The sequence below is a fragment of the Paracoccus broussonetiae genome, from assembly GCF_031854425.1.
In the GTDB taxonomy this organism is placed as follows: Bacteria; Pseudomonadota; Alphaproteobacteria; order Rhodobacterales; family Rhodobacteraceae; genus Paracoccus; species Paracoccus broussonetiae.
Genome location: NZ_JAVRQI010000002.1, coordinates 225,887 through 339,369, shown reverse-complemented (window position 1 = coordinate 339,369; position 113,483 = coordinate 225,887). Strand labels below are relative to the sequence as shown.

Here is a 113,483-nt window from a genome sequence, read left to right as displayed (position 1 = left end):
AGGAAGGCGCGAGTCCGCGCGTGGCCCGGATTGTGGAAGAAGGTTTCGGGGTCGTTTTCCTCGATGATCTCGCCATCGGCCATGAAGATCACCCGGTCAGCGACCTGCCGGGCAAAGCCCATTTCATGCGTCACGCAGATCATGGTCATGCCGTCGCGCGCCAGCCCGATCATGGTGTCCAGCACCTCCTTGACCATTTCGGGGTCAAGCGCGCTGGTCGGTTCGTCGAAAAGCATGGCTTTCGGCTCCATGCACAGCGCGCGGGCAATGGCCACGCGCTGCTGCTGGCCGCCCGAAAGCTGCGCGGGGTATTTGTCCGCCTGATTCCCGATGCGGACGCGCTCAAGATACTTGCGCGCCGTCGCTTCGGCCTCGGCCTTGCTGGCCTTGCGCACGCGCATGGGGGCAAGCATGCAGTTTTCCAGCACCGTCTTGTGCGGGAACAGATTGAACTGCTGGAAGACCATTCCGACTTCGCGACGGACGGTGTCGACGGCTTTCTGGCTGTCGGTCAGCGCAGTGCCATCGACAACGATCCGGCCGGACTTGATGGTTTCCAGATGGTTGATGCAGCGGATCAGGGTGGACTTGCCCGAGCCCGAAGGCCCGCACAGCACGATCTTTTCGCCCCGCCGCACGGTCAGGTTGATATTCTTCAGTGCGTGGAAACCGGCATACCATTTTTCGACGTTTTCCATGCGGATCAGGGCGTCTTCCATCGGAACCTCCTACAGGGTGACGCGACCGCCACTGGCGGCGGAACGCTTGACGGCTTCAATCACGCGCAGAGTCTCAAGCCCTTCGCGGCCCGAGACCAACGGCGGCTCCTGCCCCCGGATGACGCGTGCGAACTGGGTGACCTGGCGGGCCAGCGGATCTTCGTTCGGGATGCCGGGACGCTGCAGGTTGAAGGGGGAATACCAGCTGCGCGCACCCTGCGCCGTGCGCAGGTCCAGCGACGGCAGGGCCAGCGAACCATGCGTGCCCCCAATCAGATAGCAATGCTCGTCCGAGCGGGGATAGGCCGGGTTCTCGCCGGTCGTCATCTCCCAGCTCCAGGGGGCGACGGTGCTGTCGCAGACCGAAGCGGTCGCCAGCGCACCCGAGGCGAATTCCAGCAGGATGACGGCCGTTTCCTCGACCGCGTTGCCGCGCACCGCGTTCGATTCCCGTGCCGTCACCGCAACCACGTCGCCCAGCAGATAGCGCAGGTTGTCGACGTCATGGATCAGGTTCAGGAAGACCGGGCCCGCGCCCTTTTCGCGCCGCCAGGCGACGTCGAAGTAATCGTCGGGCTTGTGCAGCCAGAACATCGCGTTCGCCACGATCGGGGTGCCGATGGCGCCGCTGTCGATGATTTCGCGCGCTTTTTGCATCAGCAGGTTGTGGCGGCGGTGATGCCCCGTCAACAGGACGACTCCCGCAGCTTCGGCGGCCAAAACCAGTCGCTCGGCATCGGCGACATTGTCGCAAAGCGGCTTCTCGACAAGGGCGGGGATGCCCGCCGCAATGCAGTCGAGGCCGTTCTGCATGTGGATCTGGTTCGGGGTCGCGACGATCATGCCTTCGGGGCGGGCCTTCTGCAGGGCTTCGTCCAGATCGCGCGCCCAGATGCTGCCGAATTCGCGGGCCACCGCCTCGCCCGCGGGGGTCGGATCGATGACACAGGCCAGCTCGGCTTCGTCAGAGGCGTGGACATGCATCGCATGGCGCTTGCCGATCAGGCCGGCGCCCATGACGGCAAGGCGGACGGGCGCGGTCACGCCGCGGCCCCTGCGATCAGACTGGTCACACGGCGCAGGCCAAGAAGATAGCCTTCGGTTCCGCAGCCGGCGATGACGCCATCGGCGCGCAGGCTGACATAGGAATGGTGGCGGAAACTTTCACGCTTGTGGACGTTCGAGATATGAACCTCGATCACTGGCCCTTCAAAGGTGTTCAGCGCGTCAAGGATCGCGACCGAGGTATGGGTGAAGGCGGCGGGATTGATGACGATGCCGGCCCCGGTCTCACGCGCCTCGTGGATCCAGTCGATGATCTGGCCTTCGTGGTTCGATTGCAGGAAGCGGATGCCGACGCCCAGGGCTTCGCCCAGCTCCGAGCAGGATTTCTCGACATCGGCCAGCGTCGTGTGGCCATAGATATGGGGCTGGCGCTTGCCGAGAAGGTTCAGGTTCGGGCCATTCAGGATATAGACGGTATTCGGCATCTGCTTTTCTTTCAGGTGAGGCCGGGGCGAGCGGGCCCGCCCCGGCGGTCAGTCATTTCTGGACGGTGAACTGCACGCCCTCGATCGAGGCCGGCAGTTCCGGCGGGTCCATGTGCATCCACTTGTTGTAGATCGCCTTGAACTCGTCGGTCTTCATGAACTCGGTCAGGAAGCCGTTCACCGACTCGTTCCAGTCGGCTTCGCCAAGCCGCGTGCCGACGCCGTTGTAAAGCGCGGTCAGCGGCAGCTTGTTCTCGAACTTGCCGGGGGCAGCTTGCTCGATCCGGGTGATGTAGAACTGGTTGCCACCAACGCCCTCGACCTGGCCCGACAGCAGCGCCTGAATCGTCGCGGCGTCGTCGTCAAAGCGACGGATCTCGGTTCCTTCGGGGGCCAGCGCAGTCAGGGCGGTGTCCTGTGCAGCCGCGCGCGGCACACCGAAGACATGGCCCTTGAGGCTTTCCGGCGTCGACATGTCCACGTCCTTGGGACCGACAACCGAAATCTGGTTGGCGGCATAGGGCACGGAATATTGCATGGATTTCGCGCGTTCTGCGGTGATGCCCATGGTCGCGAACAGCACATCGACCTTGTCCGTGGTCAGCGCCGGAATCCGGTTCGCGACGGCCAGCGGCACGAACTCTGCCTTGACGCCCAGGAACTTGGCGAAGGCATTGCCCATGTCCGCGTCATAGCCATCCGCCGCGCCGGACGAGTTGATGCAGCCCCAGGGGCAGTTGTCGCCCTGGATGCCGATGCGGATCGTTCCCGCGGCCTTGGTATCTTCGACGGTGCGCGCCTGCGCGCCTTGCGCGAACAGCCCGGCCAGCGCCAGCCCGGCGACCAGCGCGACGCGCGACAGCCCGGATGCGTATTGTGCCAACATGGTTATCTCCTCCTCAGTTGGTCGGTAACAAGGCGGATTTCTGCGCCCGCCCTTTGGTAAATCAACGCGGCGCCTCGGCCAGCCGCCGTTCCATGCGGCGGCCCCAATGCGACAGGGGCCAGCACATGGCAAAGTAAAGGGCGCCCACCAGGCCAAAGACGAAAAGCGGCTGATAGGTCTGGTTCGAAATGATCTGCCCCGCACGCGTCAGCTCGATGAAGCCGACGATCGCGGCAAGCGACGTGCCCTTGAGCAACTGCACCAGGAAACCGATGGTCGCGGGCAACGAGATCTTCAGCGCCTGCGGCAGCACGATGTCGAACATGCGGGCGCGGTAATGCATCCCAAGCGCATGGGCCGCCTCGGACTGCCCCTTCGGGATGGCCTGGATCGCGCCGCGCCAGATCTCGCCCAGGAAGGCGCTGGCATGGGCGGTCAACGCGATGGCGACTGCGGCCCAGGCGCTGACATTCAGGCCGAACAGCGGCAGGCCGAAGAAGACGACAAACAACTGCATTAGCAGCGGGGTGCCCTGGAACAGGGCAATCCAAGCCATTGCCAGCACGCGCACAAGCCGGTTCTGCGCAACCCGCGCAAGGGCCACGATCAGGCCGAAGACGATGCCCCCGACGAAACCGATGGCAGTCAGGAACAGGGTCCATTTCAGGCCCTGCGCCAGGAAGGTGATCTCGTTGATTCCAAGATGCGGCATGATCCCCCCTTTCAGCGCGTCGGATAGGCGAAGGCACGACTGCCGATGAACGCCAACAGGGCCATGATGACCCAGGACAGCAGCAGGTAAATTGCCGTGACGGTGAAATAGACCTCGAAGCTGCGGAAGGTGTCGCCGTCGATGCGCTGCGCCACCTGCGTCAGCTCGAACGCGGAAATCGAGGTACAGATCGAAGTCGTCAGCGTCAGCAGGATGAACTGGCTGCAAAGCGAGGGATAGATCGCGCGCAGCGCTGGTTTCAGCACGATCGTGCGGAAGACCTCGCCCGGATGCAGGCCAAGGGCCAACCCGGCCTCGGTCTGGCCCTTCGGGATGCTTTCGACTCCGCCGCGGATGATCTCGATCGCATAGGCGCCGCCATTCAGCCCCAGCGCAACGATCGCGGTGACGGTCGGGTTCAGCCGGATCCCGGCCAGCGGCAGCGCGAAGAAGATGAAGAAGATCTGGACCAGGAAGGGCGTGTTGCGGATCAGCTCGACAAATCCCACCACCACGGCCGAACCGAAACGGTTGCCCGATCGACGGATGGTGACGCCCGCAATGCCGATGACCATGGCCAGCGCCATCCCGGCCAGCGCCAGGCCCAGCGTGGACAGCGTGCCGCGCAAAAGCTCGGGCCAGCGCTCAAGGATCACGCTGAAATCAAGCGCGTTCATCTTCTTTTCCTCCCTCGCGCCCCCTTCCCTTGGGGACGTTCTTCGCGGCAATCCCCCGGCAAGCGGGTTCCGGCCAATCCTTCCGCATGATGCTTACGGCGAATTGCGCGTAACGCAAATTGCCAAATCGTTCATAGATTTAACATCATGTTAATACCAGCCCACGGGCGCAAACTTCGGACGAGCGCTGCCGTATTCTGCCCCTCCGCCGCGCGAAGTTCGACCGAAATCGGGTTGCGCGATGCTGCTGACGAGCCATGACCGCGCCGAACCCGGATCACCCCCAGCTTGGCACACCGTGGTATTCGCTGCATTACACCTGTGTCATGGAACCGGGCGAGGCAAAGCTGCCCCGCGCCCCATCAAGCGAGGCTAGATGCTGACCGAAACCGAACGCCGTGCCGCGGCAGATGCAATCCTGGATGCCGATCGCTCTCGGGTGCCGATGGTGCAGCCATCGAAGCAATGGCCGGGCATGGAAATCGAGGATGCCTATCGCATCCAGGACCTTTGGGCCGAGGCACGGATCGCGGCTGGTGCCCGGGTGGTGGGGCACAAGATCGGCCTGACATCGCGCGCGATGCAGCTTGCCTCAAAGATGACCGAGCCGGATTACGGGCGCATCCTTGACGACGCGCTTTTCAACGACGGCGCGCGCATACCGGCCGGGCGCTTCATCAAGCCCCGGATCGAGGTCGAGCTGGCCTTTGTCATGGGCGAAGATCTGTCGGGAACCGGCACCCTTGTCCATGACGTGCTGCGGGCGACAGAATTCGTGGTGCCCGCGCTTGAAATCATCGACTATCGGACCGAACTGCCGCGCGCCATCACCGATACCATCGCCGACAATGCCGCATTCGGCGCGATCGTGCTGGGTGGGCGGCCGGTCAGGCCCTTCGATGTCGACCTGCCCCGCGTCGGGGCCACGCTGGCGCAGAACGGCATCATCGAGGATACGGGCCTTGCCGCCGCGATCATGGGCCATCCCGCCGCGGGCGTCGCTTGGCTTGTCAACAAGCTTGCCGCAGTGGGTGGCGGTCTGAAAAAAGGCCATATCGTGCTTGGCGGTTCCTTTACCCGGCCGCTAGACATCACCTCGGGCGACGTGATCCAGGCGGATTACGGTCCGCTGGGCGCCATCGGCGTCAGTTTCGCATGAGGGAGAGCAGAATGGATATGCCGGTTAACCGTTTCAAGCGCGGCCTTGCCGAAGGCCGCAGCCAGATCGGGCTTTGGTGCACATTGCCGGGTGGCTATGCTGCGGAATGCATGGCCGGGTCCGGCTATGACTGGTTGCTGTTCGATACCGAACACAGCCCAAGCGACCCGCTGACCGTGCTGGAGCAGTTGCAGGCCGCAGCGCCCTATCCGGTATCGGCGGTGGTGCGACCGGCGGCGAATGACCCCGTGCTGATCAAGCGGTTTCTTGACGCGGGGGCGCAAAGCCTGCTGATCCCGATGGTGAACTCGGCCGCCGAGGCGCGTGCCGCGGTGTCCGCCACCCGCTATCCTCCCGAAGGCATCCGGGGCGTGTCGTCCCTGACGCGCGCCACCCGTTTCGGCCGCATCGCCGATTACGCCACGCGCTGCGCCGATGAACTGTGCCTGCTGGTCCAGATCGAAACGCGCGAAGCGCTGGACCATATCGAGGAGATCGCGGCGGTCGATGGCGTCGACGGCATCTTCGTCGGCCCCGCCGATCTTGCCGCCAGCCTTGGCCATCCCGGCACCTCGGGCCATCCCGAGGTCGTCGCGCGCATCGAGGACGCCATTGCCCGTATCCGCGCCGCCGGCAAGCCGGCGGGCATCCTGACCCCCGACACGGATTTTGCCGCGCGCTGCATCGAACTTGGCACGACCTTCACCGCCGTGGGCGTCGATGTCGGGATCCTCGCGCGCGAGACCGAGGCGCTGCTGGCGAAATTCCGGAAGTAACCTGCAGGGCCGTGCCGATACCAAGGCACGGCCCTGCCCTAGACGCTGCTCAGCATGATGCTGGTTTCACTGTTCAGGACACCGTCGATCAGGCGGATCTCGCGCAGAACCATGTCGAAATCGGAGAGCGAGCTGGCCCGGATCTCGGCAATGAGATCCCAGTTTCCGTTGGTGGTGTGCAGGGCCTGAATTGCGGGAATCCCGCGCATCTTGCGGATGACCTGGGTGGTCGAACGCCCCACCACTTCGACCAGCATGATCGCGCGGACCATGTCCACGTCATAATCCTGCCGCACCCGCACCGTGAACCCCAAAAGCGCGCCGGAATCCAGAAGCCGGTCCAGACGGTTCTGCACCGTCCCGCGCGATACCCCCAGCGCCTCGGCGATCTTGTTCAGCGGCGCGCGCCCGTCGACGCGCAGGTGACCGACGATCCCACGGTCCAGATCGTCAAAGATATGTTTCGCTTCGTTCTGTCGGATCATGTGAAATCTGCTAAAATGGTTAGCATAATGATCATAGAATCGTAGAATTTTGCAAGTCGATTGTATTTTTTTGGATATTCGACCGCCCTAACCTGTTCGATACTTCGTTCCTGCTGACAGGTGGCCCATGCCCGCATCCCCTCCCTCTGATCTGGCTTTCGTGCCCTTCGTAAGCGTCCAGAACATGATGCGGCTGATCCATCATCGCGGCATCGAGAACGCCCTGCGCGAACTGGCCGAGTATATCGAGGAAGATTTCCGCCGCTGGCCCAGCTTCAACAAGACACCTCGCGTGGCCAGCCATTCGGCCGATGGCGTGATCGAGCTGATGCCGACCTCGGACGGGGAAAGCTACGGCTTCAAATACGTCAACGGCCATCCCAAGAACACCGCCGAAGGATTGCAGACCGTGACCGCCTTCGGCGTGCTGGCCGAGGTGTCATCGGGCTATCCGGTCCTGCTGTCGGAAATGACGCTGCTGACCGCGCTGCGCACCGCCGCGACTTCGGCCATGGTCGCGCGGCGGCTTGCACCCGGCGGCGCCCGCTGCATGGCGATGATCGGCAATGGCGCGCAGGCCGAATTCCAGGCCTTGGCCATGAAGGCAATCGTCGGCATCGATGAGGTCCGCCTTTACGACATCGACCCTGCTGCGACCCGCAAGGCCCAACGAAACCTGGCATCGACCGGGCTGACCGTCACCGCCTGCGCCTCGGCCCAAGAGGCGATCCTGGGCGCGCAGATCATCACCACCTGCACCGCCGACAAGCAATATGCGACGATCCTGACCGACAACATGGTCGGGGCGGGCGTCCATATCAACGCGATCGGCGGCGACTGCCCCGGCAAGACCGAACTGCATCCGGGCATCCTGGCGCGTTCGGAGGTCTTCGTGGAATATCCGCCCCAGACCCGGATCGAGGGCGAGATCCAGCAGATGCCCGAGGATTTCCCGGTGACCGAGTTCTGGGAAGTCCTTGTCGGGACCGCCAAGGGCCGGACCTCGGACCAGCAGATCACGCTGTTCGACAGCGTCGGCTTTGCCATCGAGGATTTCAGCGCGTTGCGTTGCCTGCGCGACTGGTTGAAGGGCACCAGCTATTTCGAACGGCTGGACATGATCGCCGACCCCGACGATCCCCGCGATCTGTTCGGAATGCTGCAACGCGCCGCCCCGTCCGAGGACGCGGCATGATCCCGGCCCGATCGAGGTCCATCCAGGCCCCCGCGGCCGTCGTCATGGTCCGGCCCCACAACTTCACCGTCAATACCGAGACGGCGGCGGACAATACCTTTCAGCGCATGGACGAGGACAGCGGCGGCCTGAAGTCCCGCGCCTATGACGAGATTTCGCGCGCGGTCGATGCGCTGCGCAGCCACGGCGTCACCGTGCACCTGTTCGAGGACGAAGGCACCGACACGCCGGATTCGGTCTTTCCAAACAACTGGTTCTCGACCCATGGCGGCGGCCATGTCGCGGTTTACCCGATGAAGGCCGTCAGTCGCCGTCGCGAACGGCGCTGGGACGTGATCGAGATGCTGAAGCGCGAATACCGCGTTCAGGACGTGATCGATTATTCCGGGCTGGAAATGGACGGGCTGTTCCTGGAGGGCACGGGCGCGATGGTGCTGGATCATATCGACCGCGTCGCCTATGCCGTCCGCTCGGACCGGACCGACCCCATCGCGCTGGAACGGTTCTGCACCCATTTCAATTTCGAGCCGATGGTGTTTGACGCCCGTGATGAAAATGGCGTTCCGATCTATCACACCAATGTCCTGATGTGCGTGGCCACCGATGCAGCACTGGTCGGGCTGTCGATGATCGACAACCGCGTCCGGCGCGAAGAGATCGTATCCCGGCTGGAAGCGTCCGGGCGTGACATCGTCGAACTGGATGCGCGGCAAGTGTCCCATTTCGCGGGCAATGCCATCGAGTTGCAGGGCAGCTCGGGGCGGGTGCTGGCCCTGTCCCGCACCGCCCATGACGTCTTGCGACCCGAGCAGGTCGCGCAGATCGAACGCGGTTGTCGCCTGCTGCCGCTGGACATCCCGACAATCGAACGCGCGGGCGGATCGGTCCGCTGTACCATCGCGGGCGTGCACCTGCTGCCGCGCGGGGGATTGCGCAGCCCCGACATTCCCGCTAGGCAACCCGCCGTCGCGCGACAATGACGATCAGCCGGGACTCTCTGTCGCCACGCCGTCCGCGATCAATGGAACAATCAGCCATGCAATTGGAAAAACTCATGTCTAATCCCGCTGTCTATCGCTTCAACTCGGTCATCGTGCGCGAACCGGCGCGCTCGGTCGTGAACGGCCTGCGCGCCGACGATCGCGGCGATCCGACCTATGAAGGCGTGGTCGCCGAACACACCGCCTATATCCAGGCGATGCGCGATGCCGGCGTCGAGGTGACCGTCCTGCCCGCGCTTGAGGAATTCCCGGACTCGATCTTCGTCGAAGATCCGGCACTGGTCTTCCCGGAAGGCGCCATCGTGCTGCGCCCCGGAACCGAAACCCGGTTGGGCGAGGCCGAAGTGACGGCGCCCGTCCTGCGCGACATGTTCGAGACCGTGATCGATCTGCCCGAGACCGGCTTTGCCGATGGCGGCGACATCCTGACCACTCCGAAGGCCGTGATGATCGGCCTGTCCGCCCGCACCAACCAGGCCGGTGCCGAGGCCCTGCAGGCCTGCCTGGCCCAGCTTGGCCGCAAGTCGGAAATCGTGACGACGCCCGAAGGCGTCCTGCATTTCAAAACCGACTGTTCTCTGTTGGACGACGAGACGATGCTGGTCACGGCGCGTCTGGCGGCCTCGGGCGCGTTTGACGGCTTCAAGACCATCATCGTCCCCGAGGGCGAGGAAGCTGCGGCCAACGCGCTGCGCGTCAACGACGTCGTCATGGTCGGCTCGGACTTCCCGCGCACCATCGAGACGCTGGAAAAGGCCGGCTACAATGTCGTTCCGATGAAGACGACCGAGATCGGCAAGGTGGATGCGGGCTTGTCCTGCATGTCCCTGCGTTGGTTCGATCCCCGCCGCTAATCAACAAGACGAACAGGGAAACCCAGATGAAACGCATCCTTCTTTCGGCCGCCTGCGCCCTTTGCGCGACGATCGCACATGCCGACGGCGCACTGCGCCTGGGCATGACGCCCGAACCCTACATGCCCTTCACCTCGGTCGACGCGGGCGGGCAATGGACCGGGCTTGAGGCCGACCTGACGCGCGCCGTCTGCGCCAAGATCCCCGAGGGCTGCGAGTTCAAGCAGATGGCTTGGGACGGGCTGATCCCGTCGCTGAAGGAAAACAAGGTCGACTTCATCATCGGGGCCTTCTCGGTCACGGATGAACGCAAGCAGGTCGTCGATTTCAGCACGCCCTATTACACCGAAGGCACCAGCTTCGTCGGCATGAAGGACGACGATGTCGAACCGAAGCTGATCGATGCGGCAGACGGCTCGGGCAAGGTTCTTTCCGAGGAAGGCATCGAAAGCGGCATCATCGGCGTCCAAAGCTCCAGCGTGCAGGCGAATTATGTCGCGGCCTATCTGCCCAATGTCGAGGCCAAGGCCTATGACACCGCCGACAACTCGGTCGCGGACCTGATCGCGGGCCGCGTCGATTACCTGCTGGTGCCCGACATGTTCATCGACGGCTTCCTGAAAAGCGACGACGGCGCCGAGTTCGAGGTCAAGCTGGAAGTTCCCACAAACCCGAAGCTGGGTCAGGGCGTCGCCTATGCCGTGCGCAAGGGCGATGCCGCCACGCTGGACAAGGTGAACAAGGCGCTGGCCGAAATGCAGGCCGACGGTTCGCTGCAGAAGATGGTCGACAAGTGGATCTTCGGCCGCGAATGAGCCATTCGGGCGAAGCGCCAGTCGCTTCGCCCCACTAAAATCGGAAGCGGGGACGGATGGACTGGTTACGACTGCTCGCCTGGGGCGCGGACGGCTGGGGGGACGAGTTCGCGCATGGGCTTCTGCTCACGCTGGAAATCTCGGCGGTCTCGTATCTGCTTGCGGTGGTGCTGGGGCTGCTTGGCGCGGCGGGCAAGCTGTCGGGCAACCGCGTCTGCCGCTGGCTGGCCGAGGGTTATACCACCGTCGTGCGGTCGCTGCCCGAACTGCTGGTGATCCTGCTGCTGTATTTCTCGGTCTCGACCGGGATCGAGAAGCTTCTGCGCCATTTCGGACTGGTCGGACCGAATTTCGAGTTCAACCCGTTTCTGGCCGCGGTCATCGCGCTGGCCTTTGTCTGCGGCGCCTTCATGACCGAGGTGATGCGGGCCGCGCTGCTGGCGGTGCCCAAGGGCCAGATCGAGGCCGCGGTTGCGATCGGGATGCCGCGCGCCAAAATGTTCCGGCGGATCGTGCTGCCCCAGATGATGCGTCACGCCATTCCGGGGATGAGCAACCTGTGGCTTTCGATCACCAAGGAAAGTGCCATCGTCAGCGTTCTGGGTGCCTTCAGCGAATTGCTTTACACGGGCTACCGCGCCGCCGCCGCAACCAAGGAATATGTCTTCTTCTATTCCCTGACCGCGGCACTGTTCCTTGCGATCTCGCTGGTCTCGGTCTTTGCCATCTCGCTTCTTGAAAAGCGCCTGAGCCGGGGGCACCACTGATGGGTTCGCTGTCGACCGTGCTGGGCTTTCTGCCCGACCTTCTGCGCGCCCTGCCCCTGACGCTGATGTTGACCGTCGTGGCCGGGATCTGCGGGCTGGTTCTGGGAACGCTGGTTGCGCTTGGCCGCCTGTCCGCGTGGAGGATCATCGCGTGGCCGTGCCGCGCCTTCAGCTTTGCATTTCGCGGAACGCCCCTGCTGGTCCAGCTTTACCTGATCTACTACGGGCTGGGCGAGATCCTGCCCGGAACCTGGGTGCGCCACAGCTTCCTGTGGCCCTATCTGCGCGACGGGCTGTGGTATGCGATCCTTGTCCTGACGCTGAACCAGGCGGCCTATAACTCCGAGGTGATCCGGGGCGCGATCCGTTCGGTCCCGGCCGGCCAGGTCGAGGCCGCGCTTGCCATCGGCATGTCGTCGCGTCGCGTCTTGCGCCGCATCACCCTGCCGCAGGCGCTGCGCCACGCCCTGCCGGTCCTGACCAGCGATGCCATCATCCTGCTGAAATCGACCTCGCTTGCCTCGACCATCACCATCATGGAGGTCATGGGCACCGCGCGCGCACTGCAACGCCAGTCGCTGCTGATCTTCGAGCCGCTGATCGCGGCCGGCCTCCTCTATTTCGCCGTCGTCTTCACCCTGACCCGCCTGATGAACGTCGCCGAGCGGCGCCTGACCGCGTTCCGGGCGCGCTGATGCCGCCGCGCCAGTCCAAGGAAATCCCATGACCGAGATTGCCCTTTCCGTCAAAGACATCCGCAAGAGCTTTGGCAATGTCGAGGTGCTCAAGGGCATCAGCTTCGAGGCGCGCCGGGGCGAAGTCATCTCGCTGATCGGGCAAAGCGGTTCGGGAAAAAGCACGCTTCTGCGCTGCATCAACCGGCTGGAGGAACCCGGCGGCGGTGAAATCACCCTTGAGGGCGAAACGCTGAGGACGATCACCGATCGCCACGGCAATGTCCGGGTTGCCGACAAGCGTCAGCTGGAACGGATGCGGATGCGGCTGGGCATGGTGTTCCAGAACTTCAACCTGTGGTCGCACATGACCATTCTGGAGAACATCATCGAAGGCCCCCGCCAGATCCTTGGCAAAAGCCGCGACGAGGCGATTGCCGAGGCCGAGGCGCTTTTGGACAAGGTCGGGATCCGCGCCAAGCGTGACCAGTATCCCTCTCAGCTTTCGGGCGGCCAGCAACAGCGCGCCGCCATTGCGCGGGCGCTGGCGATGAACCCCTCGGTCATGCTGTTCGACGAACCCACCTCGGCGCTGGATCCCGAACTGGTGCAGGAAGTCGTGCAGGTGATCCGCGCCCTTGCGGCCGAACATCGGACCATGGTGATGGTGACACATGAAATGAGCCTTGCCCGCGATATTTCCAGCCAGGTCATCTTTCTTCATCAGGGCCGGATCGAGGAACAGGGCCCCCCGGCGGAAGTCATGGGCAACCCGCGCTCGGCCAGGTTGCGCCAGTTCCTGCGGATGGAGGAGCAGCAATGAACCCCGCGCTGACCGATTTCCTGCCCGAACTGGTCCAGATCCGCCATCGCCTGCACGCCAACCCCGAACTTGGGCTGGAAGAGCACCAGACCTCGGAACTGGTGGCGGGCTACCTGGCGGAATGGGGTTTTCAGGTCACCCGCGGGCTTGGCAGCACCGGCGTCGTCGGAACCTTGCGGCGTGGGAATGGTCCCGGCGCCATTGGGCTTCGCGCCGACATGGACGCGCTGCCGATGGACGAGGAAACCGGCCTTGCCTATGCCAGCAAGAATCCCGGCCGGATGCATGCCTGCGGACATGACGGCCATACCGCGATGCTTCTGGGTGCGGCCTGGTTGCTGGCGCATGACCCCGACTTCTCGGGCACCGCACACCTGATCTTTCAGCCGGCCGAGGAAAACGAGGGCGGCGCCCAGATGATGGTCCGCGATGGCCTGTTTCGGGAATTTCCCTGCGACCGGGTCTATGCGCTGCACAACTATCCGGGTCTTCAGGCCGGCAGGTTCGCGGTGCGGCGGGGCGCGATGTCTGCCTCGATCGACGCGGCGACGGTCACCATCCACGGCAAGGGCGGGCATGGCGCCTTTCCCGAGGATACGATCGACCCCATCGTCATCGCCAGCAGCATCGTCATGGCCCTGCAGACCGTCGTCGCGCGCAACGTCAGCCCGCATGACCGCGCCGTCGTCACCGTGGGCGCGATCCATTCCGGCACCGTCTGCAACATCATCCCCGACAGCGCCCGGCTGGAAATCTCGATGCGGGCCACCGATCCCGCCTTGCGCACCGCCCTGCGCGACAAGGTGGTGGCAATCTGCGAGGGTCAGGCCGCCAGCTTTGGCGCAAGCGTCGAATTCGCGTGGCAGACGGGCTATCCTTCGGTCATCAACGACGACGCTTCGGTCCAGTCGGTGCGCGAGGCCGCCATTGCAGCCTTTGGCCCGGACGCGGTCGAGGAATTGCGCGTGCCGATGATGGGCAGCGAGGATTTCTCGTTCTTTCTGGACGAGGTTCCGGGCGCCTATGCCTTCATCGGGAATGGCGATTCCACCGGGCTGCACACGACGACCTATGACTTCAACGACAAGATCCTGCCCATCGGCGCGACCTTCCTGCACCGGCTGGTGCGGGACCACGCCGCAAGACCGGTCCCGGCGGAAACCTGATCTCCGGCGCACGGCAAGTCTGGCCCAGTGAAGGCCGCCAGGCTCGCGATCTTCGCGCGCGGGACCGAGCCCCCCGCGCGGGCCGGGATCACAAAACCTGGCTCAGGAAGTTCCGCGTACGCGGGTCGCTGGCATTGGTGAAGAATTCAGCCGGCGCTCCGTGTTCGACGATGACACCCTTGTCGGTGAAATAGATGTGGTCGGCGACCTCTCGGGCGAAGCCCATCTCATGCGTGACAAGTATGCAGGTCATGCTTTCGGCGGCCAGATCCTTGATGGTGACCAGCACCTCCTTGACCGTTTCGGGGTCCAGCGCCGCCGTCACCTCGTCGAACAGCATCACGTCGGGCCGCATTGCCAGCGAGCGGGCAATGGCGACGCGCTGTTGCTGGCCACCCGAAAGCTCACCGGGGTAATGGTTCTCCTTGCCCTCAAGGCGGACCTTCTTCAGCAGGGCGCGGGCGCGGGTTTCGACCTCGGCCGGGTTTTCCTTCAGCACCTTGATGGGCGCCATCATGACATTCTGCAGTGCGGTCTTGTGCGGGAACAGGTTGTATTGCTGGAACACCATCCCGACCTTGCGGCGCAGCGCCAGCTTGTCCAGCCGCGCGTCATGGACCTCCTGCCCCTCGACCGCGATCGAGCCTGACTGGATGTCGTTCAGTGCATTGATGCAGCGGATCAGGGTCGACTTGCCCGATCCCGACGGGCCGATGATGCAGATCACCTCGCCCTTCATGATGTCCATGCTGATGCCCTTGAGCACCTCGACGGGGCCATAGGACTTGTGGACGTCGCGGATGCGGACGATGGGCTGGTCGGGGGTCCATTGGGTCATGGGAACACCTTTCAGTTCTTGACCGTGAAGCGACGCTCAAGCCGCATGGTCAGGCGCGCGATCGGGTAGCAATAGGCAAGGAACAACAGCAGCGCGAAGCCATAGAAGGGCATCAGCAGCTCGGGGCCGTTGCCCTCGGCCTCCATCGCCTGCCGGGTCAGGTTGATGATCTCGTCGACGCCCAGAAGCGAGCAAAGCGGGGTCGACATGGTCAGGATCGCATACCAGTTCATCCAGGGCGGCAGCATCCGCTTGACGCATTGCGGCAGGATGATCTGCCAGATGGTCTGGCGGCGGGTGAAGCCAAGGGATTCGGCAGCCTCCCACTGGGCTGTGGGGACGGACTGGACTGCGCCGCGCACGACCTCGGCGATATTGGCCGAGACGGGGAAGGCCAGACCGATCACTGTCTTGACCCAGCCGGACAGAGGAATCGTCACGCCAAGAATGGTGAACTGGAACGGCACCGCCAGCAGGATGATGAACAGCAGAACCAGCCAGGGCGCGTTGCGGAAGAACGAGACATAGGCCTGGATCACCCAGCGCAGGGCACGGTTCCGCGCGATCAGCCCCAGCCCCGCCAAGGCCCCGACCAGCGTGCCAAGCCCCATGGCAAGGGCCGAGATCAGCACGTTGAACAGGAAGCCCTGCTTGAACAGGAAGGGCATCCAGCGCACCAGCTTTTCGAAAGCGGATGCCGCGGCCGGCGCCCCGGACTGCGCCAGCACCGCCGCGGGAAACAGCATTGCCGCCAGCACCAGCCATTTGCCGGGGATCGCGCCCAGCCAGCGCGCCATGAAGAACTGGTCATAGGCCGGGCCGCGCGGGCGGAAGGGCAGCAGGACGGGCATCGCACCCGCGACCTGCGCCATCGGGACGGGAGTATTACGCGCCATAGCCGGGGATCCTCAGTCTACGCTCCCACCGGCCCATGCCCAGGGACAGGAAGCCCACCAGGCCAAGGTAGCAGACCAGCAGCAGCAGCATCGTCGGGTTCTGGGCCGAGGGGTAGTCGTTCCAGATCGAGACGGATTGGTAAAGAAGCTCGGGCACCGCGATCGCGAATGCCTGGTTGGTTGTCTTCACGAGGTTGATCAGGTTCGCCGAAAGCGAGGGCATGGAAATGCGCAGCGCCAGCGGAAAGACCACGTTCGTATAGGTTTGCAGTCGGGTCATGCCAAGCGACTCGGCCGCCTCACGGGTGGAATGGGGCACGGCCTCGACCCCGGCGCGGAAGATCTCGATGTTGAAGGCGCCGGCAAAGAAGGACAGCGAGATGATGGCCCAGCCCACATTCGAGATGATCGGCACCTCAAGCCAGCCGTCCGGACTGTAGCTGGGCGTGAACTGTCCCAGCGCGAAATAGAAGAACAGCAGCTGCAGGATCGGCGGCGTATTGCGGAAGAACTGCACATAGGCCGAAACCGCGCCACGCAGGAGACGGCTTTTCGCCCCCTGCGCCCAGGCACCAAGGATGCCGATGACGACGGAAAATACCAGGCACAACAGGCTGAGCTTGATGGTCATCCACAATCCGGTCAGGACGCGGTCCATCTGGTGCGCATCATAAAGCCAGACGAAGTTCCAGCGCGGAGATGAGGCAGCAAGCTCCCGGAAGAAATCCTGAATTCCCGTCATCATCTTGTCCCGGACTTACTGCGCCAGCGGATCGGCCATCCGCTCGTGCATCTCGGCCAGGAAGGGGCTGGGACGGACGCCCCATTTCTTTTCCAGCTCGATCAGCGTGCCGTCGCGATGCCAGGCGTATTGCAGACCCGAGACCATCTCGCCCAGGGCACAGCTCTCGTCCTCCTTGGCGACTGCCATGCCCCAGGGGGCAAAGTCTTCGACCGGCAGCGACATCTCGAAGTCGTCCCAGCCGCCGGCCGCGAAATCGGCACCGATGGTGGTGTCGTCATAGATGAAGGCCACGCATTTCTTGTCGCGCAGCGCCTGCTTGGCTTCGGCAGCATTGCCGAAGGCAACGATGGTCGCGCCGTATTTCTTCTCGATGTTCTGCAGATAGAACGAGCCCTGCACACCGCAGGCAGGCTTGCCGCGCAGGTCGTCCCATTTGGTCATTCCGACGGCCTTGGGCGTCAGGGCAGCGGTCCCCGAGGCATAGTAGTTCGGGCCCTTGATGCCAACGATCTCGCGGCGGTCGGGCATGTCGGTCATGGTCGCGATCAGCAGGTCGATCTGGCCCTGCTGCAGGAACTGCATCCGGTTCGACGCGATCACGGGAACCAGTTCCAGACTGACGCCCAGCGTATCGGCGACCTTCTGCGCCATGTCGACTTCAAGCCCGATGATCTTTCCATCGGTGTCCCGATAGCCCCAGGGCTTGTAGTCGGCCTTGACGCCGACGGTCAGCTTGCCGCGTTCCTGCACGCGCTTCAGTCCGGCATTCGTGCAAGCCTCGCCAGCGGCGGCGGCAATGGGCGTCAGGGCCACGACGGCAGCCAGAAACCCGGTAATCGCTTTTTTCATGGATACAACTCCCCGTTCATTCGTGGCACGATTAGCAGGGCCGATCACCGCAGCGTGAGAGTCAAAAACCTTGCCCTGCGAGGGCAACTTTTCGTTCCGGCGTGCCCCGCGCGCCCGAACAGACCGAGGAACAGGATTTGGACGGCAGCGCAGGATCGAGCCGCACCCCCACGCGGATCGGACGCAGACAGTTCGTGCTGACGGCCGCGATGTGGCCGGCCTTGTCGGCCCCTGCGATCGCGCGCGGGACCGATCCGGCCTGGCGGATGGTCGCGATGGATTACTTCCCGCCCTATAACTATGTCTCCGGGGGACGGTTCATGGGCATCGATGTCGACATCATGGCCGAGGCCGCGCGAGACATGGGTGTGCGGATCGAATTCGTGCCCCTGCCCTGGCGACGGTCGCTGATGGCGTTCCAGTCGGGCGAAGTCGATGGGATGTTCCAGCTTGCCCCGACGGCGCAGCGGTTCCGCGACTGGCAGATGGTTGGCCCAATGCGCTCGACGCGCGTTGTTCTTGCCACGCTGGCTGGGTCGGGTGTGCAGGATTTCACCGGTATTGCCGATCTGCGGGGCCGGGTAATCGGGACGGTCAACGGCTTTACCTATACGCCCGAGTTCAATACCGCTCCGCATTTCACGCGCGAAGGCTCGGTCGACGACGAAACCAGCCTGCGCAAGCTGCTTCTGGGCCGAGTGGAGCTGATCGTCGGCGGGCAGCCGAACATCCTGCATGCTGCCGACAAGCTGGGCATGCGCGACGCGATCCGCATCCTGCCGACGCCACTGGATGTGCAGCCGCGCTATACCGGATTCCTGCGCGACCCGGCCCGGCTTGAAAAGGCGGCGCTGCTGCAGGACAGTCTTGCCCGGATGCAGATGGATGGCCGGATCGATGCCATCCTGCACCGGAACCTGGCCCAGTGAAAATGGCACGGCAGGGGCAGGGGATCGCAAGGCGGATCGCGCTTGCGGGCGTCATCATCAGCACGGCTTCGGGCATCGGGCTGGGCGGCGCCAGCGCAATCGGCGAATTCCGGCGCAGCTTCGATCTGGCGCTGCATAATACCGACCGCGTGCTTCAGGCGGCAGCACCACAGCTTGAGCGGACCTATTGGGACATTGACCTGATCGGCTCGCAATCGATCCTGGACCGGCTGGCCGAGGATCCGCTGATCCAGTCCCTTACCGTCCGGGATCTGGTCCTTTCCCCCGAACAGATGCAGCGCGCCCAGATGCCCCGGCTTGGCGCGGCCTCGGACGGAACGCAGCGTCTGGAATGGCCCGTGCGCTGGCTGGTACCGCAGGCCTGGCTGTCGGACCGGCGCGAGGTCCAGCTGGTCGCGCCCCGCAGCGGGCAACCGATCGCGCAATTGCAGGTCACGCTATCCTTTGTCCGGCTTTACGATGACCTGTGGCGGCGCGCGCTTGGGATCATCGGCACGACTGTCCTGCAGGCGCTGCTGATCGCGGCGATCATGTTCGGGTTGACGCGGCGTCTGGTCATCACGCCCCTGAACGCGCTGAGCCGCGCCGCGCTGGCGCTGCGCGACGGCGGCAAGTTCGAACTTGCGGAGCGCTCGGCGCGGCATTTCTCGACCCGACGCGAGGACGAGATCGCAAGCCTTGCCCGCGACTTCGCTCTGACCGTCGACCGGATGGAACATTACCGCGACAACCTGCGCGACGAGGTTGAGCAACGCACGGCCGAGCTGGTCGTGGCCCGCAACGACGCACTGGCCGCGTCGCGGGCAAAGTCGGCCTTCCTCGCGAATATGAGCCACGAGTTGCGCACCCCCCTGAATGCGATCACCGGGCTTTCGGAATTGATGCTGGCCGAGCGCCTGCCCGCAGCCTCGCGCCGGCATCTGGTCGACATGCAAAGCGCCGCGCGCCAGCTTCTGGGCAGCATCGACAACGTGCTGGATCTGTCCAAGCTGGAAGCCGGCCAGATGGTATTCGAGACCGTCCGCTTTCCGATCGAAGAAGTCTTCGATGAAGTCCTGGCCCAGACCCGTGCGCTGATCGGGTCGCGCCCCGTCGCGTTGGAGGGTGAGATCGCGCCGGATGTTCCCGACCTTGTCTGGGGCGACCGGCAGAAGCTGACCCAGATCCTGCTGAACCTCGCCAGCAATGCCGTGAAGTTCACGCAAAGGGGCCGCATCCGGCTGCGCATCTGGCGACGCGGGCCGGTCCTGCGCCTTGCGGTGATGGACAGCGGCAAGGGTATCGCCCCCGGCGATCAGGAGATGATCTTCGCGCCTTTCTCGCAGGCCGACGATTCCACGTCGCGCCGGGTGTCGGGGACCGGGCTTGGACTGTCCATTGCGCGCCAGATGGCCGAAGGCATGGGCGGCAGCCTGACGCTGCGCAGCCGTCCCGGTCGCGGCAGCCTGTTCGTCCTGAACCTGCCGCTGCGCGGTGAGGTGCGGGACCCCTCCCCTGCCCTACCCAGGCCCCGTCTGGATCTATCTTCTGCCCGCGCACGACGGCGCCTGCGTCGGATGCTTGCACGCCTGCCCCTTGAGCCGGTTGAAAGCGAAATCACGATCCGTGCCGCCGGGGACGGTTTCCTGCTGGCCCGCCCTGACGGCTCTGAAGAGGCGCTGCCGCAGGTGCTGACCCATCGCGAATTGGGCGACGCGATGCAGCACCTTCAGGCGGGTCCCGCGCTGGAGCCGGTCGAGGCCCTGGCCCTTCGCGAAAGGCGGGTGCTTCTGATCGAGGATCGCGAGATCAACCGCACCGTCATTGAATCTCTGCTGCGGCGCGCCCATGCGCGGGTTGCCAGCGCCCCCGACGGACGCAGTGCCCTCGCGGTTCTGGCGATGCAGCGCCCCGACGTGATCCTGACCGACCTGCACATGCCCGACCTGGACGGTCTGGCCACCCTGCGTGAAATGAGGGCACGCGGTTTCGGTGATATTCCGGTGGTGGCGTCCAGCGCCGATGTCTCGACCGAGACGCGGCTTGCCTGCCGCGAGGCGGGCTTTGCCGATTTCCTGCCGAAGCCGGTCACCGGTGCGGCGCTGACTGTCTGCCTGTCGGCAGTTCTTGAACAGGCGGTGCCGGTGCTCGACCACGGAATGCTGGACCGGAACACGGCGGGTGACGACAACCTGAAAGACCATTGGCTTGCCATGCTGCCAGCCGAGATCGAAAGCTGGCGCAAGCTTCTCGCGGGCGCCTTACCCCTCCCCGAGGCCCTGCACGCAATCCGGGGGTCCGCCGCGCAGCTGGGCGCGGCCGAACTGCATGCCGTCTGCGCAGAGGACCCGGTAGACCGACGGCGCATCACCGCCGCACTGGATCGGCTGGCAGCCGGCCTTCCGCAAGTCGTGCATCATATGCCCGCGACTCTGGTCGAAGACCCCGCCCAGCTCCGCGCCGAATGTGTCGAGGCGTTGGGACGAAACGACATGCGCGGGTTCGACCTGCTTGACGCGCTGTTGCCGCATCTGCCCCAGCCGTTGGGCCAACGGCTGGCGGGCTGCGCCGAGCGGCTGGACTTCCGCCGGGCCACGGCCCTGCTGCAGGATCAGCCGATGTAATCCGCGATCTCGCGTTGCATCCGCGTCAGCAGGGCCTCGGCCCGTTCCAGCCGGTCGGCCCGACGCTCAAGCAGGGCTTCCAGCGCTGCGGTCGTCTTGCGCAGGTCCAGTTGCACCTCGATCCGGGCGAGCAGGACGGCGGGGGCAAAGGGGCGGGCGATATAGTCGCAGGCCCCCGCCGCAAAACCTTCGGTCTCGTCTTGCGGCGTGTCCAGATTGGTCAGGAAGATCACTGGCAGCCGGGCATGTTGCGGATCGGCCTTGAGCCTGCGGCAAAGCGCGTAGCCATCCATACCGGTCATGTGCACGTCAAGCAGGGCCAGATCGGCCCGCCCCCCGGCAGCCAGCCAGTCCAGCGCATCCGGTGCATTCGTATGGGCCACCACCTCATAGCGCCCGCGCAGGACGTCATGCAGCCTGCGGATATTGGCGGGCAGGTCGTCCACGACAAGGATGCAGGCAGCGTCCCCGTCATCCAGCGCCGGATCGGTCGCCGCATGAACGGTCGGCGTTTCGCCACTGATCGCGCGGGATGCCTGTGCCAGGCTGTCCAGATGCAATGAGACCGCCTCATGATAATGCCGGCCCCAGTCCCGCAGCGCGGTGTTGTTCGCATTCCGCTCGAACAGGGACAGTCCCAGATGCGACTCCAGCGCGCGGATCTGGCGGCTGACAGCCTCTCGAGTCACGTTCAACTCGCGCGCGGCATCGGAAAAACTGCCGAGTCGCCCGGCGGCTTCAAAGACCAGCAGGCTGGTCAGGGGCGGAAGGTCGTTCTTGAGTGTCATCGCCAGATTCAGCCTCTGCGACCTCTATAGCAGCGTGTGGACAGGATGGGCAGACGCGGCCTGATATTACTTTCCTCCCGTCCTTTGTAGACGCCGATCGATCCGAAGTTTCCGCAACATTCTTCGTATTCGCGGATTACTCGGCCGTGGTTCTGGGTCGCCGCGCAATGGACTTAGGCTAGTCTCGGCGTGCCACGATCTGCACGCGACGCAGACCCGAAAACTCCAGCCCCGCGATATCCTGAATGGCGTGCAGATGATGTGTCAGCACATACTGTGCCACAAAGGGTGAAGATGCTGTCAGCGTCAGAAGGCCGTGTTCATAGCCCTCATATGTCAGATGCGAGAACCAGTTCTGGTGAAGACCCGGAGACAGTTCGGCAAGACGCTCCATGCTGCGCATCCACGGCCGCGTCACGCTGTCGTCGCCTCCTCGTGCGCGGAAGTCGATGCGCACGACCTTTTCGTCTGCAGAGCTCGTTCCAGCCTGTCTGCCGGTCATCCGCTCGGAGAAATCGGGGCCGACCTTTTCCCAAAGAGGGGCGCTCAGTCGATGGATCTCGACCTGGTTCAACCGGTAGGCAGCCACCCTGCCCCGCCGACCCGGTCGCAATTGCAGCAGGATCGATGCATCGGTCAGCTTCTTGATCTCGCGTTTGACGGTCCGTTCGTCAACCGACCACATCCGGGCCAGATCGCGTTGTCCGACGCTGAATTCATCAAGTTTCCAGTTATACCTTGCCGTGACGACGGCGATGAGACGTAACATCGAGGTCTGGTGCCCCGGTGTGCCGGCCAGCCCGGCGACGGCCAATGCCGTCAACAGGTCATACTTCTGCGATCCGGCCTGCGGCCCGGTATATCGCTTCAGATCCATCCCACGTCCCCACCGCTCGACAATCGGTTTCTGCGACCGATTCCATCCTGCAATCAGATTGGGCGAAATTCCCGTCGTTTGTCAACGAAAACCAAATTACGGGAAAATGTCAGCCAATCCCAGAATTCAAGAAAAACAGGTTATAATGGATAAGGGGGACAGACTGATGTCACTACAAATGGCTCCGTTTGTCACCCTAAACCGTGTGAGCGACCATTCCCTGTCACCGAAATACGGCATTCCTCGCTGACCAATCCCGTTTTTCCCTGAATCGCGGCGAAATCGCGACTTTTACAATCTCTGCGATTTGCGTTTCCGGGTTTTCGCGTTATTCATTGGGTAGCGACATAAAACACGAGCAGTGAATATGCGAGACCATTCTGACCTTCAGTCGATGAACGAACGCAGCCTTGCGCAGCAGGCGGCGGTGCGGCGGGCGACATTCTCTCCGTCGGAAAAGAAGACGCTTAGGCCCTTTTCGATCTGGGAGATCAGCCAGTTCATGTTCGATGTGCCGGCCGACACCCTGCGCAAGCGGCTGGCGGACGATCCCTCGCTCCCCCAAGGCGTGGTGGAGGAGGATGGCAGGCAGCGCTGGTTCTCGCTTGCCGAGATCAACGAATTGCGGCGCAGGCTGAGGTTCAGGGGCAAGTCTCTGCTGCCGAAGCGGCCGCCAGGACGCGCGGTCCGCGTGGCAGTGTCGAACTTCAAGGGCGGCGTCGGCAAGACCGTGGTTGCCCACCATCTTGCCAATGCCGCGGCCCTGGACGGATATCGCGTGCTTGCCATCGATTTCGACCCGCAAGCGACGCTGACCCATTCGATGGGACTGGTCGAGATCAAGGAGTGGAACACGGTCTGGGGTATCATGTGCCGCGACCTGTGCCGCGAGGCCGACCGCATCGTCGCGGCCTATGACGATCCCGCGGATTGCCCCTACCCTTCCTCGGACGAGCTACCGCAGGACGTGCAGTCGATCGGATCTCAACGTGCGCAGGACTTCATCCAGAAGACCGCCTGGCCCACAATCGACATCATCCCAAGCTGCGCCAATGCGGCTTTCGTCGAATTCGCCAGCGCCCAGTATCGTGCGTTGCACAAGGCCTGGAGCTTCTTCGGCTGCATCTCGCGCTATCTGGATGAACTGCCGGAGGATCAATATGACATCATCATCTTCGATTGCCCCCCGGCGATCGGCTATCAGTCGCTGAACGCGGCATTCGCGGCGGATATCCTGTATGTCCCCTCGGGCCCAGGCTATTGGGAATACGACTCGACGACCAGCTATCTGGGTCAGTTGGGTGATGCGCTTGAGGATATCTCGACAGGCTTTTCCGCGATCGCCGAGGATGCCGGGATCCGCCTCCCGAAGCGTTTCGACGATATCCGTCTGCTGATGACCCGGTTCGAGGCATCGAATTCGCTGCATGTCGCGATGATGGATGCGTTCCAGAACGTGTTTGGCGCCGATGTCTGCCGGAACGCGATCGAGATGACGCGGGCGGTTGAACAGTCCGGGCGGTTCCAGCAATCGGTCTATGAGCAGGACTATCGCCAGATGACACGCGAGACCTGGAAGCGCGCAAGGCAAAGCTTCGATGCGGCATATTCCGAGTTCCGGGATACCGTGCTGCGGGCGTGGGAGAAGCGTGGTTCGGCCGAGGGATGTGAAGCATGAGCGGCAAGAACAAGTTCGGGTTTGACCCAGTCGATGCGGCGCAGTTGAAGCCCCGCATGCGCGAGGTCGGACCTATGGGGGCCGCCGTGCGCGAGGCCGCGGGCAACCTTGCCGAAAGCACGGAAAGCCTGGTCGAACAGCGGCGTCAGAATGCGGCAGATGCCAAGTCGTTCCGTGCCGCGCAGGACCAGGGCCGCCTGCTGGAGCTGCTGCCGGTCGATGACATCCGCACCGACGAGCTGCCGCGAGACCGCCTGGACCTGTCTCTCGTTGCCAGCTCGGACGAGATGGAAGAGCTGAAAGCATCCATTCGCGAACGGGGCCAGAAAGAGCCCATCGAAGTGTTCATCTCCGGTGCGGCCTTTCAGCTGAAGAAGGGTTGGCGCAGGCTGACCGCGTTGAAGCAACTTTGGGCTGAAACCGGGGATGAGCGCTTTTCCAAGGTCGTGGCGCGAATTTCGAAAGAGCGCAGCAGCCGCATCGATCTTTACATCGACATGGTCGAAGAGAACGTGATCCGCGAGGATCTGAGCTTTGCCGAAATGGCCCAGGTCGCGATTGCCGCAGCCGAGGACCTGAACACCGACGGGCAGGGTGCCGATGCGCTGGTCGGGCGGCTTTACGCGTCGCTCCACAAGATGAAGCGGTCCTATATCCGCAGCTTCGTTTTCCTGTTGCAGCGGATGGACGGGGCGCTGCCTTTCCCAAAGGCCATTTCGCGGAACCTGGGTTCCGAGGTGGCACGGAAACTTCAGGCCTCGCCCGACAGGGTCGACGATTTGCGGGCGCAGTTGGTGGGAGTGTCCACTGCGGAGGAACAAGCCGCGGTGCTTGATGGCTTCCTGAAGGACACGGTTGATCCGAACACGGTGGCCAGACCCGGACGCACCGCGAAGGGCGTGAAGTATGAGTTCCGCGTGGGCGCGGCCAAGGTCACTGCCCGCAAGGGTGAGTGCCGGATCCTGTCGGAGGTCGACTTTTCCGCCATCGACCGCAAGCGCCTTCAGGGAGCGATCGAGGCATTTCAGCGCGCTCTTGCCGAATAGCAAGGCGGGCATTTCGGAGGAAGGAAAGGGTAACCCGCGGGTTACCCTTTTTGTTTTGGGCAGGGCGGCCGCAGAGGTGTAACCCGTGGGTTACTCGGCAACGCGCGACACGGGTGCAGCCGGTCCACTGCAAACCGAGATGCGGGGGGAGGCGAGCACTGGCGTTCAGGACTTGCCCAACGCTTGACGGCGATCAAGCATTGCAGGCACCCAAGGGGTAGGGCGGTCGTCGATGCCTGCGGATCATCGGCGCAGAACGGAAGGGGCGAGCGCCCGACCTGAGAGTGTGGATAACGACCGATGTGCATTCTAGCCACCAGCCAAGGAATGGGACGGGATCACTGAGCTGTCCGTAGAGGGAATTCATCAAGGGCGATCATTGCATACCTGCGCCAACGTTCTAACGGCGAGGGAACCCCAATAAGAGCCCGGCCCAGATATCGGACGCGACGTCAGCCTTTCCGCGCGGAACCTTGTGTGTTGGTTGGTCTTGCCGTCCACCAGATCAGGCGCGGGCCGATATCCTTTAGTAATCCGCAAGTTGCATCACAAATGCGGATATGACGCAGGAACAGCAAGACTGGCGCGGGCTGGCAAGTTGGCAGGATGCGCCATGCAAGACCCAATTGACGACCCGGCGCGCCCCCCTATGATCCATTGGAAGCTCTGGGGGAAAACAGCCGAATGGATCTGATGAATACGCTGTCAACGATGGCGGATCGCATCCGCGCGTTCCCTTGGTCGGAAACGGAATTGGGGCCTGTCGAAGGCTGGCCACCGTCCTTGTGCGCCGCGGTGGAGTTGATGCTGCCCGCTCAGGCGCAGATCGTGATCTTCGCGGGCGCGGATTATGTCGCGCTTTACAATGATGCCTATGCCCCGACCATCGGGCAGAAGCATCCCCATGCACTGGGCCGCCCGGCGCGCGAATACTGGGCGGAACTCTGGTCCGATCTTGAACCGCTTCTCGCCCATGTCCGGCAGACGGGGGAAACGGTGTCGGCCAAGGATCGGCCCTTCTATATCCATCGCGACATCCTGCCAGAGACCGTCTATTTCGACATTTCCTATTCCGCGATCCGTGACCCGGCCGGAAAGGTCCATTCCGTGTTCTGCATCGTCAGTGAAACGACCGAGCGGGTGCGCGCCTTTGCGACCGAAAGCAGGTTGGCGGCGATCGTGTCCTCATCCGACGATGCGATCCTCGGGACGGATACCGCGCAATGCATCACCGATTGGAACCACGGCGCCGAGCAGCTTTACGGCTATCGCGCCGAGGAGGTGATCGGCCGCTCCGTCACCATCCTTGTCCCCGCGCATCGCCCGCATGAGGAAGAGGAGATCATGGAGAAGATCCTTGCCGGAGAGCGGGTGGAACCGCACGAGACGCAAAGGGTCTGCAAGGATGGCACGCTGAAGGACGTGTCGCTGACGGTCTCGCCCATTCGGGACGAATGCGGTCAGGTCGTCGGCGCCTCAAAGATTGCCCGCGACATTTCCGGCCGGAAAGAGGCCGAGCGTCTGCAGCGCGTCCTGATGGGAGAGTTGAAGCACCGCGTCAAGAATATCCTGGCGAATGTTCAGGCCATTGCCCGGCAGACCTTTCGCGAGGTGGACCCGACCGCCGCTACGGTCTTCAGCAAGCGGTTGCAATCTCTGGCTACGGCTCATGACCTGCTGACCCAGGAAAGCTGGGAGGGCGCGCGGATATCGACGGTGGTGGCGAAAATCCTCAGCGTCTATGATCCCGGCCGGTTCAGCATGCAGGGAACGGATTTCACCATCCCGCCCCGTGTCGTGGTGGCGATTTCGTTGGCGCTTCATGAACTGGCGACCAATGCCGTGAAGTATGGCGCTTTGAAGGCGCCCGAAGGGCGCGTCGAGATTTCCTGGAACAGGACAAGTGAAGAGCAGGCCGGCTTCGAGCTTCGCTGGATTGAACGCGGCGGACCGGCAGTTACGCCGCCCGCCGCCGAAGGTTTCGGTTCGGTCCTGATCCGTGATGTCTTGGCCGCCGAACTGGGAGGCGAGGTCGAGTTGCATTACGACCCCGAGGGGCTGACCTGTATCGTCCGCGCACCGGGAGAGGCCGAGTGGGAAAGCTAGGCGGCCCCAAAGGCCATAGCTGAAACCAAGGCCCGGGTGGGGCAGGGGGCGGACCCCGGTGGTTGCCCTGTCCGATGAAGAACCTATTCCGAAATGCGGGCTAAACAGGTCGTACCGGACCTGATAGCACAGACAGATGATCCCAGCACTGGCCATCTTGCTGTCCTTCCAACTCGTCGGCGAGGTTGTCGCACGCGGGCTGGGACTGCCTTTACCCGGCCCCGTAATCGGGCTTCTGGCGCTGGTCGTCAGTTGCAGCCTGCGCCCGCCGCTTGCCGAGCGCCTGCGGCCGGTGGTGCAGGGCCTGCTGGGCAACCTGTCACTGTTTTTCGTGCCCGCCGGAGTCGGCGTCATCGCCCATGTCGGAGAGTTCCGCAGTGATGGGCTTGCCATCGCAATTGCCTTGACTGTGTCGACCGCATTGGCGATCGGCGTGGGGGCGATCGTCTTCAGGCTGGTTGCAAGGGGGGGCGACGAATGACCACGCCTGCGCTGATATGGTCCTATCTGTCACAAGAGCCGCTGCTTTGGCTGACGGCCACCCTGATCGCCTATTGGCTGGGCGATCGCTTCTTTCGCGCGACCGGGCGGCAAAGCTGGGCCAATCCGGTGCTGTTCGCGGTCATTCTGCTGGCGCTTGTGCTGCTCGTGACGGGAACCACCTATCAGACCTATTTTGAGGGCGCACAGTTCGTGCATTTCATGCTTGGCCCCGCCACAGTCGCCTTGGGGATGCCGCTTTACGAGAACCTGCACCGCGTTCGGCGTGCAGCGCTGCCACTGATCGCAGCGCTGGTCGCGGGGTCGGTCACGGCGGTCCTGTCCGTGCTGCTGATTGCCCGGGGCTTCGGGCTGTCCCCGGTCATGCTGGCCAGCCTTGCGCCCAAATCCACGACCGCCCCCGTCGCCATCGGCATCGCCGAGAACCTGGGGGGTGAGCCGACGATCACTGCCGTTCTGGTGCTGCTGACAGGTATGTTCGGGGCGATCATCGCGACGCCGCTTTTGAACCTTCTAAGGATCCGGGATTGGCGGGCGCGGGGCCTTGCGGTCGGTGTCGCGGCGCATGGCATCGGGACGGCGCGGGCCTTTCAGGTGAATGAGACGGCGGGTGCCTTTGCCAGCATCGGCATGGGGCTAAACGCCGTGCTGACCGCGATCATTGCACCGCTGCTTCTACACCTTTTCCGCTGAGCGCGGGCCGTGCCTTGTTCCTGTCACTCCGCCCTGAACTTGCGATATCGATCAGGCGGTCGGGCCGGTGAACGATGACCGTCCTATGCCCGCTTGAGCTGATGATCCCTTGTGATCGCAGCCAGCTCATCTCGCGGCTGAACGACCAGCGGGTGACGCCAAGATGGTTGGCAACCATGCCCTGGGTGGCCGGGAAGGTGATCCGAACCGGCCCGGCATTGCCTTTGACCGCCCCGTCTTGCTGTTCGCATAGATGGACCAGGTAAAGGGTCAGCTTCTGCCGGGCATCGGGACCGGACAACCAGGCGATCATTTCGCGCGAGGCATCGATCTCCTTTATCAGGATGTCGCGAAGCTGTGCTTCCATCGCGGGCATTGCCTGCATCGAGTTCTCGAAGTCTTGCTGGTCGAAGGCGCAGACCCTGACATCCGTCTCGGCCCGGAAGCAATAGGGGACGGGTTGGCCGCCGGTTCGGCCAAAGAAATTGCCCTCTGTCAGGAACCGTACGATCCTTTCATCCCCATTCGGCAAGGCGTATCCGACCGAGACGGTGCCCTCGACAACAATGCCTGTGAAATGGGGGCGATCGCCAGGGCGGAAGATGGTCTCGCCCGCGGAATATTCCCGTTTGCCCTTTAGCTGGCTGATGCTACGCAACTCGGTCAGTTCGCAACCGCCGCACAGGGTTTTCTGCCGCGCACGGCAGTAAAGGCAGGCGGCCAGTTGGACCTCTGAGGCGTCCATCGGGATCGTCCGATCGTGCTTCATTGGGAATCCTTTCGCATGGATTCTGTCAGGACCCGCGACCCTCAACCAAGATGCAGTCGACGCTGGCAAACAGGACAGTCCGTGGAAATTTCGCAGGATAGGCAGTCGGTGCAATGAAATGCGCAAACCGGGTTTCCCGATACCTAGATCCGGTGCCGTGCTGCGGCAACGGCGCTATCGGGAATGTGTAAATCAGCAACGCTGATGCCGGCGTCGCGCGCTCAATTCAAGGTAATATATTGAAATTATGAAATAAAAATTACATCTGTGCCTGGCAGAAAGCGCGGAAATCGGCCAAGCCAAGGGACCGTGACGCAGCGGCAAGTCCACCCGCAAGAAATGCGGCCCGCGCCGGGGGCGGGGCCGCTTCCTCATGTCGCAATGGCTGCGGCTTGCCCTTAGTTCAGGTCATCGCCGCGGCGCAGGGCGGGCAGGCCGACGCCCGATGCGTCAAAGCCGCCATCCGCGGCCAATGTCTGTCCGGAAACGAAACTCGCCTTGTCCGAGCACAGGAACACCACAGCCTCGGCGATCTCGCGCGCCTCGCCATAGCGGTTCAGCGGGATCGCGTCGTAATAGGCCGAGATGATCTCGGGCGCGTGGACGGCCATCGCCAGCTTGGTGCGGACAGGGCCGGGGGCCACGCAGTTGACGCGGATGCCCTGTTCGCCCAGTTCCGCCGCGAATTGCTTCGTCAGGTGGATCACCGCAGCTTTCGATGTGCCATAGGCCACCCGCAGCGTCGATGCCCGCAGACCCGAGATCGAGGCGATGTTCACGACCGCGCCCTTGGTCTTGGCCAGTTCCTCGGTGCAGGCTTGCGTGCACAGGAAGACACCATCAAGGTTGGTGGCCATGACTTCGCGCCACGCCTGAAAGCTGGTCTTGCCCACGCGCGAGAACAGCGCGACGCCGGCGTTGTTGACCAGCGCATCGATACGGCCGAAGGCGGCAACGGTTTCCGCGACCATGCGCTCGACCTGTTCCGGATCCGAGATGTCGGCTTCGACCGCCAGCACGTTTTCCATTTTCGAGGCGATGGCGCGCAGTTCCTCGACATCGCGATCGACCATCGCGACGCGCCATCCCTGTTCAAGGAAGATCTCGGTGGCGGCAAGGCCGATGCCGCGGCATCCGCCGGTGACGATGGCGACTTTGTTCATGGGGTCGTTTCCTCAGGTTCAATGATCAGTTCAAGCGTCACGCCAACGGGGTTGTCTCCCCGCGTCAGCGTGCCAGTCGCGATGCTGCCGTCGATATCGACGACATCGATGCGGATGCGGGCGCGGCCATCGACCAGCCGGGCGTCGTCAAAGCGCAATTCGGTCGCAAGGCAGTCCATGCTGTGGCCTTCGGCAAAGCGGACATGGTCGATGCTGCCGACGGCATGCAGCCGGGCGTCGCAGATACCGTGGCTCGCGGCGATCTGTTCGATCGCGGTCACCACGTCCTCTCCGGGCAGGATGCGGACGAAAAGGCCCGCGCCGGTCTCGCCACCCTGCGGGGTGAACAGGGTAAAGGCGGTTTCGTGGTCGGGCAGCGCCTCGAACCAGGTTCCGGCAGAGCCAAGCCCTGTCACCTCGACATCCGCCGCGATGATTGCCTCCATGGGCAGCAGATGGCCCATCCATGTCTGGCTGTCCGAGGACCAGATGCCGTGGCAATGCAGGAAGGTCGCGCCGTCCCGGATGCCGACCGAAGCGGTCGAGTTGCGGATGGTCCAGGCCCCTTCCGGGGCGTGGGTGTCGGAATACCAGGCGGCGTGTTGGCCGTCCTTGGACAAGGCCGGCAGAACGAAGCGCATCGGCTCGCACGTGACACCGTCAAGGCAAAGCGTGCCGCCCTTGCAGTCGTGGGATGCGAAAAGCGCAGCGACCGCCTGCATGACGGTCTGTCCGGCGGGCAGGGTGCCGCATACGGGTTTCAGTTGCGCGGCGCACACCTGTGCCCGCTGGGCTGCGCGGGGGCCGGGATGGTTCATGCGAGCGGTCACGCGTTGGCCTTTTCACCGATCAGGCCACGGGCCTCGAGTTCTTCGCGGATCATCTTCTTGGTGATCTTGCCATAGGCCGATTTCGGTAGGGCGTCCCAGAACAGCACCCTCTTTGGCATCTTGTAGCGCGACAACTTGCCGTCCAGAAACGCCAGCACCTCGTCTTCGCCGACCGCGCCCGAGGCGACGCAAATGGCCCAGCCGATTTCACCCCACAGGGGGTCGGGAACACCCAGAACGGCGACTTCGCCGATGGCGGGATGGGTCAGCAGCTTTTCCTCGATCTCGCGCGGATAGACGTTGGAACCGCCCGAGATATACATGTCGGATTCCCGACCCGTGATGAACAGATAGCCCTGTTCGTCCACATGGCCCAGATCCCCGGTGCGGAACCAGCCGTCGCGAAAGGATTTCGCGTTGGCCTCGGGGTTCTGGTAATAGCCTGCAAAGACTGCCGGGCCGATGCAGCAGATCTCGCCCGTTTGGCCGGGGGGCAGTTCGACGCCCCTGTCGTCCTGAATCTGAATCTCGATCCCGGTGCGGGCATGGCCGCAGGTGCCGATGCGGGTGGTCGGGCCATCCTCTGCCTCGTGCAGATGGGCGGGCAGGACGGTGATGTTGCCCGTACATTCGCCAAGCCCAAAATACTGGACGATCACCTTGCCCAGGGTGCGCAGTGCCTTTTGCTGGTCAACGCGATACATCGGCGCGCCCGCATAGATGATATAGCGCAACGACGACAGATCGGCCGCCACGGTCGATGGGTGTTCGACCAGCAGTTTCAGGATCGTCGGCACCGTGAACATGGTCGAGACGCGCCATTCCCGGACCAGATCCCAGACCTGCGCCACGTCGAAACGCTCGGTCGGCAGCAGCACCGTTTTCACGCCGCGCGCGATCTGGGTCAACTGGTGGACGCCCGCGCCATGGGAGAGCGGCGCGACGACCAACGACGCGTCATCCGAGGTCAGCCCCGGCATCAGGTCGGCAAGGTGGTTGGTCACGACAAAGGCCATCTGTCCATGCGTCAGGACCGAGGCCTTGGGGCGGCCAGTGGTGCCCGAGGTGAAGAAGAACCAGCACGGATCGTCGCGCAGTACCGGGGCCACCGCCGGGCGCTGTCCCAGGGACTCGGCCGTAATCTGCTGGACCGAGGGCGCGAAATCCGACTCTCCAAAGGACAGGATCGTCGTGAGTTCGGGGCACCCAGCCTTGCAGGCGCGCGCATGTTCGGGAAAAGCTGCATTGCAGATCATCAGCCGCGCGCCCGAGGATTGGGTCAGATAGACGACCTCCTCGGGGGTCTGGCGGAAGTTGGCGGGCACCCAGACGCCGCCGGCGCGCCAGACCGCGAACATCGCCTGCATCATCTCAAGGCAGTTCTGCGACTGGCACATGACCCGGTCGCCCTTGTTCAGGCCGAAACGGGTCTGCAGGGCGTGGGCCAGCGCATCCGTCCGCGCCTCGAACTCGGCCCAGGTCCAGCGGATGTCGCCCATGACAAGGGCAATCGCGTCCGGCTCTCGCCGGGCGATCTGGGTCAGGAAGGTGGCAAGGTTCATCACGCGGGTCGAGACGGGCGCGACTCCGCCCTTGGGATCGGTCATTTGCGGCGCTCCAGGATCGAGCAATAGCTGGCGACGGCGGCACCGCCCATGTTGAACACGCCGCCAAGTTCGGCGCCGGCAAGCTGCATCTCGCCCGCCTCTCCCATCAGCTGCATGGCGACCATGACATGCTGGGAAACCCCGGTCGCGCCGATGGGATGGCCCCGCGATTTCAGCCCGCCCGAGGGGTTCACCGGCAGGGCGCCGCCAAAGCGGGTCACGCCGTCGCGGATGACGCGCCAGCCCTGTCCGCGGGGGGCAAGTCCCATCGCCTCGTATTCGATCATCTCAGCGGTGGTGAAGCAGTCATGAGTCTCGACCAGGTCAAGGTCCATGATCCCCAGTCCCGACTGTTCCAACGCTTGCCGCCAGGCCCGGTGTGGTCCGTCGAAGGCGATGGGGTCGCGCCGCGACAGCGCAAGGTAATCTCCTGCCTGCGCCCGCGCCCGAAAGCTGATCGCGCGCTGCAAGCCTTCGGCCACCTCGGGCGCGGCAAGGACGATTGCAGCGGCCCCGTCCGACACCAGCGAGCAGTCGGTGCGCCGCAATGGCCCCGCGACCAAAGGGTTCTTGTCCGAGGGCGTATTGCAGAACGCAAGGTCGAAGGGCTTGCGCATATGGGCATAGGGATTGCGCATCCCGTTCTCGTGGTTTTTGGCCGCGATCATTGCCAGTTCTTCCGAGCGATCACCATGGCGCTGGAAATAGGTCTCGGTGATGCGGCCGAAGACACCTGCGAAGCCGCCGGGCGTGTCGCCCTCTTCCTCGACATAGCTGGCCGACAGAAGAATGTCGCCGATCTGGTCGCCGGGCGTCGCGGTCATCTTCTCGGCCCCGATCACCAGCGCGACCTTGCCCCGGCCCGATGCGATGAAATCCGCAGCCGCATAAAGCGCGGCCGAGCCGGTGGCGCAGGCGTTCTCGGCCCGCATGAACGGAATGCCGGCCAGTTCGGGCGTGCCCATCGCCACCAGCGCGCCCTGGAAATCCTGCCGCGTGAAGCCGTTGTTGTAGACGCCGGTGAATATGCCGTCGACATCGCCTGCACCGATCCCGGCGTGGTCCAACGCGGGAAGCGCGACCTCCTGCATCAGGGCCATTGTATCGGGGGCTTCGGACTTGCCGAATTTGCCATGCGCCCAGCCTACGATCAGGGGGTCGGTCATGCTGAACTCCTTTTCGGATCGGATTCCGGTTTGCGGCCAAGCGCGGCCAGTCGTGTTTCGATCTGCTGCACCTCGGTGCGCAGGGACGCGATCAGGTGCGGGCGACGGTCGGCCTGCATCCGGTTTTCAATCGCGGCAATGGACAGCGCACCGGCGGGACGGCCATCGGGCCAGCGAAAGGCGACACCAAGGCCCCACGACCCCGGCACGATCCGGCCCTGATTGAAGGCAAAGCCCTGCGCGCGCGCCTGAACCTCGTCGGCGGCAAGGGCGGGGGCAAGGTCTCCGACCAGATGGTCCACTCGCCGCCGCAGTGCCTCGGCCTCAATTGGGGGCAGGGCTGCAAGGATTGCCAGCGCGCCCGCGCCCACCCCCGCCGGTTTGCGGTCACCCCGCATCAGGGCATAGGTGCGGACAGGAAAGCTGCCCTCGATCCGCTCAAGGCACAAGGTGTGGTCGTCCTGCGGCACCGTCAAAAGAACGGTGTCCCCCGTCTCTTCGGCAAGCCGCAGCATCGAGGGCCGGGCATGGTGCAGGATGCCGTGGCGCTCGGCTGCGAAGCTGCCCAGAAGATAGGTTTCGGGGCCCAGGTGATAGCGGCGCGACAGCGGGTCCTGATCGACAAGCCGTGCCGCGGCCAGCGCCAGCAGCAGTCGCCGGGCGGTCGGCCGGGTCACCCCGGCCTGATCCGCCAGCCACGCGAGCCCCAGCCCCTCGCTGCCGCCCCTGCCGACCAACGACAGCAGCGAGAGCGCGCGCATGACCGCCTGCGAACCCGATCCCCCGGCAAGGGCAGTCGGTGACAGCGCGATATGAGGGCCGGGGTTCATTGCGCGGGATCAGACGAGCTTGCGCCCGATTGCGGTCTCAAGGATTTCCCACGCCTCGTCGCCATAGGTCTTCTTCCACTCGGCATAGAAGCCCGCTTCGCGCAGCTTGTCCTCGAAGGGTTTCGGATCGACGTCGTTGAAGACGAAGCCTTCCTTCTCAAGATCGCCCTTCAGCGAAGCATTCAACTCCATGACGTCCTTGCGCTGCTCGACGGCCGAGGCGTTGAAGTTCTTGGCAACGATCTGCTGGGCGTCCTCGGGCAGGGCGGCCCAGGCGCGGCGGTTGCCCAGCAGCCAGAAGCCGTCCCACATGTGGTTGGTCATCGACAGGTATTTCTGGACCTCCCACATCTTGGCGACCTTCATGATAGCCAGCGGATTTTCCTGCCCGTCGACGATGCCGGTCTGAAGTGCGGTATAGACCTCGGCGAAGTTGATCGAGGCGGGGGCCGCGCCGAAGCCCGAGAACATCGAGGTCCAGAGCGGGCTGACCGGAACGCGGATCTTGAAGCCCTCGAAATCCTTGGGCGTCACGATCGGCTGCTTCGAGGACGTGGTCTGGCGGTAGCCGTTGTCCCAGATCTTTTCCATGACGACCAGCCCGGCCTGTTCGATCTGGCCGCGGGCATAGGCGCCAAGGTCGCCGTCCATCGCCTTCCAGACCGCATCGTAATCGGGGAAGGCAAAACCGATGCCGTTGATCGAGGCGTTCGGCACCAGCGTCGACAGGATGATCGGCGAAAGCTGGAAGAACTCGACCCCGCCCGAGCGCAGCTGGCCCAGCACGTCGGTATCCGCGCCAAGCTGGTTCGACGGGAAGATCTGGATGTCGACGCTTCCCGAGGTCTCTTCGGCGATGCGCTTCACCGCTTCCTGCAGGCGGATGTTGCTGGGGTGCTCAAGCGGCTGGTTGTTCGCGATCTTGTAGCTGAATTCGGCCGCGCGGGCAGCGCCCGGACGGATGAAGGGGGTGGCAAGCACGCCCGCAGTTGCGCCAAGCAGGACAGAGCGACGAGTAATGATCATGGGTTCCTCCTCCCAAAGGGTTCCAGTCGTTTCGTTTTGTTGTCGGTTTTCAAAGAAGCGCGGTCGAGAACCACGGCACTGCCGCGATGGCCAGAAGTCCGATCAGAAGCGCGGCAAGATAGGGCCAGATCTTGATCATCACCTGTTCGGCCGGGACGTTCGCGATCTTGCAGGCGATATAGAAGCCGATGCCGATTGGCGGGGCCATCAGCCCGATGTTCATCGCGGTGACGATCACCATCGCGTAATGGATGTCGTGGATGCCCAGCCCGCGGGCGATCGGGAACATGATCGGCGCCAGCAGGACGATTGCGGGCAGCCCTTCAAGCACGCAGCCCAGCACCAGAAAGATCACCATCGACGCCAGCATGAACACGATCCACCCGCCCGGCAGGCCGGTGACAAGGTTCATCAGGTCGCGGGCAAAGCCCGATTGCGTCAGCCCCCAGGCCATGGACGAGGCCGCGCCCAGGATCAGCAGGATCGCGCCCGACATTGCCGCCGTCTCGACCAGCATCTTGCCCGTGGCCTTCAGCGGGATGCCGCCATACAGGATCGCGCCGATGATATAGGCGTAAAGCACCGCGATGGTCGACACCTCGGTCGCGGTGGCGACGCCGCCACCGACCAGGCTGCGGATCATGAAGGGCAGGACCAGTGCAGGCGCCGCGATCACTGCCGCTTTCAGGATCATCGGCAGGGTGGCGCGACGCACGCCGCTCATGTCCTCCTTGCGCGCCTTCCAGCGGGCCAGCAGCGCCAGGACGACCAGCAGCACCATCGCGATGGCAAAGCCGGAGGTGAACAACCCGGCGATCGACACGCCCGCGACCGAACCCAGCACGATCAGCACGATCGAGGGCGGCACGGTATCGGCCATTGCCGCGCCGGTTGCCAGCAGGGCGGTCATTTCGGGCGCAGAATGGCCGCGGCGGCGCATTTCCGGGAACAGCGCGGGTGCAACGGTGGCCATGTCCGAGACCTTGGAACCCGAGATGCCCGAAACGAGGAACATCGAGCCAAGCAGCACATAGCTCATCCCCGCCTTCACATGCCCGAAGAGCGAAGCAAGGAAGTTCACGATGGCTTTGCCCATCCCGGTGGCGTCAAGGATGCAGCCCAGCAGCACGAAGACCGGCACCGACAGCAGGATCAGCGAGGACATGCCCTCGTCAATCCGGCCCACCATCACGAAGACGGGGGCGCTGGTGGCGAAGGTCAGATAGGACAGCGTGCCAAGCGCGAAGCAGAAGGCGATCGGCACCCCGATCCCCAGCAGGATGACGACGAACAGGCCCAGAAAGATCGGAAGGTTCCAGTTCCCGATTCCCAGAAGGGCCGGGCGGATCTGGAAGAAAAGCGCTGTCACAAGCGCGGTGATCAGGATCGTGCCCAGGATCGTGCCCCAGTCGCGGGTGCGAAGCACCGCGATCAGCGTCAGCACTGCCATCAACGCTATGCCTGTTGGCAGAGCGGCGGCGCGCCAGGACATTGGCAGCCCAAGCGCGGGCGAGGTGACGAAGCTTTCCTCATAGGCATATTCGACGGCCACCGGCAGCAAGCGCAGCAGCAGCAGGCAGACCAGCACCTGCCCGGCCGTCTCGGCAATGCGGGCGATCCGTTCCGGCAAAAGGGGCAGGAAGACCGTCAGCCTCATATGCTCGTGACGGTCGACGGCCAGCGCGGCACCCAGCATCGCCATCCAGATGAAACTGATCGAGGCGACCTCGTCCCCCCAGATCAGTGGCGTGGCCAGCACATAGCGGAAAAAGACGTTCGCCAGCACCGTGACGATCATGACCAGCAGAAGCCCGGCCGCGAGAATTTCGATAGGGCGCATCCAGCGCTCGGCCCGCTTGGGTTGGGCCAAGGACTCGATACCGCCCAGAGCCAGCTCGGAGTCTGGCTGAAGCTCGGTGACTTGCATTTCTTCCTCCCTCGTCGCGCGGCTCTACCCAGCCTTGCCTTAGTTCCATGATATGGACGTGTGGCTGCGCAATCGGGCCGATCTTGGAGGCAGAACTTACCGGATGCCAAGATGGAAAATCGACTTGTTCGACATTTTTTGTGGATTCAATCAGATGGAATTCCATATTATGAAATCGAATGTGCGAGAAGCCGCGCGACAGTGTGGAACAGAGAGGGCGAAGGCGTATCTGCTGCAGCCGGCCCAGCTATAAAGTCTCCAGAAAGCCGCGCGCCCTCTGGACACCGTGCGAGGCCGGTGCCCTTGGCATTCGGACCAACTCGCCTTATCACGCGGGCAATCGTTCGGACCCGGTGCAAATCCGGGTGGCTCTTCCGGCCGCCGATCCGCCGGATAACGTCTCATAAACGCGCCTTTCATCATGAACAGTTCACGGCACTATCTGCGCCAGTGGCAGGAAAAACCTGTCCGGGAAGTCCTCGCCGGTGCAGTCGCAACCTTCGCGCTCATCCCCGAGGTCATCGCCTTCTCCTTTACCGCCGGGGTCGATCCCCAGGTCGGGCTTTTCGCGTCTTTCGTCATCAGCATCGTGATTGCGGTCTTTGGCGGACGGCCCGCCATGATCTCGGCCGCGGCGGGTTCGGTGGCGCTGGTTGCCGCCCCGCTGGTCCGGGAACATGGGGTGGAATACCTGTTCGCCGCAGGGCTGCTTGCCGGGGCGATGCAGCTGGTCTTCGGTCTTTTGCGCCTGAGTTCGCTGATGCGCTATGTCTCAAGCTCGGTTCGGACCGGGTTTGTCAACGCCTTGGCGATCCTGATCTTCTCGGCGCAATTGCCGCATATCCTGAACGCGGGGGCGATGGGTTACGGTGTCATCGCGGCAGGGCTTGCGATCATCTATCTTGCGCCTCGCCTGACGACCCGCATTCCCGCGCCGCTGATCTGCGTGGTGGTGCTGACCGCACTGTGCGTCGCGCTGGATATCGACGTGGCACGGGTCGCGGACCTTGGCAAATTGCCCCAAGGCCTGCCGATCCTTGCATTGCCCGAGGTGCCGTTCGACCTTGGGTTGCTTCGGGTAATTTTCCTGCCCGCGCTGGCCATCGCCATGGTCGGACTTCTGGAATCGCTGATGACGGCCAGTGTCGTCGACGACCAGACCGCCACCCCGTCGGGCAAGGATGCCGAGGCGCGCGGACTGGGTCTTGCCAATATCGCCGCAAGCCTGTTCGGCGGCATCGCGGGCTGCGGCATGATCGGGCAGACCGTCTCGAACGTGAAATATGGCGGACGGGGACGGCTTTCGACGCTGGCGGCGGGGGGTATCCTGTTGCTGCTGATGGTGGCGATGAAGGATGTCGTCTCGCAGGTGCCGGTGGGCGCGCTGGTCGCGATCATGATCATGGTGTCGATCGACACGCTTGACTGGGCGTCGCTTCGACGGCTGCGGGGCAATCCGGGCCTGTCGAACGTGGTGATGCTGGCCACCGTCGCCGTGACCGTGATCAGCCATAACCTGTCGCTGGGCGTGCTGGTCGGCGTGCTGCTGAGCGGGATCTTCTTCGCGGCCAAGGTGGCGGGGATGCAGCGTGTGACCCGGCAGGGCGACACCTATGTCGTCGAGGGGCAGGTCTTCTTCGCCTCGTCCGACGCCTTCATCGACGCTTTCGATCCGCGCGACCATGAAGAGCCGGTGACGATCGACCTGACGCGAGCAACCCTGTGGGACATTACCGCCGCCGCGGCACTGGACAAGGTGACGGGCAGGTTTGCCCAGCATGGGTTGCCGGTCCATGTCGTCGGCATGGCCGGGGGGCTTCCGCGCTGAACCGGCTGGCCGCCTGCGCGGAGCAGGCGGCCAGCCATAGTCCTAGCCTGCGATCCTCCAGATCCGCCGCGCGTTCCTGTGAAAAATCGCGGCGCGCTCGTCCGGGGTGCAGCCGCTGAGCAGATCGTGGCTGGCGCAGACCCATTCGGCAAGGTTCGAATGAAGCGTGCAGACCGGGCTGTCGGACCCCCAGACCATGCGATCCGGGCCGAAGCTGTCCAGCACATGATCGACCCAGGGGCGAAGGGTCTTCAACGTCCAGTTGCCGCCGGTATAGGCCGTGATGCCTGACAGCTTCAGACTGACATTCGGCCGCCGCGCCAGATCCGAGATTGCTGCCGCCCACTCCGTGAAGGCGCCACCCGCGATGTCGGGCACGCCGCAATGATCAAGCACCAACGCTGTGTCCGGGGCGGTATCCGCAAGGGCCGCGCCAAGGGGCAGCTGCCGCGCCAGCAGGCACATGTCGAAAGGCAGGCCGGCCTGTCCGAGACGCCGGATATTCTCGCGAAACACCGACGTTTGCGAGATGTCGTCGGGGACGACATGCAGCACGCGGCGGACACCCTTGACCACGGCAGGGTCGATGCGTTCCAACCATGCCGCGAAATCCGCGCTTTCGGGGCGCGCGGCGCTGATCGCACCGCGCAGCAGGCTGCCGGGCCGCGCAATGAGTTCTGCGATGAAGGCGGTTTCGGCGTCGATATCGGTCTGGGCGACATCAACCTCCATGTGCAGGACATCGGTGATGCCGATGCGGCGGGCGGTCGCCTCATATTCCGCATAGGTCCAGTCCCGGTTCAGCGCCGGTGCCTCGGCGAGCCAAGGATAGGACAGCCTGCCGCGATCCACGAGATGAAGGTGGGTGTCGAAGATCATGGTGGCCTCCTGCCAAGCGCACTGACAGTCCGGTCTTACTTGACTCTTGAACAGCTGTCACGTTTAACCATGAAATGAAGTTCGAGATATGAAATCCGCCTCGTCAGGCGGACATCGCCGACTTCAAACGGGGGGGAGAGATTATGAAATCATGGGTTGCCGGCTCGGTGCTGGCGCTTTCCGCGGGCCTTGGTCTTGCCACGACCGCCCTGGCCCAGAACGAATTCGACGGCGTCACGATCGAGGCCAAGCTGATCGGCGGCCAGCAATACGAGGCACTTTATGCCCGTATCGCCGACTGGGAGGCTGCGACCGGGGCCAAGGTCAAGATCATCAGCCAGAAGAACCATTTCGAACTGGACAAGGAATACAAGGCCGATATCGCCGCAGGCACGACCAACTGGTGCGTCGGATCGAACCATTCGTCGTTCGCCCCGCAATATCCAAACCTGTTCACCGACCTCGCGCCGCTGTTGCCCCCCGAGACGGTGGCCGGGTTCGTTCCGGCGAACATTTCGGCCGCGACCATCGAGGGCAAGCTGGTGATGCTGCCGCGCGCCCAGTTCGACGTCTCGGCGCTGTATTACCAGAAGCAGCTTTACACCGATCCGGCCAAGGCCGAGGCCTTCAAGGCCAAGTTCGGCTATGATCTGGCCCCTCCGGAAACCTGGGACCAGTTCCGCGATCAGGCGATCTTCTTTGCTGCGCCGCCGAATTTCTACGGCACGCAATATGCCGGCAAGGACGAGGCGATCAATGGCCGCTTCTATGAACTGGTCGTCGCCAATGGCGGCAAGATGTTCAATGACGACTGGACGCCTGCCTTCAATTCGGATGCCGGGAAGCAGGCATTGCAGTGGTTCGTCGATCTTTACAAGGCGGGTGCGGTGCCGCCCGGCACAACCAACTATCTGTGGGACGATCTTGGCAATGGCTTTGCCTCGGGCACGGTGGCGCTGAATCTGGACTGGCCAGGCTGGTCGGGCTTCTTCAATGATCCGGCCAATTCCAAGGTCGCGGGCAATGTCGGTGTGGCCCCCGCGCCCAAGGGCTCGGCCGGCGTGCGCACCGGCTGGTCGGGCTTTCACGGCTTCTCGGTCACCGAGAACTGCGCGAACAAGGAGGCCGCAGCCTCACTTGTCGACTTCCTGACCAACGAGGAAAGCCAGAAGCTGGAATCGGCAGCTGGCTCGTTGCCGACGCGCACGGCGGTCTGGGATGCCATCACCGCGGCCGCCAAGGATGATCCGTACAAGTCCGAAGTACTGGCCGCCTTCCAGGAAACAGCCAAGACCGCTTTCCCGGTACCGCCGACCCCTTACTGGATCGAGGCCGGGAACCTGATCTTCCCCGAATTGCAGGCCGCAATCCTTGGTGACAAGACCGTCGATCAGGCGCTTGAAGACGCATCCGGCGCGGTCGAGGACCTGATGCGCGAAAACGGCGTCATCTGAACCGGCTGGCCGGACGGACGGCGTGCCGTCCGGCCTTTCTTCGAGACACCCGCGCCCTGCATGGGTGCCAATATCCGGATAGCCCATGACCCGCGCAAAGTTGCCGCCATGGCTGGTTCTATTGCTGCCTGCATTCATCATCATCCTTGGGGTGGTGATGATCCCATTGCTGCTTTCGCTTTATTCCAGCTTCACGCCCTATCACCTGACCCGGCCCGAGACGCTGTGGAAATGGATCGGGACTTACAATTACAGCAAGGCTGCGACCGACCCGAATTTCTGGCGCGCGTTTGGCCGCACCGTGGCGCTGCTGACCATCGCACTGAATGCCGAGATGCTGCTTGGCCTTGGCCTGGCGCTGATGGTGGCGCGGGTGACGCGCGGCCAGCGGCTGCTCCGCACCGCCATGATGTTCCCGATGATGTTTTCGCCGATCCTTGTCGGCTTCCAGTTCAAGTTCATCTTCAACGACAATGTCGGGCTGGTGAATAACGCCCTGCAGTCGCTGGGCCTGACCGACGTGGCGATCCCGTGGCTGGTCGACGGGAACCTGGCACTGTTTGCGATCATCGTGGCAGAGGTATGGACCTCGACCTCGGTCTTCGCGATCCTGATCCTGGCCGGGCTGTTCGCGCTGCCGCAGGACCCGCTTGAGGCCGCCAAGGTCGATGGCTGCACGCCTTGGCAAAGCTTTCGCTATGTGACGCTGCCGTTCCTGATGCCCTTCATCTATATCGCCATGGCGATCCGGTCGCTGGACGTGGCGCGGGCCTATGACATCGTGCAGGTGATGACGAATGGCGGGCCGGCACGACGTACCGAGTTGCTGTGGACCCTCATCGGACGCACCGGCTATGTCGATGCCCGCATGGGTTACGCCAATGCCATGGGGTATATCGCGATCCTGCTGTCGATCGCCTTCACCGTGTATTTTTTCCTGAAGCTGCAATCCGCGCGGCGCGAGCTTGGGATGGGGGATTGATCCATGGCATCCGCTGCCCAACACCGCCTGCGCAAGCGCCTGCTGAAGACCGGCCATTTCATCGGCCTGTTCCTGGCGATGAGCATCATATGCATTCCCGGCCTGTGGGTCGTCCTGAATAGCTTTCGCCCCACGGTCGAGATCATGGCAAAGCCGCCGGTCTGGATTCCCCAAAGCCTCAGCCTTGACCATTACCGCGCCATGTTCGGTGGCGCGGGCGAGGGGGGAATTCCAGTCCTGACCTATTTCAGGAACTCGCTGATCATCTCGGTCACCTCGACACTGATCGCGCTTCTGGTCGGGATGGCGGGGGGCTATGCCTTTGCCCGCTACAAGTTCAAGGGCAAGGCCGCGATGTTCGTCGCGCTGATGGCCAGCCGCGCCGTGCCCGGCGTTGCGCTGTCGCTGCCCTTGTTCATCATCTTTGGCCGCACCGGCATCATCGACACGCATTTCGGGCTGATCCTCGTCTATGTCTCGATGAACGTGCCCTTCACAATCTGGCTGATCGACGGCTTCTTCCGGCAGGTGCCGAAGGAACTGGCCGAGGCCGCGGAAATCGACGGCTGCACCCGCTGGCAGGCGTTCTGGCGGGTCGAGTTCCCGGTGGCGCGCGCCGGCATCGCCTCGGCCGGGATCTTCGCCTTCCTGACCAGCTGGAACGAATACGCGCTGGCCAGCCAGCTGACACGCTCGACCACGTCGAAGACGATGCCCGTGGGCCTTCTGGATTTCACCTCGCAATTCACCCTCAACTGGGGCGGCATGTGCGCGCTGGCGGTGCTGATGATCATCCCCGCGCTGGTGCTGACCTTCCTCGTGCAGAAGCACCTCATCGCCGGCCTGACCTTTGGCGGCGTGAAAGGATAACCATGGCTCAGGTCCATCTTCGCAACGTCGTCAAACGCTATGGCGCGCTGGATGTCGTCCATTCCATCAACCTCAGCATTGCCGAGGGCGAGTTCGTCGTTCTGGTCGGCCCTTCGGGCTGCGGCAAGTCCACCACGCTGCGCATGGTCGCCGGGCTTGAGGAAATCTCGGGTGGCGAGATCCTGATCGGCGAACGGGTCGTCAACGACCTGCCGCCGCGCGAACGCAACCTGGCGATGGTGTTCCAGAACTACGCGCTTTACCCGCACATGACGGTGCGGGAAAACCTGGGCTTCTCGCTTAAGATCGCGAAACGCCCGCAGGTCGAGGTCGATGCGGCCGTGGCTCAGGCCGCCGAGGTGCTGGCTTTGACGCCGCTTCTGGACCGCAAGCCGGGCGCTCTGTCGGGCGGCCAGCGCCAGCGGGTCGCCATGGGCCGCGCAATCGTGCGCCATCCGGACGTGTTCCTGTTCGACGAACCGCTGTCGAACCTGGACGCGAAGCTGCGCAGCCAGATGCGGGTCGAGATCAAGAAGCTGCACCAGAAGGTCGGCTCGACCGTGATCTATGTCACCCATGACCAGGTCGAGGCGATGACGCTGGCCGACCGCATCGTCATCATGCAGGACGGGCATATTGTCCAGGTCGGCACGCCGCTGGAAGTCTTTGAAAATCCGGTGAACACATTTGTGGCGACCTTCATCGGCTCGCCGCCCATGAACCTGCTGTCGGGTGTCGTGAAGGCTGGGCAGGTTGTTCTGGCCGACGGCACCGCGATCCCGCTGCCGCCTGGCCTGCGCGTGACCGACGGGCGCAAGGTCCAGCTTGGCATCCGCGCCGACAACATCATGCCCGAGGGTCATTCGCTGCCCCCGACCGCGCATATGGCGCAGGTCGAGATGCAGGTGACGCTGACCGAGCCGCTGGGCACCGAGACGCTGCTGTTCGCGACGCTCGCCGGCACCGAGGTCCAGGCCAAGATGCTGAATCCCCGCCTTGTCGCGCCGGGAGAGGTGCTGCGCTTTGGCATCTCGCTCGACAAGTGCCACCTTTTCGACGCCGAAACCGGCGTCAGCCTGAAAGGATAATCCATGCCGCGCATCGTCAGGGCCGAGGCCTTCCTTGTTGACCTGGTGCCCAAGGTCAAGCGCACCGACGCGATCCAGTCCTTCAAGTCGCAGGAGACGATCTTCGTCACCCTGACCGACGCGGAGGGTGCGACCGGCACCGGCTATTCCTATACCATCGGCGATGGTGGCCCGGCGGTGCTGTCGCTGTTGCAGCGCACGCTTCTGCCCGAGTTGATGGGGCGTGAGGCCGAGATGATCGAGCGGATCTGGCGCGACCTGCTGTTCTGTTCGCATGCGACGGCGGTCGGGCCGATCATGTCGCTGGCGCTGGCGGCCATCGACACCGCACTTTGGGATCTGCGCGGCAAGCGGGCGGGCCTGCCTTTGCACCTGCTGGCGGGCGGGGCCAAGAACCGCGTGCCGATGTATTCGACCGAGGGCGGCTGGTTGCATCTTGAACCCTCGGCCTTGGTCGAGGATGCGCTCGCCATGCGCGAGGCCGGTTTCAAGGGATCGAAGATCAAGATAGGCAAGCCAACCGTCGCGGGTGATGCGGCCCGGCTTTCGGCGGTGCGCGCCGCGCTTGGCGACGATTACGAAATCATGACCGACGCCAACCAGTCGATGACCCAGCCCGAGGCCAGCCGCCGCCTGTCCCTGTTGGAAAGCCTGAACATCGCCTGGTTCGAGGAACCAATTGCCGCCGACGACATCGCGGGCCATGCCCGATTGAACAGGCAAAGCCGCGTCCCGATCGCGGTGGGCGAGTCGATGTATTCCCCCGGCCAGTTCGGCGATTATATCGCGGCCGAGGCTTGCGGCATCGTTCAGGCCGATGTTGCCCGGATCGGCGGCATCACCCCCTGGCTCAAGGTGGCGCATCTGGCCGAGGCGCATAACCTGATGATCTGCCCGCATTTCCTGATGGAGCTGCATGTCAGCCTGGTCTGCGCGGTCCCGAATGCACCTTGGCTGGAATACATCCCCCAGTTGGACGATATCGCCGCCCCGATGCGGCGCGATGGCGGCTTCGCGCTGGCCCCCGAAGAGCCGGGCCTTGGCATCGACTGGGATCATCAGGCGCTGACCGAACGTACGGCCGAAGGTTCGCATTTCATCGTGACCGAGGCCGCGAAATGACCCGGCATGGATCGGTCATCGGGCTGTCCGAACAGGGCAAGGCCGACTATCTGCGCCTGCATGCCGCGGTCTGGCCGGGGGTTCTGGCCAAGATCAGCGACTGCAATATCCGCAACTACTCGATCTTCCTGAAAGAGCCCGAGAACCTGCTGTTTTCGTTCTTCGAGTATCACGGAGCGGATTTCGCAGGCGACATGGCAAGGATGGCGGCCGATCCGGTGACGCAGGAATGGTGGGCGCTGAACAAGCCGCTGCAACAACCGCTCGACACCCGCAAGGACGGCGAGTGGTGGGCAGAGATGACGGAAATCTTCCACCATGACTGACCTGACCCAGACCATTGCGCCCCCGTCGCGAAGCCTGCCCATCGTCATTTTCGGCGCGGGGTCGATCGTCACGGACGCGCATCTGCCGGCCTATGCCAAGGCGGGTTTTCGGGTTGCGGGAATCTATGATCCCGACCGCGAAAAAGCTGCGCGGGTGGCACCGGCGGGCGCCAGCGCCTATGCCTCGATGGCCGAGGCGACGGCGCTTGGCACCGGGGCGGTCTATGACCTGGCCGTGCCGCCCGCCGCGATTGCGGGCATCCTGCAGACCCTGCCCGAAGGTGCGGTCGCCCTGATCCAGAAGCCCTTGGGCAGCGATCTTGCCGCGGCTGACGAGATCATCCGCATCCTGCGCGCCCGCAAGATCCGGGCTGCGGTGAATTTCCAGCTTCGCTTCGCGCCGATGTCGCTTGCGGTGAAGGACGCGATCGCGCGCGGCCTTCTGGGCGAGGTCGTCGATTTCGACGCATGGCTGGCGCTGGACACGCCCTGGCACCTCTGGGCCTTTCTGAACGGCCTGCCGCGGGTCGAGATCCTGCTGCATTCGATCCACTATCTGGATTTCGTGCGCGATCTGCTGGGTAATCCCGCAGGGGTTCATGCCCGAACGATGGGGCATCCGTCCTCGGCCATTTCGAACACGCGCAGCGCGATGATCCTTGATTATGGCAGCCATGTCCGGGCCAGCCTGTCGATCAACCACAATCACGCCTTTGGCCGCAAGTTCCAGGCCTGCGAGTTTCGCATCTCGGGGACCAAGGGCGCAGCCTATATGAAGCTGGGTGTCAACCTGGACTATCCCCGCGGCGAACCGGACGAGCTGTGGCTGAATACGGACGGGGAATGGCAGCAGGTTCCGCTGGCCGGAAACTGGTTCATCGAGGCCTTCGTGGGTCGCATCACACAGGTGATGCGCTTCGCCGTGGGTGAAGATTCCGAATTGCAGGGCTCGGCCGAGGATGCCTGGCACACCATGGCCCTTGTCGAAGCCGCATATGAAAGCAGCAGCGCCCCGGCGCATCCGATCAGGACGTCTCCCGATGCTTGAACAGGTCACATATTACGAAGATTACGAGATCGGCCAAGGCCGCGACACCGTGGGCCGCACCATTACCGAGACCGATTTCGTCGTCCATGCCGGGCATTCCGGCGACTTCTTTCCCCATCATCTGGATGCGGAATTCTGCAAGACCCTGCCTTTCGGTCAAAGGATCGCGCATGGCACGATGGTCTTCACCATCGGTGTCGGGCTGACGGCGACGATCATCAACCCCGTCGCCTTCAGTTATGGCTATGACCGGATGCGCTTCGTGAAGCCGGTCTTCATCGGTGACACGATCAAAAGCCGCGTCGAGATCATCGGCAAGGAGCTGATGGAGAAACGCCCCGGCTATGGCCGCGTCACCGAAAGGTTGACCGTCACCAAGCAGACCGGAGAGACGGTACTGGTCGCCGACCACATCTATATGGTCGAGTGCCGCCCGTGACCCAGACAGATTTCGGACCGTTCCTGCTGCTGTCGGACAAGGACAACGTCCTTGTGGCCCGCGCGAATTCTCCCGAGGGCCTGGAGGTTCGTCTTGAAGACGGCACGGCAGTGCTGGCCCGCGCGATCCCGATGGCCCACAAGATCGCCCGCCGCGCTATCGCCGAAGGCGAGGTGATCCTGAAATACGGCATGCCCATCGGCATCGCGACCGCAGCGATCTCTGCGGGCGAGCATGTCCATGTCCACAACATCCGGTCGGCTTATACGCCGACGCATATGCTGCAGGACGCCGACGGCGTTTCGGCGGGGGTTTCGCTATGACCGCGCTTCAGGGCTGGCTGCGCAAGGATGGCCGCAAGGGGATCCGCAATACGGTCGTCGTGGCCTATCTGGTCGAATGCGCGCATTTCGTCGCTTCGGAGATCGTCCAGCGTTTTCGGAACACCCCGCATGAAGGCCAGGTGCAGCTGATCGGCTTTCCGGGCTGCTATCCGAACGAATACGCCGCGCGGATGATGGAACGGCTTTGCACCCACCCGAATGTGGGGGCCGTCCTGTTTGTCAGCCTTGGCTGCGAAAGCTTCGACAAGGTGCGCGCAGCCAATGCGGTCGATGCCTCGGGTCGCCCGGTCAGGACTTTGGTGATCCAGCGCGCGGGCGGCACGCGGTCAACCATCGACGCCGGTGTCGGTTGGGTTCATGAGGCGCTGGCCCAGATCGCAGAGGTTCCGCGCGTTCCCATGGGCGTCGACGAACTGGTGATCGGGACCGTTTGCGGCGGATCGGATGGCACCTCGGGCATCTCCGGGAACCCTGCCGCCGGCAAGGCCTTCGATCTGCTGGTGGCCGAGGGCGCGGCCTGCATCTTCGAGGAAACGGGCGAGTTGATCGGCTGCGAGGAAGTCATGGCCGAACGCGCCGTGACCCCCGAACTGGGGCAGATCCTGCGCGACAGCGTGCAAAAGGCCGAACGCTATTACGCGACGCTGGGCTATGGCAGCTTTGCGGCGGGCAATGCGGCGGGCGGACTGTCCACCATCGAGGAGAAAAGCCTTGGCGCCTATGTCAAATCCGGCGACAGCCCGATCTCGGGGCTGATCAAGCCGGGCGACGTGCCCCCGGCGGGCGGGCTTTACCTGATGGACGTGGTACCCGATGGCGACGTGCGCTTCGGCTTTCCGAACATCAGCGACAATGCCGAGATCGTCGAGATGATCGCCTCGGGCGCGCATATGACGCTGTTCGTGACGGGGCGGGGTTCGGTCGTCGGCTCGGCAATCTCGCCGGTCATCAAGATCTGCGCGAACCCCGACACCTATCGCAACCTGTCCGAGGATATGGACGTCAATGCCGGCGACATCATCGAGGGACGGCGCACGATCCCCGAGGTCGGGCGCGAGATCCGCGACCTCGTAATCGATGTTGCCTCTGGTCGTCAGACAAGGTCAGAAGAGCTTGGGCACCGCGAATTCATCCTGACCTACAAGACATTCGAACCGATTGGCCCGGCCTGCCTGCCGGGCGCAGCCTGAAGGAAAGAAAGATGCAAAGACTTGCGGGCAAGCGCGCCCTGATCACCGCCGCCGGACAAGGGATTGGCCGGGCCACCGCCCTGCGGCTGGCCGAAGAAGGGGCCGAGGTTCTGGCGACCGACATCAACGAGGCCGCGCTGGCCGAGATCGCCGGAACTCCGGGCATCACCACGAAGGTGCTGAACGTCCTTGATCCCGAAGCGGTCAAGGAAGCGATTGCGGCGGCGGGCCGGATCGACATCCTGTTCAACTGCGCAGGCGTGGTCCATGCGGGTGACATCCTGACCTCGACCGAGGATGATTGGGACTTCGCCTTCAACCTGAACGCCAAGGCGATGTATCGCATGATCCGCGCCGTGCTGCCGGGAATGGTGGCGCAGGGCGGCGGTTCGATCATCAACATGGCCTCGGTCGCCGGTCCGCTGACGGCGCCGCCGAACCGCTTCATCTATTCCGCGTCGAAGGCGGCGGTAGGCGGGCTGACCAAATCGGTCGCGCAGGATTACGTCAAGCAGGGCATCCGCTGCAACGCGGTCTGCCCCGGCACGGTGGACAGCCCCTCGCTGCACCAGCGCCTGCGCGATACCGGCAATTACGAGGCCGCACTCGAGGCGTTCATCGCGCGCCAGCCGATGGGTCGGATCGGCAAGCCGGAAGAGATCGCGGCCATGGTCGCCTATCTTGCTGCCGACGAATCCGCCTATACCACCGGCCAGCTTCTCGCGCTGGACGGCGGCTGGACCATCTGAGGAGGGAAAGACCATGAAACTTGTGCGATATGGCGAACGCGGGGCGGAAAAGCCCGGCCTGATCGACGCTGAAGGCCGCATCCGCGATCTGTCCGCCCATGTGCAGGACATCGCGGGCGAGGTGCTGGTGAACCTTGACGCGCTTAAGCGGATCGACCCGGCCTCGCTGCCGCTGGTCGAGGGTAATCCGCGGTTTGGTGCCTGTGTGGGCGGCGTTGGAAAGTTCATCTGCATCGGGCTGAACTATTCCGACCACGCCGCCGAAAGCGGCATGGCCGTTCCGCCCGAACCGGTGATCTTCGCCAAGTATACCAGCGCGATCTGTGGCCCGAATGATGACATCATCATCCCGCGCGGCTCGGAAAAGACCGACTGGGAGGTGGAGCTGGCCTTCGTCATCGGCAAACCCGGCAAATACATCGCCGAAGCCGATGCGATGGACCATGTCGCGGGCTTCTGCGTCTGCAACGATGTCAGCGAGCGCGCCTTCCAGACCGAGCGCTCCGGGCAATGGTCCAAGGGCAAGTCCTCGGACAATTTCGGTCCCATCGGCCCGTGGTTGGTGACGCGCGACGAGGTCGCCGACCCGAACGAACTGCACATGTGGCTGAAGGTCAACGGCAAGACCATGCAGGACGGATCGACCAATACGATGGTCTATCGCGTGCCGTTCCTGATCTCGTACCTGTCGCAATTCTTCACGCTGCATCCGGGGGACGTCATCTCGACCGGGACGCCGCCCGGCGTCGGACTGGGGATGAAGCCGCCGCAATACCTGAAGGCGGGCGACGTGGTCACGCTGGGGATCGAGGGCCTGGGCGAGCAGCGCCAGACCTGCGTGAACGACGCCTGAACCAGAAAGGGGGCGCTCGCGCCCCCTCATGGCCAAGGCCATTTCACCCCCTGAGGGTATTTGAAAAACAGTGAAACGTGATTGCGGTAAGCGGGGGGCGGTCTGCCCCCCCCTCGCGTCACGCCTGCGCGGCTTTTTCCGCGCGTTTCGCGGCGACGGCTTCGGTGAAATCCTGCGGCTGGCGATAGAGCGCGGTCAGGAGATGCTCGGCATAAAGCACCAGTTCGCCATCGCCCTTGTAGACGGAATAGCTGACCCGCAGCTTTCCCATCGTCTCGTTATGGACGACCTTCGACAGGTTTTCGCGGATCGTGTAGATGGTGTCCCCGATGAAGACCGGCTTGATGAAGCGCAGGCGGTCATAGCCGTAGCTGAACGAGTTCAGGCAGTTCGTCGCCGCCAGACCCAGACCCAGCGAAAAGACGAAGGCCCCGGCAACAAGGCGGCGGCCGAAGGCGCCTTCCTCGACCGCGAAGCGTTCATCGCTGACATAGGGGTGATGGTCCATGACAAGGCTGTTGAACTGCATCGACTCGCCTTCGGCGATGGTCCTGCGGATTGAACGGATGCGGTCCCCGATCTCGAAATCTTCATAATACCAGTCTTCGGAATTCCAGACCGGTATCTTGGCATGATCTTCGGGCAGACCGGGCAGCCCTCTTGCGTGAACGCCGATTTCAGCCATCTTTCAAACCTTTGCAAATTTCAGGCACATGGGCGTGCCGATGTTCAGGGCCACGCCGGTATCGGTCAGCGCCCCGCTTGCTACGTCGCGGGCCAGTACGCTGACCCTGTCGGAATTCTGGTTCGCGACCAGCAGATGACCGCCCGAGGGCGTCAACGCCAGGTTGCGCGGCGTGCTGCCGCCGCAAGGAACGTGGCCGCGCGGCGAAAGGCGACCCGAATTCTGGTCAATTTCGAAAATGGCGATGCTGTCATGCCCGCGGTTGCCCGCATAAATGAAACGGCCGTCGGGCGAGATCTGAATGTCCGAGCAATGGTTGTGGTCCCGCGCCTCGGCCGGAACGGTGGACTGGCTGTCTATGGCATGGATCTGGCCGCTGGCCGGGTCCAGATCATGTGCGGTGACAGTGGAATCAAGTTCGTTGATCGCGAAAAGGAAGCGACCGTCCGGGTGCAGGGCCAGATGACGCGGACCCGCGCCGGCGGCTGTGCGAGAGGTCGCGATCAGGACAGGCATGCCATCGGCGCCGATTCGATAGGTCGCCAGTTCATCGGTTCCCAGATCCGCCAGGATGACCATGCCGCCCTGCCGGGTTTCGGTCACGCTATGGGCATGGGACCGTTCCTGCCGGTCCTGGACCGGGCCGGTGCCTTGGCGGGCAATCCCCGCGATGGCGGGGGCGAGTGTCCCGTCCGTCCGAAGGGGAAGGACCGCAAGCGCCTTGTCCGGCCCGCCTTCGCCGACCGAGTAATTGGCGACGAACAGGTGCCGCCCGTCAGCCGAGATCGCGTTATGGGCCGTAATGCTGCCCAAGGCTGGTTGGGTGTTCAGATAGGTCAGCCGCCGGGCCTGTGGGTCGAAGGCAAAGGCGGTCACCAGCCCCTCTCGCCAATCCGCGAGCTCGGAATTGGCATAGACATGGCGGCCATCCGGTGTCACCGACAGATAGGTCGGATTCTCGACCTGGGGATAGCTGGCGAGGCGCTCGAAGCCGAGCATTGCCTCGTCAAAGCGAAAGACGCACAGCCCTTCGCCACGCGCACCCTGGAAATACGGCGCCTCGCGATTGAGCGTGCCAATGAACAACAGCAAATCACCCGTCATGAATCCCCCCGTGGTCTTGCCTTGAGCAACCATATTCTATATTTGAAATACCATACCACTGGTAAATTATATTGACCGCGCCCCATCCTTGCGTAGCATGGGTTCGCTTTTCACAGGTAAAATCATGGTCGAGAACGAAGCCGAGGGCGAAGGCCGCTATCGCGCACCCGCGCTGGACAAGGGGCTTGATATGATCGAGCTGCTGGCCGCGCAGGAAGAGGGGATGACGCTCAAGGATATCTCTCTGGCGCTTGGCCGTTCTCCGACCGAGCTTTACCGGATGCTCGACCGTCTCGCGCGGCGCGGCTATGTGGCGCGGCGGGGCGATACCTATGAGCTGACGATGAAGCTGTTCCTGCTGGCGCATCTGCGCCCGCCGATCCGGCGGCTGGTGGGGCAGGCGATGCCGATCATGCGCCGCTTTACCGGTGCCGCCGAGCAGGCCTGTCATCTGGTCAAGTATGATCGCGGCAATCTGGTTGTGATCGCCCAGGTCGAGGCGCCCGGATATTGGGGCGTCACCATTCGGGTCGGCGCGCGGGTCGGGATGGTCGGCACTGGGTCCGGTCATGTGCTGCTGGCCCAAGCCTCGGATGAGGAGCGGCGGCTGATGTTCGAGGAGCATGAATGGATGCCCTATGAACCCCGCGCCCCGAAGGACCTGGAGGCGCGCTTGGCGCAGGTCCGCGCCAGCGGTTATGAATCCATGGAAAGCCAGCAGACAGCCGGAGTCTACAACCTGTCGGTGCCTATTCTTGGCGGAAACGGCACCGTTCTGGCTGCGCTGACCTGCCCCTTCGTGCGGCGGTTGGAAAACCCCGACGCCCCCGATCTGGACAGCGTTCTGGCGCTGCTGCTGGATGCGGGACGAGAGCTTTCGGGCATTCCTGCGGGCGCCTGACTCTTCCCAACCCCGTCGACGGCCTGTTCGCCCCGGTTCCTCCGGGGCGTTTTCATGAGCGGCGCGAGGATTCCATCTTGCGGGCGGCTTCCATAAATGAAAATGTCATTCATCAACGAAAGATCGTGCCATGTCGCCGCAAGTGGAGGGTGGCGCGCGGCACCGCCGGGGAGAAACTGACTTGACCGAGACTGCTACCCTGCCGCTTGACGGCCTGATCGTGCTGGACATGAGCCAGTTTCTTTCGGGCCCCTATTGCTCGCTTCGGCTTGCCGATCTTGGCGCGCGGGTCATCAAGATCGAGCGTCCCGATGGCGGCGATCTGTCGCGTCGGCTTTACCTGTCGGACACCGAGATTGGCGGCGACTCGACGATCTTTCACGCGATCAACCGCGGCAAGGAAAGCCTTGCCATCGACATGAAGAACCCGTCCGATCTTGCCGCGCTGAAAAAGCTGATCGGCAGCGCCGATGTGGTGATCCAGAACTTCCGTCCCGGTGTGATCGAGCGTCTTGGACTGGACTACGACGCGGTGCGGGCGATCAATCCGCGCATCGTCTATGCCTCGATCTCGGGCTATGGCGACGAAGGCCCATGGGTCGCGCGTCCCGGTCAGGACCTGTTGGCGCAGGCGCGGTCGGGCGTGATGTGGCTGAACGGGGACGAAGGGCAGGGGCCGGTCCCCTTCGGACTTGCCATTGCGGATATGCTGGCCGGGGCGGCCTGCTGTCAGGGCATCCTTGCCGGGCTGGTGCGGCGCGGCATCTCGGGGCAGGGGATGCATGTCCAGACCAGCCTGATGGAGGCGCTGGTCGATTTCCAGTTCGAAGTCCTGACCACCCACCTGAATGACGGTCGGCGCACGCCGAAACGCTCGGACTTCCGCAGCGCCCATGCCTATCTGTCGGCGCCCTATGGTGTCTACGAGGCCAAGGATGGCTGGCTTGCCATCGCGATGACGCCGATCCCGAGGCTGGCGGACCTCATGGAGATCGAAACCCTTGCCGCGTATCGCGATGATGCGAAGCTGGCCTTTACCCAGCGCGACACGATCAAGCGCCTGATTGCCGAAAAGGTCGCGACAAAGACCGTCGACGAATGGCTGGCGGTGCTGGAACAGGCGGACATCTGGTGCGCGCGGGTGATGGACTGGCCGCAGCTTCTGTCCTCGGAAGGGTTCCGCGTTCTGGACATGTTGCAGACCGTGACGCGTGACGACGGCGTTTCGATCGAGACGACGCGCCTGCCTTTGCGTCTGAACGGTCATCGCCCCGGCCGCCCCGAAGCCGCCCCTCTTGTCGGTGCCCATTCCGACGCCATCCGCAAGGAGTTCGACCTATGATCCGCCTGAAGGGCATGACCTGGAACCACCCGCGCGGCTATGATCCGATGGTCGCCTGTTCGAAGATCTGGGCCGAACGGACCGGCGTGGTGATCGACTGGGAGAAGCGGTCTCTGCAGGATTTCGAAAGCTTCCCGGTCGAGGAACTGGCCCGCGCCTATGACCTGATCGTCATCGACCATCCCCATGTCGGTCAGATCACCGACGAGGGCTGCCTTGTTCCCCTGGATGTGCCCGGCCGCGAACAGGAACGTGCCGCGCTTGCCTCCGGGTCGGTGGGGGAAAGCTATCCCAGCTATGCCTGGCGCGGACATCAATGGGGCTTTCCCATCGATGCCGCGACGCAGGTGCTGGCCTGGCGCCCTGACCTGATTGCGGCCCCGCCCGCGACCTGGGACGAGGTCGTGGCGCTGGCGCGTGAAGGTCGTGTCCTGCTGCCGCTGCGTGCGCCGCATTCGTTGATGTGCCTGTTCACGCTGGCGGGCAACCTGGGCGCGCCCTGCATGGTCGAGGGCGACCGGATGATCGACGGAGAGATCGGCGCACAGGTATGGGAGATGCTGCGCGAGCTGGCCGACCTTGTCGATCCGGCCTGCGCCGGTTTCGATCCCATCGCGGTGTTCGAGGAAATGGCAAAGCCCGGATCGCAGATCGCCTGCGCGCCGCTGATCTATGGCTATGTCAATTATGCCATTCCCGGATTCCGCCCGAACCTGATCCGCTTCGCCGATATTCCAGTCGCGGGTGGGGCGGGGCCGATCGGTTCTGCCCTTGGTGGCACGGGGATCGCGGTTTCGGCATTTTCGGCGGAACGGGACGCCGCCATCGACTTCGCCTATTGGGTCGCCAGCGGCGATGTTCAGCGAGGCCCCTTTGCCGCGGCGGGCGGTCAGGCGGGCCATGCCGTGGCGTGGGAAGATGCCGGGGTCAATGCCGCGACCAGCGGGTTCTATCGCGACACTCGCGACACGCTGGAGGGGGCCTGGGTGCGTCCGCGCCACAATGGCTACATGGAATTCCAGGAGGCGGCGGCCCAGCGGATCACCACGGGTCTTGCCGCGCGCGAGGCTGCGGGACCGGTGATCGCCGACGTGAACCGCCTGTTCCGCGAGAGTTTCTGACGACGCGAACGATCCCGGGCGCACCGGGACATATGGGAGGAGGAACCCGATGAAGAAGATGATCTGCGGCCTTCTGGCTGCAACCGCGCTGACGGCGGCCGTGCCGGCGTCGGCGCAATCCGTGCAAGAGGTGATCGCCGGCCTGCCGGACGCCCTGAAATCGCAATATGAAGGCGCGCCCCAGGCGGTCGCTGCCGGCCCCTTGGGCGAACTCACCCCCAAGGCGAAGCCCTATAAATGGTGCCACTCGGAAAGCTATCAGGGCAATCCCTGGCGGGTTTCCGTCACCGCCGAACTGAAGCGGCTGGTCGACGGGCTGATTGCGCAAGGCGTGGTGTCGAGCTTCGAAGTCTCGGATTCCAATGGCGATGTCGGCCAGCAGATCAACCAGATCCGCGCCTTCATCGACAAGGACTGCGGCATCATCACCTCGATCCCCGGCTCGGCCACGGGCCTGGACGATGCGATCGCCGCGGCCTCGGCCGCGGGAATTCCCTTCGTCACTGCCGCGGGATCGGTCACGGCGCCCAGTGCGGTCAATGTCGACAGCAATTATTCCCGCTGGGGTTATGAGATGATGGACGCCATCGGCAAGGCGCTGCCCCAGGGCGGTAATGTGCTGATCGTCGAGGGTATCGCGGGCCATCCCATCGTCGCGCAGGAGCGCGCGGGCGGGGATGCTGCCATGGCGAACTATCCGAACCTGAAAATCTCGCGCGTCGTGAATGGCGACTGGACGGCCAATGTCACCAAGACCGTGGTCCTGCAGACGCTTGCGACCAATCCCGCGCCCATCGATGCGGTCTGGACCGCCGGATCGGAATCCCGCGTGATCGCCGAGGCGTTTACCGAAGCCGGCCGCCCGGTTCCGCTGATCACCGGCTCGATCACCGGTGACGCGCTTGGCTATTGGAAAGCCAATCCGCAGGGCTATCGCTTCGAGGGGCATGCCGTGCTGCCCGGCTGGACCGCGCAGACCCTGTTCCGCGTCGGCGCCCGCATCATGGAGGGGCAGAAGCCTGTCCTGAACACGCTGATGATCCCGCTGCCGCCGGTTCACGAAGCCGATCTGGGCAACTGGTACCAGGACTGCATGTCGCCGGATGCGGTTTCGGTCTTCCCGGTGCCGCCGACCGACCCGGTCACCGAGGAAGCGATGGATGCCTATTTCGCGAATCCCGCGCCGACTCCGGGCTGGGATTACGCGGCGGTGCCCGGCGCCTGCGCCCGATAAGCGATCCCGCCGCCCCTTTTGGGGGCGGCGCCACCCTGCGGGAGGGCGCGATGCTCACGATCACCGGCCTGTCCAAGCGCTACGGGGAAACCGTCGCGTTGGAGCGGGCGACCATTCCATTCCGGGCGGGCACCGTCCACACCATCCTGGGCGAGAACGGCTCGGGCAAGAGCACACTGGTCAAGCTTCTGTCCGGCATCGTCCTGCCCGATGCCGGCGAGATCGCGCTTGATGGCCGCCCGGTGACGGCGCGCAGCCCGGCCGCCTTTCAAGCCGCGGGCTTCGCAACCGCCTTTCAGGAAGTGCTGATCGCGCCCGACCGCAGTGTGACCGACAACATTCTGCTGGGCTTGGACGGGCTGTTCATCCGTCGCGTCCCCCGGCATGAGCGGCGCGACCGTGCAGCGGCAGTGCTGGCGCGCTTCGCCCGGACGGCGATCGACCTTGACGCACCCGCCGGGTCGCTGGCGCTGGCCGCGCAGCAGCTGGTGGTGCTGGCGCGCACCCTTGCACGGGATCCGCGTGTCCTGATCCTGGACGAGATCACCGCCGCGCTGGATTTCGCGGACCGGGAATCGGTCTTTTCTCTGCTGCGCGAACAGGCCGCAGCGGGCTGTCTGATCCTGCTGATTACCCACCGCATGGACGAGGTGATGGCCCTGTCCGACGATATCTCGATCCTGCGGTCGGGGCGCGTCGTCACGACCCAGCCCCGCGACGGCTCGACCCCGGCCGAATTGCTGCGCCTGATGGCGCCGCAGACCGCCACGGAACTTGAGAGGCATCATGGCTGATCCTGTGCTGACCGTCAGCGACATGTCCCTGCGTCCGGGGGCAGTGCCCCTGTCCACGACCCTGCGACCCGGAGAGATCCTGGGCCTTGCCGGGCTGGACGGCCACGGGCAGGACATGTTCCTGCGCCGACTTGCCGGGCTGGAGCGCACGGGGGGAACCGTTGAGCTTGGCGGAAATGCCATCGCCTCGTTCCGGGACGCCGAACGCAACGCTGTCGTCTATGTGCCGCGCGACCGGCGCTCGACCGGGATCTTTCCGGGGCTGTCGATCCTCGACAATTTCGCCATTGCGACCCCCGGCCGCGACCGGCGGGGCCCGCTGATCAGCGCCCGCGCGCGTCGCGCCCGCTATGAGGGCTGGAAGGAGCGGCTGAAGATCGTCGCCCCCAGCCCGGAGGCGCCGATCACCGCCCTGTCCGGCGGCAACCAGCAAAAGGTGCTGCTGGCCCGCGCACTGGCCCGCGACCCAAGGGTGCTTTTGCTGAACGACCCCACGCGCGGGGTCGACGTGGCGACGCGGCATGTCCTTTACGATCTTTTCGCCGAGCTTGCGGCCGGGGGGATGGCGCTGGTCATCCTGTCATCCGAGATCGAGGAAATCCTTGTGCTCTGTCACCGTGTTCTGGTCTTCCGCGAACACGCCCTTGCCGCCGAAATGAAGGGAGAAGCGATGCGGACGGAAAGCGTCATCGCCGCCATGTTCGGGAGGGCGGCATGACCCGCTTGCTTGGTCGCCAGGGCTTTGCCCTGGGTATTCTTGTCGTCCTGTTGGCGGCGAACCTGGCGATGAACCCCGCACGCTTCGCGCCATCCGCCTGGGGCACGCTTCTGGGCATGGCCGCGCCGCTGATCGGGGCGGCGCTGGCATCGACGCCCGTCATCCTTGCGGGGCGGGGTGGCATCGACATCTCGGTCGGGCCGGTGATGGGGCTGGTCAGTGCGGTCGTCATCAAGCTGCTGTTCCTTGGGGCGGGTATCTCGTCGCCCTTCGTGCTTTGGCCAGCCGCCCTGCTGATCGGTGCCGCGATCGGGGCGTTCAATGGGTTCATGGCAACGGTGGTGCGCGTCCAGCCCATCGTCGCGACGCTTGGCACCTATCTGATCCTGGGCGGGATGACCCTGACCATCCTGCCCGCGCCTGTCGGTCCCGCGCCCGAGTGGCTGAAGGCGATGTCGGGGGCGTGGAGCTTTCTGCCGCTGGGCATCATCGCTCTGCTTTGGTGGGGTCTGACGCGGACGCCATTCCACGACCAGCTGATGGCGACGGGCAGCGACGATCGCGCCGCCTATACGGCGGGGGTGCCGGTCAGTCTTGTCCGGTTTCTGGCCTATGTGCTGACCGGGTTGCTGGCTGGCGCGGCGGGGATGATGCTGACGGCGCTGATCGGTTCTGCCGATCCCAAGGTCGGCGCGAACTACACGCTGATCGCCATTGCGGCGGTCGCGCTTGGCGGCGTCAGCCTTGCCGGCGGCAAGGGCGGGCTTCTGGGTGCCGCCATTGGCGCGGTCGATATCTTCCTGCTGCAAAGCCTGCTGACCGCCTTCAACGTCTCGACCTATGTCCTGCAGGTCGCTTACGGCGCGATCCTTGTTTCCGCCGTTGTTCTGATCGCCTTGCAGGACCGCAGCGCGAAAAGGAGCCACGCATGAACCGTCCCCTGTCCCTGCGGCTTGACGGAATGCGGGGCCGCGTTCTTGGCGCCTTTGCCGTGGCGCTGGTGCTGCACGCGATCGGAACCGCGCTGATCCCCGGCTATTCCGCGCCCTTCGCGATCCGGGCGATGCTGGTCATCGCGGCGCTGCTGGCTGTGGCCTCGGTCGGGCAGACGCTGGTGGTGATCCTGGGCGGGATCGACCTGTCGATTCCCTTCGTCATCGGCTTTGCCAATGTCGTCGCGGCGCAGCTTTACGGGCAGGGCTGGCCCTTTGTGCTGGTCTGTCTGGTCGTCCTTGGCCTTGCCGCGCTGATCGGGGCCGCGAACGGGGCGTTGTCGCGCGGGCTGAACATCCACCCGCTGATCGTCACCCTTGGGCTGGGAATGATCGTGCAGGGGCTGGTCCTGATCTGGACCAAGGGTTTTCCCTCTGGTTCCGCGCCCAAGGCGGTTTCGGCCTTTGTGTCGATCGGCGGTTCGTTCGGCCCACTGCCGGTGCCCGCGCTGATCCCGGCGCTGCTGGTCCTGACGGTGCTGATCGTGCTGGTCCTGGAACGGACCCCCTATGGCCGCCAGCTTTATGCGTTGGGCTCGAATCCCGGTGCGGCGCCCTATGCGCTGATCCGGCCGCTGCGCATCTGGACCGTGACCTTTGCCGCTTCGGCAGTTTTTGCTGCGCTGGCGGGGGTGCTGCTTCTGGGCTTCACTGGCTCGGCCTATGGCGATGTGGGCCAGCCCTACCTGTTCCAGACCATTGCCGCGGTCGTCGTCGGCGGGGCGGCGCTGGTCGGGGGGCGTGGCAACTTCGTCGGCACGCTGGCGGGGGTTCTGGTTCTGACCGAAATCAATACCCTGCTGATCGGACTGGGCTTCCAGCCGGCCTCGGTCCAGGCTGCGTTCGGGGCGATCATCCTGCTGCTCGTGTCGCTTTACGGGCGTGAACGCCATTTCCGAACCACCGTCTGATTACTGGAAAATCCATGCGACTGACCGATTGTCACAATTTCCACGACTTCCGCCGCCTTGCCCAACGCCGCCTGCCCGGACCGATCTTCAACTATATCGATGGCGGGGCCGATGACGAGCAGACGCTGCGCCGAAACTCGGCCGCCTTCGGGGACGTGGATCTGGTGCCGGGCATCCTGCGCGGGGTCACGGATGTCGACCTTTCAGTAACGACGATGGGGCAGAAGCTGGACCTGCCGGTCTATCTGTCGCCGACGGCATTGCAGCGCCTGTTCCACCATCAGGGCGAGCGCGCGACAGCCGCCGCGGCCGAAAAATTCGGGACGATGTTTGGCGTGTCCTCGCTTGGAACCGTGTCGATGGAGGAATTGGCCCGCAAGCATCGTACTCCGCAATGCTATCAGTTCTACTTCCACAAGGATCGCGGACTGAACCGGGCGATGATGCAGAAGGCCAAGGAATCCGGGATCAAGGTGATGATGCTGACCGTGGACAGCATCACTGGCGGGAACCGCGAGCGTGACTTGCGGACCGGCTTTTCGATCCCGTTCCGGCTGACGCTGGGGGGTATGGCGCAATTCGCGATGAAGCCGATGTGGGGCCTGAACTACCTCACGCATGAGAAGTTCAGCCTGCCGCAACTGGACGCGCATATCGACATGCAGGGCGACAGCCTGACCATCGGCCGCTATTTCACCGAGATGCTGGACCCCTCGATGACCTGGGACGACGTTGCCCTGATGGTGCGCGATTGGGGCGGAGAGTTCTGCCTGAAGGGCGTGATGAGCACCGAAGACGCCCGGCGCGCGGCCGAGATCGGTTGCACCGGCATTGTCCTGTCGAACCATGGCGGGCGGCAGCTTGACGGCTCTCGCACCGGCTTTGACCAACTGGACGAGATCGTGCAGGCCGTCGGCGACCGGCTGGACGTGATGATGGATGGCGGCGTCCAGCGCGGAACCCATGTGCTGAAGGCGCTGAGCCTGGGCGCCAAGGCGGTCGGGCTGGGGCGCTTTTACCTGTATGCCCTTGCAGCGGCAGGGCAGGCCGGGGTCGAGCGGGCGCTGACGCAGATGAAGGCCGAACTGCTGCGCGACATGCGCCTGATGGGGGCGCGCAGCGTCGCGGACCTTGGCCGCGACAACCTGCGCTTTCGCTGACGGGCAGGGGGCGGACTGCCCGCTCGGGAAGTTCGCATATGAAATAATCTCTCACAAATAAAAATTGTGTTGAGGCATCGCGCGAAATCGACAAGGATTTTGGCGAGAGGATCCCGGCAGATTCGAATGCCATTCTGCCGGGGTCGGGGACTATCAGGAACGAAACCGCCCCGTCCGCACCGGAGCCGGGGACGGTGGAACGTCGCGCGCATGCGCGCGACCGACCCCGCATGGCCGACCGCAAAGGCCGCCACGACATGGGAGGAGAACCCACATGAGACTGTTCAAGATGCTTGCGACGGCAGCGGCAATCGCGTTGACCCTGCCGGCCATCAGCCATGCAGACACCAAGAAGCTGCGCTTCACCACCTCGCAGGTGAATCCCGACGAGCCGATCGTGCGCGCGATGAAGACCTTTGCCGAGCGGGTGAACACCCGCACCGAAGGTCGGTTGGAGCTTGAAGTCCTGACCGGCGACCAGCTTGGCCCGCAGAAGAAGGTCAATGAGATGATCGCCAGCGGCGCCACTTTGGTCAGCGCGACCGACTATGGCCAGCTGTCGACCTTTGTCCCCGATGTGGGTGTGATTGCCGGCCCCTATGTCTTCAAGGACGTTGCCGCGGCCGACAAGCTTTTCGCCGCGCCGGTGTTCAAGGACATGGAGGCAGAGCTTGAGGCCAAGGGCTTCAAGGTTCTGATGCCCTCGGGCCTGTTCGGGCTGCGTCATGTCATCGGCCCGAAAGCCTATCGCACACCTGCGGACATGGCCGGGGTGACGATCCGCGTGCCCAGCTCGCCCGTGATGGTGGCAACCTTCACCGCCTTCGGCGCGCGTCCGACCGAACTGCCTTGGGGTGATGTCTATAACGCGCTGCAATCGAACGTCGTCGATGCGGCCGAGGCGCCCTTCGGTTCTGCCGCCGGGGCCAAGCTGCAGGAGACCCGCAAGGTGATCTCGAAGACCGGGCACCAGATGATGTTCACCGCCTGGGTGACCAACAAGGCCTTCTTCGACGGGCTTGACCCCGCGGACCAGCAGGCCCTGCTGGAAGAGGGACAGACCATCGCCAAGGAACTGACCGCGATGACGCTGGAAACCGATGAACGCTATGCCAAGGACCTGCAGGCGCAGGGCGTCGAGATCGTCGGTGACGTCGATGTCGCCGCCTTCCAGGACGCTGCCAAGAACGCGTTCGACGCGGTGCCGGGCCTGACGCCGGGCATCGTCGACAAGGTTCGCGCCGCCGTCGCGAACTGATCCGGGCGACCGCGCGGCCATCCGGTCCCGCGCGGTCTTCCGCGGAATCACCAAGGAGCATCTGAAATGACAGAGCAGCCTTACGGCCGCCTTCTGCAATGGAAGCGCTGGGACGAGGTTGTGTCGACCGCGGCGATGATCGTCATCGTCCTGTCGATCACCTGGGGCGTGGTCAGCCGGTATATCCTGCCGACCCCTGCCGCCTGGACATATGAGCTGGCAAGCCTGGCCTTTGCATGGCTTGTCTTTTTCGGCGCGGTCACGGGGGTCCGGCTGGGCACCCATGCCGCCATCGACGTTCTGGTCGACGCGCTTCCGATGGGCTTTCGCAGGGGCGTTGCCTGGTTCAACTATCTGCTGCTGGCCCTGCTGTTCGTCCTGCTCGCGGTCCTGTTTACGAAACAGGCGATCGCTTCGGCCGGGGTGCACAGCGTCGCGCTGAACATGTCCCGCGCCTGGTATTACGGCCCGTTGGCCATCGCCTCGGCCGGGCTTTTCGTCCAACACCTGCTGTCCGACCGCCCCTGGCGGCGCGAGACCCTGGAACGCCACGCGGATCCGATCATATGACCTTCCTGCACCTTGCCGGTCCGGCGCTTGTCGTGACCTTGCTGTTTCTGCTGCGCACCCCGATCACCTGGGCCATGGCCATCGGCGCGCTGTCGTTCTTCGTCCTGAACATTGACATGATCCCGCTGTCGAACTTCGCCCAGGAAATGGCCGAGGGCAGCCAGTCCGTCTCGCTTCTGGCGCTGCCGCTGTTCGTGCTGGCCGGCTGCATCATGAACGCCTCGGGCATCACGCGGCGGCTGATTAACCTGGCCGACGTGCTGGTCGGGCACATGGTCGGCGCATTGGCGCAGATGTGCACCATCCTGGGCGTGCTGCTGGGCGGGTTGACCGCGTCGAGCAACGCGGATGCGGCCATGCTGTCCAAGACCCTTGGCAACCAGATGGTCCGCAAGGGGTATTCCCCGGCCTTTGCCGCCGTCATTACCTCGTCCGCGTCGATCATCACGGCGCTGATCCCGCCCTCGATCGGGCTGATCATCTATGGCTATTTGTCCGAGACCTCGATCGGCCGCCTGTTCGCCGCGGGGCTGCTGCCCGGCCTGGTGCTGGCGGTCGCGCTGATGCTGACCACGCGCATCGTGGCCGGAAGGCGCGGCTATCTGCCGCAGCGCACCACCCGTGCCACCAAAGCCGAGCTGCGCTCGGCCTTCTTCGACGGGCTGTGGGCATTGTCCATTCCGGTCGTGATCCTGGGCGGCACGCGCTATGGCCTGTTCACCACGACCGAATCCGGCGCGATCGTGGTGCTTTACGTGCTGTTCATCTCGATCTTCGTCTATCGCGAGATGCGGTGGAGGGATCTGCCCGAGGTCATGGCCGAGGCCGCGCGCGATTCCGCGACGGTCATGATCATGATCTGCGCCGCCGCCGCCTTCGGCTTCTATCTCAGCTGGGAAGCGGTGCCGCAAAGCCTGTCGAGCTGGATCGAGGGCGTGACCAGCAACCCGCTGCTGATGCTGCTGTTGATCAACGTGGTGCTGATCGTCCTTGGGACCGCGATCGAGGGGTCGGCCGCGCTGATCATCCTGACGCCGATGCTGATGCCGATTGTGACCAAGGTCGGGATCGACCCGGTACATTTCGGCATCGTCTTCATCACCAACCTGACCATCGCGGGGATCACCCCGCCGGTCGGGGGGATGATGTATATCTCATCCCAGATCCTGCGCGTCTCGATGATGGAATACGCCCGAGAGGTGCTACCCTTCCTGCTGGCGATGACGATCGTGCTGGTGGTGTTGAGTGTCTTTCCGCAGATCTCGCTGCTGCTGCCGAACCTCATCTATGGCTCGTCGGTGCCGATGCCCTGAACCATGCCTGCCGCGCCGGTTTGCGGTGCGGCAGGTCAGCCCGGACCGCGCTGGCCGGGCTAGAAATCCAGTCCCAGATCCAGCGTGCCAGCGGAATGGGTCAGCGCTCCGACCGAGATAAAGGATACCCCCGTCGCCGCGACCTCGGCCACACGCGACAGGCGCATGTTCCCCGATGCCTCCAGCACCAGCCGGTCGCCCGTCATCGCCACGGCTTCGGCCAATGTCGGCGTGTCCATGTTGTCCAGAAGCACGACATCGGCCCCGCCTTCGTCCAGCACCTCGGCCAGCTGGTCCAGGTGGTCGACCTCGATCTCGACCCGGACCATGTGCGAGGCGCGCGCCTTGACCGCCTGCAGGACGGGTCGGACGCCGCCTGCCGCCGCGATGTGGTTGTCCTTGATCAGGATCGCGTCCGACAGCGAGTAGCGGTGGTTGAAGCCCCCGCCGTGCAGGACGGCCTGCTTTTCCACCATCCGCAAGCCGGGCGTGGTCTTGCGGGTGCAGGTGATGCGGGCGCGGGTGCCGCGCGTCTGGGTCACGAATGCGGCGGTCTGGGTCGCGATGCCGGACAGGCGCCCCGCGAAGTTCAGGGCTACCCGCTCGGCGGACAGGATCGAGGCGGCCTCGCCCTCGATCTCGACCAGCGTGTCGCCCTTGTCGAAGGAGGTGCCGTCGGTGACAAGCACGCGGACGGCAAGAGCCGGATCGACCAGCCGAAAGGCGATGGTCGCCACCTGCATCCCCGAGGCAACGCCGCTTTCCCGTGCGACGATCCGGGCCGTGTATCGCGTTCCGGCCGGGATCACCGTGCGCGTCGTCAAGTCGCCATAGCTGCCCAGATCCTCAAGCAGCGCGGCGCGTACCAGCGGTTCAAGGATCATGTCGGGAAATGCGGGTTGGGCAGTCATGCGATTTCCTTGAGATTGCGGCGCAGGGACAGGGCTTCGACCAGCGTGATCCGCGTGCGTCGTCCGGTCGGTCCGTCGGATGCCGGATGATCGCTGCGGAAATGTCCGCCCCGGCTTTCGCGGCGCGCGAAGGCGGCGGCGGCGATCAGCGTCGCAGTGGCGGTCATGTTCAGAAGCGCGGGGCAATCGGGTTGTGCCGCCTCGACCCTGGCGATCTCGGCAAGGCAAGAGGACAGGCCATCAGCATCGCGGATGACGCCCGCGCCCGCGGTCATCGCCAGCCGCAGCCGACGGATCAGGGCCGGATCCGGCAGGGGCGCGTCGGGCAGGGGCGGCAGAATGACCGGCGGGGCGGCGGTCGCCGGCACCGTTTCCGCAATCGAGCCAGCACAGCGCGCGGCAAAGACCAGCGCTTCGAGCAATCCGTTCGAGGCAAGGCGGTTGGCCCCATGCAGTCCGGTCGACGCGACCTCGCCACAGGCCCACAGGCCGTGCAGGCTGGTGCGTCCCTCGGCATCGGTCGCGACCCCGCCCATGTGGTAATGCGCGGCTGCGGCGACGGGGATCGGCACGCGCATCGGGTCGATCCCGGCGCGGGCGCAGGCCGCCGCCACGGCAGGAAATTCGTCCAGGACGTGGGTGCCAAGGCAGGTCCGGGTGTCCAGGGCGGGACGCAATCCCGCCTGGCTTTGGGCGTGGATCGCGCGGGCGACGATGTCGCGCGGCGCCAGCTCGGCATCAGGATGCAGGGTCGTCATGAACCGCTCGCCGCGGGCGTTGACCAGATGCGCGCCTTCGCCCCGCAGCGCCTCGGTCGCCAGCGGGGCCGGATCCTCGCCGCTGTCGATCGCAGTGGGGTGGAATTGCACGAATTCCGGATCGGCGATGACCGCGCCCGCGCGGGCCGCCATGCCAAGGCCCTGTCCGGTGATCGCAGGCGGGTTGGTCGTCACCGCGTAAAGTCCGCCAGATCCTCCGGTCGCCAACAGGACGGCAGGTGCCAGAAGGGTGATCTCGCGCGATCCGCTGGCACGGGAGAGCCGGATGCCCACCACGCGGTTTCGCTGGACTTCAAGTCCCGAGGCGACGATCCCTTCGATCACCTGCACCGACGGGGTGGCGCGCACGGCGGCAACCAGCGCCTGCATGATCGCGGCGCCCGCTTGATCGCCCTTGACCCGGACGACGCGGGCGGTGCCATGCGCCGCCTCTCGCGACAGCAGGTATTCGCCAAGCGGAGAGCGGTCGAAAGGCGCGCCAAGCTTCGCGAGATGGCGGACATGATCCGGAGCCGCGCCGGTGACCAGTCGCGCGATTGCAGGATCGACCAGTCCGGCCCCCGCGCGCATCGTGTCCTCGGCATGGGCCGCCGGACTGTCACCCTGGCCCATCGCCGCGGCGACGCCTCCCTGCGCCCAGGCCGAACTTGCGCCATGGCCCAGCGGGCCGGGCGAGACGACCAGCACCGGGCGCGGCGCAAGGCGCAGCGCGGCCGACAGGGCGGCAAGCCCCGCACCCAGAATGACGATGCGGTCCGTTGCCAGTGTCACGCGGCCAGCCGTTGCGACAGGTCGATCATGCGCTGGACGGCACGGCGGGCGGGCTCGGCGACGGCCGGATCGACCTCGACCGCGCCGGTCATCGAGTGCAGGGACCAGAGCACCTTTTCCAGGGTGATCTTCTGCATATAGGGGCACATGTTGCAGGGCCCGAGGAACTCGACATCGGGAAGCGAGTCCGAGATGTTGCTGGCCATCGAGCATTCGGTGACCAACATCACCTGCCGGGGCATCTCGCGTTCGACCCAGGACTGGATGCCCGAGGTCGAACCGGCGAAATCCGCCTCGGCCACTACTTCGGGCGGGCATTCGGGATGGGCGATGATCTTCAACCCCGGGTTCCAGTCGCGGAAGTCGCGCAGATCCTGCGCGGTGAACTGCTCATGCACGATGCAGGCGCCGTCCCACCAGACAACACGCTTTTGCGGCACCTGCCGTGCGACATTCTGCGCGAGCCACTTGTCCGGCGTCATGATGACCGTGTCGCCTTCCATCGCGGCGACGATCTGGGCGGCATTGGCCGAAGTGCAGCAGATGTCCGAGGCGGCCTTTACCTCTGCCGTGGTGTTGACATAGCTGACGACCGGCGCGCCGGGATAGCGGGCGCGCATCTGCGCGATGCCGTCTGCTGTGATGCTTTCCGCCAACGAACATCCCGCCTGCATGTCCGGCATCAGCACGGTCTTTGCCGGGTTCAGGATCTTCGACGTCTCGGCCATGAAATGCACGCCGCATTGGACAATCACCTGCGCCTCGACCTCGGTCGCCCTGATCGCCAGTTGCAGGCTGTCGCCCACGACATCGGCAATGCCGTGATAGATCTGCGGGGTCATGTAATTATGCGCCAGAACGACCGCGTTCCGGTCCTTCTTCAGCTGGTTGATCGCGCGAACATAGGGCGCGTGTATGGCCCAGTCGACCAGCGGCATGACGCGTTCCATGCGGGAATGCAGGTCCGACATTTCGGTCGCCAGCGTCAGCGAGGGTTCAAGGTCGTAATGCGATCGCAATTCGCCCCGGATATCGGTCAGGTCCAGCATGACACCCCCTCGCTTGCCACGAATTCGGCACGAGGCCGCTTGCTGGTCCCGCTGCATAAGGTTGAGGTAACGTCAAAGCAACAGATTTGCGGCGGTGCGGCACGAATTCATGCGCCATGCGAGAATCAGGATTCGCGCGGCAGCGCTGCCCTGGCGGTATCTGGAATCGGTTGGACCGCGGAAAATCCTTTCCAAACTTTCACAGTCTGGGGTTGAGGCGCTTCCCAATTCCTCGCCCAAGCTCATGGGACTGCGGGAAAACCCGGCTTCCCTTCGAATTCTTCGCATGTCGCTGAAAAAAAACAGGTGACGAAGGGCGGTTCGCGGCTAAACTGTGCGCGTGATCAGTATCCGGTCTGCTTTTGCGAGGCCACTCAAGTGACCAATTCACCCATTTATGTTACGCGCCCCGTTCTTCCATCGCTCTCCGAAATCTTACCTTTTCTCGAAAGGATCTGGGGCAGCCGGATCCTGACGAACAGCGGCCCGCTGCTGCAGCAATTTGAAGCAAATCTTGCAAGCTATCTGGGTGTCGAACACCTGACGGTGGTCTGCAACGCTTCGCTGGGGCTGGTCCTTGCCTTGCGATTGTATGGAATCACCGGCGAGGTCATCACCTCGCCCTTTTCGTTCGTGGCCACCTGCCACGCGATCCGCTGGGCCGGGGCGAAGCCGGTTTTCGCGGACATCGATCCCCATACGCTGAACCTTGACCCTGCCGCGGTCGAGGCGGCGATCACGCCGCAGACCCAGGCGATCATGGCGGTGCATTGCTATGGCGTTCCCTGCGATACCGAGGGATTGGCCGATGTCGCGCGCAGGCACGGGCTTCGGCTGATCTATGACGCGGCCCATGCCTTCGGGGTCCGCAAGGGCGGACAGCCGGTGGTGGCGCAGGGCGACCTTTCTGTCATCAGCTTTCACGCGACCAAGGTCTTCAACTGCTTCGAAGGTGGTGCGATCGTCGCGCCCGATCTTGAAACCAAGCAGGCGCTGGACCGGCTTGCCAATTACGGCATCGTCGATGAGGTGACGATCACCGATGTGGGCCTGAACACCAAGATGAGCGAGCTTCACGCCGCCGTCGGGCTGGCCCTGCTGCCCCGCATGAACGAGATCATCGCCGCGCGTGATGACATCGCGAACCGCTATTGGCAGGCGCTGGCGCAGATTCCGGGCATTCATTGCCTGTGCCCGCCGGGACAGCCGGGGCACAATTCCTATGCCTTCCCGATCCGGGTGGGGCAAGATTACCAGCTGTCCCGCGACGGGCTTTACAACAAGTTGCGCGAACACGGGATTCACGCGCGTCGGTATTTCTATCCGCTGATCTCGGACCTGCCGGCGTATCGCGACCTGCCTTCGGCCCGGCCCGAGGGGCTTGCCTTTGCCCGGCCCGCGGCCGAGGAAATCCTGTGCCTGCCGCTTTACCCTGATCTGCCGGCGGCTGATCAGGACCGCATCATCGACATCATCAGCCGGCCATGCTGAACAGCGCGCTGATCTCGCGCAACCTGTCCCGGCTGCTGCGGCGGGGTCCCGGCGATCTGGCCAGCCAGGCGATCGAGCGCAGGGAGCTGTGCCCGATCGAGGATGTCGAACGCCCACCCGCCATTTATCCCGCGGGTGCGCTGGACAAGGTGTCGTCCCTGTCGCCCTGGCGGGATTGGGATACCGAGCGCGGCTTGATCGAGGGGACACCGCTGCGCCATGCCGCGACCGAAGCGCTCGTCATTCCGCAAGTGACACTGGCCGGAGCCTACCTGTATCGCGGCCAGGCCAAGGAGCGGATCGGCATCGGCCCCGCCCGGATGCTGGACCCGGACCTGCCCACCAGTGTCCTGATCCCCGAGGCGCATCTGGTCTCGACCTGGACCGGTGCGGATTTCTTCGGAAACTTCATGCAGGACAGCCTTGCGCTGGAACTGATCCCCGAACAGGGGGTCCATCGCGTCGGGGCGCCAACCAAGCCCTATCTGCACGAGGCGGGATACCGCGCACTGTTGAACCTGCCCACACCCCCAAAGCCGCGCCACGCCCGGATCGGGCGGCTGGTGCTGTATCGGGACTTTTCGCAAAACAGCTTCAAGCGGGCGCGATACGACGAATTGCGCGCCAGGCTGCGCGTTGCGGCAGGGGGCGGGACGGCCGCGCCGGGCATCTTCCTGCGGCGCGGCTCGGCGCATGGCTCTCCGCGGCGGCTGGTCAATGAAGAGGATATTGCCGAAACACTGGCCGCGCTGGGGTTCGACATCATCGACCCCGAGCAGATGGATGCGGCAAGCATCGCGCGGCGCGCGCTGGATGCGCCGGTCGTTGTCGCGGTGGAAGGCAGTCACCTGGGACATGCGATCTATACACTCGCGGCCGACGGGGCGCTGCTGGTGATCCAGCCACCCGACCGCTTCGCCATGCCCTACAAGGAAGTGACGGACTGTCTGGGGATGCGGTTCGCCTTTGTCGTGGGCAGCCCCGCCGACGGCGGGTTTACCGCCGACCCGAATGAAATTCGCCAGATGCTGGAGCGCCTGACATGAGGGGAGACATCCCGGAAGGTCCGACCGAACTGATCCTGCTGCCCTCGCTTCGGGCGCAGCGGGGGCCGAATGGCGGGTTGATCCTGACCCGCAAATACATGGAGGGGGCGGCGGAATATGCACGCCACTGGCCCGGTCCCGTCACCAGCCTGGTCCGGCTGGACGATCATGCGACGACCGACATGGACCATGTCGAATACATGCCGGGCGAGGGCGAGACCCCGCTTGAACTGCGCCCCGAAGATGGCGAGGCGCTGGCGCGGCGCCTGTCCGATGCGGCGGTGGTCATCCCCTTCCTGGCCCGCACCGAAGGGCCGATGCTGGATGTCTGCACGCGCATCGGCGTGCCCGTGGTCTTCGTCACCGAATATTCACCCCGGACCGAACGGCAGATCCTTGCAGCCGAGCGGGTCGACCCCCTGCGACGGATGCGTCGAAAGCTGTGGCTGTGGCGGACCGAGAACATCCGCCGCAAGATGCTGGGCCGGGCGGCCGGGCTGCAATGTAGCGGCACCCCGACGCTCGAGAATTATCGCGGCCTTTGTGACGATACGCTGCTGTTCTTCGACAACCGCGTCCGTGCGGCCGAGGTGATCTCGGAACAGGCGCTGTCGGACAAGGTCGCGCGGCTGCGGCGTGGCGATCCGCTGCGGTTGGTTTTCGGCGGGCGGATGGTGTCGATGAAGGGTGTGCTGGAACTGCCCCGCATCGGTGCCGAACTGAAGCGAATGGGTGTTCCGTTCATCTTCGACATCTACGGCTCCGGTCCGCTTCAGGACGAATTGCAGCGTCGCATCGCGGCCGAGGAATTGCAGGATTCCATGACCCTGCGGGGTGTTCTGGATTTTCAGACCGGCTGGGTTCCCTATCTGCGCGAAGAGCCCGACATCTTCGTCTGCTGCCACACGCAGGGCGATCCCTCGAGCACCTATCCCGAGGTCATGTCCTGCGGCGTTCCCATTGCGGGCTATGGCAATGACGCATTTCGCGGCATTGTCGAGGCGTCAGGCTCGGGCTGGCAGGTTCCGATGTTCGACGCCCCGGCGCTTGCGAGGACCATCGCGGGCCTGCACCAGGATCGAGAGCAGATCGCCACGGCCGCACGAAGGGCGCGAGATTTCGCGCAGAAGCACGTCTTCGAAGTGACCTTTGCGGCGCGCACTTCACACTTCATCCGCTGCAGCCGCTTGCCCGCGATGCTGAAGTCGCTGCACGCTTGATCTGTCGGGCCGCGGCACGTCGGCTCAGGTCGTGCCGGCTTGTGCCCCGTCGGTCGGCCCGGCATCGGGATATTCCTGCCTGATCCGCTCGCTCAGGCTTTGGACAAAGTCCAAGGCAACGGGCAGGGGCGCCCGGCTTGGCGGAAAGATCGCGTCAAAGACGAAATCCAGCCGCGGCGTCAGGGGCCGGGCCTCGATCCCGCGATGGGCAAAGGCCGCGGCGGTGAAGGGATCGCAGATCGCCACGCCCAGCCCTGACGAGACGAAACCGCAAGCGATTTCGGACAGAGGTGTATCGGCGCGGATATTGACCTTGACCTGATGGACGTCCAGCGAAAGATCGATGGCCGCGCGTCCCGTGGCCGAACCGGACAGGCTGATGAAATCCTCTCCGTCAAGGTCGCGGATGCGGATGCTGTCCTGCGCCGCCAGTCGATGGCCACTGGGAACCACCACCACGCGGGGGACGGGGGGCAGGCGGATGCTGGTCAGTCCCGCCGATGACATCGGACTTTCGGTAAAGCCCAGGTCGCATTGGTTGTTCAGCACCATGTCGACGACCATGGGCGAGATGACGCCCATCAGCGACAGGTAAAGATGCGGCCGCGTCGCCAGATAATCGCCCGCGAAACGGGGCAGGTACCCGTTGATCAATGCCGGAAGCGCCGCAATCCGCAGACTGCCCGAGCGGCTGTCGCGGATCTTCTGCGCCGACTGCTTGATCCGGTCCAGTCCGACGAAAGAGCGCTCGACTTCGGTATAAAAGGCGATGGCGGCGGCGGTGGGCTCCAGCCCCGAGCCGCGCTTTTCGAACAGGGTCATGCCGATATTGCCCTGCAGATCGTGGATCAGCCGGCTGACGGCGGGTTGGCTGACCCCCATCAACCGCGATGCGCTGGTCACGCTTCCGGCAAGGATGACGGATCGGAATGCCTCGATCTGACGATGGTTGATGCGCATTTCTGTCCCGGATGATCATAACATATGCGTATGATGTATGAATAATTATTCATTTGACGAATGTGTTGTCAATTGCCGAGATATGGCGGAATTCCACGTGTTGGAAATAATTGGCACAACAGACCGGACCGGACGAATGAAGATTGCCCGAACCTTGCTGCTTGGCAGCGCTTTCATGCTGACGCTGACCGCTGTGGCCCAAGCCGAGTCAAAGACGCTTTATATCGGCGGCTATGGCGGATCGTTCGAAAAGACCATGCGCGAACAGGTCATTCCGGCCTTTGAAAAGGCCCATGACGTCAAGGTCGAATATGTCGCCGGGAACTCGACCGACACGCTGGCCAAGATCCAGGCTCAGAAATCGGCGCCGCCCTTCGATGTCATCCTGCTGGATGACGGCCCGATGTATCAGGCAATCCAACTGGGCGTCTGCAAGCCCCTGACCGACCTGCCCGTCGATCAGCTTTACGACATCGCCCGCTTCCCCGAGGACAAGGCCGTCGCGGTCGGCGTCGTCGGTACGGGTCTGATGTACAACAAGGATTATTTCGACAAGCAGGGCTGGCCGGCGCCGACCTCGTGGGCGGACCTGGCCGATCCGAAATACAAGGGCAAGGTGGTCATTCCGCCGATCAACAACACCTATGGCCTGCATGCGCTGATCATGGCCGCGAAGATGAATGGCGGCGGAGAAGAGAAGATCGACCCCGGCTTCGATTTCTTCATCGACAAGGTCAATGACAACGTCCTGGCCTATGAGCCGTCGCCCGGCAAGATGACCGAACTGTTCCAGTCCGAACAGGCGGTGATCGGAGTCTGGGGAACGGGCCGCGTCCATTCCTTTGCCAAGACAGGGTTCCCGGTAGCCTTCGTCTATCCCAAGGAAAAGGCGGTCACTCTGCTTGCGGTCGCCTGCGCGGTCGAAAAGCCCGATGCCTCGCCCCTTGCCAATGAATTGGTCAAGGAAATGCTGACCCCGCACGTTCAGGACCTGATGGTCAGCGAATACGGCTATGGCCCGGTCAACAAGAACGTCGAGGTTCCCGAAGCGGCGCGCGAGTTCATCCCCAGCGGCGACACGGTGGACCAGCTTTACAACGCAGATTGGAACGACATCAACGCCGAGCGCGAAAACTGGACCAAGCGCTGGAACCGCGAAGTCGAACGCTGAGACAACAAGGCAGGAAGAAGGCCCAGTCCGTCGACGGGCGGGGCCTCTGCTCTGTGCCAGCCGGTCGTGACGCCCTTTCCGCCTTTCAATCGTGGCGTCTGCCATCGGAAAGGCCTGTCGCGATGTGGGCCAGACAGCAGACAGGAGGATATTTCCATGGGGTTCCTTGAACTCTCGGGCGTGAACAAGCGCTTTGGCGAACAGATCGCGGTCGAGGATTTCTCGCTTTCGGTCGAGAAGGGCGAGTTCATCTCGTTGCTGGGGCCGTCGGGATGCGGCAAGACCACGACGCTGCAGATGATCGCGGGTTTTCTTGAACCAAGCGGCGGAACCATCCGGCTGAACGGTCGCGATCTGGCGCAGGTGAAGCCCGCCAAGCGTGGGCTGGGTATCGTGTTCCAAAGCTATGCACTGTTTCCGCACATGACTGCGGCCGAGAACGTGGCCTTCGGCCTTGAAATGCGCGGTATCGCCAGGGCAGAGCGCGCCGGTCGCGTCAGCGAGGCGATGCAGATGGTGGGCCTTGCCGGTTACGAAGACCGCTATCCGCGCCGCATGTCCGGGGGCCAGCAACAGCGCGTGGCACTGGCCCGGGCGCTGGTCTTCAAGCCCGAAGTCCTGCTGCTGGACGAGCCGCTGTCGAACCTGGACGCGAAAATGCGCGAGGACATGCAGATCGAACTGCGCCGTCTTCAGCGCACCATCGGCACCACCACCATCCTTGTCACCCACGACCAGCAAGAGGCGCTGGCCCTGTCGGACCGCATCGTGGTGATGAGCAGGGGCCGGATCGAGCAGATCGGTACGCCCTTCGAAACCTATGAGAACCCGGCCAGCCGCTTTGTGGCGGGCTTCCTGGGCAAGACCAACGATTTCGCAGCGCGAAACGAGTCCGGCGCGATCCGTTGCGGCGGCGTCGTCCTGTCCGCGCCGGAGGGATTGTCGCCGGGCGCCGTCACCCTGTCGCTGCGTCCGGAAAAGATCTTCTTCGCCGAACAGGGCCTTGCCGCCGAGATTCGCAACCGCGTCTTTCAGGGCAATGCATGGCTTTACCAATGCGACACCGAGGCCGGTCCGGCGATGGTCATCCGCCAGAATGACGGTGCCCCGCCGGTTGGCGAGGGACAGAAGGTCTTCCTGAACTGGCACGGCTCCGATGCGGTGCTGCGGGCAGGGGACCGGTGATGCAGAAGACACCGTGGGGCAAGGCCCTGGCGCTGCTGGCGCCCGCGACATTGCTTTTCGTCGCGGTGGTCATCATTCCGCTGGCGATGACGGTCCTGCTGTCGCTTTACAGCTGGGGCCAATATACCGGCATCGTCGAGACCCTGACGCTGGAGAATTGGCGAGAGGTCCTGAGCGACCCCTATTTCGGCGAGATGTTCCTGCGCACGCTGCGGATCTCGCTTCTGGCCACGCTTCTTGCCGCAGTGGTCGGCGCGCCCGAGGCCTATATCCTGAACCGCATGGACCGACGCTGGAAGGGGTTCTTCCTGCTGATCATTCTTGGGCCCCTGCTCATGTCGGTGGTGGCGCGGACGCTGGGCTGGGCGCTGCTGTTCGGCGGCGCGAACGGAGTCGCCAACCAGGCGTTGATGAAGATTGGCCTGATCGACGCGCCCCTGCCTTTCATGTTCACCGAAACCGGCGTGGTCATCGCGCTGGCCCATGTCATGATGCCCTTCATGGTGCTTTCGGTCTGGACGGCGCTTCAGCGCCTTGATCCGCAGATCGAGAACGCTGCGCTTTCGCTGGGGGCCGGGCAGGCCACGGTAATCCGCCGGGTCATCATTCCCCAGATCATGCCGGGGATCCTGTCGGGGTCGATCATCGTCTTCGCGCTCTGCGCCTCGGCCTTTGCGACGCCTGCCATCATCGGGGGCCGCCGGCTGAAGGTGGCGTCGACGCTGGCCTATGACGAATTCCTGAACACGCTCGACTGGCCCTTGGGCGCGACCGTGGCCGTCCTGCTGCTGATTGGCATCGTGCTGATCATCGTCGGCTGCAATACCCTTGTCGAGCGCCGCTATTCCGAGGTCTTCAAATGAGCCGGAACGGACCCATCGCCCTGATCTTTCACACGCTGTTCGTGATCTTCATGATCGCGCCCATCGTGGTCGTGTGCCTGGTCGCCTTTACGCCCGAGGGCTTTCTGTCGCTGCCGACGAACGGCTTCTCGCTGCGCTGGTTCCGCGAGATCGCCAATTACCCGGAATTCACGCGGGCCTTCCTAACCAGCCTGAAGCTGGGGACGCTGTCCTCGACCATCGCGGTGGCGATTGCGGTTCCGGCTGCGCTGGCGATTGCGCGTTACAAGTTTCCCGGTCGCGGCGCGCTGTCGGCGCTGTTCATGTCGCCGCTGATGATCCCGCATGTGGTTTTGGGGATCGCGTTCCTGCGCTTCTTCTCGATCGGCGGGTTGCAGGGCACGATGACGGTGCTGGTCATATCGCATGTCGTCGTCGTCTTCCCCTTTGCCCTGCGCCTGACGCTGGCGGCGACGACCGGGATGGATCGGTCGCTTGAGATGGCGGCGCTGTCGATGGGGGCCAGCACCTGGACCATGTTCCGCCGCGTGACCCTGCCGCTGATCCTTCCCGGCGTCATCAGCGGATGGGCGCTGTCCTTCATCCAGTCCTTCGACGAGGTGACGATGACGGTCTTCCTGGCAGCGCCGGGGACCGAGACGCTGCCGGTTCGCATGTTCCTGTATGTCCAGGACAATATCGATCCGCTGGTCACATCCGTTTCCGCGGTGGTGATCGCCTTGACCATGGCCGTGCTGATCCTGCTCGACCGAATTTACGGGCTGGAAGCCATTCTTTCCGGCCATAGCGACAAGAACCGTTAGGGAATTACCGATGCGAACCGATTACGACGTCGCCGTCGTCGGCGGCGGCCTTTTGGGGGCTGCCATCGCCTGGGGGCTGGGACGCCTTGGCCAGAAGGTCTGCGTGCTGGACGAAGGCGACATCACGAAACGCGCATCTCGCGCGAACTTCGCGCTGGTCTGGGTGCAGGGCAAGGGTCTGGGCATGCCCGCGTATGCGGGGTGGAGCTTCGGCGCCTCGCACCTGTGGCCGCAGCTTGCGCAAGAGCTGAAGGACCAGACCGGCCATGATGTCTGCTATCAGCGTCCGGGCGGCTTCCTGATTGCCCTTGGCGAACGCGAACTGGGTGTGCGCAGCGATATTTGCCGGCGGATGATGGCGCAGGGCGTACCCGACGGCTATCGCATGGAAATGGTCAATCGCGAGGAACTGGCGCGGCTGGTCCCCGAGATCGGTCCCGAGGTCAGTGGTGCCAGCTATAATCCAGCGGACGGGCATGTGAACTCGCTGCGCGCCTATCGTGCTTTGCACGAGGGGATGCGGCTGTTCGGCGTGGATTACCGGCCGGGCGCCACGGTCGAGCGTGTTGATTACCGCGGTGGAGAGTTCAGCCTGACGACTGCCACCGGTCCCGTCACCGCCGGCAAGGTGGTTCTTGCGGCCGGAAATGGCAATCAGCGGCTTGCCCCTCAGGTCGGGCTTTTCGCGCCGATGGCCCCGACGCGCGGCCAAATCCTTGTCAGCGAGCGGACCGAGCCCTTCCTGCACTATCCCTTTGGCACCATCCGCCAGACCGACGAAGGCACCGTGATGATGGGCGACAGCAAGGAGGACTTCCTTGATGACCGCGTCGCACGCCTGCCGGTCAGCGCAGTGATCGCGGATCGCGCGCGCCGCACCCTGCCTCGGCTGGGTCGCCTGAACGTGGTGCGCAGCTGGTCGGGCATCCGCGTCATGACGCGCGACGGCTATCCCGTCTATGACCAGTCGCTAAGCTGTCCGGGCGCGTTCGTGACATGCTGCCATTCGGGCGTGACGCTTGCTTCGCAGCATGCATTCCAGATTGCCGCGATGATCCGTGATGGCGCGCTTGATCCCGGCCGGGTCGCGCCCTTTTCGGCGCGCCGGTTCGACGACGCCCCCGCCACGCTTTGACCGACAGATCCGCAGGAAAAGCCATGTACAGATCCGCGATTCAGGATGACCGGCCGCCGGTCCAGATTTTCATCGGGGGGCAAAGCTTCACGGCGCGCGAAGGCGATACCGTCGCTGCGGCGCTTCTGGCTTCGGGGCTGGATGTGCGCCGGGCCACGGCAGTCAGCGGCGCGCCGCGGCTGCCCTATTGCATGATGGGCGTCTGCTTCGAGTGTCTCGTGACCATCGACGGGGTCGGGAACCGGCAGGGCTGCCTGATCCCGGTCGCGCCGGGCATGCAGGTCGAAATCCAGAAAGGCAAAAGGGAGCTGGGCAAATGAGCCGCCCGATGCACGAAACTTATGACGTCGTGGTGATCGGGGCCGGTCCTGCCGGGATCGCTGCCGCCACTACCGCCGCGGGCAATGGCGCGCGCACCCTGCTTCTGGACGAGAATGCCGGTCCCGGCGGACAGGTCTGGCGCGCGATCACCAGCACGCCGGTCAAGCAGCCCTCGATTCTGGGCGAAGATTATTGGGCGGGCCGCTCCGAGGTCGAGGCCCTGCGCAAAAGCGGGGCCGAGATCATCCATGGTGCGACTGTCTGGTCGCTGGACCCCTCGCTTGAGATCGCAATCTCGATCGGGGGTGGCTCGTCCTTTGTCCGCGCCGGACGCGTGATCGTCGCCACCGGCGCGCAGGAGCGGCCCTTTCCGATTCCCGGCTGGACGCTTCCCGGCGTGATGACCGCCGGGGCGGCGCAGACGCTGATCAAGAACGCGGGTCTTGTTCCCGATGGCCGGCTGGTCATCGCAGGACAGGGGCCGCTGCTTTGGCTGCTGTCGGCGCAGATCCTGCGCCTGGGCGGCAAGATCGACCGCATCCTTGACACGACGCCGCGCGGCAATCGTGGCACCGCCCTGCCGCGCGCCCTGCCGTTCCTGACCTCGCCCTATCTGGTGAAGGGGCTGAAGATGATGCGCGAGGTCCGCCGCAACACCCGCATCGTCAAGAATGTCGAGATGATCGAGGCCCTTGGCGACGGCCAGCTTGCCTCGGTCCGCTACAGCGCGGGCGGCGTGGCCGAAACCCTGCCTGCCGATCTTCTGCTGCTGCATCACGGTGTCGTTCCGAACGTGAATCTGGCGATGGCCGCCGGGGTCAGGCACGAGTGGAACGAGGTGCAGCTGTGCTGGACGCCCGTGCTGGATGGCAATGGTCAGTCCAGCGTCGAGGGGATTTACGTCGCGGGCGATGGCGCGGGGATCGGTGGCGCGCTGGCGGCACTGGAACGCGGTCGGATCGCGGCGTTTGCCGCACTGAAGGCGCTTGGCCGCAATGTCCCGGCGGGGGGCGAAGCCAGCGCCCGCAGTGCCTTGGGCCGGGCCGAGAAGGGGCGTGAGTTCCTTGATCTGCTGTATAAACCCGCGCCACAGTTCCGCATCCCGCAGGGCGATACCATCGTTTGCCGCTGCGAAGAGATCCGCGCCAGCGACGTGCTGAAGGCGGTCGAGACCGGCGCGACCGGCCCGAACCAGGCCAAGGCCTATCTGCGCACGGGCATGGGGCCCTGTCAGGGGCGGCTGTGCGGGCTGACCGTGACCGAATTGATGGCCAAGGCACGGGGTACCACCCCGGCAGAGATCGGTTACTACCGGTTGCGGGCACCGGTGAAGCCGGTCTCGCTGAACGAATTGGCCGATCTTCCCCCTGATACCGATGCGATCAAGGCCGTGGTGCGCGAGTGACGCGACGCGACGCGATCATCATCGGCGGCGGCATCCACGGCTGCTCGACCGCGCTTCACCTTTGCCTCAGGGGGCTGAGGCCAGTCCTGATCGAAAAGGACTATGCCGGTCGCCATGCCTCGGGGGTGAATGCCGGGGGCGTAAGGCAGCTGATGCGCGATCTGGCCGAGATTCCCCTGTCGATCCGCTCGATGGGAATCTGGGAAGGGATCGACGAGCTTCTCCACGACGATTGCGCCTTTGACAGCCATGGCCAGATTCTCGTCGCAGAGACGGCCGAGGATCTTCGGATGTGCGAGGAGCGCGTCGCCAGCCTGAACCACCATGGCTTTACCCACGAGGAACTGATCCCGGTCCAAGAGGTGCGCGACCTGCTGCCCGCCGTGGCCGAGACCTGCACCGGAGGCGTCATCTCGCGCCGGGACGGTGCGGCCCAACCCGCACGCACCACGACCGCCTTTCGCCGCCGCGCCGAGGAACTGGGGGCGCAGGTGATCGAGGGCGCGCGCGCACATAATGTCCGCCGCGAGGGAGGGCTTTGGCGCGTGGACATTGCCGGAGACAGTTTCGAGGCGCCGGTCCTTGTCATCGCGGCGGGCGCCTGGGGCGGTGAATTTGCTGCCCAGATGGGCGAGCCGGTCAGGATGCAGGCGGTCGCGCCGATGCTGATGATCACCTCGCGCGTGCCACATTTCATCGACCCCGTGGTGATCCTGCGCAGCCGCAAGCTGTCCTTCAAGCAATTCCCGAACGGCACCGTCCTGATCGGCGGCGGCCATCTCGGCACCGCCGATACGGCCAGCAACCGCACGATCCTTGACTGGCGCAAGCTGCATGAAAGCGCGCGCACCGTCTTTGATCTGTTCGAGGTCATGCGCGAGGCCACCATCGTCCGCGCATGGGCCGGGATCGAGGGCAAGATGGTCGATGACCTGCCCGTCCTAGGCCCCTCGACGCGGCACAAGGGGCTTTTCTATCAGTTCGGCTTCTCGCTTCACGGTTTCCAGCTGGGACCGGGGGCGGGCGCAGTCATGGCCGAGCTGATCGCCGATGGTCGCACGCCGACCGACATTTCGGGCCTGTCCATGGCCCGGTTTCATCCCCAAACCTGAAGAGAGAGACGAGGATCAAATGACGATTTCCCGCAACATCCGCACCCCGATCATGCACCGTGCCGTCGTGGCCAACGGCTTTGTCTATGTCGGCGGCACCGTCGCGGACGATACGAGCCTTGGCATGGGCGAACAGACCCGCTCGATCCTGACCAAGATCGCGGGCTATCTGGAAGAAGTCGGCTCGGACATGTCCAAGGCGGTCGCCGCGACGATCTTCGTCACCGATCTGAGCCACAAGAAAGAAATGGACGCCGTCTGGACCGAGATCTTTGGTGACAACCTGCCGTCGCGCGCGACGGTCGGCGTCAGCGACCTGGGCGCGGGCGCGATGATCGAAGTCGTGCTGACCGCGCTGGCCTGAGGCTGGCTGCCATCGACGTGGGGGAGGGGCCGCAGGATCTGCGGCCCTTTTCGTTTTCGGGGTGCTGATCCGTGGCCGAGGGCGCGTTCCCGCGCGATGGGGGCATTGACTGGCGCGCCCGGACGGGCAAGTCAGGATATCCATGTAACGCGATCGGAAATGCCTCCATGACCGCCCCCTTGCCAGCCGCGCTTGAACTGGAACGCCTGACGCGCCGTTTTGGCGCGCGCACGGTCCTGTCGGAGATATCGCTGTCGGTGGCGCAGGGCCGGATCACCTGCCTTCTGGGGGAATCGGGTTGCGGGAAATCGACCCTGTTGCGCCTGATCGCGGGTGTCGATCGGCCCGATGACGGCCGTATCCTGCAAGGCGCGCACGAAGTTGCGGGTCCGGGACGCTTTGTCGAGCCGGAAAGCCGCAAGATCGGCTTCATGTTCCAGGATTATGCGCTGTTCCCGCATCTGAGTGTGGCCGACAATCTGGCCTTCGGCCTGCGCGACCTGCCGAAATCCCAGCGCGCAAGCCGGGTCAGCGAGGTGGTGGAGCGCATCGGGATCGGGCACCTGACAGCGCGATTTCCCCATTCGCTTTCGGGGGGAGAGCAGCAGCGCGTCGCCCTGGCCCGTGCGCTGGCGCCCAAGCCCGACGTGCTTCTGATGGACGAGCCTTTCTCGAACCTCGATCAGGGTCTGCGCGAACGGGTGCGGCGTGAAACGGTCGAGACGTTGCGAAAAATCGGCGCCACGGCGATCATTGTCACCCATGATCCGCAAGAGGCGCTTGCGGTCGGGGATTTCATCGTCCTGATGCGCGCCGGCCGGATCGAGCAGCTGGGTTCGCCCTTCGAAATCTATGATCGCCCGAACTCTCCCTATGCCGCCGAATTCATGGGGCCATGCAACCGCGTGACGGGAATCTGGAACAGCGGCCATCTTGAAACCCCGATCGGCAGGTTTCCGGGCGCGCTGGACCTGCCGGACGGGACGCTTGCGCTGGCCTGCATCCGGCCGCAGGCCCTGTCGCTGGGACCGGACGGCGACGGCATTTCGGCCCGCGTGCTGTCCAAGACCTTCATGGGCGACAGCGAGCAGATCGAGATCATGGTGCATCCCCTGGGCGAAACCCTGCGGATGCACAGCCATGTCCGCATCCCCTCGGCCGTGGGCGAAAGGGTCAGTCTGCGCCTGAACGGCGCACAGGTGCATCTGTTTGCCCAGACAGGCTGACACACACTGTGGCATTTTGGCGCAAATCGCCCAAACTTGATAAAAGTACTAAACTACGATCGTAACCTCGGCTAATAACCGGTGGACGAGTGTCATCGGTAAAGCTTGGAGGCCGCTTAATGAAGATCGAACGACCCCTTTCCCACATGTTTCTGGCCAGTGCGGTCGTCCTTGCCGGCGCAGGCAGCGTCGCCGCGGATGAGCTGAACCTTTACACCTCGCGCGAACCGGGTCTTGTCGATCCGTTGCTGCAGGCCTTTACCGAGTCGACCGGGATCAAGGTCAATACCGTGTTCCTGAAGGATGGCCTGGCCGAGCGCGTGGCATCCGAGGGGGCAAGCTCGCCCGCGGACCTGCTGATGGCGGTCGATGCCGGCAATCTTGCCGATCTGGTGGACAAGGGCCTGACCCAGCCGGTCGATTCCGAGGTTCTGACCGCGGCTGTCCCCGAAAACCTGCGCGATCCGGGGAACCAATGGTTCGCCCTGTCGATGCGCGCCCGTGTCGTCTATGCCGCCAAGGATCTGGATCTGGACGCGATCACCTATGAGGATCTGGCCGATCCGAAATGGAAGGGCAAGATCTGCATCCGTTCGGGCCAGCATCCTTACAATACCGGCCTCATCTCGGCTTTCCTCGGCCATCACGGCGCGGCGGAGACCGAAACCTGGCTGACCGGGCTGAAGGCCAATCTGGCGCGTCAGGCCGGGGGCGGGGACCGCGACGGCGCCAAGGATATCCTGGGCGGCATTTGCGATATCGCGGTCGCAAACTCGTATTACGTCGGCCTGATGCGCTCGGGCAAGGGCGGGGACGAACAGCGCGCCTGGGGCGACGGCATCAAGGTGGTGCTGCCGACCTTCAAGGATGGTGGAACGCATGTGAACATCAGTGGCGCCGCTGTTGCCAAGCACGCTCCGAACAAGGAGCAGGCGGTCAAGCTGCTGGAGTTCCTTGTCTCGGACGAGGCGCAGAAGATCTATGGCGAGGCGAATTACGAATACCCCGTCAAGGCTGGTGCGGCGCTTGACCCCATCGTCGCCTCGTTCGGCGAGCTGAAGGTCGATCCGACCCCGCTGACCGAGATCGTGAAGAACCGCAAGGAAGCCAGCGAGCTGGTCGACAAGGTGGGCTTCGACAACTGAACCACAGGGACGGCGGCGTGATCCGCGCCGCCGTCGCCATCCCATGACCGATGCGACGACAAGACCCATGGGTAAAACCCGCCCCCTTCGCCTTCGTGCGGGGGGGTGGGTTTTGGCCGGTCTGGTGATCGCTGCGCTGGTGATCGCACCCATCGCGGCGCTGTTCTGGCAGGCGGTGCAGGGTTCGGACGGTCTGTGGTCGCATCTGGGCCGGAATGTGCTGCCCCATGCATTGGGCCAGACCGCGATCCTGATGACCGGCGTCGGCGTGCTGGTCGCGGGGATCGGAACCTCAATGGCGTGGCTGGTAACGGCCTATGATTTCCGCGGGCGGCGGGTGCTGGAATGGGCGCTGCTGCTGCCGCTTGCCGTGCCGACCTATATCGTCGCCTATGCCTATCTCGACCTTCTGCACCCGCTGGGTCCGGTGCAATCCGCGATCCGCACGGTGCTGGGATATGACAGCCCACGCCAGTTTCGACTGCCGGACATCCGCTCGATGCCGGGGGCGATCGTCCTGCTCAGCCTTGTGCTTTACCCCTACGTCTATCTGCCGACGCGCGCGATGTTCATGACCCAGGCCGCCAACCTGGTTGAGGTTGCGCGGACGCTGGGCACCAGCCGCCGCCACATCTTCTGGCGCGTCGCCGTGCCGCTGGCCCGGCCCGCGATCGCGGTCGGGATCAGCCTGGCGCTGATGGAGACGCTGAACGATATCGGTGCTTCGGAATTCCTGGGCGTCCGGTCGCTGACGATCTCGGTCTACACGACCTGGGTCACGCGTTCGGACCTGCCGGGAGCAGCGCAGATCGCGCTGGCGATGATCGTGCTGGTCGTGGCGCTGGTCTCGCTGGAGCGGTGGGCGCGCCGGCACCAGCGATACAGCATCAGTGCACAGCGTGCCCGCACATTCGCACCCGCGCCCTTGCGGGGCGGGGCGGCGCTGGCGGCATTTGGGCTGGGCTTCCTGCCCGTGCTGTTCGGCTTCATCGTGCCCGCAACCTTTCTGGCGGTCGAAGCCTGGAAGCGGTTCCAGTTCGCCGGTCTGTCCGACCGCCTGCTGATCGAGGCGCGGAATTCCTTTGTCATCTCGGCGGCGGCGACGGTCGCGGTCCTGCTGTGCGGACTGGTCCTGGCCTATGGCGCACGGGCCTTTCCGCAGCGCGCAATGCTGGCCGCGCAGCGCGTCTCGACCCTGGGCTATGCCATGCCGGGGACCGTTCTGGCGCTGGGGGTGCTGATCGCGACCGCCAGCCTGGACCGGCTGATCGACCGCACTGCGCAGGAATGGTTTGGCCTGTCGACGGGGCTTTTGCTGATGGGGTCCGGGGTTGGTTTGGGCTATGCCTATCTTGCGCGCTTCCTGGCCATCTCGGTCGGCTCGATCGAGGCTGGACTGGCGCGCATCCCCCGCAGTTTTGACCAGGCCGCCCGGACTCTGGGACAGGGGGTGACGGGGACGCTGTGGCATGTCCACCTTCCGCTCTCCAAAGCCGCCATCGCGGCAGCGGGACTGCTGGTCTTTGTCGATTGCATGAAGGAGCTGTCGGCGACCCTGCTTCTGCGCCCGCTGAATTTCGAGACGCTGGCCACCCATCTTTACGGCGAAGCCGCGCGCGGCACCTATGAGGAAGCCGCGCTGGCCGCTTTGGCCATCGTCGCGGTCGGGATCCTGCCGGTGGTGCTGCTGGCCCGCGTGGGGCGCAAGCCCTAAAGCTGGTCGGCGGCCGTGCCGTGGTCGTGGCCGCAAAGTTCGTGGTTGCCCAGCACCTCGATCACGCGGCAATCCGCGACGGTTCCGCAACGGCATTGATGCAGCATCCGCTCCAATTCGGTCCGCAGCGCGGCCAGCCGCTCGATCCGGGCATTCACCGCTGCCAGTTGGCGCACCGCGATCTGGTCCACGGCCTGGCAGGGCTGGCTGGGATCGTCGGATAGGCTCAGCAATTCCCGGATCTCCTCCAGCGGAAAGCCAAGGTCACGGGCATGGCGGATGAAGGCCAGCCGCTCAAGGGTCTTCGGGCCGTAAAGGCGCTGGTTGCCGGCGCTGCGCGCGGCCTCGGGCAGCAGGTCGATCTGTTCGTAATAACGGATCGTCGGAACCTTGACCCCGGTGGCTTTGCTCAGATTTCCGATGGAAAGCATCAATACCCCCTTGAACCTCTAGTTGCTAGAGCAATTAAGTTGTCTTCCAATCGAGAACAAGTGCCCCGAATCACGGGCGAAGGAGATGGCAATGGCTCAGGTTGGCGAAAGGCGGGAATGGACCGTCACCGGCATGGATTGCGCGGCTTGCTCCAGCAAGGTCGTCCGCGCGGTCGAACGGATGCCCGGCGTCAGCGAGGTCAAGGTCGCCCTGATGTCCGAGCGACTGACCCTGAACCTTGCCCCCGGTACGACCCAGACCGACGCGATCGAGGCGGCCGTCCGCAAGCTGGGCTATGGCATTGCGCCCAAAGGGCAGGAGGCACCCAGAAAGCGTGCTTTCGTCATCCCGGAACCCCTGCCGGAAGAGGTCTGCTGCGCGGGCCGCACAAAGGGTTCGGCCGACACCGCGACGGGCGCACATGACCATGACCATGACCATGACCATCCGTCGGCCGGGGCGGGGCACGGGCACATGCATGATGACCCGTTGGATCGGGGTAAGCCCTGGTACCGGACCGGCAAGGGCCGCCTGGTCCTTCTGACCGGCGCACTGCTGGTGCTGGCTTGGGCATTCGAAATCGCGACCACGGCCCGGATCGGTGCCTGGGCCTTCGTGATCGCCTGCCTGATCGGCCTGGCACCGGTTGCGAAGCGCGCCTTCCAGGCGGCGAGGATGGGCCAGCCCTTCACCATCGAAAGCCTGATGACCATCGCGGCCGTTGGCGCGCTGTTCATCGGCGCCGCCGAAGAGGCCGCGCTGGTTGTCTTCCTTTTCGCCGTGGGCGAGGTTCTGGAAGGCGTCGCCGCGAACAAGGCACGCAACGGAATCCGCGCGATGGCCCAGTTGGTGCCGAAAACCGCGATTGTCGAGACGGGCGGGCAACTGCGCGAGGTGGCCGCCGAAAGTCTGCAGATCGGCCAGACCGTGCTGGTCCGCCCCGGCGAGCGTATCCCGGCGGATGGCGAGATCGTCGAAGGCTCCAGCGGTATCGACGAAAGCCCGGTCACCGGCGAAAGCGTCCCGCGAACCAAGGGACCGGGCGAGCCGGTCTTCGCCGGTTCCATCAATGCCGAAGCCGCGCTGCGAATCCGCGTCAGCAAGGAGGCCTCGGACAACACCATTGCCCGCATCGTGCGCCTCGTCGAAGAGGCCGAGGAAGCCCGCGCGCCGACCGAGCGTTTCATCGACCGCTTCAGCCGCTGGTACATGCCGGTCGTCGTGGGGATCGCCGCGCTGGTCGTGCTGGTGCCGCCGCTGGCCTTCGGGGCGGATTGGGACACCTGGATCTATCGCGGGCTGGCCCTGCTGCTGATCGGCTGCCCCTGCGCGCTGGTGATCTCGGTCCCGGCCTCGATCGCGTCGGCGCTGTCCTCGGGGGCCAGGCGGGGCCTGCTGCTGAAGGGGGGCGCAGTGATCGAAGCCGCCGCCAAGGTCACGCGCGTCGCGTTTGACAAGACCGGCACCCTGACCGTCGGCAAGCCGGTGGTGACCGATCTGATCCCCGCGCCCGGCATTGACGAGGCCGAGCTGCTGTCAACCGCCGCCGCCGTCGAGGCCGGCTCCAGCCATCCGCTGGCCCAGGCAATCCTGCGCCGCGCGGCCGAGGCAGGCGTGACTATCCCCGCGTCACAGGGCGCCCGGGCAATCGTCGGCAAGGGGGTCGAGGCCATGGTCGATGGCGCGCCCGCCTGGGTCTCGTCGCCCCGCCATGCCGCCGACAGCGCCGGGATCGAGGCTGAGGGCACTCGCCATGCGGCCGAGCTCGAGGCCCAGGGCAAGACCGTGGTCGCGGTCTTCCGCGATCGCCGCCCCCTTGGTCTTGTCGCCATGCGCGACGAGCCACGTGCCGACGCGGCCGAGGCGATGCGCCAGCTGAAGGCGCTGGATGTCGGCGCGACCATGCTGACGGGCGACAATCCCCGGACCGCTGCCGCCATCTCGGGCCATCTGGGACTGGAGTTCCGCGCCGAGATGATGCCCGAAGACAAGCTGACCGCCATTCGCGACATGGGCGGTCAAGGCAGCGTCATGATGATCGGCGACGGGATCAACGATGCGCCCGCGCTGAAGCAGGCGGGGATCGGGGTCGCGATGGGCTCGGGCACCGATGTCGCGCTGGAGACCGCGGATGCCGCGATCCTGCGAGACCGCGTGACGGATGTGCCGGCGCTGATCCGGCTGTCGCGCAGGACGATGGGCAATATCCGCCAGAACGTCGCCTTGGCCTTGGGGTTGAAGGCGGTGTTCCTGGTGACATCGATCCTTGGCATCACCGGCCTCTGGATCGCGATCATGGCGGATACCGGCGCCACCGTGCTGGTGACACTGAACGCGCTTCGGCTGCTCGGCTACGATCCCGCGAAAGCGGACTGACAGGGGCGGGGGCAGGGCCCCCGCAGCGCCACGTCGGACCCCTTGGCAACAAAGCAAGGCGTTCAGGCTCGTTTCAGGTTCGCGGTGTTGATGGCCCAAAATTGCACAGGCCATACCCATGATCCCCGAACCCGTCCTGCACCCCGCCGGGGTCGCGTCCGTCAAGCCCTTCGACCAGAAGATCCGCATCACTGCGCTGCGGCTGTGTTTCATTCCCCTGCTGCCACTGCTGATCCTGACGCGGTCGGCCTGGCACGCGACCCCGGTCGCGGCGATCCTTGAGACATGCGGGGTGCTTCTGGTCTTTGCCGCGGTGCTGGGGCGCTTCTGGTCGATCCTTTATATCGGAGGTCGCAAGAACGCCGCCGTGATGCGCGACGGTCCTTATTCGATGTGCCGCCATCCGCTTTACCTGTTCTCGACCATCGGGGCGACCGGCTTCGGACTGGTGCTTGGCAGCATGGTCATGGCGCTGGCATTGGGCGGGCTGACCTGGATCATCCTGTCGATGACCGCCGCGCGCGAGGAACATTTCCTGCGCCATCGGTTCGGCGGGCAGTATGACGCCTATGCCCGCCAGGTGCCGCGCATGTTCCCCGCATTTCACCTGTTCCGGACGCCTGCCGAAATCAGCTTCGACAGCGGCACGCTGGCCCGGAATGCGGCCGATGCGCTGGTCTTTTTGGCATTGATTCCTGTGGGGCAGGTGCTGCGCGGCCTGCAGATGGCCGCGTTCCACCCCGCGATCCCGCTGTTCTAGGGGTCAGGCCTCGCGCAGGGGAAAGTGGACGCGGGCGACGAAACCATCCTCACGGCCCGGTTCGGGTGACAGCAGTTCCAGCCGCGCGCCGGCGTTCTTGGCCAGCGTGTCGACGATGGCAAGGCCCAGTCCCGATCCGACCTCGCGGCTGCCCGCGCGTTCGAACCGCCGGGTCAGACGGGCAAGCCTGTCGGGCGGCACCACCCGACCCCGGTTGGTGACTTCGAACAGATCGTCTGTCAGCCGGACGGCGATGGGCGTCTGACCGTGCAGTTCCGCGTTTTCGATCAGGTTGCGCGCCAGCGGCGCAAAGACGTCCACGTCCATGCGGACCAGAACCGGCCGGTTGGGGATGCGATAGATATGGCCCGATCCGCTATCCTGCGCGACAAGGCGCAGGACCGGGGCAAGATCGGAAAGTTCCTCTTGTTCGTCCCGCACGACTTCGGCCCGCGCAAGCTCCAGAAGCTTCGCCGCCAGGCGGGAAAGTCGCTGCATCGATCTTGCGATCGCCTCGCTTCGCGCGCGCATGGCGGGATTCTCGGCCTCGTCAATCAGAAGCTGGGTCTGGGCATAGGCAGCCGCGATCGGGGTGCGCAATTCATGCGCGGCGTTCGACGAAAAGCTGCGCTCGGCCTCCAGCGCCTCGGACAGGCGTGTCATCAGCCGGTTCACCGCGATCAGGACCGGCTCAAGCTCATCAGGGATGTCCTGCACCGTTAGGGGCCGCAGGTCCGAGGCACTGCGCCCCTCGACCTCGGCGGACAGCGCACGCACCGGTGCCAGCCTGCGGCGGATGAAAACCCGCGTCGCCAAAAATGCCAGCGGCAGCAGAATGATCGAGGGGAGCAGCATCCCGACAAGCGTTTCCCGCGCCGCCTCGCGCCGTTCCTTCAGCGGATCGGCGACCCGCAGGACGCTGCCATCGGAATTCTTAAGGGTCAGGACGCGCATGTCGCCGACTTCGGTATACCCTTCGGCCAAGGCCAGCGAAAAGGCGGCGCGATCCGCGCCTTCGGGGCTCATCTCGATCGTGCCGTCGGGGGCGGTGAACTGGATCAACAAATCCGCGCTGCGCGCGCCGTTCTCGGCCCGGCCCGACAGGGCAAGCACATGGTCCGCGACCCGCGCCAACATCGCGTCATAGATTTCGTCCAACTCTTCGCGCAGGACCATCCAGCCGACCAGCAGCGCCACGCACCAGATGAGCACGATCCCGGCACCGAAACCATTGACGAGGTCGCGAAGCAGGCTTGAGCGTCGCATGGGCGTTTTCCCCTTTTTGTTGCCGCGCGCGTGTCGCCACGTGGCCGCCGTTTCCCTCGGCAATCAGCCATGCGGCACCGGCCGGGTCAACGATCCCGACGGGGCAACCGGAACAACACCAGGCTGAAGCGAAACTGAACCCGGCGGGCTAGACGACCACGCGATAGCCCAGCCCGCGCTGGGTCTGGATGCATTCGTGACCAAGCTTGCGGCGCAAGCGGCTGATATAGACCTCGACCGTGTTGCTTTCGGCCCCTTCCTCAAAGGAATACAGGCGGTCCTCGATCATCGCGCGCGAGATCAGCCTGCCTGCACCCGACAGCAGCGTCTCCAGCACGACCCATTCGCGGGCACTGAGGGTCAAGGGCCCGTCGGGGCCGATCACCTGGCGCCGCGCCAGGTCGATCTGATGTTCGCCCAGCTTCAGCATCGGGTTCGGATTTCCGGTGTAGCGCCGCCCGACGGCGCGGATGCGGGCCGAAAGCTCGGCAAGGTCGAAGGGCTTGACCAGATAGTCGTCGGCCCCGGCATTCAGCCCCGCGATCCGTTCGGAAATCCGGTCCATTGCTGTCAGGATGATGACCGGGACGGTCGCCCCGCTTCGCCGCAGTTGCTGCAGGAAGTCGATGCCATTCCCGTCGGGCAACATCATGTCCAGCAGCACGAGGTCGTAATCGACGGTCCGCACGCAGTCGCCAGCATCCTCAAGCGTGGTCATCCAGTCCGAGACATGGCCATCGGCGCCAATGCGGTCCTTGACCGCCGCGCCCAGATCCTCGTCGTCCTCGATCAGCAAGACCCGCAAGATACCCACCTTAAATGCCGCCAGTCGGATTATGCCCTTTGACCGCTGGCCGTGCCAGCATGAAGGAAGCCATTCAATCCGCCGTCACGCGTTGTGCAGCACTCTTGACAGGCAGCTTTCGCATGAAGTATCGAACAAACATATCAAACCAGTCATATAGGTTTGTGCTATCCGTGGGGCGAAAATGATCGAGGCAGCGCAGGAAAGCGCCGAAACGGGGGATCTGGTCAGCGCCGCCATCGGCGCGATCACCCGCCACATTCGCGCGAACGAACTCGCCCCCGGCGACCGCCTCCCCAGCGAGGCGACCATGTCGCGAGAGTTGAGCGTATCGCGCACCGTGGTGCGCGAGGCGTTCCGGTCGCTGGCGGCGATGCGGCTGATCGACCTTAGTGCCGGCAAGCGCGCGACGGTGGCGCAGCTGGATGACGGGGCAATGTCCCTGATGATCGACCACGGCGTCCACACCGCCCAGATCAGCATCAACCAGGTCTATGACGTGCGCCGGACCATCGAGACGCGAACGGCGACATTGGCCGCGCTGCGCCGGACGGATGCCGAGGCCGCGGTCATCCTGGGCCATGCGCGCGCGATGCAGGAGAATTTTGGCGACGCCGACAAGGTGATGGAAAGCGACCTGGCCTTTCACCTTGAAATCGCCCGTGCATCCCGCAACCCGATCTTCGCGATCATCGTCGGCGCCTTTCAGGGCGTCTCGCGCCAGACCTGGCCCATCGGCTGGCGCAGCCGCGCCTCGGATGCGGACAGGCAGGCGATGAATAGCATCCATGTCGCGCTGGCCGAGGCGATTGCCGCTGGCGATCCGCAGACCGCCGCCGCGCTGATGACCCGTCATTTCGACGAAAGCGCAAAGGCGCTTCTCGCCGCCGGAATTGCATGAAGGACAACGCATGAAAATCACGAAACTTGAAACGGTCCGCGTGGCCGAGCGACCGAACCTGCTTTGGGTACTGGTCCATACGGATGAAGGTCTGACCGGGCTTGGCGAAACCTTCTTCGGGGCCGAGACGGTCGAGGCCTATATCCACGAATATGTCGCGCCCCGCGTGATCGGGCGCAATCCGCTGCAGATCGACCTGCTTGCGTCGGAACTGGTCGGCTATCTGGGCTTCCGGTCCTCGGGGGCCGAGGTGCGGGGCAACTCCGCCTTCGACATCGCGCTGTGGGACATTTTCGGCAAGGCGACGGGCCAGCCCATCGCCCAGCTTCTGGGCGGATTCAGCCGGAGCGAGATCCGCACCTACAACACCTGCGCGGGTACGGAATACATCAAGAAGGCGACCGGGCAGACCACCGCCAACTATGACTTGTCCGCGACTAAGATCAGCAATTACGACGACCTGAACGGCTTCCTGCATCGTGCCGACGAACTGGCCCATTCGCTGCTGGAAGAGGGCATCACGGCGATGAAGATCTGGCCCTTCGACATCGCGGCGGAAAAGACGCGCGGCCAGTATATCTCGCTGCCCGACCTGAAATCGGCGCTGGAGCCGTTCGAGAAGATTCGCAGCGCTGTGGGCGACCGCATGGACATCATGGTCGAGTTCCACTCGATGTGGCAGCTTCTGCCCGCGATGCAGATCGCCAAGGCGCTGGCCCCCTATCAGACCTTCTGGCACGAAGATCCGATCAAGATGGACAGCCTGTCCAGCCTGAAACGCTATGCCGCTGTCTCGCCCGCGCCGATCTCGGCTTCCGAGACGCTGGGAACGCGCTGGGGCTTCCGCGACCTGCTGGAAACCGACGCGGCGGGCGTGGTCATGCTGGATATCAGCTGGTGCGGCGGCCTGTCCGAGGCCCGCAAGATCGCGGCCATGGCCGAGGCATGGCATCTGCCGGTCGCGCCCCATGACTGCACGGGGCCGGTCGTCCTGTGCGCCTCGACCCACCTGTCGCTGAATGCGCCGAATGCGCTGGTGCAGGAAAGCGTCCGCGCCTTCTACAAGACGTGGTACCGCGACCTTGTCACGGCGCTGCCCGAGGTCCGGAACGGCATGATCACGGTCCCCCCGGGAGCGGGTCTGGGGATGGAGTTGAACCCCGATCTGGACAAGGCCTTTACCGTGTCCCGCCGTTTCTCGGTCGCGGATTGACGCGGGCGGGCGAAACCGCAAGGGGATTACTCAGGGGCCGTGAACCGGCCCCTGTTCCAGCCTGGGTCTGCGTCCGATCCTAGATCGCCATGCGATGGACCGGTGCGCCTGCAACCGGCGCGTCCAGCGCAAGAAGGGTGCCGGGCTCCATCGTCCCATCCTCGCGCGGCATATGCAGGCAGGTGACATAAAGTGTCCGCAGGTCTGGCCCGCCGAAGCAGGGCATGCTGCATCCCTTGTGGGGCAGATCCCAGACCTCGACGATATTGCCCTGCGGATCCATCCGGTTCAGCCGACCGGAGCGGACGCCCGCGCTCCAGTAATATCCTTCGGCATCCATCGCGGCACCGTCCGGGCGGCCTTCGTCGGGGGCGTTGTCATGCAGTCGCACGGGTTGGCCCGTGGTTCCGGTCGCGGGGTCGAAATCCAGCGCCTGAACGAAAAGTCCGCTGCTGTCCGAATGATACATGCGGGTTCCGTCCGGGCTCCACGCCAAGCCGTTCGAGGTCAGCAGCCCCTCCAGCACAGTGGTGAAGCTGCCATCGGGCGCGACGCGATACAGTCGGGCATTCCCGGTCTGCGGCACGGCTTCGTCGCGGGTGCCGACCCAGAAGCAGCCGTCGGGACCGACCTTTCCGTCGTTCAGCCTGCTATCGGGGCGTCCCTGGTCGGGATCGCAAAGCAGGGTCAGCGAACCGTCGTTCGGGTCCAGCAGGTGAACGCCGGTCTGCAGGCCGACCGCGATCAGCCCGCTTTCGCAAAGGCCAAGGCAGCCAGCGGCCGCTGGCATGTCGAAGCGATCAAGCCGACCGTCCCCGTGCCTGCGAAAGACGGCGGGGGCAAGCGTATCGACGAACCAGAGCACGCCTTCGCGGTCGTCCCAGACGGGGGATTCGCCGACCTGCAGCGGTATGTCGATCAGCCTGCGGATCTGCGGCGTGAAGCGCGCATGTTTGGTCACCAGTAGTCCCCCCTGTCGCGGGCCGCCGGGGCCCGCATGTCATGATCTCAGTCGTCCACGCCGCTGAACATGCGGTTGCGCGCGTTCAGGATGTGATTGCGCATGGCGGCTGCAGCGCCAGCCTCATCCCGGTCAAGGATGGCGGCGACGATGGCGTTGTGTTCGTCCTGCACCGCACGCAGATTCGGCGGCGAACGGCGCAGGTTCAGGCTGCGCGTCACGGAATGCCCCATGGCGAAATGCGAACGATAGATGTTGCGGATCTGCTGGTGAAAGGGATTTCCCCCCGCAACGGCAATCGCGTCATGCAGGGCCAGATCCTCTTCGGCCCCCAGTTCTCCGCGCTGGATCGCGCTTTCCAGCCGGGCCAGCGCCTCGGCGATGCGGTGGCGGTCCGCGACCGTCGCATTGCGGGCGGCCAGTTCGGCAGCCCCCGCTTCCAATCCTGCGCGGAATTCGAAAAATCGCTGAACTTCGGCCAGCGAACCCACCGGAACCTGTTGCAGCATGGTGCTGTCAGGGCGCTGCCGCACATAAGAACCTGATCCCTTGCGCGATACGATCAGGTTGTCCTGTCGCATCCTCTCCAGCGCCTCTCGCAGCACCGGGCGTGAGGCGCCCAGCATCGCCGCCAGATTCGGTTCCGAAGGCAGCCTTTCGTTCAGCGGAAAGCGACCATCGGCAATCATCGCGATGATCTTTTCATAGATGATGTCGCTGTATCGGGCGCCCCCGGCCTTCTGCTCGTGCCCCTTGATCGCGGACATCACCTGGTTCCCCGCAGCCTGTCTGGTCTTCGCTTTGTCCCGGCTTGGCATGTCCCGCCAACTTAGGAAGCTGTCATAATCTGTCAATACTTGTAATCTTCTGATCGTTTGATAACCATTCCCTCGTTGCAATCGCCTCGTGGCGAAGCGGCCTTGGGAGGGGTCGGCGACGGGGGCGGGCTTTGCAGCCAAGATTGCTCTGGGAGGAGAACGAGGATGCATGACAGTAATCCGCTGCCGCGCGGGCTGAGCCGGCGCAGCTTTCTGGCCGCGTCGGGAAGCGTCGTCGCGCTTTCAGTATTCGCGGGCCAGGTTCGCGCCGCGACCGTGAACGAGGCGCCGGCACTGGCCGAAATGGTCAAGTCGGGGGGCCTGCCCGCAGTGAGTGACCGCCTGCCTGCCAACCCGCTTGTCGTCACCCCGCATGAGAAGATCGGCACCTATGGCGGCGCGATCCGGCGCGGGCTGCGCGGATCGTCCGACCATAACGGCATCCTGCGGATGGTTGGCAACCAGGGGCTGGTGCGCTGGAACATGGACTTCACCGAAGTCCTGCCCAACGTCGCCGACAGCTGGGAGATCAGCCCGGACGCGAAGCAGTTCACCTTCAAGCTGCGGCAGGGGATGCGCTGGTCCGACGGCCAGCCATTTACCGCCGAAGACATCGTCTTCGCGATCGAGGACGTGGTGAAGAACCCCGACCTTTACAGCGCCACCCCGGCCCAGCTTCAGGTCGCTGGCAAGGCGGTCGAGGTCGAAAAGGTCGACGACACCACCGTGAAATTCACCTTCGCCGCGCCGAACGCCCTGTTCCTTGAAAACCTGGCGACACCGCTGGGCCAGCACCCGACGCTGTTTCCCAAGCATTACTGCAGCCAGTTCCTGCCCTCGTCCGGCCGCAATCTTGAAGCCGAGGCAAAGGCGGCGGGGCTGGGCGGCTGGGCCGAACTGTTCCGCGCCAAATGCGGCGACATCGAAATCCCCAGCCGCTGGGCCAATCCCGAGAAGCCGACGGTCGATCCCTGGGTCGTCAAGGAACCCTATACCGGCGGCGCGACCCGCGTGGTCATGACCCGCAACCCCTATTTCTGGCAGGTCGATACCGAGGGGAACCAGCTTCCCTATGCGGATGAACTGCATTTCGGCATCTCGCAGGATGTAGAATCGCTGATGCTCAGCGTGATTTCGGGCCAGATCGACATCCAGGACCGCCATATCAGCGTTCTCGCCAACAAGCCGACCCTGTCCGAGAATGCCGAGAAGGGCGACTACCGCCTGCTGAAACTGATTCCTTCCGCCGCGCAGCAGTGCCAGATCTATCTGAACATGGCCCACAAGGACCCCGGCATGCGCGAGATGTTCGCGAACAAGGCGGTCCGTCAGGCGCTGTCGCTGGGCCTGAACCGGCAAGAGATCATCGAGATCGTCTATTTCGGGCAAAGCGAGCCTTATCAGACCGGTCCTCGCCCGGGCCATCCCTGGTATCACGAGACTCTGGCCCGGCAATTCACGGACTATGACCCGGACAAGGCCAACGCGATGCTGGACGAGGCGGGTTATGACAAGCGCGACGGCAACGGCTGGCGGGTGCGGCCGGACGGCGGTGCGACCTTCTTTGCCATCGACGTGATCCCGACGCTTTACCCGGACCTTGTCGACACGCTGGAACTGGTCAAGGCGCATTGGGCCGAGCTTGGCTTCGACGTCAAGGTGAACACGATCGAGCGCGCGCTTTACTACACGCGTGGCGATGACAACGCCCATGACGCGCAGGTCTGGCCGGGGCCCGGCGGCCTTGATCCGATGCTGGATCCTCGCGACTTCTTCGCTTTCCACCCGCAGGGCTCGCGCTACGCGATTCCGTGGGCAATGTGGTACACCTCGAACGGGGCCGACGGTGAAGAGCCGCCGGAAAGCCAGAAGCAGCGTTTCAAGCTGTTCGACGAGGCCAGGGCGACCGCAGACCTGAACAAGCGCGGCGAGATCATGAAGCAGGTCTTTGACCTGACCGCCGAAGCGTTCGAAACGGTCGGCGTCTGTCTCGCCGTCGGCGGTTTCGGGATCATTCGCAACAATCTGCGCAACGTTCCCGAAACCCAGCCCGACAGCTGGTCCTGGCCGAACCCCGGCCCGGCCCTGCCGCAGCAGTTCTATTTCACGAGCTGATATTCCACATTCGGCCGGCCTTGCGGGGCCGGCCGCTTTCGTCTTGCCCGGAGCCGTCGGATGCTGCGTTTCATCGCCAAGCGCTTCCTTTGGATGATCCCCTCGCTGTTTGCCGTCAGCTTTCTGGCCTTCGTGCTGATCCAGCTGCCGCCAGGGGACTATGTCACCACCTATGTCGCCACGCTGGCCTCGTCGAACGAGATCGTGGACCAGAACGCCGCCGCGCAATTGCGCGAGCGCTTCGGCCTGGATCAGCCGATGATTGTCCAATACCTGAAATGGGTCTGGGGCATCGTCACGCGCGGCGATTTCGGCCTTTCCTTCGAATGGCAGCAACCCGTTTCAGGCCTGATCTGGGAACGGATGGCCCTGACGCTGGTGCTGGCGCTGGCAAGCCTGATCGTGACATGGGCCATCGCCCTGCCGATCGGCGTCTATTCGGCGGTCCGCAAATATTCGATCGGCGACTATGCCTTTACCGTCTTCAGCTTCCTTGGCCTGTCGATCCCGTCCTTCCTGCTGGCGCTGGTGCTGATGTATATCGCCGCCGTTCATTTCGGGCAGGCGGTCGGCGGGTTGTTCTCGCCCGAGTTCGAGAACGCGGCCTGGAGCTTCGGCAAGATGGTCGACCTGCTTCACCATCTGTGGTTGCCGGTGGTGATCCTGGCCGTGTCCTCGACCGCGAGCCTGATCCGCGTCATGCGCGCGAACATGCTGGACGAGTTGCCCAAGCCCTATGTCACCACAGCCCGGGCCAAGGGATTGTCCGAGCGGCGGTTGCTGATGAAATATCCGATGCGCATCGCGCTGAACCCTTTCATTTCGACCATCGCATGGCTGCTGCCGAACCTGATCTCGGGCTCGGTCGTGGTTGCCATCGTGCTGAACCTTCCGACCGCCGCGCCGATGCTTCTGCAATCGCTGATGGCGCAGGACATGTATCTTGCCGGTGCCTTCGTGCTGCTGATCTGCGCGCTGACGCTGATCGGCTCGTTGGTCAGCGACATCCTGTTGGCGCTGGTCGATCCCCGCATCCGGCTAGAATGAGTGCAAGCGATGACTGATGCCACTTTGCAGACCGAAGTTCCGGCCGAACGCGTCGCCGTCGCCTCGCAATGGCAGTTGATCTGGTGGGCCTTCCGCCGCCACAAGCTGGCCATGATCGCGCTGGTCGTGACCATCATGCTTTACACCGTCGCTCTGGTGCCGGGATTTTTCGCGATCAACGATCCGATCAAGCAGAACGCGCGCTCGACCTTTCACCCGCCGCAGGCGGTGCATCTGATCGACCGGACGGACGGGTTCAGCCTGGGCCTGTATTTCCGCCCCCTGAAGATGACCCGCGATCCCGAGACGCTGGCCGCGATCTTCAAGGAGGATCCGACGAAAAAGGTGCCGATCCAGCTGTTCGGGCGCGGCTATGAATATTCCGTGCTGGGACTGTTCAGGACCAATATCCATTTGTTCGCGTCTTCGGACCCGAAGCAGCCGCTTTACCTGTTCGGTGCGGATCGGCTGGGACGAGACGTCTATTCCCGCGTGGTGCAGGGCGCGCAGGTGTCGCTGTCCATCGGGCTTGTCGGCGTGTTCCTGTCGCTGGCGCTGGGGATCATCCTGGGCGGAATTTCGGGTTATTACGGCGGGCGGGTCGACTTCGTGATCCAGCGGGTGATCGAATTCGTTCTGGCCCTGCCGACGATCCCGATCTGGCTGGCGCTGGCGGCGGCGCTGCCGCAGAACTGGCCCGCGACGCTGCAATACATGATGATCACCATCATCCTGTCCCTCACGGCCTGGGCGCAACTGGCGCGGGTGGTGCGCGGACGTTTCCTGTCTCTTCGATCCGAGGAATTCGTGGCCGCTGCCCGACTTGACGGCGTCCCCGAGCGGCGGATCATCTTCCGCCACATGCTGCCCAGTTTCGCCAGCCACATCATCGCCTCGGTCACGCTGGCCGTTCCGGCAATGATCCTGGCCGAAACCTCGCTGTCCTTCCTGGGGCTGGGCCTGCAGCCGCCGACGATTTCCTGGGGCGTGCTTCTGCGCGAGGCGCAGAACATCCGCTCGATCGCGACGGCACCCTGGCTTTTCCTGCCCGGCGCGGCCGTGGTGGTCGCCGTGATGGCGCTGAACCTTCTTGGCGACGGCCTGCGCGATGCGGCCGATCCCTATAACAAATGAGTGCGCCCATGTCCGATGCCCCGTCGCCCGCCGGGCGCCCCCTGCTGGAGGTCCGCGACCTCGTCACCGAATTCCCCCTGCGGACGGGGGTATTCACGGCCGTGAACGGCGTGTCGTTTTCCATCGAGCCGGGCAAGACCCTGTGTGTCGTGGGCGAAAGCGGATCGGGAAAGTCGGTCACGGCGCGTTCGATCCTGCAGATCGTGGATGTGCCGGGCCGCATCGCTTCGGGTCAGATCCTGTTGAACCGGCCGGATGGCAGCTCTGTCGATCTTGCCCGGCTGGATCCGCGCGGCAAGGCGATCCGCGCGGTCCGTGGGGCCGAGATCGCGATGATCTTTCAGGAGCCGATGTCCTCGCTGTCGCCGGTCCATACCGTCGGTGACCAGATCATCGAGGCGCTTCGCCTGCATCTGAAGATGGGCAAGGCCGCCGCGCGCGCGGAAGCCATCAACCTGCTGCGGCAAGTCGAGATCCCGAATCCCGAAAAAGCGGTTGACCGCTATGCCTTTGAGTATTCGGGCGGGATGCGGCAGCGGGCCATGATCGCCATGGCGCTGGCCTGCAAGCCGCAATTGCTGATCGCGGACGAGCCGACCACCGCGCTGGACGTGACGACCCAGGCCGAGATCCTCGACCTGATCGCAAAACTGCAAAAGACGCATGGCATGGCGGTGCTGTTCATCACCCATGACATGGGCGTGGTCGCGCAGATCGCCGATGACGTGCTGGTCATGCACCATGGCGTCGTCAAGGAATATGGCCCCGTCGAGCAGATCTTCCATGCGCCCAAGGATGACTACACCAGGATGCTGATCGGCTCGGTCCTGAAGCTGGAGCGCAAGGCCGAGGCCCGCGTCAACCGCCCGCCGCTGGACATGAGCGCCGCGCCTATCCTGGACATCCAGGGCCTGACGATGAAGTTTGGCGAGCTGACGGCGCTGGACAAGGTGTCGATCACGCTGCAACCGGGCGAGACACTGGGCATCGTGGGGGAAAGCGGGTCGGGCAAGACGACGATGGGCCGCGCGGTGATGCGGCTTTACGACCCGACCGGCGGCCGTATTTTGTATCGTCGCGCTGATGGGAAGCAGGTCGACCTGACCGCGCTGCACGGGGCCGAGCTGAAGGCCGTACGGCGCGAATTGCGCATGGTCTTTCAGGACCCGTTCGGCTCGCTCAACCCGCGGATGACGGTGGCCCAGATCATCGGCGAGCCACTTCTGGTCAACGGTCTGGCCCGCGGGCGGGCGCTGGACGAACGGGTCTGCCACCTGATGGAGCAGGTCGGGCTGAACCCCTCGACCCGCGAACGCTATCCCCACGCCTTTTCGGGGGGGCAGCGGCAAAGGATCGGCATCGCGCGCGCCATCACGCTGAACCCGCGCGTGATCGTCGCGGACGAGGCGACATCGGCGCTGGATGTCTCGGTCCGCAGCCAGGTTCTGGACCTGCTGATGCGGCTGCAGGACGAACTGGGGCTGGCCTATATCTTCATCAGCCACGATATCGGCGTGATCCGCTACATGTGCGACCGGGTGGGAGTGATGTATCGCGGCAAGCTGGTCGAGGTGGGGGCGGCCGAAAAGGTCTGCAATGATCCCGACCATCCCTATACCCAGGCGCTGCTGTCCGCGATCCCGCGACCGGACCCGCGCGACCGCGACCGCTCCCGCCGCTTCCGCTATCGCGCCGAGGATGCGCCTGCACCGACAAGGGCTTTCGGATGAAGATCACCGCACTCAAGACCTTCCTGATGCATGCCGAATGGCCCGGCGCCCCGCTGGACCCCGCCCCCGGTGCATCGGGCACGCGCAACTGGCTGTTCCTGAAGATCGAGACCGATGCGGGGATCACGGGGATCGGCGAATGCTCGGGCTGGCCGCGCGTCGTCGAAACCGCCCTGAGCGACCTGACCCCGCTGCTGGTCGGAGAGGATCCGCGCAATACCGAACTGATCGCCCAGAAGCTGACCATCGCGATGATGGGGCATGGCATGATCGGCACGGTCGGTGGCGGTGCGCTGACCGGCATCGACATGGCGCTGTGGGACATCAAAGGCAAGGCGCTTGGTGTCCCGGTCTGGATGTTGCTGGGTGGAAAGCTGCGTGACCGCATCCCGATCTATTCCCATGCCAATACTCCGGCTCAGGCGCTGGCCCTGAAGGCGCGTGGCATCAAGGCGATCAAATGCGGCGGCGTGGGCGATCCGGTGCGCAAGTTCGCCGACCTGCGCGAAGCGGTCGGGGACGATGTGGACATTGCCATTGACCTGCATGGCCCGCCGTGGCTGACCCCGGCCGATGCGGCGCGGGTGGCGCGCGCACTTGAGCCTTACGATCCCCTATGGATCGAGGATCCGGTCGCGCCCGAAAATCTTGACGGCTATCGCCGTATCCGCGACGCCGCGCATGTTCCCCTGGCGGCGGGCGAGCGGATGGCAACGATCTTCGGCGAGCGCCAGTTGATCGAAGAGGATCTGGTCGACGTGATCCAGCCCGATACCGGGCGCGCGGGCGGCTTTACCCAGATGAAGAAGATCGCCGGCATGGCCGAGGCGCATTACATCCAGGTCGCGCCGCATTCGGGTTCGCTGGGCCCGGTCGCGGAATATGCCGCGCTGCACCTGCTGGCCTCGATTCCGAACGGGTTGATCCTTGAACGTTTCGACGATGACTGGGCGGGGCGGGTCAGGACGATCCTGCCACATCCGGTCGCGCGGGACGGGTTTCTGGACGTGCCCGATGCCCCGGGGCTTGGCTGCGACATTGACGAGGATTTCGTGCTGAGCCGCCCGACCCGCGGGAATGTCTCGGCCCCGTCCGAGAAGTCCGGCAGCGAGTATCTGCCCGGAACGGCGCGCGAGCATCTGCATGTGCAAAGCCGGCTTGGCCGCCGTCGCTATTTCAACGCCTGACCCGAGAGGTCGGAACCTCGTTTGCCTGCGGGCGCGGCTGACGCTGCGCCCCGGCCTGGTCAAAATGCCGAAAGAGAAGAAGCCATGAAGATTGTCGATGTCCGAGCTGAAGCCTGCCGCCTGCCGCCCTCGGTCCCGTGGGAGGATGCGACGAACCGGGTCGATGGCCTGGAGTTCGTCTTCGTCGAGGTCGAGACCGATACCGGCATCATCGGCACCGGCTTTACCTATACGGTCGATATCGGTGGCAGCGCCATTCTTGCGCTGGTGCAGGATTACCTGGCCCCGCTGGTCATCGGGATGGACCCCCAGGATTACGAACGGATCTGGGCCAAGATGCAGCGTCAGTCGCGGCGGCTGGGGCTTGGCGTCAACGCGATGGGGATCGCCGCCATCGACATCGCGGTCTGGGACATCCTTGGCAAGCTGCATGATCGTCCGCTTTACCAATTGATCGGTGGCGCGCGGGACAGCATCCCGGCCTATATCAGCGAGATCGTGATGAAGGAAAGCGACACGCTGGAGGACGTCCTTGGTCGCGTCGACGGCTACCTGTCGCGCGGCTATCGCGCGGTCAAGATCAAGATCGGTCGCGCCGATATCGAGGAGGATATCGAGCGCATCACCCGGATCCAGCAAATCCTGGGCCGGCATGGCAAGCTGTTCGTGGACCTGAACCAGAAATGGACGGCCCACGACGCGCGCGTCCATGCGGGCCGTCTGGACGGGCTGGGCCTTGGCTGGATCGAAGAACCCTTGCCCTTCACCGACCTTGATGCCCATGTAGCCTTGCGCCGCGCGATCCGCACGCCGATCGCGCTGGGGGAAAGCCTGCATTCGCGGTCGCAGGTTCTGGCTTATCTGCAGGCGGGCGCGGTCGATTACGTGCAGGCGGACGTGGCCTTTATCGGCGGGATCACCGAATGGCTCAAGATCGCGCATCTGGCCGAGATCTTCGGCAAGCCTGTCGCGCCCCATTACATGATGGAGTTGTCATTGCAGCTTCTCTGCGGGGTTCCGAACGCCTTCATGCTGGAAAACGTGGTTGGTGGCAGCTTCACCGAACTGGGTCTGCTGGAAGAGCCGATCGAGCCGCAGGATGCCGTGGGCATTCCGCCCGCGCGGCCCGGTCATGGAATCCGCTTCGACAAGGCGGCGCTGGCTGCGGTGCGGCTTGATCCCGACCGCCTGCGCAGAAGCTTCACCGGCGGCAGCAAATAGCATTTTCAGCCGGGACTGCGGACCGCACCCGGCGCAATTCGACGAGGATCGTGATGTATCTTGGCACGCAGCTTCCAGCGCGGAACGACGATGACTACCGGGTGATGAAGCAGCTTGGCGTGGATCATGTCTGCGCCGACCCCGATGGCGACTGGCGGGGCTGGGACGTGGCGCATCTGTCGCGCTTCCGCGAGCGGATCGAGGGGTTCGGGCTGTCGCTGGACATGCTGCAATTGCCGCTGGGCTCGGTGCCGGTGGATCGCGCGAAATGCCCCGACATCATGCTGGCCGGGCCCGAGCGCGACCGGCAGATCGACGGCATCTGCAAGCTGATCGAGGATTGCGCCGCCGTCGGCATCCCCTCGGTCAAGTACAATTTCAACTATATCGGCATCCCGCGCAGCCCGATGGAGGCCGGCCGTGGCGGCGCCCGGGCCGAAGCCTTCCGCTGGGATCTGATGGATCAGGACGAATCCGGCCCCGCCGGCCAGATCGCCGAGGACGAGATCTGGAGCCGCATCGACTATTTCCTGGCCCGCATCGTCCCGGTCGCCGAGGCTGCCAATATCCGGCTGGCCTGCCACCCCCACGACCCGGCCACGCCGCCGGGCTACAAGGGCGTGACCCGTGTTCTGGGCACGGTCGAGGGCATGAAGCGCTTCGTCTCGATGCATGAAAGCCCGGTCCACGGCCTGAACTTCTGCATCGGCACGCTGGGCGAGATGCTTGACGACGTCTCGGAAGTGCCCGCCATCACCCGCTGGTTCGGCGAGCGTGGCAAGATCATGAACATCCATTTCCGCAATATCGCCGGTGGCCTTTATTCCTTCCGCGAGACCCTGCCGGACGAAGGTGACATCGACATGCCCGCGGTCATGGATGCGCTGCGCGACACCGGATACCGCTATATGGTCATGCCCGACCACGCGCCGACGCTGTCGGGTGAAAACGAACGCGGCGTCGCATTCGCATTCTGCTACGGCTATATCGCGGCGCTGCTGCAGGAAAGAAGATAGGGGCGCGGGGCCGGAACGCATCGCGTCCCGGCCCCCAATCCTTCAGGCAAAGGCGTAGGAACCGTCGGGACGCTTCGGAACCTTGCGCTGCCAGTGGACATAGCCGTCTTCCAGCATCGCCTTTTCGTCCATTTCGACCCCCCAGCCGGGACGGTCGGGACGCAGTTCCAGATAGCCGTCCTTCGGCAGGTAGGGGTCGACGACATAGCGTGCTTCCATCTCGCGCTGGTCGACCTCGGTTCCGCCATAGACATAACCCTGTCCGACCGGCAGGCGGTATTCGAGGATCTTGAAGTTTTGCTGCGCGGCCGAGAAGTGGACGTTGACGGCGGTGGCCAGCGGGCCCATCGGGTTATGCGGCGCGACGCTGACGAAATGCGCCTCGGCCAGCGTGGCGATGCGACGCATTTCCGAAATCCCGCCGACCACGCAAATGTCGGGCTGGATGATGTCGGCGCCACGGACCTGCAGCAGGCGCAGGAACTCGTTGCGGTGATAGAGCGACTCGCCGGTGGCCAGCGTGCAGTTCAGGCCCTGCTTCAGGTCGCCATACATCTCGATATTCTCGGGCCGCAGCGGCTCTTCGAAGAATAGCGGGTCATAGGGGGCAAGGGCATTGCCAAGCTGCCGGGCCGCCGCGGGTTCGAAGATCTTCGCATGGGCATCGAAGGCGATTTCATAGCTGTTATCGACCGTCTCGCGCAGCTGGCGGAAATATTCGGCCGAGCTGCGCACGACCTCGCCCCAGCGATGGCTGTTCGGTTCAAGCCGCCAGGGGCTGAGCTTGAAGGCGCGGAAGCCCCACTGCTCGTTCAGGCGGTCCAGTTCGTCGCGCGCGGCCGGAACGTCAGGGGCGGTATAGACCCCGGCATAGACCTTGACCCGGTCACGGACCGCGCCCCCCAGCATCTTGTAGACCGGGACGCCCGCCGCCTTCGCGGCCAGATCCCACAGGCAATGGTCCAGCCCCGAAATCGCCGCCAGTCCCAGCGCCCCCGGGGGGAAGCGGCATTGCTGGATCATCAGGTTGTAGAGATATTCCACCCGCGTCGGATCCTGCCCGGCGATGAAACCGTAAAGATAGTCAAGCAGCGGCGGCAGCGCCAGATCGGGGCCGTGGTTGTAGCATTCGCCCCAGCCCGTCAGCCCGTCATCGGTGTCCAGCGCAACGATGACGCGGGGACGGTCCTTGTCACGGGTCATGAACACCCGCATGCGGTCGATCTTCATCTTGTTCCTTTCAGATATGGGTGTCGCACGCCTACTCGGCCGCAAGGGTGCCGGTGGGCCGATAGCCAAGGCTGCCATCGCGCAGCTGGCGGGTATAAGGATGCTGAAGCTCGCCCCGGATCATCGCGTCGCGGCTGGCGACCTCGACGAAGCGGCCCTTCTGCATCACGGCGATGCGGTCGCAAAGATAGGTCACGACCGCCATGTCGTGGCTTACCAGCAGATAGGTCAGGCCGCGTTCCGTGCGCAGGTCCTTGAGCAGGTTCAGGATCTCGGCCTGAATCGAGACGTCAAGCGCCGAAGTCGGCTCGTCCAAAAGCAGGATCTGGGGATCCAGGATCAGCGCGCGGGCAATCGCGACGCGCTGGCGCTGGCCCCCCGAAAGCTGGTGCGGATAGCGGAAGCGGAAGCGCCGCGGCAGGCCGACCTGATCCAGCACTGTGTCGATGCGGGCATCGCGGTCGGGAATGCCGTGAATGTCCAGGGGTTCGGACAGCACGGTCCCGATCGTGTGGCGCGGGTGAAGCGAGCCGAACGGGTCCTGAACAACGATCTGCTGGCGGCGTAACTGGTCCAGCTTGCGACGTTCCGGGCTGACCTCTTCTCCGGCGATGCGGATTGAGCCTTGCCATTGCTTCACCCGGCCCGCGATGGCGCCCAGGATCGTCGACTTGCCGCAGCCGGATTCCCCGACCAGTCCGAAGCATTCGCCCTGCGCGATGGCAAGGTCCACGCCCCGAACGACGCGGTTGATCTTGCGTCCCTGGCCGAAACTGACGTTGAGGCCGCTGACCTCGATCATCTGGCGGTTCATGGCTTACCCCTCTGCCCAGGCAGGATCGCGGCGCAGCACGCTGAGACGGTCCTTGGGTTCGGTCAGGTTGGGCAGGGCCTCAAGCAGGCCCCGCGTATAGGGATGGCGGGCCTGATCCAGATCGCAGGCGCGCAATTCCTCGACCACGCGACCCGCATACATGATCAGCACGCGGTCGCAGAAGCTGCGCACCAGGTTCAGGTCGTGCGAAATGAAGATCAAGCCCATCTCGTTGCCGGTCACGAGCTCGTCCAGAATGGACAGGACCTGCTGGCGGACCGAGACATCCAGCGCCGAGGTCGGTTCATCAGCGATGATCAGCGCGGGCTTTGCGATCAGCATCATCGAGATCATGATGCGTTGTCCCATCCCGCCCGAGATTTCGTGCGGATAAAGTCCCATCACGCGTTTGGGGTCGCGGATATGGACCTTTTCCATCATCTCCATTGCGCGCTGCCGCGCCTCGCGACGGTTCAGGCGCTCGTGCAAAATCGCCGTTTCGGCGATCTGCTCGCCCACGGTCATCACCGGGTTCAGCGAGTATTTCGGATCCTGCAGGATCATCGAGATGCGATGACCGCGGATTGCGCGCATCTCGCGTTCCGGCAGGGACAGCAAGTCGCGGCCTGCAAACTCCATCCGATCGGCGGTGATCCGGGTCTTGGGCGGATGCAGCCGCATGATCGCGCGCCCGGTGGTGCTTTTCCCCGAACCGGATTCCCCGATGATGCCGACCTTTTCGCGTCCGACATCGAAGCTGACATTGCGCACCGCGGGTGGCAGCAGATGCAGCGAAGGGAACGAGACCGTCAGGTTGCGGACGGACAGCAAAGGCTGGGTGTCAGGCATGTTTCGGGTCCAGGATATCGCGCAGCCCGTCGCCGAGCAGGTTGAAGGCAAGGCTGACGACCAGAATGGCCAGCCCCGGCACCGCAGTCAGCCACCAGGCGTCCAGCAGGTATTGCCGGCCCTGCGCGGCCATCGCGCCCCATTCCGGCAAGGGGGGCTGGGCGCCAAGGCCCAGGAAGCCCAGACCCGCCGCGGTCAGGATGATCGAGGCCATGTTCAGCGTCAGGCGGATGATGACCGAGGGTGCGCAAAGCGGCACGATATAGCGGAACAGGATCCGCTGTGTACTGGCGCCCTGCAATTCCGCCGCGACCACGAAATCCGCCTTGCGGAAGGTCAGCGTCTCGGCCCGTACCAGTCGGGCGACGGGTGGCCAGATCGTCAGGGCGATGGCGATTACTGCATTCTCGATCCCGGCGCCAAGCGCGGCCGAAAAGGCCAATGCCAGGACCAGGCTGGGAAATGCCAGAAAGATGTCGGTCACTCGCATCAGGACAGTATCGACCCAGCCCCCCAGATAGCCCGCCGCCGCACCGATGACGAAGCCGATCGGCCCGACGATCACTGTCACGAGAATGGTGATGTAAAGCGTCGTCCGCGCGCCATAGACCAGCCGCGAAAAGACGTCGCGGCCCAACTCGTCCGTGCCGAACCAATGCTCGGCCGACGGGGGTTGCAGGGCCAGCGCGAAGTCCTGCGCCAGCGGGTCATGGGTCGCGACCCAGGGCGCAAGCAGCGCCGCAAGCACCAGCAGCACCACCACCAGCAGCCCGCCAAAGGCGAGGGGGTTGGAGCTGAACCGCAGCCACGCGACATAGGCCTTATGGGCGCGGGCTTGCCGGGGCGAGGTGAAATCCTCGCTCAGCAGCCAGGCGCGCAGTCCCTCGTTCTTGTGGATCATGGTCATGGTCAGCGGGTCCTGGGGTCGACGAGTCGATAGACGACATCGGAAAGCAGGTTGATGACGATCGAGATCAGCCCGATCAGCAGCACCGCGCCCAGCACGGCATTCATGTCGGCATAGAACAGGGCAGCGGTCAGGTATTGGCCAAGACCGGGCCAGCCGAAGACCGTCTCGATCAGCACAGCCCCATCCAGCAGCCCGCAAAACGCCAGCGTCACCACGGTCAGCAGTTGCACCCGGATGTTGCGGAATGCGTGCTTCCAGACAATGGACGGTTGCGCCAGCCCCTTGGCGCGGGCGGTCAGGATATATTCCTGCCCCAGTTGCTCCAGCATGAAGCTGCGGCTCATCCGGCTGAGATAGGCCATCGCGGCATAGCCAAGCAGCAATGCGGGGGCCAGGATGTGGTGAATGGCCGACCAGAACACTTCCCATTCCCGCGCCATCGCGGCGTCAAGGATCAGCAGCCCGGTCGGTCCATCGACCAGCCCATCATTGTACAGGTCGATGCGGCCGCCGCCCGGAATCCAGCCAAGCATGGCATAGAAGATCAGGATCACCATCGTCCCCAGCCAGAAGATCGGGGTCGAGTGACCCAGCAGCCCGACGATGCGTGCGACGTGGTCAATCCAGGTTCCGCGCCGCACTGCCGAGACGATGCCCAGAGGCACGCCAAGGACCGTGCCGATGCAGATGGCCAGGAAAGCCAGCTCGACAGTGGCGGGAAAGACCCGCGCCAAATCATCGACGACAAGATTCTTGGTCACGTTGGACTGCCCGAAATCCAGGTGCAGCACGCTCCAGACATAGTCGAAGAACTGGACGTAGAGCGGGTGGTTCAGTCCCAGCTCCTGATAGACGCGGTCATAGGCGGCCTGGTCGAACGTGTCGCCCAGGATCGCAAGGACCGGATCGGCCGGAACCATCCGGCCAATCACAAAGGTCAGGACCAGAAGACCGAACAGGGTGGTCACGATCACGGCAAGCGAGGTCAGGACCTTGCGGCCCGCATCAAGCAGGCCTTGGAATTTGCTCTCGTCCCCGGTCTCTTCCTCGATCTCGGACAGGTCGATATCACTCACTTCGATCTCCCGGTCTGCCGGTTCAGGCCTTGGTCACGGTGTCCCAGCGCGTCACCCATGTCGGGTGGCCGGTATAGCCGCTGACGCGCTTGCCGACGGCCTTGACGTCGATCCGCTCGAACGACGTCACCAGCGCGGGCGAGCAATGCAGGTATTCCTTGTTCAATCCGCTGTAGATCTCGGCCCGCCGGGTGGCGTCGGTTTCGCGCGCGGCGGCCAGAACCTGGTCCTGCATGTCCTTGGGCACGTCCCAGGCCGAGCGCCAGGCCAGAAGCCCGCTGAGCGGGGCGTCATCGCTGTTGTCCGAATTCGACGCATAGGATTGCAGGATCGAATGCGGGTCGGGCAGACGCTCGCCGCTGCGGGCGAAATAGATGTCCGTTGTCCGCTCGCGGAACTTGCCAAGATAGTCGCCGACCTGCAGGTCGAGCTTGATCCCCGCTTTCGCGGCATTCGCCTGCAGCGATTGCGCGAATTCGAGATAGGGCGTGCCCGAAGGCAGATAGCAGGTCTTGGCAAAGCCGTCCGCCAGCCCAGCCTCGGCCAGCAGGGCCTTGGCCTTCTCGACATCAAGCTTATAGGGTGCCTCGTCGACGACCCCCGGAAGACCGGTGGGAATGATGGTCTGACGCATCACGCCGTAATAGCGCATGATGGATTTCGACAGTCCGTCATAATCGATCAGATAGCGGAAGGCCTCGCGCACCTGGGGACGCGACAGGATGTCGTCCTTCTGGTTCAACGCGATGTAATAGAAGCCGAAGCCCGGCACCTTCTGGATCGCGACGTTGCCCGCGCTTTCGAATTTTGCCAGATCGGTCGAGGACAGGCGCGTCGCGACGTCCACGTCGCCCGCTTCAAGCTGAAGTCGCTGGACCGAAGATTCCGGCATGTGCCGCATGATGACCCGACGCATGGCCGGGGTGCCGTTCCAGTAGTCCTTGAATGCATCTGCCATCAGCAGGTCGTTCGGGCGGAAGCTGCGCAGCGAGAAGGGGCCGGAGCCCGCATCCGCGGCCTGCATGAAGTTGCGGCCCATGTCGCCGTTCTGTTCCTTGCTGAGCGCAAGTTCGCGGTCGACGATCGAACATCCGGAACTGGCAAGCGATGCAAGGATCAGGCTGTGGTTCCAGACCTCGGGTGTCTCGATCAGCAGCGTCTGCGGATCGGTGGCGCGGATCAGCGTCTCGACATTGGTTTCATCAAAGCCCCATTGCCGCAGGTCGATTGCGGGCGACAGGCCCAGCTTGACCAATCGGTGCAGCGACCATTCCGCATCCTTGGCGGTCAACGGGTTCCCCGAGTGGAACTGCACGCCGTCGCGGATCTTGAAGGTGAAGGTCTTTCCGTCGGCCGAAACCTCCCACGAGGTGGCAATCTGGGGCTTCGGCTCGGCCAGGTTGTCGGGCTCGAAATAGACGAGGCGGTCATAGAGGTTGGCGAGAATTTCGCAGGATTCGATCTGGTTCGCTTCATGCGGGTCGACGCCGCGCATGGTCGTCATGTTGGTCGCGATGACGAACTGATCTTCCGGGGTGGCTGCCAGTGCGAACTTGACAGGCGCAGCCGAGGCCACCGCCGCAATCGCGGCGCTCGCCAGAAACTGACGTCTTAGCATTTGTTTTTCCTCCCTCATCCGTTCTGCCGAGTGCTTTTGAGTCGACAGCCCCTGAGATGTGATATATCACATTTCATATCGAGCATCTTTCGTCAACAGGAGAAATTCCATGGGGCCCCCGGCAGCCACCCTCGCGCCACTGGATTCCCATGCCTTGGCAGGCCTGCGCGAACATGTGCACCGCGCCCTGCGGCACGCGATCCTTTCAGGAGGATTCGAGCCCGGCGCGCGGTTGAACGAACGCGCCATCGCCGAGCAACTGGGCGTCAGCACCACCCCGGTCAAAGAGGCATTGCGCCTTCTTGAGGCCGATGGGCTGGTCAAGACCAAGCCGCGCAGCGGGGTCATCGTCAATTTTGACTATGCCTGGGCAGAAGAGATGATCCTGGCCCGTGCAGCCATTGAATCCACCATCGCCCGCCTTGCCGCGCAGCGCATCTCGCAGGATGAGCAGCCGGTGCTGGAGCAGATCCTGTCCGACATGCGCAGCGCCACCGCAAGCGAGGGCGCCGAAGAGTTGGTCCGCCTGAACGAGCTGTTCCACGGGCATATCCGGTCGATCGCACGGGCCAACTACCTGCGACAGTTGAACGACCGGCAGGACGTCTACGATTCCGACGCAAGGCGCGTCATCCACTCGAACCCCGCCGAACGGGAACGCGCGCTGGCCGAGCATTCCGAGATCGGCCGGGCGATCATCGCGCGCGATGCCGAAGCCGCCGAGGCGGCGATGAAGGCCCATGTGCTGCGCGCGGGCGAAAGTTACCTCGATCTCGTATTCAGGAAGAAGAAGGACTGACATTGTGACGAAGGACATGCACTCGATCCGCCGCGCCCTGACCGGGATCTCTGGCGTGCCCGTGACGCCTTATGGGGCGGATGGCGAGATCAACGAGGCTCTGCTGGCGAAGCTGATTTCGCGACTGGCGGATGCGGGGATCCACAACCTGATGGCAGCGGGGAATACCGGCGAGTTCTTCTCGCTGTCGCTGGACGAGATCCGGCGCGTCCATGCCGTTACGGCCGAGGCGGCGGCGGGCAAGACCCTGATCAGTGCGGCAGTCGGCCGTTCGCTGGTCGAGGCCAAGGCGCTGGCCCGCGATGCTATCGCCGCTGGCTGCGGCGCGATCATGAGCCATCATCCGATGGATCCCTTCGCCGGTCCCACTGCGCAGGCAGATTACTTCCTGTCCCTGGCTGACGCCTCGACCGTGCCGGTAATCGCCTATGTCCGGACGGACACCTTTTCGGTCGCGGACTTCCGGCGGCTGGGCGAGCACGAAAATATCGCGGGCGTCAAGTTCGCATCCACCACCCTTATGCTGCTGGCGGATGTGATCCGCTCGACCCGTGACCTGCCGACAATCTGGGTCTGCGGTCTGGCCGAAGCCTGGGCACCAGCCTTCTATGCCATCGGTGCACAGGGCTTCACATCGGGCTTCGTGAACGTCTTCCCCGAGGCCTCGCTTGCGGTCCACGCGGCGCTGGGTCGCAATGACTTCGCGGCTGCGCGCGCCCTGATCGATCGCTTCGCCGGGTTCGAGGAATTGCGCACTCATTACCGCAACGGCTCGAACGTCACCGTGGTCAAGGAGGCGCTTTCGATCCTGGGCCATGACGTCGGATCCGTGCGGCTGCCCGGCGTCCCGCACCTGTCCCCGACCGAGCGTGCCGAGCTTGAGGCGATCATCCAGGCGCAGCTTGTTCCGGCCTGACGGCGGTCTCTCGCGTTCGACAAGCGGCGAAAGCCGTTGAAAACGAGCCCGAACGAAAATGGAAAGGCTGGTTTCCAATACGGAAGCCAGCCTTTATCCATATTGAAAGCAGGATGCAAAAAACTCCAAAAGACAACTCGGGGTTCTGCGCTGTCCTTGTTAATGAAAAATTAAGAATAACTTTGCGATGGCTTGTTTTGGGTGCGCTACCTTTCGGCGAAGAAGGAGCCATTTTTCAACGCAGGATTTTGTATCA

Annotated in this window: 110 protein-coding genes and 1 other annotated feature; of the genes, 71 read left to right on the top strand and 39 right to left on the bottom strand. The window is 64.2% G+C overall.

Translation table 11 applies throughout. The features are described 5' to 3' along the window. From RM190_RS04175 to RM190_RS04150, 6 genes are all read right to left on the bottom strand, one after another. Positions 1–719: amino acid ABC transporter ATP-binding protein (locus tag RM190_RS04175; protein ID WP_311758149.1), on the bottom strand; the 719-nt coding region annotated here is incomplete at its 3' end. A 9-nt stretch (positions 720–728) separates the two neighbouring features. Continuing rightward, positions 729–1,763 carry a Gfo/Idh/MocA family protein gene (locus RM190_RS04170; protein WP_311758148.1) on the bottom strand — a complete coding sequence of 345 codons (1,035 nt, stop codon included), beginning with the start codon at positions 1,761–1,763 and terminating at the stop codon, positions 729–731. Continuing rightward, positions 1,760–2,209, bottom strand: a complete 450-nt coding sequence (gene aroQ / locus RM190_RS04165; RefSeq protein WP_311758147.1) for a type II 3-dehydroquinate dehydratase — start codon at positions 2,207–2,209, stop codon at positions 1,760–1,762. The genes RM190_RS04170 and aroQ overlap by 4 nt, the downstream gene beginning before the upstream one ends. 52 nt (positions 2,210–2,261) lie before the next feature. Then, on the bottom strand, positions 2,262–3,095 hold the full coding sequence (locus tag RM190_RS04160) for a transporter substrate-binding domain-containing protein (RefSeq protein WP_311758146.1): 834 nt from the start codon (positions 3,093–3,095) through the stop codon (positions 2,262–2,264). Between the two features lie 61 nt (positions 3,096–3,156). Continuing rightward, the gene (locus tag RM190_RS04155; protein ID WP_311758145.1) at positions 3,157–3,807 is read right to left on the bottom strand and encodes an amino acid ABC transporter permease; all 651 of its coding nucleotides are present in this window, start codon (positions 3,805–3,807) and stop codon (positions 3,157–3,159) included. Between the two features lie 11 nt (positions 3,808–3,818). After that, positions 3,819–4,484: an amino acid ABC transporter permease gene (locus tag RM190_RS04150; protein ID WP_311758144.1), complete on the bottom strand. Its 666-nt coding sequence runs from the start codon at positions 4,482–4,484 to the stop codon at positions 3,819–3,821. A 257-nt stretch (positions 4,485–4,741) separates the two neighbouring features. Between RM190_RS04150 and RM190_RS04145 the strand changes: the two genes are divergently transcribed. Genes RM190_RS04145 through RM190_RS04135 form a run of 3 tightly spaced genes read left to right on the top strand, consistent with a single transcriptional unit; the run spans position 4,742 to position 6,419 of the window. After that, a complete protein-coding gene (locus tag RM190_RS04145; RefSeq protein ID WP_311758143.1) occupies positions 4,742–4,867 on the top strand; it encodes a hypothetical protein in 126 nt (41 codons plus the stop codon). Further along, the gene (locus tag RM190_RS04140) at positions 4,861–5,643 is read left to right on the top strand and encodes a fumarylacetoacetate hydrolase family protein (RefSeq protein WP_311758142.1); all 783 of its coding nucleotides are present in this window, start codon (positions 4,861–4,863) and stop codon (positions 5,641–5,643) included. The genes RM190_RS04145 and RM190_RS04140 overlap by 7 nt, the downstream gene beginning before the upstream one ends. An 11-nt stretch (positions 5,644–5,654) precedes the next feature. Next, a complete protein-coding gene (locus RM190_RS04135; RefSeq protein WP_311758141.1) occupies positions 5,655–6,419 on the top strand; it encodes an aldolase/citrate lyase family protein in 765 nt (254 codons plus the stop codon). Between the two features lie 38 nt (positions 6,420–6,457). On the opposite strand, the gene RM190_RS04130 is transcribed toward RM190_RS04135, so the two are convergent. Then, positions 6,458–6,904: an Lrp/AsnC family transcriptional regulator gene (locus RM190_RS04130; RefSeq protein WP_311758140.1), complete on the bottom strand. Its 447-nt coding sequence runs from the start codon at positions 6,902–6,904 to the stop codon at positions 6,458–6,460. Positions 6,905–7,031: 127 nt separating this feature from the next. Between RM190_RS04130 and RM190_RS04125 the strand changes: the two genes are divergently transcribed. The 8 genes from RM190_RS04125 to RM190_RS04090 all read left to right on the top strand — a co-directional run bounded on the left by RM190_RS04125 (position 7,032) and on the right by RM190_RS04090 (position 14,199). Further along, positions 7,032–8,099 carry an ornithine cyclodeaminase gene (locus RM190_RS04125; protein ID WP_311758139.1) on the top strand — a complete coding sequence of 356 codons (1,068 nt, stop codon included), beginning with the start codon at positions 7,032–7,034 and terminating at the stop codon, positions 8,097–8,099. After that, a complete protein-coding gene (gene ctlX / locus RM190_RS04120) occupies positions 8,096–9,079 on the top strand; it encodes a citrulline utilization hydrolase CtlX (RefSeq protein ID WP_311758138.1) in 984 nt (327 codons plus the stop codon). The genes RM190_RS04125 and ctlX overlap by 4 nt, the downstream gene beginning before the upstream one ends. 74 nt (positions 9,080–9,153) lie before the next feature. Then, the gene (locus tag RM190_RS04115; RefSeq protein WP_311758137.1) at positions 9,154–9,954 is read left to right on the top strand and encodes a dimethylarginine dimethylaminohydrolase family protein; all 801 of its coding nucleotides are present in this window, start codon (positions 9,154–9,156) and stop codon (positions 9,952–9,954) included. 26 nt (positions 9,955–9,980) lie between these two features. Beyond that, on the top strand, positions 9,981–10,769 hold the full coding sequence (locus tag RM190_RS04110) for a transporter substrate-binding domain-containing protein (RefSeq protein ID WP_311758136.1): 789 nt from the start codon (positions 9,981–9,983) through the stop codon (positions 10,767–10,769). A gap of 56 nt (positions 10,770–10,825) precedes the next feature. Beyond that, complete coding sequence (locus RM190_RS04105) at positions 10,826–11,536, top strand: ABC transporter permease (protein ID WP_311758135.1); 711 nt, start codon at positions 10,826–10,828, stop codon at positions 11,534–11,536. Continuing rightward, on the top strand, positions 11,536–12,231 hold the full coding sequence (locus RM190_RS04100) for an ABC transporter permease (RefSeq protein WP_311758134.1): 696 nt from the start codon (positions 11,536–11,538) through the stop codon (positions 12,229–12,231). Before RM190_RS04105 ends, RM190_RS04100 begins: the two co-directional genes overlap by 1 nt. A 28-nt stretch (positions 12,232–12,259) precedes the next feature. Continuing rightward, on the top strand, positions 12,260–13,033 hold the full coding sequence (locus RM190_RS04095; RefSeq protein WP_311758133.1) for an ABC transporter ATP-binding protein: 774 nt from the start codon (positions 12,260–12,262) through the stop codon (positions 13,031–13,033). Beyond that, positions 13,030–14,199, top strand: a complete 1,170-nt coding sequence (locus tag RM190_RS04090; protein ID WP_311758132.1) for a M20 aminoacylase family protein — start codon at positions 13,030–13,032, stop codon at positions 14,197–14,199. Before RM190_RS04095 ends, RM190_RS04090 begins: the two co-directional genes overlap by 4 nt. Positions 14,200–14,287: 88 nt before the next feature. Here RM190_RS04090 and RM190_RS04085 read toward each other — a convergent pair whose 3' ends face one another. From RM190_RS04085 to RM190_RS04070, 4 genes are read right to left on the bottom strand one after another with little or no spacing between them, the layout of a single operon-like run. After that, positions 14,288–15,037 carry an amino acid ABC transporter ATP-binding protein gene (locus tag RM190_RS04085; protein WP_311758131.1) on the bottom strand — a complete coding sequence of 250 codons (750 nt, stop codon included), beginning with the start codon at positions 15,035–15,037 and terminating at the stop codon, positions 14,288–14,290. Between the two features lie 11 nt (positions 15,038–15,048). After that, positions 15,049–15,933 (bottom strand): amino acid ABC transporter permease, encoded by an 885-nt coding sequence (locus tag RM190_RS04080; RefSeq protein ID WP_311758130.1) that lies wholly within the window; start codon positions 15,931–15,933, stop codon positions 15,049–15,051. After that, positions 15,923–16,675, bottom strand: coding sequence for an amino acid ABC transporter permease (locus RM190_RS04075; protein WP_311758129.1), 753 nt, complete (start codon positions 16,673–16,675; stop codon positions 15,923–15,925). Before RM190_RS04075 ends, RM190_RS04080 begins: the two co-directional genes overlap by 11 nt. 15 nt (positions 16,676–16,690) lie before the next feature. Continuing rightward, positions 16,691–17,527, bottom strand: a complete 837-nt coding sequence (locus RM190_RS04070; RefSeq protein WP_311758128.1) for a transporter substrate-binding domain-containing protein — start codon at positions 17,525–17,527, stop codon at positions 16,691–16,693. Positions 17,528–17,628: 101 nt separating this feature from the next. Between RM190_RS04070 and RM190_RS04065 the strand changes: the two genes are divergently transcribed. Beyond that, positions 17,629–18,456 carry a substrate-binding periplasmic protein gene (locus RM190_RS04065; protein ID WP_311758127.1) on the top strand — a complete coding sequence of 276 codons (828 nt, stop codon included), beginning with the start codon at positions 17,629–17,631 and terminating at the stop codon, positions 18,454–18,456. Between the two features lie 2 nt (positions 18,457–18,458). Next, on the top strand, positions 18,459–21,080 hold the full coding sequence (locus RM190_RS04060; protein WP_311758126.1) for an ATP-binding protein: 2,622 nt from the start codon (positions 18,459–18,461) through the stop codon (positions 21,078–21,080). Here RM190_RS04060 and RM190_RS04055 read toward each other — a convergent pair. Further along, positions 21,068–21,868, bottom strand: coding sequence for a response regulator (locus RM190_RS04055; RefSeq protein WP_311758125.1), 801 nt, complete (start codon positions 21,866–21,868; stop codon positions 21,068–21,070). The genes RM190_RS04060 and RM190_RS04055 overlap by 13 nt on opposite strands. Before the next feature lie 178 nt (positions 21,869–22,046). Beyond that, complete coding sequence (locus RM190_RS04050) at positions 22,047–22,745, bottom strand: hypothetical protein (RefSeq protein WP_311758124.1); 699 nt, start codon at positions 22,743–22,745, stop codon at positions 22,047–22,049. Positions 22,746–23,112: 367 nt separating this feature from the next. Between RM190_RS04050 and RM190_RS04045 the strand changes: the two genes are divergently transcribed. The 5 genes from RM190_RS04045 to RM190_RS04025 all read left to right on the top strand — a co-directional run bounded on the left by RM190_RS04045 (position 23,113) and on the right by RM190_RS04025 (position 28,769). Further along, positions 23,113–24,423: an AAA family ATPase gene (locus RM190_RS04045; protein ID WP_311758123.1), complete on the top strand. Its 1,311-nt coding sequence runs from the start codon at positions 23,113–23,115 to the stop codon at positions 24,421–24,423. Beyond that, a complete protein-coding gene (locus RM190_RS04040) occupies positions 24,420–25,469 on the top strand; it encodes a ParB N-terminal domain-containing protein (RefSeq protein WP_311758122.1) in 1,050 nt (349 codons plus the stop codon). The genes RM190_RS04045 and RM190_RS04040 overlap by 4 nt, the downstream gene beginning before the upstream one ends. 693 nt (positions 25,470–26,162) lie before the next feature. Further along, complete coding sequence (locus tag RM190_RS04035; protein ID WP_311758121.1) at positions 26,163–27,575, top strand: PAS domain S-box protein; 1,413 nt, start codon at positions 26,163–26,165, stop codon at positions 27,573–27,575. A 136-nt stretch (positions 27,576–27,711) separates the two neighbouring features. Beyond that, the gene (locus RM190_RS04030) at positions 27,712–28,056 is read left to right on the top strand and encodes a CidA/LrgA family protein (RefSeq protein WP_311758120.1); all 345 of its coding nucleotides are present in this window, start codon (positions 27,712–27,714) and stop codon (positions 28,054–28,056) included. Continuing rightward, positions 28,053–28,769, top strand: coding sequence for an LrgB family protein (locus RM190_RS04025; protein WP_311758119.1), 717 nt, complete (start codon positions 28,053–28,055; stop codon positions 28,767–28,769). Before RM190_RS04030 ends, RM190_RS04025 begins: the two co-directional genes overlap by 4 nt. On the opposite strand, the gene RM190_RS04020 is transcribed toward RM190_RS04025, so the two are convergent. The 8 genes from RM190_RS04020 to RM190_RS03985 all read right to left on the bottom strand — a co-directional run bounded on the left by RM190_RS04020 (position 28,735) and on the right by RM190_RS03985 (position 38,087). Then, positions 28,735–29,538, bottom strand: coding sequence for a Crp/Fnr family transcriptional regulator (locus RM190_RS04020; protein WP_311758118.1), 804 nt, complete (start codon positions 29,536–29,538; stop codon positions 28,735–28,737). The two genes, RM190_RS04025 and RM190_RS04020, sit on opposite strands and share 35 nt — an antisense overlap. A gap of 398 nt (positions 29,539–29,936) precedes the next feature. Then, entirely contained in the window at positions 29,937–30,701 is a 765-nt protein-coding gene (locus RM190_RS04015) for an SDR family NAD(P)-dependent oxidoreductase (protein WP_311758117.1), read from the bottom strand. After that, positions 30,698–31,531 (bottom strand): PCC domain-containing protein, encoded by an 834-nt coding sequence (locus tag RM190_RS04010; protein WP_311758116.1) that lies wholly within the window; start codon positions 31,529–31,531, stop codon positions 30,698–30,700. The genes RM190_RS04015 and RM190_RS04010 overlap by 4 nt, the downstream gene beginning before the upstream one ends. Further along, positions 31,528–33,138, bottom strand: coding sequence for an acyl-CoA synthetase (locus tag RM190_RS04005; protein WP_311758115.1), 1,611 nt, complete (start codon positions 33,136–33,138; stop codon positions 31,528–31,530). Before RM190_RS04005 ends, RM190_RS04010 begins: the two co-directional genes overlap by 4 nt. Next, positions 33,135–34,304, bottom strand: coding sequence for an acetyl-CoA acetyltransferase (locus RM190_RS04000; RefSeq protein ID WP_311758114.1), 1,170 nt, complete (start codon positions 34,302–34,304; stop codon positions 33,135–33,137). Before RM190_RS04000 ends, RM190_RS04005 begins: the two co-directional genes overlap by 4 nt. Further along, positions 34,301–35,065 carry an IclR family transcriptional regulator gene (locus RM190_RS03995; RefSeq protein ID WP_311758113.1) on the bottom strand — a complete coding sequence of 255 codons (765 nt, stop codon included), beginning with the start codon at positions 35,063–35,065 and terminating at the stop codon, positions 34,301–34,303. The genes RM190_RS04000 and RM190_RS03995 overlap by 4 nt, the downstream gene beginning before the upstream one ends. Positions 35,066–35,143: 78 nt before the next feature. Then, entirely contained in the window at positions 35,144–36,160 is a 1,017-nt protein-coding gene (locus RM190_RS03990) for a TRAP transporter substrate-binding protein (RefSeq protein ID WP_311758112.1), read from the bottom strand. Between the two features lie 49 nt (positions 36,161–36,209). Then, on the bottom strand, positions 36,210–38,087 hold the full coding sequence (locus tag RM190_RS03985) for a TRAP transporter large permease subunit (protein ID WP_311758111.1): 1,878 nt from the start codon (positions 38,085–38,087) through the stop codon (positions 36,210–36,212). Positions 38,088–38,430: 343 nt separating this feature from the next. Next, positions 38,431–38,486, top strand: a sequence feature (sul1 is cis-regulatory element that is thought to sense ions involved in sulfur or methionine metabolism; They are found in Alphaproteobacteria). Positions 38,487–38,508: 22 nt separating this feature from the next. Here RM190_RS03985 and RM190_RS03980 point away from each other — a divergent pair. Beyond that, complete coding sequence (locus RM190_RS03980; protein WP_311758110.1) at positions 38,509–39,915, top strand: SulP family inorganic anion transporter; 1,407 nt, start codon at positions 38,509–38,511, stop codon at positions 39,913–39,915. A gap of 42 nt (positions 39,916–39,957) precedes the next feature. Here RM190_RS03980 and RM190_RS03975 read toward each other — a convergent pair whose 3' ends face one another. Beyond that, entirely contained in the window at positions 39,958–40,794 is an 837-nt protein-coding gene (locus tag RM190_RS03975; RefSeq protein ID WP_311758109.1) for an amidohydrolase family protein, read from the bottom strand. A gap of 143 nt (positions 40,795–40,937) precedes the next feature. Here RM190_RS03975 and RM190_RS03970 point away from each other — a divergent pair, with 143 nt between their 5' ends. The 12 genes from RM190_RS03970 to RM190_RS03915 all read left to right on the top strand — a co-directional run bounded on the left by RM190_RS03970 (position 40,938) and on the right by RM190_RS03915 (position 51,259). Next, the gene (locus RM190_RS03970; RefSeq protein ID WP_311758108.1) at positions 40,938–42,248 is read left to right on the top strand and encodes an ABC transporter substrate-binding protein; all 1,311 of its coding nucleotides are present in this window, start codon (positions 40,938–40,940) and stop codon (positions 42,246–42,248) included. A gap of 85 nt (positions 42,249–42,333) precedes the next feature. Beyond that, positions 42,334–43,230, top strand: coding sequence for a carbohydrate ABC transporter permease (locus RM190_RS03965; protein WP_311758107.1), 897 nt, complete (start codon positions 42,334–42,336; stop codon positions 43,228–43,230). A 3-nt stretch (positions 43,231–43,233) separates the two neighbouring features. Continuing rightward, entirely contained in the window at positions 43,234–44,100 is an 867-nt protein-coding gene (locus tag RM190_RS03960; RefSeq protein ID WP_311758106.1) for a carbohydrate ABC transporter permease, read from the top strand. Between the two features lie 2 nt (positions 44,101–44,102). Beyond that, positions 44,103–45,188 carry an ABC transporter ATP-binding protein gene (locus RM190_RS03955; RefSeq protein WP_311758105.1) on the top strand — a complete coding sequence of 362 codons (1,086 nt, stop codon included), beginning with the start codon at positions 44,103–44,105 and terminating at the stop codon, positions 45,186–45,188. A gap of 3 nt (positions 45,189–45,191) precedes the next feature. After that, the gene (locus RM190_RS03950) at positions 45,192–46,310 is read left to right on the top strand and encodes a mandelate racemase/muconate lactonizing enzyme family protein (protein ID WP_311758104.1); all 1,119 of its coding nucleotides are present in this window, start codon (positions 45,192–45,194) and stop codon (positions 46,308–46,310) included. After that, positions 46,307–46,636 (top strand): L-rhamnose mutarotase, encoded by a 330-nt coding sequence (locus tag RM190_RS03945; RefSeq protein WP_311758103.1) that lies wholly within the window; start codon positions 46,307–46,309, stop codon positions 46,634–46,636. The genes RM190_RS03950 and RM190_RS03945 overlap by 4 nt, the downstream gene beginning before the upstream one ends. After that, positions 46,629–47,684: a Gfo/Idh/MocA family protein gene (locus tag RM190_RS03940; RefSeq protein WP_311758102.1), complete on the top strand. Its 1,056-nt coding sequence runs from the start codon at positions 46,629–46,631 to the stop codon at positions 47,682–47,684. Before RM190_RS03945 ends, RM190_RS03940 begins: the two co-directional genes overlap by 8 nt. Continuing rightward, a complete protein-coding gene (locus tag RM190_RS03935; protein ID WP_311758101.1) occupies positions 47,677–48,123 on the top strand; it encodes a MaoC family dehydratase in 447 nt (148 codons plus the stop codon). Before RM190_RS03940 ends, RM190_RS03935 begins: the two co-directional genes overlap by 8 nt. Continuing rightward, complete coding sequence (locus RM190_RS03930; RefSeq protein ID WP_311758100.1) at positions 48,120–48,446, top strand: UxaA family hydrolase; 327 nt, start codon at positions 48,120–48,122, stop codon at positions 48,444–48,446. The genes RM190_RS03935 and RM190_RS03930 overlap by 4 nt, the downstream gene beginning before the upstream one ends. Beyond that, on the top strand, positions 48,443–49,657 hold the full coding sequence (locus RM190_RS03925) for a UxaA family hydrolase (protein WP_311758099.1): 1,215 nt from the start codon (positions 48,443–48,445) through the stop codon (positions 49,655–49,657). Before RM190_RS03930 ends, RM190_RS03925 begins: the two co-directional genes overlap by 4 nt. Before the next feature lie 11 nt (positions 49,658–49,668). Next, positions 49,669–50,406 carry an SDR family oxidoreductase gene (locus tag RM190_RS03920; protein WP_311758098.1) on the top strand — a complete coding sequence of 246 codons (738 nt, stop codon included), beginning with the start codon at positions 49,669–49,671 and terminating at the stop codon, positions 50,404–50,406. Positions 50,407–50,419: 13 nt separating this feature from the next. Next, positions 50,420–51,259, top strand: a complete 840-nt coding sequence (locus RM190_RS03915; protein WP_311758097.1) for a fumarylacetoacetate hydrolase family protein — start codon at positions 50,420–50,422, stop codon at positions 51,257–51,259. Positions 51,260–51,377: 118 nt separating this feature from the next. On the opposite strand, the gene RM190_RS03910 is transcribed toward RM190_RS03915, so the two are convergent. After that, complete coding sequence (locus RM190_RS03910) at positions 51,378–51,944, bottom strand: MaoC family dehydratase (protein WP_311758096.1); 567 nt, start codon at positions 51,942–51,944, stop codon at positions 51,378–51,380. Between the two features lie 3 nt (positions 51,945–51,947). Next, positions 51,948–53,048 (bottom strand): lactonase family protein, encoded by a 1,101-nt coding sequence (locus RM190_RS03905; protein ID WP_311758095.1) that lies wholly within the window; start codon positions 53,046–53,048, stop codon positions 51,948–51,950. Positions 53,049–53,172: 124 nt separating this feature from the next. Here RM190_RS03905 and RM190_RS03900 point away from each other — a divergent pair, with 124 nt between their 5' ends. The 12 genes from RM190_RS03900 to RM190_RS03845 all read left to right on the top strand — a co-directional run bounded on the left by RM190_RS03900 (position 53,173) and on the right by RM190_RS03845 (position 65,362). After that, positions 53,173–53,949: an IclR family transcriptional regulator gene (locus RM190_RS03900; protein WP_311758094.1), complete on the top strand. Its 777-nt coding sequence runs from the start codon at positions 53,173–53,175 to the stop codon at positions 53,947–53,949. A 181-nt stretch (positions 53,950–54,130) separates the two neighbouring features. Beyond that, complete coding sequence (locus RM190_RS03895) at positions 54,131–55,291, top strand: CaiB/BaiF CoA transferase family protein (protein ID WP_311758093.1); 1,161 nt, start codon at positions 54,131–54,133, stop codon at positions 55,289–55,291. Beyond that, positions 55,288–56,412 (top strand): ABC transporter substrate-binding protein, encoded by a 1,125-nt coding sequence (locus tag RM190_RS03890; protein WP_311758092.1) that lies wholly within the window; start codon positions 55,288–55,290, stop codon positions 56,410–56,412. The genes RM190_RS03895 and RM190_RS03890 overlap by 4 nt, the downstream gene beginning before the upstream one ends. A 49-nt stretch (positions 56,413–56,461) precedes the next feature. Further along, entirely contained in the window at positions 56,462–57,646 is a 1,185-nt protein-coding gene (locus RM190_RS03885; protein WP_311758091.1) for a substrate-binding domain-containing protein, read from the top strand. A 50-nt stretch (positions 57,647–57,696) separates the two neighbouring features. Further along, on the top strand, positions 57,697–58,440 hold the full coding sequence (locus RM190_RS03880) for an ATP-binding cassette domain-containing protein (RefSeq protein WP_311758090.1): 744 nt from the start codon (positions 57,697–57,699) through the stop codon (positions 58,438–58,440). Continuing rightward, the gene (locus RM190_RS03875) at positions 58,433–59,158 is read left to right on the top strand and encodes an ATP-binding cassette domain-containing protein (RefSeq protein ID WP_311758089.1); all 726 of its coding nucleotides are present in this window, start codon (positions 58,433–58,435) and stop codon (positions 59,156–59,158) included. The genes RM190_RS03880 and RM190_RS03875 overlap by 8 nt, the downstream gene beginning before the upstream one ends. Then, positions 59,155–60,090, top strand: coding sequence for an ABC transporter permease (locus RM190_RS03870; RefSeq protein WP_311758088.1), 936 nt, complete (start codon positions 59,155–59,157; stop codon positions 60,088–60,090). The genes RM190_RS03875 and RM190_RS03870 overlap by 4 nt, the downstream gene beginning before the upstream one ends. Then, positions 60,087–61,061, top strand: coding sequence for an ABC transporter permease (locus RM190_RS03865; protein ID WP_311758087.1), 975 nt, complete (start codon positions 60,087–60,089; stop codon positions 61,059–61,061). The genes RM190_RS03870 and RM190_RS03865 overlap by 4 nt, the downstream gene beginning before the upstream one ends. A gap of 14 nt (positions 61,062–61,075) precedes the next feature. Further along, positions 61,076–62,221: an alpha-hydroxy acid oxidase gene (locus RM190_RS03860; RefSeq protein WP_311758086.1), complete on the top strand. Its 1,146-nt coding sequence runs from the start codon at positions 61,076–61,078 to the stop codon at positions 62,219–62,221. A 274-nt stretch (positions 62,222–62,495) separates the two neighbouring features. Continuing rightward, positions 62,496–63,479 carry a C4-dicarboxylate TRAP transporter substrate-binding protein gene (locus tag RM190_RS03855; RefSeq protein WP_311758085.1) on the top strand — a complete coding sequence of 328 codons (984 nt, stop codon included), beginning with the start codon at positions 62,496–62,498 and terminating at the stop codon, positions 63,477–63,479. A 66-nt stretch (positions 63,480–63,545) separates the two neighbouring features. Then, positions 63,546–64,049 carry a TRAP transporter small permease gene (locus RM190_RS03850; protein ID WP_311758084.1) on the top strand — a complete coding sequence of 168 codons (504 nt, stop codon included), beginning with the start codon at positions 63,546–63,548 and terminating at the stop codon, positions 64,047–64,049. Next, complete coding sequence (locus RM190_RS03845; RefSeq protein ID WP_311758083.1) at positions 64,046–65,362, top strand: TRAP transporter large permease; 1,317 nt, start codon at positions 64,046–64,048, stop codon at positions 65,360–65,362. Before RM190_RS03850 ends, RM190_RS03845 begins: the two co-directional genes overlap by 4 nt. 59 nt (positions 65,363–65,421) lie before the next feature. Here RM190_RS03845 and nadC read toward each other — a convergent pair whose 3' ends face one another. From nadC to nadA, 3 genes are read right to left on the bottom strand one after another with little or no spacing between them, the layout of a single operon-like run. Further along, positions 65,422–66,273, bottom strand: a complete 852-nt coding sequence (gene nadC / locus RM190_RS03840) for a carboxylating nicotinate-nucleotide diphosphorylase (RefSeq protein ID WP_311758082.1) — start codon at positions 66,271–66,273, stop codon at positions 65,422–65,424. Further along, positions 66,270–67,823 (bottom strand): L-aspartate oxidase, encoded by a 1,554-nt coding sequence (locus RM190_RS03835; RefSeq protein ID WP_311758081.1) that lies wholly within the window; start codon positions 67,821–67,823, stop codon positions 66,270–66,272. Before RM190_RS03835 ends, nadC begins: the two co-directional genes overlap by 4 nt. Continuing rightward, positions 67,820–68,872, bottom strand: coding sequence for a quinolinate synthase NadA (nadA, locus tag RM190_RS03830; RefSeq protein WP_311758080.1), 1,053 nt, complete (start codon positions 68,870–68,872; stop codon positions 67,820–67,822). The genes RM190_RS03835 and nadA overlap by 4 nt, the downstream gene beginning before the upstream one ends. Before the next feature lie 378 nt (positions 68,873–69,250). Here nadA and RM190_RS03825 point away from each other — a divergent pair, with 378 nt between their 5' ends. From RM190_RS03825 to RM190_RS03815, 3 genes are read left to right on the top strand one after another with little or no spacing between them, the layout of a single operon-like run. Next, positions 69,251–70,363, top strand: a complete 1,113-nt coding sequence (locus RM190_RS03825; RefSeq protein ID WP_311758079.1) for a DegT/DnrJ/EryC1/StrS family aminotransferase — start codon at positions 69,251–69,253, stop codon at positions 70,361–70,363. Then, complete coding sequence (locus tag RM190_RS03820; protein ID WP_311758078.1) at positions 70,357–71,409, top strand: glycosyltransferase family 61 protein; 1,053 nt, start codon at positions 70,357–70,359, stop codon at positions 71,407–71,409. The genes RM190_RS03825 and RM190_RS03820 overlap by 7 nt, the downstream gene beginning before the upstream one ends. After that, on the top strand, positions 71,406–72,629 hold the full coding sequence (locus RM190_RS03815) for a glycosyltransferase (RefSeq protein WP_311758077.1): 1,224 nt from the start codon (positions 71,406–71,408) through the stop codon (positions 72,627–72,629). Before RM190_RS03820 ends, RM190_RS03815 begins: the two co-directional genes overlap by 4 nt. Positions 72,630–72,653: 24 nt before the next feature. Here the strand turns inward: RM190_RS03815 and RM190_RS03810 are convergent, their stop codons facing one another. After that, positions 72,654–73,589, bottom strand: coding sequence for a LysR substrate-binding domain-containing protein (locus RM190_RS03810; RefSeq protein ID WP_311758076.1), 936 nt, complete (start codon positions 73,587–73,589; stop codon positions 72,654–72,656). 136 nt (positions 73,590–73,725) lie between these two features. On the opposite strand from RM190_RS03810, the gene RM190_RS03805 reads away from it, so the two are divergent. The 12 genes from RM190_RS03805 (at position 73,726) to RM190_RS03750 (ending at position 86,033) form a co-directional block, all read left to right on the top strand. After that, positions 73,726–74,760, top strand: coding sequence for an ABC transporter substrate-binding protein (locus tag RM190_RS03805; protein WP_311758075.1), 1,035 nt, complete (start codon positions 73,726–73,728; stop codon positions 74,758–74,760). Positions 74,761–74,916: 156 nt separating this feature from the next. Continuing rightward, positions 74,917–75,945, top strand: coding sequence for an ABC transporter ATP-binding protein (locus RM190_RS03800; protein WP_311758074.1), 1,029 nt, complete (start codon positions 74,917–74,919; stop codon positions 75,943–75,945). Further along, positions 75,945–76,808, top strand: coding sequence for an ABC transporter permease (locus RM190_RS03795; protein ID WP_311758073.1), 864 nt, complete (start codon positions 75,945–75,947; stop codon positions 76,806–76,808). The genes RM190_RS03800 and RM190_RS03795 overlap by 1 nt, the downstream gene beginning before the upstream one ends. After that, complete coding sequence (locus RM190_RS03790; RefSeq protein ID WP_311758072.1) at positions 76,805–77,611, top strand: ABC transporter permease; 807 nt, start codon at positions 76,805–76,807, stop codon at positions 77,609–77,611. The genes RM190_RS03795 and RM190_RS03790 overlap by 4 nt, the downstream gene beginning before the upstream one ends. Before the next feature lie 10 nt (positions 77,612–77,621). Next, positions 77,622–78,746, top strand: coding sequence for an NAD(P)/FAD-dependent oxidoreductase (locus RM190_RS03785; protein WP_311758071.1), 1,125 nt, complete (start codon positions 77,622–77,624; stop codon positions 78,744–78,746). A 23-nt stretch (positions 78,747–78,769) separates the two neighbouring features. Then, on the top strand, positions 78,770–79,066 hold the full coding sequence (locus RM190_RS03780) for a (2Fe-2S)-binding protein (protein ID WP_311758070.1): 297 nt from the start codon (positions 78,770–78,772) through the stop codon (positions 79,064–79,066). Beyond that, positions 79,063–80,472 carry an FAD/NAD(P)-dependent oxidoreductase gene (locus RM190_RS03775; RefSeq protein WP_311758069.1) on the top strand — a complete coding sequence of 470 codons (1,410 nt, stop codon included), beginning with the start codon at positions 79,063–79,065 and terminating at the stop codon, positions 80,470–80,472. The genes RM190_RS03780 and RM190_RS03775 overlap by 4 nt, the downstream gene beginning before the upstream one ends. Further along, complete coding sequence (locus RM190_RS03770) at positions 80,469–81,584, top strand: NAD(P)/FAD-dependent oxidoreductase (protein ID WP_311758068.1); 1,116 nt, start codon at positions 80,469–80,471, stop codon at positions 81,582–81,584. Before RM190_RS03775 ends, RM190_RS03770 begins: the two co-directional genes overlap by 4 nt. Positions 81,585–81,603: 19 nt before the next feature. Continuing rightward, positions 81,604–81,948 carry a RidA family protein gene (locus RM190_RS03765; RefSeq protein WP_311758067.1) on the top strand — a complete coding sequence of 115 codons (345 nt, stop codon included), beginning with the start codon at positions 81,604–81,606 and terminating at the stop codon, positions 81,946–81,948. Between the two features lie 167 nt (positions 81,949–82,115). After that, a complete protein-coding gene (locus RM190_RS03760) occupies positions 82,116–83,174 on the top strand; it encodes an ABC transporter ATP-binding protein (RefSeq protein ID WP_311758066.1) in 1,059 nt (352 codons plus the stop codon). 119 nt (positions 83,175–83,293) lie between these two features. Further along, a complete protein-coding gene (locus RM190_RS03755; RefSeq protein WP_311758065.1) occupies positions 83,294–84,319 on the top strand; it encodes a Fe(3+) ABC transporter substrate-binding protein in 1,026 nt (341 codons plus the stop codon). Positions 84,320–84,386: 67 nt separating this feature from the next. Next, the gene (locus RM190_RS03750) at positions 84,387–86,033 is read left to right on the top strand and encodes an ABC transporter permease (RefSeq protein ID WP_311758064.1); all 1,647 of its coding nucleotides are present in this window, start codon (positions 84,387–84,389) and stop codon (positions 86,031–86,033) included. On the opposite strand, the gene RM190_RS03745 is transcribed toward RM190_RS03750, so the two are convergent. Further along, positions 86,030–86,464, bottom strand: a complete 435-nt coding sequence (locus RM190_RS03745; RefSeq protein WP_311758063.1) for a MerR family transcriptional regulator — start codon at positions 86,462–86,464, stop codon at positions 86,030–86,032. The genes RM190_RS03750 and RM190_RS03745 overlap by 4 nt on opposite strands. 85 nt (positions 86,465–86,549) lie before the next feature. On the opposite strand from RM190_RS03745, the gene RM190_RS03740 reads away from it, so the two are divergent. Both RM190_RS03740 and RM190_RS03735 read left to right on the top strand, forming a co-directional pair. After that, positions 86,550–88,841 carry a heavy metal translocating P-type ATPase gene (locus RM190_RS03740; protein ID WP_311758062.1) on the top strand — a complete coding sequence of 764 codons (2,292 nt, stop codon included), beginning with the start codon at positions 86,550–86,552 and terminating at the stop codon, positions 88,839–88,841. Positions 88,842–88,959: 118 nt separating this feature from the next. Further along, positions 88,960–89,601, top strand: coding sequence for a methyltransferase family protein (locus RM190_RS03735; protein ID WP_311758061.1), 642 nt, complete (start codon positions 88,960–88,962; stop codon positions 89,599–89,601). Between the two features lie 3 nt (positions 89,602–89,604). On the opposite strand, the gene RM190_RS03730 is transcribed toward RM190_RS03735, so the two are convergent. Both RM190_RS03730 and RM190_RS03725 read right to left on the bottom strand, forming a co-directional pair. Next, a complete protein-coding gene (locus tag RM190_RS03730; RefSeq protein WP_311758060.1) occupies positions 89,605–90,867 on the bottom strand; it encodes a histidine kinase dimerization/phospho-acceptor domain-containing protein in 1,263 nt (420 codons plus the stop codon). 148 nt (positions 90,868–91,015) lie between these two features. Continuing rightward, positions 91,016–91,672, bottom strand: a complete 657-nt coding sequence (locus tag RM190_RS03725) for a response regulator transcription factor (RefSeq protein ID WP_311758059.1) — start codon at positions 91,670–91,672, stop codon at positions 91,016–91,018. Positions 91,673–91,856: 184 nt separating this feature from the next. Between RM190_RS03725 and RM190_RS03720 the strand changes: the two genes are divergently transcribed. Further along, entirely contained in the window at positions 91,857–92,573 is a 717-nt protein-coding gene (locus RM190_RS03720) for a FadR/GntR family transcriptional regulator (RefSeq protein ID WP_311758058.1), read from the top strand. 10 nt (positions 92,574–92,583) lie between these two features. After that, positions 92,584–93,786: a mandelate racemase/muconate lactonizing enzyme family protein gene (locus tag RM190_RS03715; protein ID WP_311758057.1), complete on the top strand. Its 1,203-nt coding sequence runs from the start codon at positions 92,584–92,586 to the stop codon at positions 93,784–93,786. 79 nt (positions 93,787–93,865) lie between these two features. On the opposite strand, the gene RM190_RS03710 is transcribed toward RM190_RS03715, so the two are convergent. Then, positions 93,866–94,747 carry an SMP-30/gluconolactonase/LRE family protein gene (locus RM190_RS03710; protein WP_311758056.1) on the bottom strand — a complete coding sequence of 294 codons (882 nt, stop codon included), beginning with the start codon at positions 94,745–94,747 and terminating at the stop codon, positions 93,866–93,868. Between the two features lie 47 nt (positions 94,748–94,794). After that, entirely contained in the window at positions 94,795–95,514 is a 720-nt protein-coding gene (locus tag RM190_RS03705; protein WP_311758055.1) for a FadR/GntR family transcriptional regulator, read from the bottom strand. Between the two features lie 216 nt (positions 95,515–95,730). Between RM190_RS03705 and RM190_RS03700 the strand changes: the two genes are divergently transcribed. From RM190_RS03700 to RM190_RS03670, 7 genes are all read left to right on the top strand, one after another. Beyond that, on the top strand, positions 95,731–97,680 hold the full coding sequence (locus RM190_RS03700) for an ABC transporter substrate-binding protein (RefSeq protein ID WP_311758054.1): 1,950 nt from the start codon (positions 95,731–95,733) through the stop codon (positions 97,678–97,680). A 60-nt stretch (positions 97,681–97,740) separates the two neighbouring features. Beyond that, entirely contained in the window at positions 97,741–98,727 is a 987-nt protein-coding gene (locus RM190_RS03695; RefSeq protein WP_311758053.1) for an ABC transporter permease, read from the top strand. A gap of 9 nt (positions 98,728–98,736) precedes the next feature. Then, entirely contained in the window at positions 98,737–99,861 is a 1,125-nt protein-coding gene (locus tag RM190_RS03690) for an ABC transporter permease (protein WP_311758052.1), read from the top strand. 8 nt (positions 99,862–99,869) lie between these two features. Then, positions 99,870–101,591: an ABC transporter ATP-binding protein gene (locus RM190_RS03685; protein ID WP_311758051.1), complete on the top strand. Its 1,722-nt coding sequence runs from the start codon at positions 99,870–99,872 to the stop codon at positions 101,589–101,591. Next, on the top strand, positions 101,588–102,778 hold the full coding sequence (locus RM190_RS03680; RefSeq protein WP_311758050.1) for a mandelate racemase/muconate lactonizing enzyme family protein: 1,191 nt from the start codon (positions 101,588–101,590) through the stop codon (positions 102,776–102,778). The genes RM190_RS03685 and RM190_RS03680 overlap by 4 nt, the downstream gene beginning before the upstream one ends. 84 nt (positions 102,779–102,862) lie before the next feature. Further along, positions 102,863–103,999 carry a mandelate racemase/muconate lactonizing enzyme family protein gene (locus RM190_RS03675; RefSeq protein ID WP_311758049.1) on the top strand — a complete coding sequence of 379 codons (1,137 nt, stop codon included), beginning with the start codon at positions 102,863–102,865 and terminating at the stop codon, positions 103,997–103,999. A 53-nt stretch (positions 104,000–104,052) separates the two neighbouring features. Continuing rightward, positions 104,053–105,015 carry a mannonate dehydratase gene (locus RM190_RS03670; protein WP_311758048.1) on the top strand — a complete coding sequence of 321 codons (963 nt, stop codon included), beginning with the start codon at positions 104,053–104,055 and terminating at the stop codon, positions 105,013–105,015. Positions 105,016–105,057: 42 nt separating this feature from the next. Here RM190_RS03670 and RM190_RS03665 read toward each other — a convergent pair whose 3' ends face one another. The 6 genes from RM190_RS03665 to RM190_RS03640 are packed head-to-tail and all read right to left on the bottom strand — an operon-like array spanning position 105,058 to position 111,512. Then, a complete protein-coding gene (locus RM190_RS03665; RefSeq protein WP_311758047.1) occupies positions 105,058–106,245 on the bottom strand; it encodes a galactarate dehydratase in 1,188 nt (395 codons plus the stop codon). A 31-nt stretch (positions 106,246–106,276) separates the two neighbouring features. Then, positions 106,277–107,059 carry an ABC transporter ATP-binding protein gene (locus RM190_RS03660; protein ID WP_311758046.1) on the bottom strand — a complete coding sequence of 261 codons (783 nt, stop codon included), beginning with the start codon at positions 107,057–107,059 and terminating at the stop codon, positions 106,277–106,279. Positions 107,060–107,062: 3 nt separating this feature from the next. Further along, the gene (locus RM190_RS03655) at positions 107,063–107,908 is read right to left on the bottom strand and encodes an ABC transporter ATP-binding protein (RefSeq protein WP_311758045.1); all 846 of its coding nucleotides are present in this window, start codon (positions 107,906–107,908) and stop codon (positions 107,063–107,065) included. Further along, the gene (gene nikC / locus RM190_RS03650) at positions 107,901–108,815 is read right to left on the bottom strand and encodes a nickel transporter permease (protein WP_311758044.1); all 915 of its coding nucleotides are present in this window, start codon (positions 108,813–108,815) and stop codon (positions 107,901–107,903) included. The genes RM190_RS03655 and nikC overlap by 8 nt, the downstream gene beginning before the upstream one ends. 2 nt (positions 108,816–108,817) lie before the next feature. After that, entirely contained in the window at positions 108,818–109,894 is a 1,077-nt protein-coding gene (locus RM190_RS03645; RefSeq protein ID WP_311758043.1) for an ABC transporter permease, read from the bottom strand. 22 nt (positions 109,895–109,916) lie between these two features. Continuing rightward, positions 109,917–111,512, bottom strand: a complete 1,596-nt coding sequence (locus RM190_RS03640) for an ABC transporter substrate-binding protein (RefSeq protein ID WP_311758042.1) — start codon at positions 111,510–111,512, stop codon at positions 109,917–109,919. A gap of 109 nt (positions 111,513–111,621) precedes the next feature. On the opposite strand from RM190_RS03640, the gene RM190_RS03635 reads away from it, so the two are divergent. Then, a complete protein-coding gene (locus RM190_RS03635; RefSeq protein ID WP_311758041.1) occupies positions 111,622–112,311 on the top strand; it encodes a GntR family transcriptional regulator in 690 nt (229 codons plus the stop codon). A gap of 4 nt (positions 112,312–112,315) precedes the next feature. After that, on the top strand, positions 112,316–113,227 hold the full coding sequence (locus RM190_RS03630; protein ID WP_311758040.1) for a dihydrodipicolinate synthase family protein: 912 nt from the start codon (positions 112,316–112,318) through the stop codon (positions 113,225–113,227). Positions 113,228–113,483: the final 256 nt, after the last annotated feature.

Coding starts and splice junctions, on each gene's coding strand:
- aroQ (WP_311758147.1), bottom strand. CDS start 2,209: ATGCCGAATACCGTCTATATCCTGAATGGCCCGAACCTGAACCTTCTC.
- RM190_RS04160 (WP_311758146.1), bottom strand. CDS start 3,095: ATGTTGGCACAATACGCATCCGGGCTGTCGCGCGTCGCGCTGGTCGCC.
- RM190_RS04155 (WP_311758145.1), bottom strand. CDS start 3,807: ATGCCGCATCTTGGAATCAACGAGATCACCTTCCTGGCGCAGGGCCTG.
- RM190_RS04150 (WP_311758144.1), bottom strand. CDS start 4,484: ATGAACGCGCTTGATTTCAGCGTGATCCTTGAGCGCTGGCCCGAGCTT.
- RM190_RS04145 (WP_311758143.1), top strand. CDS start 4,742: ATGACCGCGCCGAACCCGGATCACCCCCAGCTTGGCACACCGTGGTAT.
- RM190_RS04140 (WP_311758142.1), top strand. CDS start 4,861: ATGCTGACCGAAACCGAACGCCGTGCCGCGGCAGATGCAATCCTGGAT.
- RM190_RS04135 (WP_311758141.1), top strand. CDS start 5,655: ATGGATATGCCGGTTAACCGTTTCAAGCGCGGCCTTGCCGAAGGCCGC.
- RM190_RS04130 (WP_311758140.1), bottom strand. CDS start 6,904: ATGATCCGACAGAACGAAGCGAAACATATCTTTGACGATCTGGACCGT.
- RM190_RS04125 (WP_311758139.1), top strand. CDS start 7,032: ATGCCCGCATCCCCTCCCTCTGATCTGGCTTTCGTGCCCTTCGTAAGC.
- ctlX (WP_311758138.1), top strand. CDS start 8,096: ATGATCCCGGCCCGATCGAGGTCCATCCAGGCCCCCGCGGCCGTCGTC.
- RM190_RS04115 (WP_311758137.1), top strand. CDS start 9,154: ATGTCTAATCCCGCTGTCTATCGCTTCAACTCGGTCATCGTGCGCGAA.
- RM190_RS04110 (WP_311758136.1), top strand. CDS start 9,981: ATGAAACGCATCCTTCTTTCGGCCGCCTGCGCCCTTTGCGCGACGATC.
- RM190_RS04105 (WP_311758135.1), top strand. CDS start 10,826: ATGGACTGGTTACGACTGCTCGCCTGGGGCGCGGACGGCTGGGGGGAC.
- RM190_RS04100 (WP_311758134.1), top strand. CDS start 11,536: ATGGGTTCGCTGTCGACCGTGCTGGGCTTTCTGCCCGACCTTCTGCGC.
- RM190_RS04095 (WP_311758133.1), top strand. CDS start 12,260: ATGACCGAGATTGCCCTTTCCGTCAAAGACATCCGCAAGAGCTTTGGC.
- RM190_RS04090 (WP_311758132.1), top strand. CDS start 13,030: ATGAACCCCGCGCTGACCGATTTCCTGCCCGAACTGGTCCAGATCCGC.
- RM190_RS04085 (WP_311758131.1), bottom strand. CDS start 15,037: ATGACCCAATGGACCCCCGACCAGCCCATCGTCCGCATCCGCGACGTC.
- RM190_RS04080 (WP_311758130.1), bottom strand. CDS start 15,933: ATGGCGCGTAATACTCCCGTCCCGATGGCGCAGGTCGCGGGTGCGATG.
- RM190_RS04075 (WP_311758129.1), bottom strand. CDS start 16,675: ATGACGGGAATTCAGGATTTCTTCCGGGAGCTTGCTGCCTCATCTCCG.
- RM190_RS04070 (WP_311758128.1), bottom strand. CDS start 17,527: ATGAAAAAAGCGATTACCGGGTTTCTGGCTGCCGTCGTGGCCCTGACG.
- RM190_RS04060 (WP_311758126.1), top strand. CDS start 18,459: ATGGCACGGCAGGGGCAGGGGATCGCAAGGCGGATCGCGCTTGCGGGC.
- RM190_RS04055 (WP_311758125.1), bottom strand. CDS start 21,868: ATGACACTCAAGAACGACCTTCCGCCCCTGACCAGCCTGCTGGTCTTT.
- RM190_RS04050 (WP_311758124.1), bottom strand. CDS start 22,745: ATGGATCTGAAGCGATATACCGGGCCGCAGGCCGGATCGCAGAAGTAT.
- RM190_RS04045 (WP_311758123.1), top strand. CDS start 23,113: ATGCGAGACCATTCTGACCTTCAGTCGATGAACGAACGCAGCCTTGCG.
- RM190_RS04040 (WP_311758122.1), top strand. CDS start 24,420: ATGAGCGGCAAGAACAAGTTCGGGTTTGACCCAGTCGATGCGGCGCAG.
- RM190_RS04035 (WP_311758121.1), top strand. CDS start 26,163: ATGAATACGCTGTCAACGATGGCGGATCGCATCCGCGCGTTCCCTTGG.
- RM190_RS04030 (WP_311758120.1), top strand. CDS start 27,712: ATGATCCCAGCACTGGCCATCTTGCTGTCCTTCCAACTCGTCGGCGAG.
- RM190_RS04025 (WP_311758119.1), top strand. CDS start 28,053: ATGACCACGCCTGCGCTGATATGGTCCTATCTGTCACAAGAGCCGCTG.
- RM190_RS04020 (WP_311758118.1), bottom strand. CDS start 29,538: ATGAAGCACGATCGGACGATCCCGATGGACGCCTCAGAGGTCCAACTG.
- RM190_RS04015 (WP_311758117.1), bottom strand. CDS start 30,701: ATGAACAAAGTCGCCATCGTCACCGGCGGATGCCGCGGCATCGGCCTT.
- RM190_RS04005 (WP_311758115.1), bottom strand. CDS start 33,138: ATGACCGATCCCAAGGGCGGAGTCGCGCCCGTCTCGACCCGCGTGATG.
- RM190_RS04000 (WP_311758114.1), bottom strand. CDS start 34,304: ATGACCGACCCCCTGATCGTAGGCTGGGCGCATGGCAAATTCGGCAAG.
- RM190_RS03995 (WP_311758113.1), bottom strand. CDS start 35,065: ATGCGCGCGCTCTCGCTGCTGTCGTTGGTCGGCAGGGGCGGCAGCGAG.
- RM190_RS03990 (WP_311758112.1), bottom strand. CDS start 36,160: ATGATCATTACTCGTCGCTCTGTCCTGCTTGGCGCAACTGCGGGCGTG.
- RM190_RS03985 (WP_311758111.1), bottom strand. CDS start 38,087: ATGCAAGTCACCGAGCTTCAGCCAGACTCCGAGCTGGCTCTGGGCGGT.
- RM190_RS03980 (WP_311758110.1), top strand. CDS start 38,509: ATGAACAGTTCACGGCACTATCTGCGCCAGTGGCAGGAAAAACCTGTC.
- RM190_RS03975 (WP_311758109.1), bottom strand. CDS start 40,794: ATGATCTTCGACACCCACCTTCATCTCGTGGATCGCGGCAGGCTGTCC.
- RM190_RS03970 (WP_311758108.1), top strand. CDS start 40,938: ATGAAATCATGGGTTGCCGGCTCGGTGCTGGCGCTTTCCGCGGGCCTT.
- RM190_RS03965 (WP_311758107.1), top strand. CDS start 42,334: ATGACCCGCGCAAAGTTGCCGCCATGGCTGGTTCTATTGCTGCCTGCA.
- RM190_RS03960 (WP_311758106.1), top strand. CDS start 43,234: ATGGCATCCGCTGCCCAACACCGCCTGCGCAAGCGCCTGCTGAAGACC.
- RM190_RS03955 (WP_311758105.1), top strand. CDS start 44,103: ATGGCTCAGGTCCATCTTCGCAACGTCGTCAAACGCTATGGCGCGCTG.
- RM190_RS03950 (WP_311758104.1), top strand. CDS start 45,192: ATGCCGCGCATCGTCAGGGCCGAGGCCTTCCTTGTTGACCTGGTGCCC.
- RM190_RS03945 (WP_311758103.1), top strand. CDS start 46,307: ATGACCCGGCATGGATCGGTCATCGGGCTGTCCGAACAGGGCAAGGCC.
- RM190_RS03940 (WP_311758102.1), top strand. CDS start 46,629: ATGACTGACCTGACCCAGACCATTGCGCCCCCGTCGCGAAGCCTGCCC.
- RM190_RS03935 (WP_311758101.1), top strand. CDS start 47,677: ATGCTTGAACAGGTCACATATTACGAAGATTACGAGATCGGCCAAGGC.
- RM190_RS03925 (WP_311758099.1), top strand. CDS start 48,443: ATGACCGCGCTTCAGGGCTGGCTGCGCAAGGATGGCCGCAAGGGGATC.
- RM190_RS03920 (WP_311758098.1), top strand. CDS start 49,669: ATGCAAAGACTTGCGGGCAAGCGCGCCCTGATCACCGCCGCCGGACAA.
- RM190_RS03915 (WP_311758097.1), top strand. CDS start 50,420: ATGAAACTTGTGCGATATGGCGAACGCGGGGCGGAAAAGCCCGGCCTG.
- RM190_RS03910 (WP_311758096.1), bottom strand. CDS start 51,944: ATGGCTGAAATCGGCGTTCACGCAAGAGGGCTGCCCGGTCTGCCCGAA.
- RM190_RS03905 (WP_311758095.1), bottom strand. CDS start 53,048: ATGACGGGTGATTTGCTGTTGTTCATTGGCACGCTCAATCGCGAGGCG.
- RM190_RS03900 (WP_311758094.1), top strand. CDS start 53,173: ATGGTCGAGAACGAAGCCGAGGGCGAAGGCCGCTATCGCGCACCCGCG.
- RM190_RS03890 (WP_311758092.1), top strand. CDS start 55,288: ATGATCCGCCTGAAGGGCATGACCTGGAACCACCCGCGCGGCTATGAT.
- RM190_RS03885 (WP_311758091.1), top strand. CDS start 56,462: ATGAAGAAGATGATCTGCGGCCTTCTGGCTGCAACCGCGCTGACGGCG.
- RM190_RS03880 (WP_311758090.1), top strand. CDS start 57,697: ATGCTCACGATCACCGGCCTGTCCAAGCGCTACGGGGAAACCGTCGCG.
- RM190_RS03875 (WP_311758089.1), top strand. CDS start 58,433: ATGGCTGATCCTGTGCTGACCGTCAGCGACATGTCCCTGCGTCCGGGG.
- RM190_RS03870 (WP_311758088.1), top strand. CDS start 59,155: ATGACCCGCTTGCTTGGTCGCCAGGGCTTTGCCCTGGGTATTCTTGTC.
- RM190_RS03865 (WP_311758087.1), top strand. CDS start 60,087: ATGAACCGTCCCCTGTCCCTGCGGCTTGACGGAATGCGGGGCCGCGTT.
- RM190_RS03860 (WP_311758086.1), top strand. CDS start 61,076: ATGCGACTGACCGATTGTCACAATTTCCACGACTTCCGCCGCCTTGCC.
- RM190_RS03855 (WP_311758085.1), top strand. CDS start 62,496: ATGAGACTGTTCAAGATGCTTGCGACGGCAGCGGCAATCGCGTTGACC.
- RM190_RS03850 (WP_311758084.1), top strand. CDS start 63,546: ATGACAGAGCAGCCTTACGGCCGCCTTCTGCAATGGAAGCGCTGGGAC.
- RM190_RS03845 (WP_311758083.1), top strand. CDS start 64,046: ATGACCTTCCTGCACCTTGCCGGTCCGGCGCTTGTCGTGACCTTGCTG.
- nadC (WP_311758082.1), bottom strand. CDS start 66,273: ATGACTGCCCAACCCGCATTTCCCGACATGATCCTTGAACCGCTGGTA.
- nadA (WP_311758080.1), bottom strand. CDS start 68,872: ATGCTGGACCTGACCGATATCCGGGGCGAATTGCGATCGCATTACGAC.
- RM190_RS03820 (WP_311758078.1), top strand. CDS start 70,357: ATGCTGAACAGCGCGCTGATCTCGCGCAACCTGTCCCGGCTGCTGCGG.
- RM190_RS03815 (WP_311758077.1), top strand. CDS start 71,406: ATGAGGGGAGACATCCCGGAAGGTCCGACCGAACTGATCCTGCTGCCC.
- RM190_RS03810 (WP_311758076.1), bottom strand. CDS start 73,589: ATGCGCATCAACCATCGTCAGATCGAGGCATTCCGATCCGTCATCCTT.
- RM190_RS03805 (WP_311758075.1), top strand. CDS start 73,726: ATGAAGATTGCCCGAACCTTGCTGCTTGGCAGCGCTTTCATGCTGACG.
- RM190_RS03800 (WP_311758074.1), top strand. CDS start 74,917: ATGGGGTTCCTTGAACTCTCGGGCGTGAACAAGCGCTTTGGCGAACAG.
- RM190_RS03795 (WP_311758073.1), top strand. CDS start 75,945: ATGCAGAAGACACCGTGGGGCAAGGCCCTGGCGCTGCTGGCGCCCGCG.
- RM190_RS03790 (WP_311758072.1), top strand. CDS start 76,805: ATGAGCCGGAACGGACCCATCGCCCTGATCTTTCACACGCTGTTCGTG.
- RM190_RS03785 (WP_311758071.1), top strand. CDS start 77,622: ATGCGAACCGATTACGACGTCGCCGTCGTCGGCGGCGGCCTTTTGGGG.
- RM190_RS03780 (WP_311758070.1), top strand. CDS start 78,770: ATGTACAGATCCGCGATTCAGGATGACCGGCCGCCGGTCCAGATTTTC.
- RM190_RS03775 (WP_311758069.1), top strand. CDS start 79,063: ATGAGCCGCCCGATGCACGAAACTTATGACGTCGTGGTGATCGGGGCC.
- RM190_RS03765 (WP_311758067.1), top strand. CDS start 81,604: ATGACGATTTCCCGCAACATCCGCACCCCGATCATGCACCGTGCCGTC.
- RM190_RS03760 (WP_311758066.1), top strand. CDS start 82,116: ATGACCGCCCCCTTGCCAGCCGCGCTTGAACTGGAACGCCTGACGCGC.
- RM190_RS03755 (WP_311758065.1), top strand. CDS start 83,294: ATGAAGATCGAACGACCCCTTTCCCACATGTTTCTGGCCAGTGCGGTC.
- RM190_RS03750 (WP_311758064.1), top strand. CDS start 84,387: ATGGGTAAAACCCGCCCCCTTCGCCTTCGTGCGGGGGGGTGGGTTTTG.
- RM190_RS03745 (WP_311758063.1), bottom strand. CDS start 86,464: ATGCTTTCCATCGGAAATCTGAGCAAAGCCACCGGGGTCAAGGTTCCG.
- RM190_RS03740 (WP_311758062.1), top strand. CDS start 86,550: ATGGCAATGGCTCAGGTTGGCGAAAGGCGGGAATGGACCGTCACCGGC.
- RM190_RS03735 (WP_311758061.1), top strand. CDS start 88,960: ATGATCCCCGAACCCGTCCTGCACCCCGCCGGGGTCGCGTCCGTCAAG.
- RM190_RS03730 (WP_311758060.1), bottom strand. CDS start 90,867: ATGCGACGCTCAAGCCTGCTTCGCGACCTCGTCAATGGTTTCGGTGCC.
- RM190_RS03720 (WP_311758058.1), top strand. CDS start 91,857: ATGATCGAGGCAGCGCAGGAAAGCGCCGAAACGGGGGATCTGGTCAGC.
- RM190_RS03715 (WP_311758057.1), top strand. CDS start 92,584: ATGAAAATCACGAAACTTGAAACGGTCCGCGTGGCCGAGCGACCGAAC.
- RM190_RS03705 (WP_311758055.1), bottom strand. CDS start 95,514: ATGTCCGCGATCAAGGGGCACGAGCAGAAGGCCGGGGGCGCCCGATAC.
- RM190_RS03700 (WP_311758054.1), top strand. CDS start 95,731: ATGCATGACAGTAATCCGCTGCCGCGCGGGCTGAGCCGGCGCAGCTTT.
- RM190_RS03695 (WP_311758053.1), top strand. CDS start 97,741: ATGCTGCGTTTCATCGCCAAGCGCTTCCTTTGGATGATCCCCTCGCTG.
- RM190_RS03690 (WP_311758052.1), top strand. CDS start 98,737: ATGACTGATGCCACTTTGCAGACCGAAGTTCCGGCCGAACGCGTCGCC.
- RM190_RS03685 (WP_311758051.1), top strand. CDS start 99,870: ATGTCCGATGCCCCGTCGCCCGCCGGGCGCCCCCTGCTGGAGGTCCGC.
- RM190_RS03680 (WP_311758050.1), top strand. CDS start 101,588: ATGAAGATCACCGCACTCAAGACCTTCCTGATGCATGCCGAATGGCCC.
- RM190_RS03675 (WP_311758049.1), top strand. CDS start 102,863: ATGAAGATTGTCGATGTCCGAGCTGAAGCCTGCCGCCTGCCGCCCTCG.
- RM190_RS03670 (WP_311758048.1), top strand. CDS start 104,053: ATGTATCTTGGCACGCAGCTTCCAGCGCGGAACGACGATGACTACCGG.
- RM190_RS03665 (WP_311758047.1), bottom strand. CDS start 106,245: ATGAAGATCGACCGCATGCGGGTGTTCATGACCCGTGACAAGGACCGT.
- RM190_RS03660 (WP_311758046.1), bottom strand. CDS start 107,059: ATGAACCGCCAGATGATCGAGGTCAGCGGCCTCAACGTCAGTTTCGGC.
- RM190_RS03655 (WP_311758045.1), bottom strand. CDS start 107,908: ATGCCTGACACCCAGCCTTTGCTGTCCGTCCGCAACCTGACGGTCTCG.
- nikC (WP_311758044.1), bottom strand. CDS start 108,815: ATGACCATGATCCACAAGAACGAGGGACTGCGCGCCTGGCTGCTGAGC.
- RM190_RS03640 (WP_311758042.1), bottom strand. CDS start 111,512: ATGCTAAGACGTCAGTTTCTGGCGAGCGCCGCGATTGCGGCGGTGGCC.
- RM190_RS03635 (WP_311758041.1), top strand. CDS start 111,622: ATGGGGCCCCCGGCAGCCACCCTCGCGCCACTGGATTCCCATGCCTTG.